73 protein-coding genes, 1 other RNA gene and 1 CRISPR repeat array (1 of these 75 only partly in view) are annotated in these 86,863 nt (G+C 56.3%); of the genes, 33 read left to right on the top strand and 41 right to left on the bottom strand.

The window, feature by feature from the left end; all coding sequences use genetic code 11:
• Window positions 1-440: 440 nt before the first annotated feature.
• The 5 genes from HEP82_RS12630 (at window position 441) to HEP82_RS12610 (ending at window position 5,873) form a co-directional block, all read left to right on the top strand.
• Complete coding sequence (locus HEP82_RS12630) at window positions 441-1,880, top strand: circularly permuted type 2 ATP-grasp protein (RefSeq protein WP_192458411.1); 1,440 nt, start codon at window positions 441-443, stop codon at window positions 1,878-1,880.
• Window positions 1,874-2,803: an alpha-E domain-containing protein gene (locus HEP82_RS12625; protein ID WP_192458405.1), complete on the top strand. Its 930-nt coding sequence runs from the start codon at window positions 1,874-1,876 to the stop codon at window positions 2,801-2,803. Before HEP82_RS12630 ends, HEP82_RS12625 begins: the two co-directional genes overlap by 7 nt.
• Window positions 2,800-3,621: a transglutaminase family protein gene (locus tag HEP82_RS12620; RefSeq protein WP_192458404.1), complete on the top strand. Its 822-nt coding sequence runs from the start codon at window positions 2,800-2,802 to the stop codon at window positions 3,619-3,621. Before HEP82_RS12625 ends, HEP82_RS12620 begins: the two co-directional genes overlap by 4 nt.
• A 27-nt stretch (window positions 3,622-3,648) precedes the next feature.
• The gene (locus HEP82_RS12615; protein WP_192458403.1) at window positions 3,649-4,386 is read left to right on the top strand and encodes a proteasome-type protease; all 738 of its coding nucleotides are present in this window, start codon (window positions 3,649-3,651) and stop codon (window positions 4,384-4,386) included.
• Window positions 4,387-4,577: 191 nt separating this feature from the next.
• Window positions 4,578-5,873, top strand: coding sequence for an NCS2 family permease (locus tag HEP82_RS12610; RefSeq protein WP_015855234.1), 1,296 nt, complete (start codon window positions 4,578-4,580; stop codon window positions 5,871-5,873).
• Between the two features lie 106 nt (window positions 5,874-5,979).
• On the opposite strand, the gene HEP82_RS12605 is transcribed toward HEP82_RS12610, so the two are convergent.
• The 5 genes from HEP82_RS12605 to HEP82_RS12585 all read right to left on the bottom strand — a co-directional run bounded on the left by HEP82_RS12605 (window position 5,980) and on the right by HEP82_RS12585 (window position 11,925).
• Window positions 5,980-7,569, bottom strand: coding sequence for an ABC transporter ATP-binding protein (locus HEP82_RS12605; protein ID WP_192458402.1), 1,590 nt, complete (start codon window positions 7,567-7,569; stop codon window positions 5,980-5,982).
• 2 nt (window positions 7,570-7,571) lie between these two features.
• Entirely contained in the window at window positions 7,572-8,384 is an 813-nt protein-coding gene (locus HEP82_RS12600) for an ABC transporter permease (protein ID WP_192458401.1), read from the bottom strand.
• 28 nt (window positions 8,385-8,412) lie between these two features.
• Complete coding sequence (locus tag HEP82_RS12595; protein ID WP_192458400.1) at window positions 8,413-9,399, bottom strand: ABC transporter permease; 987 nt, start codon at window positions 9,397-9,399, stop codon at window positions 8,413-8,415.
• Window positions 9,400-9,409: 10 nt separating this feature from the next.
• The gene (locus tag HEP82_RS12590) at window positions 9,410-10,954 is read right to left on the bottom strand and encodes an ABC transporter substrate-binding protein (protein WP_192458399.1); all 1,545 of its coding nucleotides are present in this window, start codon (window positions 10,952-10,954) and stop codon (window positions 9,410-9,412) included.
• Window positions 10,955-11,022: 68 nt separating this feature from the next.
• Entirely contained in the window at window positions 11,023-11,925 is a 903-nt protein-coding gene (locus HEP82_RS12585) for a homocysteine S-methyltransferase family protein (RefSeq protein ID WP_192458398.1), read from the bottom strand.
• Between the two features lie 367 nt (window positions 11,926-12,292).
• On the opposite strand from HEP82_RS12585, the gene nrdD reads away from it, so the two are divergent.
• Together nrdD and nrdG are read left to right on the top strand one after the other, a co-directional pair.
• On the top strand, window positions 12,293-14,431 hold the full coding sequence (gene nrdD / locus HEP82_RS12580; RefSeq protein WP_192458397.1) for an anaerobic ribonucleoside-triphosphate reductase: 2,139 nt from the start codon (window positions 12,293-12,295) through the stop codon (window positions 14,429-14,431).
• A gap of 158 nt (window positions 14,432-14,589) precedes the next feature.
• Window positions 14,590-15,054 (top strand): anaerobic ribonucleoside-triphosphate reductase-activating protein, encoded by a 465-nt coding sequence (gene nrdG, locus HEP82_RS12575; protein ID WP_192458396.1) that lies wholly within the window; start codon window positions 14,590-14,592, stop codon window positions 15,052-15,054.
• A gap of 64 nt (window positions 15,055-15,118) precedes the next feature.
• Here the strand turns inward: nrdG and HEP82_RS12570 are convergent, their stop codons facing one another.
• The 9 genes from HEP82_RS12570 to cas3 all read right to left on the bottom strand — a co-directional run bounded on the left by HEP82_RS12570 (window position 15,119) and on the right by cas3 (window position 25,903).
• Window positions 15,119-15,568, bottom strand: a complete 450-nt coding sequence (locus HEP82_RS12570; RefSeq protein WP_192458395.1) for a YhbP family protein — start codon at window positions 15,566-15,568, stop codon at window positions 15,119-15,121.
• Between the two features lie 262 nt (window positions 15,569-15,830).
• Window positions 15,831-16,958: direct repeats of the CRISPR family, unit length 29 nt; unit sequence CGGTTTATCCCCGCTGGCGCGGGGAACAC.
• Window positions 16,959-17,042: 84 nt separating this feature from the next.
• Entirely contained in the window at window positions 17,043-17,336 is a 294-nt protein-coding gene (gene cas2e, locus HEP82_RS12565; RefSeq protein WP_015855239.1) for a type I-E CRISPR-associated endoribonuclease Cas2e, read from the bottom strand.
• On the bottom strand, window positions 17,333-18,256 hold the full coding sequence (gene cas1e / locus HEP82_RS12560; RefSeq protein ID WP_192458394.1) for a type I-E CRISPR-associated endonuclease Cas1e: 924 nt from the start codon (window positions 18,254-18,256) through the stop codon (window positions 17,333-17,335). The genes cas2e and cas1e overlap by 4 nt, the downstream gene beginning before the upstream one ends.
• A 13-nt stretch (window positions 18,257-18,269) precedes the next feature.
• A complete protein-coding gene (gene cas6e, locus HEP82_RS12555; RefSeq protein ID WP_192458393.1) occupies window positions 18,270-18,917 on the bottom strand; it encodes a type I-E CRISPR-associated protein Cas6/Cse3/CasE in 648 nt (215 codons plus the stop codon).
• Window positions 18,917-19,654: a type I-E CRISPR-associated protein Cas5/CasD gene (cas5e, locus tag HEP82_RS12550; RefSeq protein WP_192458392.1), complete on the bottom strand. Its 738-nt coding sequence runs from the start codon at window positions 19,652-19,654 to the stop codon at window positions 18,917-18,919. The genes cas6e and cas5e overlap by 1 nt, the downstream gene beginning before the upstream one ends.
• A 7-nt stretch (window positions 19,655-19,661) precedes the next feature.
• Window positions 19,662-20,723, bottom strand: coding sequence for a type I-E CRISPR-associated protein Cas7/Cse4/CasC (cas7e, locus tag HEP82_RS12545; protein ID WP_192458391.1), 1,062 nt, complete (start codon window positions 20,721-20,723; stop codon window positions 19,662-19,664).
• Entirely contained in the window at window positions 20,720-21,379 is a 660-nt protein-coding gene (gene casB, locus HEP82_RS12540) for a type I-E CRISPR-associated protein Cse2/CasB (RefSeq protein ID WP_192458390.1), read from the bottom strand. The genes cas7e and casB overlap by 4 nt, the downstream gene beginning before the upstream one ends.
• Complete coding sequence (gene casA / locus HEP82_RS12535; RefSeq protein WP_192458389.1) at window positions 21,372-22,907, bottom strand: type I-E CRISPR-associated protein Cse1/CasA; 1,536 nt, start codon at window positions 22,905-22,907, stop codon at window positions 21,372-21,374. The genes casB and casA overlap by 8 nt, the downstream gene beginning before the upstream one ends.
• Before the next feature lie 233 nt (window positions 22,908-23,140).
• Window positions 23,141-25,903 (bottom strand): CRISPR-associated helicase Cas3', encoded by a 2,763-nt coding sequence (gene cas3 / locus HEP82_RS12530; protein WP_192458388.1) that lies wholly within the window; start codon window positions 25,901-25,903, stop codon window positions 23,141-23,143.
• A gap of 593 nt (window positions 25,904-26,496) precedes the next feature.
• Between cas3 and HEP82_RS12525 the strand changes: the two genes are divergently transcribed.
• The 5 genes from HEP82_RS12525 (at window position 26,497) to HEP82_RS12505 (ending at window position 33,237) form a co-directional block, all read left to right on the top strand.
• Window positions 26,497-27,432 carry an aminoimidazole riboside kinase gene (locus tag HEP82_RS12525; protein ID WP_192458387.1) on the top strand — a complete coding sequence of 312 codons (936 nt, stop codon included), beginning with the start codon at window positions 26,497-26,499 and terminating at the stop codon, window positions 27,430-27,432.
• 279 nt (window positions 27,433-27,711) lie between these two features.
• Window positions 27,712-29,331 (top strand): carbohydrate porin, encoded by a 1,620-nt coding sequence (locus tag HEP82_RS12520; RefSeq protein ID WP_192458386.1) that lies wholly within the window; start codon window positions 27,712-27,714, stop codon window positions 29,329-29,331.
• 72 nt (window positions 29,332-29,403) lie between these two features.
• Window positions 29,404-30,774: a sucrose-specific PTS transporter subunit IIBC gene (locus HEP82_RS12515; protein WP_192458385.1), complete on the top strand. Its 1,371-nt coding sequence runs from the start codon at window positions 29,404-29,406 to the stop codon at window positions 30,772-30,774.
• Window positions 30,774-32,186, top strand: coding sequence for a sucrose-6-phosphate hydrolase (locus tag HEP82_RS12510; protein WP_192458384.1), 1,413 nt, complete (start codon window positions 30,774-30,776; stop codon window positions 32,184-32,186). Before HEP82_RS12515 ends, HEP82_RS12510 begins: the two co-directional genes overlap by 1 nt.
• A gap of 31 nt (window positions 32,187-32,217) precedes the next feature.
• A complete protein-coding gene (locus tag HEP82_RS12505; protein ID WP_192458383.1) occupies window positions 32,218-33,237 on the top strand; it encodes a substrate-binding domain-containing protein in 1,020 nt (339 codons plus the stop codon).
• Between the two features lie 23 nt (window positions 33,238-33,260).
• On the opposite strand, the gene exbD is transcribed toward HEP82_RS12505, so the two are convergent.
• Both exbD and exbB read right to left on the bottom strand, forming a co-directional pair.
• Window positions 33,261-33,680, bottom strand: a complete 420-nt coding sequence (exbD, locus tag HEP82_RS12500; RefSeq protein WP_015855252.1) for a TonB system transport protein ExbD — start codon at window positions 33,678-33,680, stop codon at window positions 33,261-33,263.
• Between the two features lie 3 nt (window positions 33,681-33,683).
• A complete protein-coding gene (gene exbB, locus HEP82_RS12495) occupies window positions 33,684-34,598 on the bottom strand; it encodes a tol-pal system-associated acyl-CoA thioesterase (protein WP_192458382.1) in 915 nt (304 codons plus the stop codon).
• Between the two features lie 267 nt (window positions 34,599-34,865).
• On the opposite strand from exbB, the gene metC reads away from it, so the two are divergent.
• Together metC and HEP82_RS12485 are read left to right on the top strand one after the other, a co-directional pair.
• On the top strand, window positions 34,866-36,059 hold the full coding sequence (metC, locus tag HEP82_RS12490; protein ID WP_192458381.1) for a cystathionine beta-lyase: 1,194 nt from the start codon (window positions 34,866-34,868) through the stop codon (window positions 36,057-36,059).
• A gap of 188 nt (window positions 36,060-36,247) precedes the next feature.
• Window positions 36,248-36,910 (top strand): DedA family protein, encoded by a 663-nt coding sequence (locus HEP82_RS12485; RefSeq protein WP_192458380.1) that lies wholly within the window; start codon window positions 36,248-36,250, stop codon window positions 36,908-36,910.
• An 80-nt stretch (window positions 36,911-36,990) separates the two neighbouring features.
• On the opposite strand, the gene HEP82_RS12480 is transcribed toward HEP82_RS12485, so the two are convergent.
• Window positions 36,991-37,905, bottom strand: coding sequence for an AraC family transcriptional regulator (locus tag HEP82_RS12480; protein WP_192458379.1), 915 nt, complete (start codon window positions 37,903-37,905; stop codon window positions 36,991-36,993).
• A 200-nt stretch (window positions 37,906-38,105) separates the two neighbouring features.
• Here HEP82_RS12480 and HEP82_RS12475 point away from each other — a divergent pair, with 200 nt between their 5' ends.
• The 3 genes from HEP82_RS12475 (at window position 38,106) to dkgA (ending at window position 41,086) form a co-directional block, all read left to right on the top strand.
• Complete coding sequence (locus tag HEP82_RS12475; RefSeq protein ID WP_192458378.1) at window positions 38,106-38,846, top strand: NADPH-dependent oxidoreductase; 741 nt, start codon at window positions 38,106-38,108, stop codon at window positions 38,844-38,846.
• Between the two features lie 2 nt (window positions 38,847-38,848).
• Window positions 38,849-40,012: an alcohol dehydrogenase gene (yqhD, locus tag HEP82_RS12470; protein WP_192458377.1), complete on the top strand. Its 1,164-nt coding sequence runs from the start codon at window positions 38,849-38,851 to the stop codon at window positions 40,010-40,012.
• A gap of 228 nt (window positions 40,013-40,240) precedes the next feature.
• Complete coding sequence (gene dkgA, locus HEP82_RS12465; protein ID WP_192458376.1) at window positions 40,241-41,086, top strand: 2,5-didehydrogluconate reductase DkgA; 846 nt, start codon at window positions 40,241-40,243, stop codon at window positions 41,084-41,086.
• A gap of 40 nt (window positions 41,087-41,126) precedes the next feature.
• Here dkgA and HEP82_RS12460 read toward each other — a convergent pair whose 3' ends face one another.
• A complete protein-coding gene (locus tag HEP82_RS12460; RefSeq protein WP_192458375.1) occupies window positions 41,127-41,867 on the bottom strand; it encodes a GntR family transcriptional regulator in 741 nt (246 codons plus the stop codon).
• Between the two features lie 181 nt (window positions 41,868-42,048).
• Here HEP82_RS12460 and HEP82_RS12455 point away from each other — a divergent pair, with 181 nt between their 5' ends.
• The 3 genes from HEP82_RS12455 to HEP82_RS12445 are packed head-to-tail and all read left to right on the top strand — an operon-like array spanning window position 42,049 to window position 45,427.
• Window positions 42,049-43,119, top strand: a complete 1,071-nt coding sequence (locus HEP82_RS12455) for an ADP-ribosylglycohydrolase family protein (RefSeq protein WP_192458374.1) — start codon at window positions 42,049-42,051, stop codon at window positions 43,117-43,119.
• Complete coding sequence (locus HEP82_RS12450; RefSeq protein ID WP_192458373.1) at window positions 43,074-44,492, top strand: purine-cytosine permease family protein; 1,419 nt, start codon at window positions 43,074-43,076, stop codon at window positions 44,490-44,492. Before HEP82_RS12455 ends, HEP82_RS12450 begins: the two co-directional genes overlap by 46 nt.
• Window positions 44,489-45,427 carry a PfkB family carbohydrate kinase gene (locus tag HEP82_RS12445; RefSeq protein WP_192458372.1) on the top strand — a complete coding sequence of 313 codons (939 nt, stop codon included), beginning with the start codon at window positions 44,489-44,491 and terminating at the stop codon, window positions 45,425-45,427. Before HEP82_RS12450 ends, HEP82_RS12445 begins: the two co-directional genes overlap by 4 nt.
• A gap of 119 nt (window positions 45,428-45,546) precedes the next feature.
• Here the strand turns inward: HEP82_RS12445 and ftsP are convergent, their stop codons facing one another.
• The 3 genes from ftsP to parC form a co-directional block, all read right to left on the bottom strand.
• On the bottom strand, window positions 45,547-46,959 hold the full coding sequence (ftsP, locus tag HEP82_RS12440) for a cell division protein FtsP (protein WP_192458371.1): 1,413 nt from the start codon (window positions 46,957-46,959) through the stop codon (window positions 45,547-45,549).
• A gap of 42 nt (window positions 46,960-47,001) precedes the next feature.
• Window positions 47,002-47,739: a 1-acylglycerol-3-phosphate O-acyltransferase gene (locus tag HEP82_RS12435; protein ID WP_192458370.1), complete on the bottom strand. Its 738-nt coding sequence runs from the start codon at window positions 47,737-47,739 to the stop codon at window positions 47,002-47,004.
• 343 nt (window positions 47,740-48,082) lie between these two features.
• A complete protein-coding gene (gene parC / locus HEP82_RS12430) occupies window positions 48,083-50,356 on the bottom strand; it encodes a DNA topoisomerase IV subunit A (RefSeq protein WP_192458369.1) in 2,274 nt (757 codons plus the stop codon).
• A gap of 248 nt (window positions 50,357-50,604) precedes the next feature.
• On the opposite strand from parC, the gene HEP82_RS12425 reads away from it, so the two are divergent.
• Window positions 50,605-51,186, top strand: a complete 582-nt coding sequence (locus HEP82_RS12425; RefSeq protein WP_192458368.1) for an NAD(P)H-dependent oxidoreductase — start codon at window positions 50,605-50,607, stop codon at window positions 51,184-51,186.
• A 16-nt stretch (window positions 51,187-51,202) separates the two neighbouring features.
• Here HEP82_RS12425 and HEP82_RS12420 read toward each other — a convergent pair whose 3' ends face one another.
• The 6 genes from HEP82_RS12420 to nudF all read right to left on the bottom strand — a co-directional run bounded on the left by HEP82_RS12420 (window position 51,203) and on the right by nudF (window position 56,613).
• Window positions 51,203-52,099, bottom strand: a complete 897-nt coding sequence (locus HEP82_RS12420; protein WP_192458367.1) for a LysR family transcriptional regulator — start codon at window positions 52,097-52,099, stop codon at window positions 51,203-51,205.
• A gap of 12 nt (window positions 52,100-52,111) precedes the next feature.
• Window positions 52,112-54,007 carry a DNA topoisomerase IV subunit B gene (parE, locus tag HEP82_RS12415; RefSeq protein WP_192458366.1) on the bottom strand — a complete coding sequence of 632 codons (1,896 nt, stop codon included), beginning with the start codon at window positions 54,005-54,007 and terminating at the stop codon, window positions 52,112-52,114.
• 112 nt (window positions 54,008-54,119) lie between these two features.
• Window positions 54,120-54,701, bottom strand: a complete 582-nt coding sequence (yqiA, locus tag HEP82_RS12410) for an esterase YqiA (protein WP_015855270.1) — start codon at window positions 54,699-54,701, stop codon at window positions 54,120-54,122.
• Window positions 54,701-55,528: a 3',5'-cyclic-AMP phosphodiesterase gene (gene cpdA, locus HEP82_RS12405; RefSeq protein WP_015855271.1), complete on the bottom strand. Its 828-nt coding sequence runs from the start codon at window positions 55,526-55,528 to the stop codon at window positions 54,701-54,703. The genes yqiA and cpdA overlap by 1 nt, the downstream gene beginning before the upstream one ends.
• 27 nt (window positions 55,529-55,555) lie before the next feature.
• On the bottom strand, window positions 55,556-55,978 hold the full coding sequence (locus HEP82_RS12400; protein WP_192458410.1) for a DUF1249 family protein: 423 nt from the start codon (window positions 55,976-55,978) through the stop codon (window positions 55,556-55,558).
• Entirely contained in the window at window positions 55,978-56,613 is a 636-nt protein-coding gene (gene nudF / locus HEP82_RS12395; protein ID WP_192458365.1) for an ADP-ribose diphosphatase, read from the bottom strand. The genes HEP82_RS12400 and nudF overlap by 1 nt, the downstream gene beginning before the upstream one ends.
• A 499-nt stretch (window positions 56,614-57,112) precedes the next feature.
• On the opposite strand from nudF, the gene tolC reads away from it, so the two are divergent.
• From tolC to HEP82_RS12380, 3 genes are all read left to right on the top strand, one after another.
• A complete protein-coding gene (tolC, locus tag HEP82_RS12390) occupies window positions 57,113-58,522 on the top strand; it encodes an outer membrane channel protein TolC (protein WP_192458364.1) in 1,410 nt (469 codons plus the stop codon).
• 151 nt (window positions 58,523-58,673) lie between these two features.
• Window positions 58,674-59,399: a DUF1190 family protein gene (locus HEP82_RS12385; RefSeq protein WP_192458363.1), complete on the top strand. Its 726-nt coding sequence runs from the start codon at window positions 58,674-58,676 to the stop codon at window positions 59,397-59,399.
• 12 nt (window positions 59,400-59,411) lie between these two features.
• Entirely contained in the window at window positions 59,412-60,572 is a 1,161-nt protein-coding gene (locus HEP82_RS12380) for a glutathionylspermidine synthase family protein (protein ID WP_192458362.1), read from the top strand.
• Between the two features lie 80 nt (window positions 60,573-60,652).
• Here HEP82_RS12380 and ygiD read toward each other — a convergent pair whose 3' ends face one another.
• The 3 genes from ygiD to rsmI all read right to left on the bottom strand — a co-directional run bounded on the left by ygiD (window position 60,653) and on the right by rsmI (window position 63,042).
• Window positions 60,653-61,441: a 4,5-DOPA-extradiol-dioxygenase gene (gene ygiD / locus HEP82_RS12375; RefSeq protein ID WP_192458361.1), complete on the bottom strand. Its 789-nt coding sequence runs from the start codon at window positions 61,439-61,441 to the stop codon at window positions 60,653-60,655.
• Between the two features lie 311 nt (window positions 61,442-61,752).
• An RNA gene (rnpB, locus tag HEP82_RS12370) (RNase P RNA component class A) lies at window positions 61,753-62,131 on the bottom strand.
• 32 nt (window positions 62,132-62,163) lie between these two features.
• The gene (gene rsmI / locus HEP82_RS12365) at window positions 62,164-63,042 is read right to left on the bottom strand and encodes a 16S rRNA (cytidine(1402)-2'-O)-methyltransferase (RefSeq protein WP_192458360.1); all 879 of its coding nucleotides are present in this window, start codon (window positions 63,040-63,042) and stop codon (window positions 62,164-62,166) included.
• A 59-nt stretch (window positions 63,043-63,101) separates the two neighbouring features.
• Between rsmI and HEP82_RS12360 the strand changes: the two genes are divergently transcribed.
• Genes HEP82_RS12360 through dolP form a run of 4 tightly spaced genes read left to right on the top strand, consistent with a single transcriptional unit; the run spans window position 63,102 to window position 66,709 of the window.
• Window positions 63,102-65,144, top strand: coding sequence for a penicillin-binding protein activator (locus tag HEP82_RS12360; protein WP_192458359.1), 2,043 nt, complete (start codon window positions 63,102-63,104; stop codon window positions 65,142-65,144).
• An 11-nt stretch (window positions 65,145-65,155) separates the two neighbouring features.
• On the top strand, window positions 65,156-65,497 hold the full coding sequence (locus HEP82_RS12355) for a YraN family protein (protein WP_192458358.1): 342 nt from the start codon (window positions 65,156-65,158) through the stop codon (window positions 65,495-65,497).
• Between the two features lie 38 nt (window positions 65,498-65,535).
• Entirely contained in the window at window positions 65,536-66,126 is a 591-nt protein-coding gene (gene diaA / locus HEP82_RS12350) for a DnaA initiator-associating protein DiaA (RefSeq protein WP_192458357.1), read from the top strand.
• A 10-nt stretch (window positions 66,127-66,136) separates the two neighbouring features.
• Window positions 66,137-66,709: a division/outer membrane stress-associated lipid-binding lipoprotein gene (gene dolP, locus HEP82_RS12345; protein WP_015855282.1), complete on the top strand. Its 573-nt coding sequence runs from the start codon at window positions 66,137-66,139 to the stop codon at window positions 66,707-66,709.
• 110 nt (window positions 66,710-66,819) lie between these two features.
• On the opposite strand, the gene HEP82_RS12340 is transcribed toward dolP, so the two are convergent.
• From HEP82_RS12340 to HEP82_RS12320, 5 genes are all read right to left on the bottom strand, one after another.
• Window positions 66,820-68,112, bottom strand: coding sequence for an alginate lyase family protein (locus HEP82_RS12340; protein WP_192458356.1), 1,293 nt, complete (start codon window positions 68,110-68,112; stop codon window positions 66,820-66,822).
• Between the two features lie 78 nt (window positions 68,113-68,190).
• The gene (gene mtgA / locus HEP82_RS12335; RefSeq protein WP_192458355.1) at window positions 68,191-68,925 is read right to left on the bottom strand and encodes a monofunctional biosynthetic peptidoglycan transglycosylase; all 735 of its coding nucleotides are present in this window, start codon (window positions 68,923-68,925) and stop codon (window positions 68,191-68,193) included.
• Complete coding sequence (gene elbB / locus HEP82_RS12330) at window positions 68,922-69,575, bottom strand: isoprenoid biosynthesis glyoxalase ElbB (RefSeq protein WP_192458354.1); 654 nt, start codon at window positions 69,573-69,575, stop codon at window positions 68,922-68,924. The genes mtgA and elbB overlap by 4 nt, the downstream gene beginning before the upstream one ends.
• Before the next feature lie 237 nt (window positions 69,576-69,812).
• Window positions 69,813-72,152: an aerobic respiration two-component sensor histidine kinase ArcB gene (gene arcB, locus HEP82_RS12325; RefSeq protein ID WP_192458409.1), complete on the bottom strand. Its 2,340-nt coding sequence runs from the start codon at window positions 72,150-72,152 to the stop codon at window positions 69,813-69,815.
• Between the two features lie 85 nt (window positions 72,153-72,237).
• Window positions 72,238-73,176 (bottom strand): TIGR01212 family radical SAM protein, encoded by a 939-nt coding sequence (locus tag HEP82_RS12320; protein ID WP_192458353.1) that lies wholly within the window; start codon window positions 73,174-73,176, stop codon window positions 72,238-72,240.
• Between the two features lie 684 nt (window positions 73,177-73,860).
• Here HEP82_RS12320 and gltB point away from each other — a divergent pair.
• Both gltB and HEP82_RS12310 read left to right on the top strand, forming a co-directional pair.
• On the top strand, window positions 73,861-78,321 hold the full coding sequence (gltB, locus tag HEP82_RS12315; RefSeq protein ID WP_192458352.1) for a glutamate synthase large subunit: 4,461 nt from the start codon (window positions 73,861-73,863) through the stop codon (window positions 78,319-78,321).
• Between the two features lie 9 nt (window positions 78,322-78,330).
• Window positions 78,331-79,749 carry a glutamate synthase small subunit gene (locus tag HEP82_RS12310; protein WP_192458351.1) on the top strand — a complete coding sequence of 473 codons (1,419 nt, stop codon included), beginning with the start codon at window positions 78,331-78,333 and terminating at the stop codon, window positions 79,747-79,749.
• A gap of 73 nt (window positions 79,750-79,822) precedes the next feature.
• Here the strand turns inward: HEP82_RS12310 and HEP82_RS12305 are convergent, their stop codons facing one another.
• The 6 genes from HEP82_RS12305 to zapE all read right to left on the bottom strand — a co-directional run bounded on the left by HEP82_RS12305 (window position 79,823) and on the right by zapE (window position 84,109).
• Entirely contained in the window at window positions 79,823-80,251 is a 429-nt protein-coding gene (locus HEP82_RS12305; protein WP_192458408.1) for a GFA family protein, read from the bottom strand.
• A gap of 151 nt (window positions 80,252-80,402) precedes the next feature.
• Window positions 80,403-80,900, bottom strand: a complete 498-nt coding sequence (gene sspB, locus HEP82_RS12300; protein WP_192458350.1) for a ClpXP protease specificity-enhancing factor — start codon at window positions 80,898-80,900, stop codon at window positions 80,403-80,405.
• Window positions 80,901-80,905: 5 nt separating this feature from the next.
• Window positions 80,906-81,547, bottom strand: a complete 642-nt coding sequence (gene sspA, locus HEP82_RS12295; RefSeq protein WP_015855291.1) for a stringent starvation protein SspA — start codon at window positions 81,545-81,547, stop codon at window positions 80,906-80,908.
• Window positions 81,548-81,871: 324 nt separating this feature from the next.
• The gene (rpsI, locus tag HEP82_RS12290; RefSeq protein WP_192458349.1) at window positions 81,872-82,264 is read right to left on the bottom strand and encodes a 30S ribosomal protein S9; all 393 of its coding nucleotides are present in this window, start codon (window positions 82,262-82,264) and stop codon (window positions 81,872-81,874) included.
• Window positions 82,265-82,279: 15 nt separating this feature from the next.
• A complete protein-coding gene (gene rplM / locus HEP82_RS12285; protein WP_192458348.1) occupies window positions 82,280-82,708 on the bottom strand; it encodes a 50S ribosomal protein L13 in 429 nt (142 codons plus the stop codon).
• 270 nt (window positions 82,709-82,978) lie between these two features.
• Complete coding sequence (gene zapE, locus HEP82_RS12280; RefSeq protein WP_192458347.1) at window positions 82,979-84,109, bottom strand: cell division protein ZapE; 1,131 nt, start codon at window positions 84,107-84,109, stop codon at window positions 82,979-82,981.
• A gap of 219 nt (window positions 84,110-84,328) precedes the next feature.
• Between zapE and zapG the strand changes: the two genes are divergently transcribed.
• The 3 genes from zapG to degS form a co-directional block, all read left to right on the top strand.
• Window positions 84,329-84,733, top strand: coding sequence for a Z-ring associated protein ZapG (gene zapG, locus HEP82_RS12275; protein WP_015855295.1), 405 nt, complete (start codon window positions 84,329-84,331; stop codon window positions 84,731-84,733).
• A gap of 237 nt (window positions 84,734-84,970) precedes the next feature.
• The gene (gene degQ / locus HEP82_RS12270) at window positions 84,971-86,341 is read left to right on the top strand and encodes a serine endoprotease DegQ (RefSeq protein ID WP_192458346.1); all 1,371 of its coding nucleotides are present in this window, start codon (window positions 84,971-84,973) and stop codon (window positions 86,339-86,341) included.
• An 87-nt stretch (window positions 86,342-86,428) separates the two neighbouring features.
• On the top strand, window positions 86,429-86,863 hold the 5' portion of the coding sequence (degS, locus tag HEP82_RS12265; RefSeq protein ID WP_192458345.1) for an outer membrane-stress sensor serine endopeptidase DegS. Its footprint extends 630 nt past the window's final position; only the first 435 of its 1,065 coding nucleotides appear in the window; its start codon is at window positions 86,429-86,431; its stop codon lies off the right edge, out of view.

The following is an 86,863-nucleotide window of genomic DNA, read 5'->3' as shown; positions in this document are numbered from 1 at the left end:
TAATCGTCTTAATCGTCTTAATCGTCTTAATCGTCTTAATCGTCTTAATCGTCTTAATCGTCTTAATCGTCTTAATCGTCTTAATCGTCTTAATCGTCTTAATCGTCTTAATCGTCTTAATCGTATCTATACGCTATAGCTCAGTAGCAGAGTAGAACATTAAATCGCAATACGCAACATTTTGTCGCAATGAATTTATTCAATATTGCTGGCTAATGTTGACTCAAATCCGGGCACCGCCTTCCCTACGTGGTGCAATCGCATTCATCATCGCACCATAAAATAGATCCAACGCCCGTTAATAAGGCAGACACGTCACTATTCGCACCACTATTGCGCAAATATCCCGCCATCCTTGCAATAATGGCGATATTTAGCACCATGGCATGGTTTTCGCATCTGTCGTTGTATCTTCGTCAAGCGGAATGCAGGAGATGACAATGATAAAAATGACGCTTCCTACCGCGCCTTACTACGATGAAATGCTCACCGCAGAAGGCCGGCAACGTCGGCACTACGATGCTTACTGGCAGTGGCTGCAACAGACCGACCAGCACGCCATTCGTCAGAAGAAAGAACAGGCGGAATTGCTGTTTCACCGGGTTGGCATCACCTTTAATGTATACGGCGAGGAGGGGGGAACCGAACGGCTGATACCGTTCGACAGCGTACCGCGCATCATCCCCGCCCACGAATGGCGCATGCTGGATCTGGGCATTCGTCAACGGGTCAAAGCCCTCAATGCCTTCCTCCATGATATCTACCACGATCAGCACATCCTCAATGCCGGTATCGTCCCCCGGGAACAGGTTCTGGCCAATGAGCAGTACCAACCCTGCATGCAGGGCGTCGATCTGCATAACAACATCTATGCCCATATCACCGGCATCGATATGGTACGCAACAGCGACGGTAACTATTACGTACTGGAAGACAACCTGCGTACGCCATCCGGCGTTTCTTACATGCTGGAAAACCGCAAAATGATGATGCGCCTATATCCGGACTTGTTCGCCAGCCAGCATATCGCGCCGGTGGAACGCTACCCGGGTTACTTGCTGCAAACACTGCGGGAAAGTACACAGGTGGACGACCCCACGGTCGTCGTAATGACGCCGGGCCGGTTCAACAGCGCCTACTTCGAGCACAGTTTTCTGGCCCAGCAGATGGGGGTCGAACTGGTGGAAAGCGCCGACTTGTTTGTCAAAGAAGGCGCTGTGTATATGCGCACGACCGAAGGCCCGTGCCGGGTGGATGTAATCTATCGCCGCATCGACGATGCCTTCCTTGATCCGCTGGCGTTTCGCGCCGATTCCATGCTCGGCGTACCGGGGCTGCTGTCGGTGTACCGTGCCGGCGGCGTGGTACTGGCCAACGCCATCGGCACCGGCGTGGCGGACGACAAGTCCATCTATCCCTACGTGCCGGAAATGGTTCGGTTTTACCTGTCGGAAGAGCCGATCCTCGGCAACATCCCCACCTGGCAGTGTCGCGATGAAAAAGATCTCGGCTATGTCCTGGCCAACCTCGGCAGCATGGTGGTGAAAGAGGTTCATGGCGCGGGCGGCTACGGCATGCTGGTGGGGCCAAAATCCACCCGGCAACAAATCGAAGACTTCCGTGAACGGCTGCTGGCGAATCCCAGCAACTACATCGCGCAGGAAACGCTGGCGTTATCCACCTGCCCGACCTTCGTTGAAGAAGGGCTGGCGCCGCGTCATATCGACCTGCGTCCCTTTGCGCTTTACGGCGAAGAGATCCGGCTGGTGCCCGGCGGGCTGACCCGTGTCGCGCTAACAGAAGGCTCGCTGGTGGTGAACTCCTCTCAGGGAGGCGGCACCAAAGACACCTGGGTGATGGAGGAGGACGAATCATGCTAAGCCGTACCGCCAGCGAACTGTACTGGATGGCCCGTTACCTGGAGCGCGCGGAGAGCTTCGCCCGTATTCTGGACGTGACCTACAAACTGTCGATGATGCCGCGACACAATCAACAACAGAACGATTTGGCGCTGCCGCTCAACCTGACGTTCACGCACGAACTGTTTCAGGCGCGCTATGCCCGTTTCACTATGAACAACCTACTGAATTTCTTCGCGCTGGACAGCCACAACCCTTGCAGTATTTACAGCTGCATCGAAATGGCGTGGAACAATGCCCACGCGGTGCGGGGCAGCCTCTCCTCCGAAGTGTGGGAGTGCGTCAACACCACCCGCATCGACATCCGCAACCTACGTCAGTCCGGGGTGGACAAGATCGGGATCGATGGATTTTTCGACTGGGTGAAAGAGCGTGCCCACCTGTTCCGCGGCGCCATGTTCGGCACGCTGTTACGCAACGACGCTCAGTGTTTTATCCGTATCGGCACCCTGATTGAGCGAGCCTTTGCCACCGCGCAGTTGTTGGTGGTGAAAGATCAACAGCTCAATAACGATCCGGATCCGGTACGCGAATACTATCGACTCGATACCCTGCTGCGCGCGGTCAGCGCCCGCGAGGCCTATCACAGCATCTACCGCCAGCCCATCAGCCGGGAAACCGTGACGGAATTGCTGGTGCTGCGCAACGATGTGCCCCGCTCGCTGCACGCCTGCGTCGGCGATCTGGTACAGCAGCTGGAAATGATCGGCAGCGCACGGGCTCGGGTGCCGCAGCGTCTGGCGCACCTGCTGCACGTTGAACTGCGCTTCGGCTCAATGGATGACGTACTGCAAGAGGAGTTGCAGCAGTACCTCAATCGTTTTTTAAGCAAAATCAATGAACTGGCTGACAGCATCCGCCAAACCTATCTGGAGGCGCTATGAAACTCATCATCAACCACCTGACGCACTATCGCTACGATGAAGAAGTGAAATTCAGCACCCAGTACCTGCGGCTGACGCCGAAAAGCTCCGCCGGCCAACAGATCAAAGACTGGAAACTGACGTTGCCTGCCTCGGCCGTAGCCACTACCGATGCCTACGGAAATCTGATGCACGTACTGACGCTGGATCACCCTCATCAGGACATCACCATTCATGCGCAAGGCGTGGTGGAGATCGCCGATAATCCTGATGAGGTGGTCGAAGAAGAGCATGAGCTGCTGTCGCCGTTGGTATTTTTACGTATTACCCCGCTGACCGACGCAGACAATGCCATCCGTGAGTTCGCCAAACGCTATTTTCGGGAGGACGCACCGGAGGAAAGCCTGAACCAGTTGATGGCGGAATTGCTACTGAAAATGCCGTATACTCCCGGCGCAACTCAGGTGCATGACTCCGCAGCCATCGCGTTTGCCGGCGAAAAAGGCGTTTGCCAGGATCATACCCACGTATTCCTGGCCTGCTGTCGCAGCCTGCGCATCCCGGCGCGCTACGTCAGCGGTTACGTCTATAGCCGGGATACCCGGCATGTCGCGATGCATGCCTGGGCCGAAGTCTGGCTGGAAGGACGCTGGCGCAGCTTCGACATTACCAATAAGACTCGCAAGCTCAGCCAGCATTTGCGGCTGGCGGTCGGGCTGGATTATCTCGACGCCTGCCCGGTACGCGGCAGCCGTTTGGGCGGCGGATGTGAAGAGATGTTTTCAGAAGCTGAGGTGAATCTGTTCGAGCGACAGCAACAGATACAGCAGCAGCAATAGCGCGAACTGTTAATCAAAGGGTGTTGTATGACCTACTGTGTGGCCATGCGTCTGTCCGACGGGCTGGTTTTTGCTTCCGATTCCCGCACCAATGCTGGCGTCGATCACATTGCAACCTTCCGGAAACTTCATGTGTTCCAGCAGGAGGGAGAACGGGTTCTGGTTATCCAGTCCGCCGGCAACCTGGCCACCACCCAGAGCATTATCAGTTTGCTGAGCGCCCGCATTCAGGCCGGGCATAGCCCGAACCTGATGCAGGTCGACACCCTGTACGACGCCGCCACACTGCTCGGCGATACTATCCGCGAAGTCATCCACCGCGACAGTCAGTCCCAACAAAACGGCAGTACCACTAATTTCGGCTGCAACCTGTTGTTAGGCGGCCAGATCGGTAGTGAGTCCCCCCGGCTGTTCCACATTTATCCCGAAGGCAACTTCATCGAAGCCACGTCGGACACCCCGTACTTCCAGATCGGCGAAAGCAAGTACGGCAAACCGATTATCGACCGCGTACTGACGATGAATACCTCGCTGGAACAGGCCATGTGTTGCGCGTTGATTTCCATCGACTCCACGCTGCGCAGCAACCTGTCTGTCGGCCTGCCGTTGGACGTGATGATTTACCGTACCGGCAGTTTTGATAGCAGCGAACAGCACCGCATCACCGAAAACGATCCCTACTTCGCCGCCATCCGCAAAGCCTGGTCTGAAGGGTTGGTCAATATCTTCCGCCAGTTGCCGCCGTTTCCGGCAGCGGGCGGCTGAGTCAACCTCGCTGACGTCCGGCACATTAATTGCTTTATGACAATGGCCGAAAAGCGGACAACGCAACATAATATGCCCCGCATATGCTGTTCCATAAAAACAATCGGCACGTATTTTGAAGGCAAACACGGCGCCCCAGCGCCTCGGCATCACTACGCACGAATCATCAGGCACTATTAGAGAGACAAAAAATGTTAGAAAAACTGTTCCAGCTCAAGGCGCACAACACCACGGTGCGTACAGAGGTCATCGCAGGGATCACTACATTCCTGGCAATGGCCTACATCCTGTTTGTGAACCCCACCATCCTCGGCGCCACCGGGATGGACAAAGGGTCGGTGTTCGTCGCCACCTGTCTGGCCGCCGCGATTGGCTCGGCATTGATGGGCTTTATCGCCAACTATCCGGTGGCGCTGGCGCCGGGCATGGGCCTCAACGCCTTTTTCACCTATACCGTCGTGTTACACATGGGCTATAGCTGGCAGATAGCGCTGGGTGCGGTATTCCTCTCCGCGGTACTGTTCTTCGCGCTGTCGCTGTTCAAAATCCGCGAATTGATCATCAACAGCATCCCGCTGCCGATGCGCTCCGCCATCGCCGCCGGTATCGGCCTGTTTCTGGCGCTGATAGCACTGGAAGGCGCAGGCATCGTGGTGGACAACCCGGCCACGCTGGTCGGCATCGGTGATCTGACCAAACCGGGCCCGCTGCTGGCGCTGCTGGGTTTCATCCTGATTGTGGTACTGGAAGCGCGCCGCCTGACCGGTGCAGTGCTGATCGGCATTCTGTGCATCACATTTATCTCGATGGGCATCGGTCTGACGCCATTCGGCGGTATCTTCTCCGCACCGCCGTCCCTCTCACCCACCTTCCTGCAACTGGATATCAAGGGCGCGCTTAACGTGGGTCTGATCAGCGTGATCTTCGCTTTCCTGTTCGTGGACGTGTTTGATAACACCGGTACGCTTATCGGCGTAACCCGCCGCGCCGGGCTGGTGGATGCACAGGGCAACAGCCCCAAAATGGGGAAAGCATTGGTTGCAGATAGCATGGCGGCGCTGTTCGGTTCGCTGCTGGGCACCTCCACCACCACCAGTTACGTCGAATCGGCGGCGGGCGTCAGCGCCGGCGGTCGTACCGGTCTAACCGCGCTGGTCGTGGCGGTGCTGTTCCTGCTGAGCCTGTTTTTCGCTCCGCTGGCCGGTAGTGTGCCGGTATACGCCACCGCACCGGCGTTGTTGTTCGTTGCCGTGCTGATGACCTCCGGTTTGGCGGAAATCGACTGGCGCGACGTTACCACCGCCGCCCCCGTGACCATCACCGCGCTGGCGATGCCGTTCACTTACTCTATCGCCAACGGCATTGCTCTCGGCTTCATCTCCTGGACGGTGATCAAACTGCTGAGCGGCCGCAAAAGCGAAGTCAACATCACGCTGGTGATTCTGTCCATCCTGTTTGTCATCAAACTGGGCTGGCTGAGCGCCTAACACGGCTCCGCTATTGCGCTCCTGGCCTTACGTCACCCCGACGTGGGCCGGGAGCCATCCGTCGCGGCTCACACAAAAATAGCAATACCGATAGACGCGATAGCACTTAGCCCGCAGCAGCACTGCTCATTACCTCCCGCAGCCAGCCACAGCGCATTTCCGGCACCGCCACCAACAGCTGGTGAGTATAGTCGTCCAACGGCGGCGATAAGGCTTCCGCCACCGCCCCTTGACGAATAATCTTGCCATGACGCAACACCGCCACGCTGTCCGCCACTTCCCGCACCACATGCAAATCGTGGGTGATAAACAGGTAGGACACACCGGTTTCCTGCTGGATCTGCCGCAACAATGCCAGCACCTCACGCGCTACCAATGGATCGAGCGCCGAGGTCGGCTCATCGCAGATAATCAGCGTCGGCTCCGCCGCCAGCGCGCGGGCGATACATACCCGCTGCTTTTGCCCGCCGGACAATGCGGCCGGGTAACGTTGTGCAATCTCCGTAGGCAGATCAACCTGCTGCAACAGTTCCCGAATGCGGGCCTGCCGCTGCGCTGCGCTGAGCGCGGTCAAACACACCATCGCCCGTTCTATCTGCACGCCAATCGGTAAACGGGGGTTCAGCGCGGTGTCCGGATGCTGGTGGATCATCTGCACCGCCCGCAGTTGGGCCCGCGTTCGTTGCGCCAGCGTTGGCGGCAGCGGAACGCCGTCCAACACCATCTCGCCGGCCGCAGGCGCCAGCAACCCGCACAGCGTGCGTCCCAGGGTGGATTTGCCGGAACCGGACTCGCCAATCACCGCCAGCGTCCGGCCGCGCGCCAGCCGCAGCGAAATATCCTGTAGCACCGGCTGTTGCTGGTAATGCGCCGCCAACCCACGCAGTTCCAGCAGCGTATCGCCCGACGCCGGACGGGGCTCTGCGGGCGTTCCCTGCGCCTCCAACAGGTGCCGGGTATACGCCTGTTGCGGATCGGCCAACAGTTGCGCCGTCGCGCTGGTTTCCACCTGCCGACCGTGGCGCAGAACCAGAATCCGTTGGCTCATCTGCGCCACCACCGCCAGATCGTGGCTGATGTACAGCGCCGCCACCCCGGAAAGACGAATCATCTCGTCGATCGCGTGCAATACACCGAGCTGGGTGGTGACATCCAGCGCCGTGGTCGGCTCGTCAAAGATAATCAGCTCCGGCCCGACGCACATCGCCATGGCGATCATCGCCCGTTGTAGCTGCCCGCCGGAAACCTGATGAGGATAGCGCCGGAAAAACGCGGCCGGTTCCGGCAACGACAGCTGTTCAAACAGCGTCAACGCCCGTGCAATCGCCTGTTGCCGCGGCAAAACGCCATGACGTACCGCCGCTTCAATCACCTGCTCGCCGATACGTTGCGCCGGGTTGAATGATGCGCTGGCAGACTGCGCCACATAAGCGATACGGCAACCGCGCACGTTGCGCAGCGACCGTCCCGACAGCGTCGTCAGGTCGGTACCCTGAAACCAGATCTGCCCACCGCTGATACGCATACCGTCGCGGCAGTGGCCGAGGATAGCCTGGCCGATCGTGGATTTCCCGGCGCCGGATTCGCCAATCAGCCCCAAAACCTCGCCTTTGTTCAGCGTAAAGCTAACGTCCTGCACCAGCACACGCTCACCGGCGCTCACCCGCAGTTGCTCCACGCGCAGCAATTCGTTCATCCTTATTCTCCCCGCCACTGGCGGCCATGGCGGTCCATCAGCCCATCAGCCACCGCGTTAAGCGACACCGCCAGCAGTGCAATCGCTGCCCCCGGCACCAACGCCGCCCAGACGCCGAACAGGATGCCGTCCTTGTTGTCGCGCGCCAGCCCGCCCCAGTCGGCGGTAGGCGGCTGAATCCCCAACCCCAGGAACGACAACGCCGATAAAAACAGCAGAATAAAAATGAAACGCAGCGCGAATTCCGCCGCCAGCGTGGTAAAAGCATTGGGCAGAATTTCACGCCACAGAATCCAGCCCATCGATTCACCGCGCATCCGCGCCACCTCGATAAACTCCTGCGCCGCGATATCCACCGCCAACGCACGGGACACCCGCAGCACGCGCGTCGCTTCCAATACGCCTAACACCAGAATGATGACCAGCGTGCTTTTCGGCAGCAATGCCAGCACCACCAGCGCCAGAATCAGCGTCGGGATCGCCATCAGTACATCATTGATGCGGGAAATCACCTGATCGACCCAACCGCCCTGAACGCCGGCCAAAAAACCCAGCAGCATCCCCAGCGCAAACGCCAGTGTCGCCGCCAGCGCCGTCACGCTCAGCGACGTGCGCGTGCCCCAGATTAGCCGCGACAGCAAATCCCGCCCCAAATTGTCGGTACCGAGCCAGGCTTGAGAGGTCGGCCCCAGCCAGGCGCCGCCCACCACCCGATCCGCCGGATAAGGCGCCAGCCAGGGGGCCAGCAGCGCGACGGCAATAAATACGCCCAGCCCCAACAGGCCGAGCACCACGGAAAATTTCACAGCAGGCATGCGTAGTTATCCACTCAGGAAGACAAAATTACCGCCGGGCATGACGCAGACGAGGATTAGCGATCAGCGCCACCACATCAGCCAGCAGGTTCAGCAGGATATAAATGGCGGCCAGCGCCAACGCACAGCTTTGAATCACCGGCATGTCGCGCTTGCTGATGCTATCGACCATGTACTGCCCTACGCCCGGATAGACGAACACGTTCTCGACGATCACCACCCCCACCATCAGATAGGCGAGATTCAGCACGATGACATTGATAATCGGCCCCCAGGCATTGGGCAATACGTGGCGTAACAGTATGGCCGAGGGGGAAAGCCCCTTCAGCAAGGCGGTATCGACATAAGCGGCATTCTGCGCGGCGATCAGCGCCGCGCGCGTCATATTGCTCATATGCCCCAACACCGCCAGCACCAGCGTCAAACCAGGCAACGCCACTGCGTTAAGGCGAGCGCCAAGCGGCATACCATCGCTGACGCTGCTGTTGCTGGGCAGCCAGAACAGGGTGATGGAAAAAATCAGGATCAGCAGATAACCGGAAAAAAACTCCGGTAGCGAGACCGCCACCCGGGTAAATAGATTCAGCAACCGGTCGAGCCAGCCGCCCTGAAAACGCACCGACAGAAAGCCGATCAGCAGCGCCAGCGGTACCGCGACGACCGCGCTGCAACCGGCCAAAAACAGCGAGTTCTCCAACCGGTAGGCCAACACCGGCGCGATACTCTGCCGGCTGGTGAAACTCCGGCCGAAATCGCCGTGCAGCATCCCGCCGAGCCAGGAAAGATAGCGGTGCCACGCCGGCTGATCCAGACCCAATTGTAGATTCAGCGCCTTCACCGCCGCTGGGGTAGCCGTCTGCCCCAGAATCGCGGTAGCGGCGTTGCCCGGCAGCAGTTGCACACCGGCGAAGATCAGCGCCGAGACCACCAACGCCATCGCTGCGCCGGCCAGTAAACGACGCAAAATCATCGTCGTAAGTGGGGAATGGCGCCCCCATCGGCGGGTTGTAGTCATGTTTTTACTCTCAGGCCAGCCACACTTTTTCCGCCGCACGGTTGCCGCTCAATGGGAAACCCGGGATGGCAGCAAGCCCTTTGACCTTATTGCTGCAGGCATCCAGCGCATCGGCATACAGCGGAATGATTTCACTGCCGTTTTCCACCAGCATGACCTGAATGTCGTGATAAATCTGGCGGCGCTTGTCCTCATTCGCTTCGGCACGGGCCGCCTGCACCAGTTGATCGAACGCGGCATCTTTCCAGGCGGATTCGTTCCACGGTGCCTGGCTGGTGAACACCAGCGACAACATGGCGTCCAGCGTCGGGCGCATCGACCAGTTGGACGACACGAACGGTTGCTTCATCCAGACGTTGTCCCAAAACGCATCATCCGGCACACGCTCCACCGCCAACGGAATACCGGCCTTCTGGGCCGATGCCTGGTACAGCTGACCGGCATCCACCGCGCCGGGGAAACCGGCATCCGCCACCGACAGCGTCAGCGGCCCGGCGAAACCGGCCTTCTGCCAGTGCCATTTGGCTTTTTCCGGATCATAAGGACGCTGCGGAATATCTTTGGCGAAATAACGGCTGGACGGAAAAACCGGGTGATCGTTGGCGATGCTGCCGTAACCACCCAGCACCGTGTCGAGGATTTGTTGGCGATCGATAGCGTATTTCAACGCCAATCGACCGTCCGGCGAAGTGAACGGCGCCACATTGCCCAAACCGGGGAAGGTGAAGATCTGGCTGTCCGGCGCACGCAGCAATTGCAGCGTCGGCATATTTTTGATCCGCCCGACGATACGCGGGTTGACGCGGTTGATCAGATGCACCGACCCGCTGACCAGCGCCGCAACGCGCGCGGTGGAATCGTTTATCGCCAGCGTCTCCACGGAGTCCACATGGCCACGTTCGCTGTTCCAGTAGTTGGGGTTGCGTTTCACCAGTGTTCGCACGCCCGGCTGAAAACTTTCCAGAATAAAGGCGCCGGTGCCGATCCCTTTATCAAAGCTTTCGTTCTCCGCCGTAATGGCGAAATGCACATCGCTCAGCAGCGCGATGAATTCCACGTTCGGTTCGTTCAGACGCAGAGTGATCTGGTGGCTGTCGCTGGCTTCTAGCGCCGTGACCGGATCCAGATAGCCCTTGACGGAAGAGGTGGATTTTTCACCACGGTGATGGTTCAGCGAATAGATCACGTCTTTGGCCGTCAACGGACGTCCGTCGTGGAATTGCACGCCCTTACGCAGATTGACAATCCAGGTACGGCCGCCGTCCTTGCTTTCCCAGGACTCCGCCAGCGATGGCGACAACTCACCGTTTTCACCCAGTTCCAGCAGGTTGTTGAACAGTTGGGAACCAACGAAATACATGTAGGTTTCAGTCCAGAACGCCGGATCCAGCCGGTCGGTACTGGAGGCATTGTCCACGCCGACGATCAGATGGCCGCCCTTTTTGGGTTTTTCATTAGGGTTATCTGCGCCCCAAGCCGTTCCCAGCGGCCAGCCGACGGTAGCGGCGGTCACGGACAGCGCCGCGGCGCTCTTGATAAAATGACGACGATTCATGGGTGTTCCTTATTATCTGTTTTTTTCATCCTGCCGGGATGTGTCTTATCGCGTGTGAAGAGCAGAAATCACGGGCGCAACGCCTGGGACAGCCGGGCGATATGCTCTGGGCCGATGCCGCAACACCCGCCCACCAACGTCGCCCCTTGCACCACCCACTCCTGCGCCCATTGCAGATAGCCTTCCGGGTTGGTATCGGCACGCAGACGACTCAACCCTTCGTTGGCACCGCGCTGGTTGTCCTGCGGCTCAAACGCATTCGCATACACCCCGATGCCGACATCGGTGGAATGCGCTCGCAACACAGCCCCGGCCTGCGCCACGGCAGGCGCCATCACTTCCGGGCGGCTGCAGTTGAACAGCAGGTTCGCCGCGCCCAGTTCTATCGCCGCCTGCGCCGCCGCGGTCACGGTTTCGCCGGAACGCAGACGCGCATGCCCCTGTTCATCCAGCTCATCCTGCAAGGTAAAGGAGATCCACAGCGGTCGAGCGTCGTTAGCCAGCAGCCGGTGCACCAGCGCCACTTCCGCCAGCGAGCTTTGCGTTTCCGCCAGCCAGACATCCACCCATGGCGACAGCGCGTCGATCAATGTTTGCAGAATCGGCGCCGCGTCTTCGGCGACAAACAAGTCAGGGCGATAGGATCCCAACACCGGCGGCAATGACCCGGCCACCTGTACCGGGTGCGCCGCCGCGTCCGCCGCCTGCCGGGCCAATTCGCCGGCCAGCCGCGCCAGTTCGTGACCGCGCGTCTGGAATACTTCGTCGCCGATATGGAAAGGCACCACGGCATAGCTGTTAGTGGTGATCACCTGAGCTCCCGCAGCGATAAAGCTGTCATGCACCTGACGCACATGCTGCGGCGACTCCATCAACGCCAGCGCCGACCATTCCGGTTGGCGGAACGGCGCGCCAATCCGAGCCAGCTCACGCCCCATTCCTCCATCCAGGATCACAACGTGCTCCGCCATCATTTTTCCTTATTCGTATCGGGTTTTTCCGCCACCATACAAAAAGCACATCTGGATGTCTAGATGCCTTTATAGCTAAACAGCATTTATCGCCGGACGGGGCGTGTCGTCTGACCTCCGGGATAATCGACTATTTTTTCGCCTAATCGTTTTGTCTCCGAGATAAATTTTTCTTTGCGCTATATCAATCTTGAAGCAATAAAAGTCGACACACCACTGGCGGGAATCAATATATAGTGTCTACCCTTTTATTGGATGCCCATATGTAGTGTTTATCCACAAAAACATCCACAGCCCCCGCATCCCTTGCCAGCAGCGGCTTCTGCCTGTGGATAACATCAACGAAGGAAGAACACCGAGGAATAACATGAAACCAGTAGTGATTAAACGGGACGGTTGCCAGGTACCTTTTGATGAAAATCGCATCAAAGACGCCGTGCTCAAGGCAGCGCAGGCCGCAGACGTGGACGATGCGGACTACTGTGCAACCGTGGCCTGTGCCGTCGCTCAGCAAATGCAGGGAAAAGCGCGTGTTGATATCCGCGAAATCCAGAATGCAGTGGAAAACCTGCTGATGTCCGGCCGTTACAAACAGCTGGCGCGCACCTATATCGAATACCGCCACGATCGCGATGTCGCACGCGAGCGTCAGGGCCGACTGAATCAGGAAATCCAGGGTTTGGTCGAACAGAGCAACATGGCGTTGCTCAATGAAAACGCCAACAAAGACAGCAAAGTCATCCCGACCCAGCGCGACCTGCTGGCCGGTATCGTCGCCAAACACTACGCCAAACAGCATATTCTGCCGCGCGATGTGGTACTGGCCCATGAACGCGGCGAGATCCACTATCACGATCTCGACTACTCCCCGTTCTTTCCCATGTTCAACTGTATGTTGATCGACCTCAACGGCATGCTGACCGGCGGTTTCAAAATGGGCAACGCGGAGATCGAGCCGCCGAAATCCATCTCCACCGCGACGGCGGTGACGGCCCAGATTATCGCGCAGGTGGCGAGCCACATTTACGGCGGCACCACCATCAACCGTATCGACGAAATTCTGGCGCCGTTCGTCACCGCCAGCCACGAGAAGCATAAGGCGGTCGCGCGTGAATGGAACATTCCGGATGCGGAAGGCTATGCCCACAGCCGTACCGAAAAAGAGTGTTACGACGCTTTCCAGTCGCTGGAATACGAAGTCAACACGCTACACACCGCCAACGGCCAGACCCCGTTCGTCACCTTCGGTTTTGGGCTCGGCATCAGTTGGCAGTCGCGGCTGATCCAGCAGTCCATCCTGCGCAACCGCATCGCCGGTTTGGGCAAGAACCACAAAACCGCCGTCTTCCCGAAACTGGTGTTCGCCATTCGCGACGGCGTCAACCACAAACCGGGCGACCCGAATTATGACGTCAAACAACTGGCGCTGGAGTGCGCCAGCAAACGCATGTACCCGGATGTTCTGAACTACGACCAGGTGGTGGACGTCACCGGTTCGTTCAAAACCCCGATGGGCTGCCGCAGCTTCCTGGGCGTTTATGAAGAAAACGGCCAGCAAGTGCACGACGGCCGCAATAACCTGGGCGTGATCAGCCTCAACCTGCCGCGCATCGCGCTGGAAGCGAAGGGCGACGAAGCCCGCTTCTGGAAGCTGCTGGATCAACGCCTGGAACTGGCGAAAAAAGCACTGATGACCCGTATTGCCCGGTTAGAAAATGTAAAAGCCCGGGTAGCGCCTATACTTTATATGGAAGGGGCCTGTGGCGTGCGTCTGAAAGCGGACGACAACATCGCTGATATTTTCAAAAACGGTCGCGCCTCCATTTCGCTGGGCTACATCGGCGTTCACGAAACCATCAATGCGCTGTTCGGCACCGAGGTACACGTATTCGACGATGCCACGCTACGGCAGAAAGCGGTGGCGATTGTCACCCGCCTGAAGGCCGCCACCGAAAGTTGGAAAGAAGAAACGGGTTACGGTTTCAGCCTTTACAGTACGCCGAGCGAAAATCTGTGCGACCGTTTCTGCCGTTTGGATACCGCCGAGTTCGGCGTGGTGCACGGCGTTACGGACAAAGGCTACTACACCAACAGCTTCCACCTTGATGTGGAGAAGAAGGTGAACCCTTACGAGAAAATTGATTTCGAAGCCCCTTATCCGCCGCTGGCTAACGGTGGTTTTATCTGTTACGGCGAATATCCAAACCTGCAGCATAACCTCAAGGCGCTGGAGGACGTGTGGGATTACAGCTATAACCGAGTGCCTTACTACGGCACCAACACGCCCATCGACGAGTGCTACGAGTGTGGTTTTACCGGTGAATTCGACTGCACCAGCAAAGGGTTCACCTGCCCGCAATGCGGCAACCACGATTCGGCGCGCGTCTCCGTCACCCGTCGGGTATGCGGTTATCTGGGCAGCCCGGATGCACGTCCGTTCAATGCCGGGAAGCAGGAAGAGGTCAAGCGCCGGGTGAAACACCTCGCCAACGGCCAACTGGGCTGACGACCCGCGACAGGCATGGCTACCGCCGCGCCTGACAACGCAAGCCGGCTGACGCAACATCGCATCAGCCGGGGCTTCGCGCCTGATGGCGAGCAGCCAGCCTGTAATCTTGTGCTTATTGCCGTCGCCTGCCGACGGCTGAATGAACGGTAACGTGTATGAACTATCACCAATACTATCCCGTTGACGTGGTGAACGGCCCCGGAACCCGCTGCACGCTGTTTGTTTCCGGTTGCGAACACCAATGCCACGGTTGCTATAACCAGAGCACCTGGCGTCTGAACTCAGGCCATCCCTTCACTCCGGAGCTGGAAGACCGCATTATTGCGGATCTGCAAAGCACCACCATTCCCTTGCAGGGCATTTCCCTCTCCGGCGGCGATCCGCTGCATCCGCAAAACATCCCGGAGATACTGCGGCTGGTACGACGCATCCGCGCCGAATGCCCCGGTAAGGATATCTGGATGTGGACGGGCTACCGCATGGACGAACTGACGCCGGAGCAGAAGGAAGTGGTTGATCTGATTAACGTGCTGGTGGACGGCAAGTTCGAGCAAGAACTCCGGGATTTGACGCTGGTCTGGCGCGGCAGCCGCAATCAGGTGATTCACCATCTGCGCTAAAGCGCCCGTCATCCTCGGCACAGTGAGGTATCGCTGTGCCGTAAACACCGGCGCAAGTGATCCGTTATATCGACCCCGCAGGCTCCCGGCGCCACAGATGTTTTTTGCCGAACCCTAGCGCATTGTCCGTCATTTTGATCTCATCAAGCGACAGCTTCCAGATCGGCGCTGAGATACTGCGGGCCACGGGAAAACGCGCATTGTAACGATTGCGTGCGATGGTTTCCTCTTCGCCGGTCAAACGGGAAATTTCCCCGACAAATTGCACCCCTCTGACCAACAAAACACTTTTGGGCTGGCCATTCACCGTACCGGCCACACGCGGCTGACGCAGCATAATACTCGCATGGCGCGTTTCTATTTCAGTCATCAGAAAAAACGCCACCTGAGCCTCGTCAAACACATAAAAACAGTTGGCGCACCATAACGCGCTATTGTCGCTGACACACAGCGTCAAAACATGCAACTTCTTCAGATAGCGGGAAATAATTCCCAAGACATTATCTGCTTCCACGGCTTATTCCCCCAGTGGATCGTCGTAGACCCATAACCGACCGATGCATCAGTTCAATTATCTCGGACTGCACATAATGCCATTTCCCGACCTAAATACAGACCGATAAAACGTGTCATTGCGCACACTCTCTATGAAAAACACCTAACAACTCGCACAAAGCACCATTCGGCACACCTTAATCCCATAAATGAAATATGGGTTTAGAATTCTACCGGCACGGGGAACACTAAAAACTGCGCAACATAGTAAGCTGCAATCGCGGTTTATCCCCGCTGACGCGAGGAACACCTACCGTCACGCTGGATAGTACCGAAGTTGTTCGGTTTATCCCCGCTGGCGCGGGGAACACGTCTATCTGGAGCATTACCGTGAACAGCAGCGCGGTTTATCCCCGCTGGCGCGGGGAACACGAGCCACCACCCCGGCGCGCGTTCGCCTTTCTCGGTTTATCCCCGCTGGCGCGGGGAACACGCGCGTAACAATGTATGAATCTGCCGAACCGCCGGTTTATCCCCGCTGGCGCGGGGAACACCAACTGGCCGCAGAACTCGTTGTTGGTTGGTCCGGTTTATCCCCGCTGGCGCGGGGAACACGATTTGTCCCCGGTAGGAGTCCCCGGCTGATTCGGTTTATCCCCGCTGGCGCGGGGAACACGGATCTAAGAAATCCGACGGTTCCAATGCATACGGTTTATCCCCGCTGGCGCGGGGAACACTTTTCCCAACCGGGAATTTTGAGGAGCAACTACGGTTTATCCCCGCTGGCGCGGGGAACACCAAAACACAGCCCGCACGCTGACAGAGTGCGACGGTTTATCCCCGCTGGCGCGGGGAACACCCAGACGGAAACTGAGGCGGCGACGCACGGTGTCGGTTTATCCCCGCTGGCGCGGGGAACACATGATGCAGCGCAATATGGCGGCTACGCATGGCGGTTTATCCCCGCTGGCGCGGGGAACACACCAGCAGGTTCGAATTTACTGGTATCGATGCCGGTTTATCCCCGCTGGCGCGGGGAACACAGTATGCATTGTCCGCGCCGGGCCATACATTGCGGTTTATCCCCGCTGGCGCGGGGAACACAGTATGCATTGTCCGCGCCGGGCCATACATTGCGGTTTATCCCCGCTGGCGCGGGGAACACCATACAAGGGCGCGACAGCGGCGTATTCGGCCCGGTTTATCCCCGCTGGCGCGGGGAACACTGTATATATTCACCCTCGTCTGGGTCCCAAATCGGTTTATCCCCGCTGGCGCGGGGAACACAGTAATCAAACAGCAGATCATGATCAGCCGCGCGGTTTATCCCCGCTGGCGCGGGGAACACCCAGCATTACAGCGTTTCGTTCTGCCTCGTAGCGGTTTATCCCCGCTGGCGCGGGGAACACTCTAAAAGTATATACCTGTTTTATAAGGCATTTTAAAGGCAATAAAATTCCACCGATTTTTCCCGGTTGTTAAAGAGCACTAACTCATTGATTTTCAACAGGGTGAAAAGAGACTAATCGCAGTCCGTCGAGATCCACCGGCATCCGGCGGTTTTCACCGAAGGTTTGGAACTCGAAACCGGACTCAGTATTGGTGGCCCAAGCCATCACCACATTGCCTTGTTCCGCCAGTTCCACCACCTGCTGCCAGATCATTTCCCGAATCCGCCGTGAGGTGTCGCCCACATAAACCCCGGCACGCACCTCCAGCAGCCAGACCGCCAGTCGGCCGCGCAAGCGCGGCGGTACATTTTCCGTGACCACCACCAACATGCTCATGCGCCATGCCCCCGGTGCCCGGCATCGCCAAACGGCGTCGGTTCGGGAATGGCCGGTGGTTGCGCGTCCGGCGGTGCCTGCGGCGGCTCAATCTCACCGGCGGCCAGCACGTCCTCAATCAATGGAATCAGTTTGGCCAGCGTTTGCTGGCTACGGAAAATATCGCGACAGGCGACCCGCACCTCGCGATCCGGCTCCAGCGGGTTCCGGGCCGCGATCTCGAACGCTTTGGGTACCACGCCATCGAACTTGATGATGTCGGCAATATCGTAAACAAACGACAACGGCTTACCGCTGTGGATAAAGCCAATGGCGGGCGCGTAACCTGCCGCCAGTATCGCCGCCTCGGTAATACCGTAGAGGCAGGCGGTGGCGGCGCTGATACACTGGTTGACCTTGTCGCCACGCGCCCAGTCTTTCGGATCGTAGCGACGGCCATCCCATTTCACGCCGAACTGCTTCGCCAGCAGGCTGTAAGTCTGGCGTACCCGTGCGCCTTCAATGCCGCGCAGTTGCTCCACTGAGCGGCGGCTCGGCGCCGGTTCGCCAAAACGCAGTTCGAACATGCGTCGCACCACTTTCAGCCGCAGCTCTTCATCCAACGCCAGCTTCGCCTGATACAACAACCGGTCGGAACGCGCGCCGCCCGGTTGTCCAGCGGCGTACAGCCGCACCCCGGCCTCGCCCACCCACACCAGCAGCGTGCCGACGGTCGCCGCCAGCTTGGCTGCCGCATGGGAGACGCGCGTGCCCGGCTCCAGCATAATGCAAGCCACCGAACCGACCGGAATGTGGGTACGCACGCCGGTTTTGTCGATCAACACAAAAGCGCCGTCCACCACGTCAATCTGCCCGTATTGCAGAAAAATCATCGATGTACGGTCTTTTAACGGGATCGGGCTAAGCGGAACAAACGACATGGCAACCTCCCGCTCAGGCCCGACGTAGCAACAGCAGCCCGCACCCCAGCGCCCGGCTTTTCCCCAGCCCCTGGCTCACCGTCTCGGCAAAGCGCTTCGCGTCGGTGATACGCAGTAAGCCGTCAAAGTCCACCGAACTAAAACTGACCGGCCCGCTCTGCTGCGGTTTATACAACCGATGGCGTTGATAACCATCAACGCGACAGGCATGCACCGCAAACCCGCCGCGTTCACCCTGCCTAACCAGCCAGTCGACGGCGGCCTGCTGTTGGCGCGGCCAAATTTCCGCCTTGTCCGCACCCTGCGCTTTGGCGTGATATTTGGCGTCCATCAGCACATCGCACCGCTTTTCCTTGCGCGTCACCACCGGATTGGCGCGCAGGGAAAACGCCAGTTGCATCCCGGCGCTCAATTGCGGTTGCCAGGGTTTGGTTTCCACCACCAACAGGTTGTGATCCTGGCGGGGCGCACAAGCCGAGAGCAGGTAATAGCGGCTAAGCGTCGCATGGTCGTCTTGCCGAAACAGAAAGCCGCGCGCCCCTTCTTGCGGGAACAGTTGCCACAACCACTGGTGGCTTGCATAGACCGGCGTAGTCTGCCATTTCTCCGCCATGACCGACGGCAGCGCCGCCGGTTGCAGCGTGACCCGGGAAAAAAACATTACCGACCTCCTTTCAGCACGCCGTGGCGCTGTATCCGCGTGGTGAACTGCCAGCGCCGACGGCTGGCCGGCTGGTCGCCGCGCACCACCTCCAGAACGACGCCTTCCACCTCGACCTCTTCGCCCGCTTCCCAGTAGCAACTGCCGTCCGGCTGATTGATGAACGCCAGCGCCGGTTCATTGAGCAACGGCGTAGCGTTAACCTGTTGCCACACCTCAGCCAATGATCCGTGCAACAGATGCGGCGCCAGCGGCAACGCCAGCGGGCAACTTTTACGGCCGAGATACAACGGGAACACCGGGGTTCGCAGAGCATCGGCCAATTGCGAAAGCGTGACGGGCGCACCGTCGGTGGCGCTCACCGCCACGTGGTAATACGCATCGCAGCGGTATTCACGGGCGGTCAGCAGCGTTTCCAGCCCTTGTTCCGGGTCAGAGCACAGTTCATCACGCCGGGTATAACGCACCCGTTTGCGCTCTTCACGCGGCATCTGCACGGTATGGTAATCCCGCAGCCACCCCTCCCGGCGGGACAATGCCCTTACGGCAAAACGGTAGTGCGCGTTAAACTGCGCCAGCCGCTCCTCTTCGTCACGCCGGATACCCAGCGCGGCCGCCAGCAATCCCAGCAACGCCGAACGGCTCGGCACCGGCGAAGTATGACGCACTTCGCCTACCGCCGGTTCCCCCCAGGAGGCCAGCGGCGCATAGAGCTGAAACACCAGATATTCTGTCATGCCGGCCTCACTGGCTGATGAAATCCAACAGTTGCGGCAGGTTGCCGACACCGGCTTCGATATCCATCACGCAGTCGGTCATACCGTCGGCACCATATGCGCGATTGAACTTCTCCTGTTGGTTTTTCAGCGCGGTGATGGCTGTCTCCAGCGGTTCAGCGCTGCGCACCGGTTTGAAGAATGCCACCGACAGCGCACGCGGCTGCGCCGACCCTCGCTCCGCCAGCACGTAAGAGGCATAGGCACGGGATGCGAAGCTGTTCTGTTTGCCGGTGGGCGACACGGTGAGCGCGGTTTCCCCCAGCGCCCGCAACGTGCGCTGTACCAGCGCCTCGTCCCCGCCCAGATTTTCCAGCAACCGATCCCGGTCGATGCAGATGTATTGATAAAACAACGCCGAGGCAAACCCCTGCTCACCCATGTGACCAGAACCACTGTTGTCATCACCAGTGTTAAGGTCATCAACCGCGGTGAAAAAGTCATCCTCCACCGTGACCGCGCTGACGCCCAGCGCGTGCGCCACCTGACAAGCCGCTTCCACATTGAACTCCGGGCTGGAAGCCAGCATACGGCCGAACAGCGCGATGTCGACGCTCGCGACCTCTTTGCGCAGCAGCTTCAGCTCTTCGCTGTTGGGTTCGCGGGGCTCGTCAATCAGTGTCGCCACCAGTTGGTCTATATGCGCCCGTTCCGGCACGCTGATGTGCGCCAGTTGCTCGATGTCGAACTTCTCCAGCGGGTCGGAACTGTTTTTCTCTTCTTTCTTCAGCTTGCCGAACTGCCCAGCAATCTTCTTCGCCGCTTCCTCGGCAATTTTCGTTGCTACGCAACCATCAATCAGTTGCTGATAAACCTCACGCCCCAGCCGCCGGGTGCGCTTGCCGATATGCTCGCCCAATGCGTTTTCAAATACGTCGGACGTGCGCCAGGCGCGCTTCAGGCTTTGGGAGGATACCCGTAACCGTTCTACCCCGCCGACCAGTGCGGTTTTCGGGCGGCCGGTATCGTCACGGTTGAGGTTGGCGGGCGCGTAAGCGGTCAAAAAATGCAATTGAATAAAGGTGGTCATACCGGTTCCTTATTATCGTCCGATGGGTTTCCATTAACCGCTTCAGGCTCTGGCGGCAGCGAATCCGGCGCCGGTTCCTGAGTTTTCTGGTTGTATTCGCACGCCCAGCGAACGGCGTTGCGTTTTAGCGGATTAGGTTGTATTGCCAGGTTGTGCTGCCGGGCCTGCCATTCATCCATCCACAGCAAGATGCCATCCGCCAGCGACGGCAGATTAACGCCGTCACGGCCGCGGATCCTGACTGCTCGAATCAACAGACGGCATAACTCTTCCGGTGTTTGCGCCCGTAACAGCCGTTCAAAACGCAGTTCGGACAGGTAGCGGCGGTCACTGCCCGCAGTCACCGGTTGCCCCAGTTGTGCGGCGAAACTTTTCTTGTCGTCGTTTCCATCGGCATGGGCCGCCACGGCGGCAAATATCGCCACCGCCAACAGGCGATGTTCCTTATTGCCAATCACCCCGGCCAGCCTATTCGACAGCCGCATAAACCCCTGACAGGTGAGCGCGCCATAAGGGGCGGCGGCGCGCCGCAACGCCGCCCGCTCAGCTCGTCCGTTGTAGTTGTCGTTATATCGGTTCTGTAATTCACTGAACCAGATACCAATTTCCCTCGCCGCGGGTGAGTCTATCACCAGCGTTGCTGCGGTATTACCCATTTGCCGACACCTCCTGTGGTTGTAATGCCTTCAATTTTTTTATCGATTTCTGGCCATAGAACAGCTTCACCATCTCGCTGCGCGCTTCTACCGCGCGCGTCAAATCCCCCTGCTGATCCGGGTTGCCGAACGTGAGGCGATCGAAGGTACCGATCAGGTACATATAGAGCTGATTTCGCCAGGCGTTAAGCGCCGCAATCGGGCAATTCCCCCCGGCAATAGAACGATAGAGCTGCCGGAAAAACTGTTCGGTTTCCTGCCAGAACGACACATCGATAACACTAAAATCGCCGCCCACGTCTTTCGGTCGGCTGAACCAGGCGGCTTTCACCGACTGGCGCAGCAGTTGCTGGGCGTCGTGCGCCATCTGCACGCCCAGCGGCAGGTAATCGCGCACCGCTGGGGTGATATCTTTCCACACCGGCACGCGATGTTCGTACCAACAACGGGCTTTCATGTTGTCCATGTCGTAACCGAAGCACCACAGCCCGACCTTATGACGCAACGGCAAACGCTGCTGATTGAGGCGCACCGCCTGGGCAGGCAGCGTCTGGTTAAGCGCGTCTTGCGAGCCGATCACCAGCCCCAGCCAGTCGCGGTAGGATAATCCGCCCGGCTGGCCTTTTACCGACAGCAACAGGCCGTCTTTATTCGACTGACGATACGGCGTCAGCGGGTGCTGCCAGTGTTCGTACTGTACGCCGTAGTTTTTGGTGCGGTAGTGCGTCAGCAGATGGTCGGATTTATCGCCGCACAGGTCGCAACGCCCGGACTCGGTGTGACTGAAATCCAGCTCGATACGGCGCGGCATGCCCCAGAACGCCTGCAACCGATGCGCGTTTTCCGGCGTCACCTTGTCTTTATCACCTTCGCTGGTGCGGGTGGCGGCCAGCCAGGGGAAGACGTCGGCTTCGCAGCGGCCTCGCTCGTCAGAGGTGACGTTAGCCCACAGTTTGCGCCACAGCGGCACCGGCGTATGTGCATCGTAAGGCATCAGCAGTGTGGTAATCGGGCCGCCGCCGCGCACCCCGACCCGGTGGCCGACGCCGCCCGACGGCGCATTGGTTTGCAATGTGTAAAGCGCCAGCGCGGCGCAGTGCGGGCAGATGGCGCTCACCGCATCGCGTTTGACGAAGTGGTCTTTGTTGAGTTTGAGAGTGTTGCCGCCCGGCGCGTCGATCAACAAACCGGCAATCGGGCTGTTGTCGGCATCCAGCGATGAGAAATCCTGCATAAACGCCGGCTTGTCGGCACCGAACTGGAGCGCAGGCGCCAGACCGTCCAGTGCCTGTATCCAGCCGTCGCCCAGCCCATCGCGCCAGATATCCTCCCACTCTTCCTCATCCGCTGGGGCATAAGCGGTTTGCAATAGGCCGATCAGCAGTTGCCAGGCGGCGCCCTGAAAATCGGGCCGTGGACACGCCAGATCGATAATCCGGTCATCGGCCAGTTGCCGTGGAGAAATGCGAGTACGGTGTCCATCCGCACCCACTACAAGTAACCAGGGTGTGTCAATCAGTGAAAACATGAACCTACCTCTTCAGTAAGGCCTCATCCGTGAGGTCGTCATGATTCCTATTTATTGTTTTCTGCCTCCGCGCGGCCAGAGTCCGCGCCAGTGGCACCGATGTTTCCCGGTGGATAAAAACTGCCGAAGCAGCAAAAAATCTTTTTAAAACAGTGGTATTCCCATGAGGCTGTTAGCCAACAGCCTCATGGTTTATAAAGACAAATTTATGCCGGGCAAACCTGATCCGCCCTTCAGCATCTTGGCTGGCTATTATCAGCCACAGGAGTTAACCCCTGCCTCTTGCTATAAAACGGTTCCGCTTCGCCCGGCGTCAATAGCAGCACCTCGGCGCCGGGGCGGTGCAGTTGTTGCCGAAAGCGCTCCCGCGCCTCGCCCTGTAGCGTCGGCCACTGTTTTTCGTGCTGCTGCCACCAGTTCCGGCGTACCGACAGGCGGCTTTTTTCCCAGCCGAATTCCCCCTCTCCGGCATAGGGCCGTGGTAGCGCGTCATCGTGGTCGGCGCGCCAGGCCAGATACACATCTAGAGAGTCTTCACCGGCGCGAGTAAACAGCTCGGCATCATCGCTCCAGCCTCGTTGGGCTGCCGCCGCGCAATATCCCAATGAGAACGTCAACGAGGATTGCGCCGCGATGGTGCGATCGCCTAACTGTTTTCCTTCCGCCTGATAATCCCCCGCTTCTAATGCGGCAGGTGCCGTAATACGTTGCTCATACACACTGTCTATCAGCAAACGCGCCTCTTCCGGCATGCGTAACGCACCGCGTTCACGCAATATCGCCTGAGTGCGCCATAACACCGCCTGATGCGAATACACCGCGCCGGTACCGCGTAGCTCTGCGCCCAACCAGTCGCGCCCGGCGTCCGGTTGCCATTCCGGCGCCAGCACCCACAACACCGGCGCAGAGCGGTCATCCTGCTGCGGCGCAGCGTCGTCTGGCCGCTTACAACTACCGTCGGCCCGGCGAATGTGACGTTGCAAACGCCCGGCCCGCTGGATGAGCAAATCCACCGGCGCGAGATCGCTTATCATCACATCCACATCAATATCCAGCGATTGTTCCACCACCTGTGTGGCAATCAGTACCTTACCGTGCCGGGCACTGCCGTCGCTGTGCTTACCGAAGCGCTCGATCGCCGTATCCTCTATCGCCAGCCGGTCGCAAAACGCAAACCGGCTGTGGAATAGCAGCACGTCATCCGGCGCTATCTCATCGCACTGACACAGTTGCCGCCAAGCGGCTATCGCGTCGTCCACCGTATTGCGGATCCAGCACACGCATTGCCCGGCCGCCACCGATCGGCGGATCAGCGCAATGGCCTCAGCACTGCGGGATAACCAGTCCACCACCACAGTACGAGAAACCTCAGCCCGGGTTGCCAGCGGCCATTCATGCAACGCCTGCGCATTCACTTGAGTAAACCAGGGATAACCCGCCTGTTTCGCCAGCGTGCCGGGCGGCTGTTGTATCCCGCGGTAGAACGCCTGCACCAGCCGCTCCCGCTGCGATGCCGCCAGCGTGGCGGTAAGAATGATCGCGCTGCCGCCCTGGCTGGCGTGGAAAGCCAGCAGGTTTTCCAATAGGCGGCTGGTATAGGCGTCGTAAGCATGGACTTCATCCAACAGCAGAATTTTGCCGTTCAACCCCAACAGGCGCAGCGACTGGTGCCGGAATGGCATCACCGCCATCAACGCCTGATCGAGCGTACCGACGCCGACATCCGCTAGCAGCGCCTTCTTGCGCGAATCGGCAAACCACTGGTTGCACGCCGCGCTGGCGCTGTTTTCATCCGGGCCATACCGCATCGGCCCAGTCTGTTCCGGCGCCCATAGCGACAATTGAAAATCCGTCACCATGTCGCGCGCGCCATGCGCCAACATCAGTGATGGTGAGCCGGGCTCGTTAAACAGCATGCGGTACGCTGTCGCCAACCGCCGGTACATGGCGTTGGCGGTCGCCATCGTCGGCAGACCGACGTACAACCCATCGCCAAACCCAGCGCTCAGCAATCGGTGCGTCAACACCAATGCGGCCTCAGTTTTTCCCGCCCCGGTAACGTCTTCCAGTAAAAACAATTGAGGGCCAGGCGTGCTGATATCCACCGATATGGCTTGTTGCTGCAACGGCGTTGGCTGAGTAATAAAGGGAAATAGCGCGTTCATGCTCCGAAACGGCGCGACATGGCAGGCGGCGGGCAGGCGCAACACCGCGTTTTCCGCCTGCGGTAACGCATATTCACGCCAGTAATCCGCCAGTGCCATGGGCTGTGAGCAATAAGGGAAATCCGCCTGGGACGAGCCGGCCCAGTCCGCCAGTACCACACAACCGGCCAACGACCAGCTTCGCTGTTGCAGCAACGCCCGCCAGCGTCGATCGCTAAAGGTATCGGGAAATGCGGTTAATTCAGGAAACACCGTGCGCAGGTCAGTGAGATAGGCCTGTGCGGCCAGAATGTCATCCGGGTGAAATGCCAACGCGCCGTTATCCTCTTCCACCGGCGGTTGGCCATGATGGCCGCACATCAGCCGCAACCACAGATCCATCACATGATGAAACTTATCGGCGCGGGAAACCGTCGGCAACCAGTCGGCATCCTGCTGCCAGCGGTCATAGAGTTGATATCGCCACAACCACAGACCTAACGAATCATGGCGCGCCGAAGACACCTGTCCCGTTGATTGCACCAGCGGAGCATCCGGTTTTTGGTACAGCCGTTGGAACCCGCGGGCAAATTTACCGATATCGTGCCAGGCCAAAAACCATGCCAGCCATAATGCGGCGTGTTCTTCATGCAACCCCAACGCCTGTAGGTGGTCGCGGGCATGAAAACGGTTATGTTTCACCAGCCAATAACCGCAGGCCGCCACATCCAGACCGTGATAAGGCAATAAATGATAAGCCGCGCCGTTTTCATTTTCAGAAGACGGCTGCGCTTTACCCCAATAATGAAAATAGGGTGCGGATAACAGTTCCACACGGACTGCCTCGGGCATCGGCTGACCTCATCACTAAAACACCTGACTATTTACTAAGTATGGGAAACAAATAAGCAGTGACAAGATAATTTTTATAAATAAAAAAGCGACTTATCACCGATGCGGCATTCGTTGGTCGATAAATAATATTTAAAAATAAATAGACCGTCATATTCACGTTGCCGGTGTATTGTCTGCGTAACTCGGCCCATCAATGGGTCTCGCCATTCGGCCGCGGCAAGCCGCGTTCAAATAAGCACATGCCTATTTGTCGCTCATCCGAATCACTTACCGGAATAAACGCATCGGGATTCGCTCACTTGCCGTCTTTCTGCAACTCGAATTATTTGAGGTATATATCCTTACCACGGTAATAATTATTGAAAAATAATATTCAGTGATTAAAGAAGCTGAATATTGTTTTATCCCATTTCCGTTAAATTCGGTGGCAATACGCATGCCTACAACGCGACGGGGCCAAATCTACCGTTTTTTTCTCCGCAGGTGAGACGCTTTTCATCCCCCCCTTTCTCCCATCTACAAGTTGATTAGCTAAACCGTTTCTTCTATGTTAGCAAACAGTTTAACTATCCTCGATGAAGAGTGTGATTATGTCTCATAAAGTATGGGTCATGGGCGATGCGGTGGTCGACCTCATTCCTGAAGGCGAAGATCGCTATCTGAAATGCCCAGGTGGCGCCCCTGCCAATGTCGCCGTAGGCGTGGCCCGATTAGGCGGGCACAGCGGCTTTATCGGCCGCGTTGGCGAGGATGTATTTGGTCATTTCCTGCGCGACGTATTGACGCGCGAGCAGGTGGATGTTCGCCATATGCAACCGGATGCGGAGCACCGCACCTCCACGGTGGTGGTGAGTCTGGATGCACAAGGCGAACGCACTTTCACCTTCATGGTGCGGCCCAGCGCCGACCTGTTTCTACAACCGGACGACTTGCCCGTTTTCCAGCCGGGGGAATGGCTGCACCTCTGCTCCATCGCCCTGTCGCGCGAACCCTCACGCAGTACCGCATTGCTGGCGATGCAGCGTATTCGGGAAACCCAGGGCTGGGTTAGTTTCGATCCGAACATCCGCGAAGACCTGTGGCCTTGCCACCAGACGCTGAGAGATAACCTGGATCAGGCGCTGAGGTTAGCGGATGTGGTGAAACTGTCCGAAGAGGAATTCCACCTGCTCAGCGGCACCCGCGATATCCAACAGGGAACCGCTGCGCTGATGGCGCGCTACCCGATACGGCGTCTGCTGCTGACACTGGGCGGTAACGGCGTATGGCTGCACAATCGCCGACACTTACAGCATTTTCCAGCCCAGCGCGTCATACCGATAGACACCACCGGCGCAGGCGATGCGTTTGTCGCCGGTATGCTGGCCGCGTTGGCGCAGCATGACAGTCCATTTGACATTATGGACTGGCGGCCGATGGTTGATCAGGCGCAGCGCTGCGGCGCGCTGGCGACCACGGCCAAAGGAGCCATGACCGCGCTGCCGCACGCCAGACATCTCATCCACACCAAAAACGCATCAAACTGATTTTATTACAATATTAATCACCACCCCCACCGACGGCACAGCCGGTGGGGCATCACATGACCATCCTCTCTTTTTCGATTTCCCGGTGGGGAAAATCCCCCTGACACCGCCGTCTTTCGGCGGTGGATGTCATGGTTTTGTCGCCAGGATCACAGTTACCACAGCAGGAACGCAAAATTGCTTGCCAACCTGCGCGCCCTCCCATTAGCTTCATTTTGCATAACCGGTTTAGCAATTTAGCAAAACAATGACAGCCAAACCTAAAAGAGACCCCCTATTATGATAAAGCAGACCTCTCTCGCCGCCGCTATTGGGCTTGCGTTATGCGCATCCCCGGTCGTTATGGCCGCGTCGTCGGACAGCATCGAAACGCGGCTGAACGCCATGGAACAACGTCTTCAGCAAGCCGAACAACGCGCCAGGCAGGCCGAAGCCCGCGCCGATGCGGCGGAAAAACAGGCCAGACAGCTTGCCACTCGCACGTCACAGGTAGAGCAGAAGACCCAGCAGGTGGAGTTCGCCACCCAGCAAGTCGCCCAGCAGACACAGCAAGTGGCGCAACGCGCCGCGCAGACCGAGCAGCAGACCCAACAGGTGGCGCAGCAAACAAAATCGCTATCCAGCAAAAGCAGCTTTGCTGATGGGTTTGAATTTCACGGCTATGCCCGTTCCGGGCTGGCGGCACACAGCTCGACCACCAGTTCAAACGCTGATATCGGCCCCGGAATGACGCCCGCAGGGGAAACCGGCGGCCATATCGGCCGTCTCGGCAACGAGGACGACACCTACCTTGAAATGAAACTGGAGCACCGCACCAAACTGGCCAACGGCGCCACCACGCGCTTCAAGGTGATGATGGCGGACGGGCAACGCAGCTATAACGACTGGACTGCCACCACCAGCCAGTTGAACGTGCGCGAAGCCTTTGTGGAGTTAGGTTCGCTGCCTACCTTTACCGGCGCGTTCAAAGACACCACGTTATGGGCGGGCAAACGTTTTGACCGCGACAACTTCGATATTCACTGGCTTGACTCCGACGTGATCTTTCTGGCGGGTACCGGCGGCGGTATTTATGACGTCAAGCCGACGGACGGCTGGAAAACCAGCGTCTCGATGTACGGCCGCAGCCTGGGTGAAATCACCTCTCTGGACAACGAGATCCAGAACTACATCGTCACCAGCAACAACTTCGTCGGCCCGTTCCAGTTCATGCTGAGCGGCCTGAATGCTCGCAATAACGACGTTAAAACCAATAGCGGCGTTAACAGCGCCAACCACGTCACCAACACGCATGCCGGCGACAACGGCTACCACGCGATGGCAGCCTGGCACGGCGATAGCTTCTACGGGCTGCGGGAGGGGACGGCTAAAGTGGCGGTGCTGTACGGCCACGGTCTGGGGGCGGAAGTGAAGTCTCTCGGCGCCGACGGCAACCTGACCAAAGATGCCGACACCTGGCGGCTGGCGACTTACGGCACCACGGCGCTGAACCGTACCTGGAGTTTTGCACCCGCCGTGCTGGCTCAAAGCAGCAAAGACCGCTACGTACAGGGAGACGACTACAGTTGGGTGACATTTAATGCGCGCCTGATTCAGGAAATCACAGAAAATTTCGCACTCGCGTATGAAGGTAGCTATCAATATATGGACCTGAACCCACGGGGGTACAACTCGCGCAATCAGGTCAGCGGCAACTTCTACAAGCTAACCTTTGCACCGACGTTCAAGGTGGGGGATATCTCCAACCTCTTAAGCCGACCAGAGCTGCGCGTTTACGCCAGCTACATGAACTGGGATAAACGCCTGGATAAATACGCCAGCGACGATGCCTTCGGCGCCACCGGCTTCAAAGCCGGCGGGGCCTGGACCTTCGGCGTTCAGATGGAAACCTGGTTCTGATAGTCAACTCTGCCGTACCGACGCCGGGTATTCCGCCGGTACGGCAAACGTGTTTCAACAATGAGGAATGCTATGGATATTCATGCCACCGCGACGACTCTGCTTCCCTTACTGGGTGGAAGAGAAAACATTGCCAGCGCCGCACATTGCGCCACTCGTTTACGTCTGGTGTTGAAGGACGATACGATGGCGGACAAAGCCGCTATTGAAAACGTCGAGGGCGTCAAAGGGTGCTTCCAGAATGCGGGCCAGATGCAGATTATTTTTGGTTCGGGCCTGGTGAACAAGGTCTACGCCGAGTTTATCAAGGTTGCCGGCATCAGCGAGGCCAGCACCGCAGAAACCGCCACACTGGCGGCGCAGAAGCTCAATCCGCTACAGCGACTGGCCCGCCTGCTCTCCAATATTTTCGTGCCCATCATCCCCGCTATCGTGGCTTCCGGCCTGTTGATGGGACTGTTGGGGATGATCAAAACCTACGGCTGGGTGGACGCCGGCAGCGCACTGTTCGTGATGCTGGATATGTTCAGCTCGGCGGCATTCATCATCCTGCCAATCCTGATCGGCTTTACCGCCGCGCGCGAGTTCGGCGGCAACCCCTATCTGGGCGCCACGCTGGGCGGCATCCTGACTCACCCAGCGCTCACTAACGCCTGGGGCGTGGCCGGCGGTTTCAAGACCATGAGTCTGTTCGGGCTGGATGTCGCTATGATCGGCTACCAGGGTACGGTTTTCCCGGTGCTGCTGGCCGTCTGGTTCATGAGTTTGGTGGAAAAACGGCTGCGCCGGGTGGTACCGAACGCGCTGGATATCATCGTGACGCCATTCCTGACCGTGATTATTTCAGGCTTCGTCGCCATGCTGGTGATCGGCCCAGCGGGACGCATGCTGGGCGACGGTATTTCTCTCGTACTCAACACCCTGATTACCCATGCCGGATGGCTGGCAGGCCTGTTATTTGGCGGTCTTTACTCGGCCATCGTCATTACCGGCGTACACCACAGTTTCCATGCCATTGAGGCCGGGCTGCTGGGCAATCCGTCGATTGGCGTCAACTTCCTGCTCCCCATCTGGGCCATGGCTAACGTCGCCCAGGGCGGCGCCTGTCTGGCGGTCTACTTCAAAACCCGAGATGCTAAAATCCGGGCCATTGCCGTACCGTCCGCGCTCTCTTGCTTGCTCGGCATTACCGAAGCGGCGATTTTCGGGATCAACCTGCGCTTCATCAAACCGTTTCTGGCCGCGCTGGCGGGTGGTGCGCTGGGCGGTGCCTGGGTGGTCGCCAACCACGTCAATATGACGGCCGTTGGGCTGACCGGTATTCCAGGGCTGGCAATCGTGCAGACAGGTTCTATCCTGAACTATCTGATCGGCATGCTGATCGCATTCGGCGTCGCATTCGTCCTGTCGTTCCTGCTGAAATACAAAACGGACAACGCATAATGAAGGAAATCCACCTGTTAAAACGGATGGCGCAAGCCCTGATGTCGGGGCAGTCCCGTCAGACTTACGATCCCTGGCGTCCCCAGTGGCACCTGTCACCACTGGTGGGCCTGATGAACGACCCTAACGGTTTCATCCAGCATAACGGGCGCTACCATCTGTTTTATCAGTGGAATCCTTTAGCCTGCGCCCACGGCGCCAAATGCTGGGGCCACTGGAGCTCCGCCGACCTGGTGCACTGGCGCCACGAACCTGTGGCGCTGTTGCCAGTGGAACGCTATGAAAGCCATGGTTGTTATTCCGGTTCCGCCGTGACGGATAATGGCGTACTGACATTGATTTATACCGGTAACGTCAAGTACGACGACGGCTCACGTACCGCGTACCAGTGCCTCGCGACGGAAAATGCCGACGGCGAGTTCGACAAACTTGGCCCGGTGTTGACGTTGCCGGAAGGCTATACCGGCCATGTCCGCGACCCGAAAGTCTGGCGACATCAAAATTGCTGGTATATGGTGCTGGGCGCACAGGATTCGACGTTACAGGGCAAAATTCTGCTGTACCGTTCCGACAATTTGCGCCAATGGCAATTGCTGGGGGAAATCGCCGGTTCGCGGCTGAATGGCCTGGGCGATTTCGGCTACATGTGGGAGTGCCCGGATCTGTTCCCGCTCGACGGGTGGGACGTCCTGATCTGTTGTCCACAGGGGCTGGCGGCGGAGGACGAACGTTATCTGAATACCTACCAGTCCGGCTATTTCGTCGGCCATCTGGAGGGTGAACAAGGACGCTTCACCCATCAAGCGTTCAATGAGCTAGACCATGGCTTCGAGTTTTATGCGCCGCAAACGACATTGAGCGATGATGGGCGCCGGTTGCTGTTCGCTTGGATGGGCGTGCCGGATCAGAACGAATTTAAACAACCGACGATCGCACACGGTTGGATCCATACCATGACCTGCCCGCGCGAACTGACGCTGCGCGACGGTCGGCTCTACCAATTGCCGGCCCGCGAATTGCAACGATTACGCCAGCGCGAATGCCAGTGGCAGGGGACGGCGAGTTATGCGCCTGCGCTCCCTGCAGGCAGTGCGGAGCTATCGCTCGATATCCAGGGCGAATTCCAGGCGCATTTCGCCGACCAGATGACATTGAACTGGGATGGTGAACGCCTCTCACTCAGCCGCCGTCATCGACTGACGGGCGAACCGGAGCACCGTTACTGGCGCGGCACAACGCTCTACCACTTGCAGATCCTGTGCGATCGCTCCAGCGTGGAAATCTTTATCAATCACGGTCAGGCCGTTATGTCATCGCGTTATTTCCCCGATAGCGACGCTACGATCCGCTTCCAGGGGTCGGGCAGTATCCTGCTCCGGCACTGGTTGTTGTCCCCATGCGTGATAGAATGACGGCCTTCTTTAGGCAGCGAAAGATCAAGCGGTGAAACAGACCAAACGCATCACTATCAGCGATATCGCCAAGCTGGCGGGCGTTTCCAAATCCACGGCCAGTCTGGTGCTCAATGGCCGTAGTAAAGAGTTTCGTGTGTCGGACGACACCCGCGACCGGGTGCTCGCTCTTGCCCAGCAGCAGCGTTATCAACCCAGCATTCATGCGCGTTCCCTGCGCTCCCGCCGTAGTAATACGCTGGGGTTGGTGGTGCCGGAAATGACCAACTATGGTTTTGCCGTCATTTCCCGCGAGTTGGAATGTCTGTGCCGCGAGGCGGGCATCCAGTTGCTGATCGCCTGTACCGATGAAAACGCCAGTCAGGAAATGATGGCCGTCAATAGTTTGATACAGCGTCAGGTTGATGGGTTGATTGTCGCCTCCAGCATGCTCAGTGATGCGGAATACCAGAAGATCAATCAACAGTTGCCGGTGGTGCAGTTCGACAGAGTGATCGGCGATTCCGACCTACCCCTGGTGATCACCGAATCGGTGGAGTCCACCGCTATGCTGGTGGAAAGAATCGCGCGTCGTCATAGCGACGAGTTTTATTTCATCGGCGGGCAGGCGCGCATATCCCCAACACGCGACCGACTGGCCGGTTTTCAGCTTGGACTGGAACGCGCCGGCGTCGAATGTCGCACGGAATGGGTTATTCACGGCAGCTATCACCCCAGCGCCGGTTACGAGATGTTCGCCCAGCTCTGCGCCCAACTGGGCCGGCCGCCTAAAGCATTATTCACCGCCGCCTGCGGTTTGCTGGAAGGCGTGCTGCGCTACCTCAATCAGCACAATCTACTGAACAGCAACCTGCATCTATGCAGTTTCGACGATCACTATTTGTTCGACTGCCTGCCGCTGAAGATCGATACCATCGCGCAGGACTGCGAAACGCTGGCGCGTAACAGTTTCGACATGATCACCGCACTGGTTGACGAGCGTCCCTTGCCTGATAGCCGAATTTACGTCCCTACCCACATCCACTGGCGGCACCCCGACTCACTGGCTTAACCTGCAGGCGAAAAAAAAGCGCGTTACCGCGCTTTTTCCGCCCCCATCAAGCCGACTTTGAGATACCCCGCATCGCGCAGTGAATCCATCACCCGCATTAGGGTTTCGTAATCGACGCTCTTATCAGCCTGAAAGAAAATGGTGGTTTCCTTATTCCCCTGGGTTTTGGCTTCCAATGCCTGCGCCAATGCGGTTTCCGCCACCGGCTCCTCGCCCAGATACAGCTGCCGATCCGCCTTAACTGTCAGATATACCGGCTTGTCCGGCCGTGGCTGGGGTTTCGCGGTGGAGGCAGGCAGATTAACGCGAACGTCTACCGTCGCCAGCGGCGCGGCCACCATAAAGATGATCAGCAACACCAGCATGACGTCGATAAACGGCGTCACGTTAATATCGTGCATTTCGCCGTTTTCGCTCTGCCCGTCATTGAGATGCATGGCCATGACTCAACCTACCCGCAGTTTTTGCGCCGCTGAAGCCATCTGGCTCCCCACGCTGGCAGCGATGTCGAGATCGCGGCTTTGCAGTAACAATACCTGTGCCGCCACATCACCGACGATCGCCTTGTAGCTGGCTGTCCAGCGGGCGAAAATGTTGTAGATCACCACGGCAGGGATTGCCGCGATCAACCCGATAGCCGTCGCCAGCAATGCTTCGGCGATACCGGGAGCCACGACCGCCAGATTGGTGGTTTGGGTATGTGCGATACCGATGAAGCTGTTCATGATGCCCCAGACGGTTCCAAACAGACCGATGAACGGTGCGATGGCCCCTACCGTCGCCAGATAACCGGTACCGCGTCCCATCTGGCGCCCCGTCGCCGCCACTCGGCGCTCAAAACGAAACGCCGTGCGCTCTTTAATACCGTTGTTGTCGTCCGAACGAGCGGACAGTATCTGTTCGTTACGCGCGTCTTCCAGCAGTTGCAACGCGACGCTGCCGGGCTTGAAGACAGCGGCGATATCTGCGGCGTCGTCCAGCGTACTGGCATCTTCCAGCGCCAGATGTTCACGGCGAATACGGTTTTTGGCGCTCATCAGGCTGGCGCTTTTACTCAGGAAAATCGCCCAGGTAATCACCGAGGCCACCACCAGACCGATCATCACCGTTTTTACTACCACATCGGCATGCTGGTACATGCCCATCACGGAGAGATCCATTCTCATCAGGTTGTCTTCACCCGCGCCTGGCGCACTTACGCCGTTGACTGCCAGCGGCGCCGGCGCCGCGATCACCGCGCCGCTCACGCCAGAAAACAGTACCAACGTCAGCAGGCGGTGAATCCATACCTGGAATACAAGACGGGCGCTCCGTAATACAGATAACGCCCGCCGATTACTCTTATTGTCAGCCGTATACACGCTGTACCTCCACCAATCATCCAAACTCATGCCATATTCGGATGAAAATGATACCAAACCTGGGATTAATTGATAGTCGTTCTCATTATTATTTGCGCATTTAAACCGCATATTCTATAAGGTCTTATGCTAAATCCCGCGGCAAACGCACCGACCGCGCAAACATTGTCCCCCTGTCCCATCAGTCGTGATAACGTAAGAGACTCCCACGTCGTACCGATTTCTCCGCGTAAGTCGCCAGGATCGCTAGCAGCAGGTAAATGCCGAATGACAAGTAAAAATATCGCCACCCGACTGGTGGCCGCCGGACGCAGTAAAAGAGTTACCCAGGGCGCCGTCAACCCAGTAATTCAACGGGCGTCTTCTCTGGTTTTCGATACCGTTCAGGACAAAAAGAATGCCGCCATCAACCGAACCAAAGGTGCGCTGTTTTACGGCCGTCGCGGTACGTTGACCCATTTTGCGTTGCAGGATGCCATGTCTGAACTGGAAGGCGGCGCAGGATGCGCACTCTACCCTTGCGGTGCCGCCGCCATCGCCAACGCGATCCAGGCTTTTGTCTCCGCCGGCGACCATCTGCTGGTCACAGGTTCCGCTTATGAACCTACTCAGGATTTTTGTAACAAAGTGCTGGCGAAAATGAACATCGCCACCACGTTTTTCGACCCGATGATCGGCGGCGATATCGCCAGCCTAATCCAGCCCAACACGCGGGTGGTTTTTCTGGAATCCCCCGGCTCCATCACCATGGAAGTACAAGATGTCCCGGCGATCGTCGCCGCAGTACGCCGCGCCAATCCAGATATCGTCATCATGATCGACAACACCTGGGCTGCGGGTGTCTTGTTCCGCCCGCTTGAGCTGGGCGTGGATATTTCCATCCAGTCAGGCACCAAGTATATCGTCGGCCATTCCGACGCCATGATCGGTACCGCAGTGGCCAATGCTCGCTGCTGGGATCAGCTCCGGGAGCAGTCCTATCTGATGGGGCAGATGGCGGATGCGGACAGCGCCTATCTGGCCAGCCGTGGCCTGCGTACTCTGGGCGTGCGTCTGCAACAGCATCAGGAAAACAGCCTGCGCGTTGCCCGCTGGCTGGCGGAGCGCCCGGAAGTGGTGGCGGTCAATCACCCGGCGTTGCCAGGCTGCAAGGGCCACGAATTCTTCGTCCGCGATTTCAGCGGCTGTAACGGCCTGTTTTCTTTCGTACTTAAAGAGAAACTCAGTCGGGAACAATTGGCCCACTATTTGGATCATTTCAGCCACTTCAGCATGGCCTACTCCTGGGGCGGGTTTGAATCCCTGATCCTGGCTAATCAGCCGGAAGAACTGGCATCGATCCGCCCGGCCGGCGGCGTGGATTTCAGCGGGACGCTCATCCGGCTGCATATCGGTCTGGAAGATGTCGACGATCTGATTGAAGATCTGGCTGCCGGGTTCAGGAGAATTCAGGAAATGTGATAGCCCTATCTCTTCCTTCCCCTGGAAGCTGCTGCGGGCATAAAGGTAATACGTGTATGATGAAACGTAACAATGATGACTATAAATTTACCTTTTTCTCCCTATTCTTTTGATCCTGCGTTGTTAAGACGCGGAAGCGAAAAATATCGCAGCTTCAGGGGTCACAGCAAAACCAGACAGGAAGCATTATGAGTGTTGTTCATGAAATTATTCAGGCACTGTGGCGACAAGACTTCAGTGCGTTGACCGATCCCCATGTGGTATGGGTGATTTACAGTGTTCTTTTCACCACCCTGTTTCTGGAGAATGGCCTGCTGCCTGCATCTTTCCTGCCGGGTGATAGCCTACTACTACTGGCCGGAGCCATGATTGCCAAAGGCGTGATGCACTTTATGCCCACGGTATTGCTGCTGACGCTGGCGGCAAGCCTCGGTTGCTGGCTGAGCTATCTGCAGGGGCGCTGGCTGGGGGATACTCGTCTGGTAAAAAAATGGCTGCACCAGTTACCGGCGCATTACCACCAACGCACGCATAATCTGTTTCATCATCACGGGCTCTCGGCGCTACTGGTCGGGCGTTTTCTGGCCTTCGTCCGCACCCTACTGCCCACCATCGCCGGCATCTCCGGGTTGAGCAACTCCCGTTTTCAGTTTTTCAACTGGCTGAGTGGCTTTTTGTGGGTCTTCGGTATTATCACGCTGGGCTACTCCATCAGCCATATCCCGCTGGTGAAACGTCATGAAGATCTGGTGATGACCGTGCTTTGTATCCTGCCAGTGATTTTGCTGGCAAGCGGTCTGGTTGGCATGCTGCTGGTGCTATGGCGTAAAAAACGCGCCGTCGCCGGTTGATATCACGGATTTTACCATTCAGATCATTACGTCGGGGCGCCGCGTTGGCAGGTGGCCGCCCCTCTCGTGAGAATTCAACCCTAGTTCCCTTCAATCGCCACCGTGCCGGATCGCAGTTTGACCACTTCATCCCCCGGCGTGGTGCCGAAATAGCGTTTAAATTCACGGCTAAACTGCGACGGGCTCTCATAGCCAACCTGCATTGACGCGGCGTTGGCGCGCAGGCCGTTATGCACCATCAACTGGCGTGCTTTGTGTAAACGGTATGATTTCAGATACTGCAGCGGCGATGTGCCAGTCACCGATTTGAAGTTATGGTGAAATGCCGACACACTCATATTCACCTCGCCAGCCAGCTGCTCTACGCTTAGGTTATCGGCGTAATGGTTTTCAATATGCCGTAATGCGCGGGCTACCTGCCCAAAATGGCTATAACGGTTCATCAGCGCATGCAGCGACGCACCGCAAGGCCCGCACAGCACATGGTAGATAACCTCGCGCACAATCCAGGGGCCTAGCACTCTGGCGTCCCTGGCATCCGCCATCGCTTCCAGTAACCGTTCGGCCGCGCACAACAGCGCCTCGTTAAGCGGAACGCTGCTGAATCCGGAGGTATCCGCCCGCTGTTTCTTCATGCTGCCGTCATCACCCATTTCGATCAGTAAATCCTGCAGCATCGGGATATCCACCCGAATGGAAATGCCGACGATGGGACTCTCCGGGCTAGCGAAGTTTTCGCATTCAAACGGTAACGGCACCGTCATTAGCAGGTAGTTTTGCGGATCATACTGAAAGACTTTATCCCCCAGATAACCGACTTTATGCCCCTGAAAGATAATCACGATACAAGGGTCATACAGCACCGGCGTTCGCGCACTGTGCGTATCGGCATAAATAATTTTGACCTGCGATATTGGCGATTGGGTTACACAGTTGCGACTGATGTAAGGCATCGCCAGATTGACTAATCGCTGACGTTGACTATGGTTTTGCATATATTCATCTCTTACAGACAATAGAAATAAAATGACATATGAGGGGATTCTAATCACCCTTTTCTTCTTAATATTGCAGAAATAGGCAATACATGTAGAGAAATGAGCATTGCCGCCGCGTTAGCATCGGCCGAGAATATTTGCACATCCTGTCAGTGCCTCGCGCACCCGACTTCCCGCCCCACATAACAGGGATCGCCATGAATCAGACCATCGAATTACTGACTCAACACCGTAGCGAACGCAGCTATCAGGACAAACCCATTCCGGAAGACGTGCTGTCCGCTATCATTGAAGCCGCACACCTGGCGCCGACCTCCGTCAACTCTCAGCAAGTCTCAGTGATTGTCATTCGTGATCCGGCGCGGCGCGCCCGCATCGCCGAACTCGCAGGCGGGCAGCCCTGGATAGCGCAGGCGCCGGTTTTCCTGGCATTGGTGCTGGACATGCACAAAACCGCCACTGGCATCGACATGAGCGGCAATACTCAACACGCCCACGAAAGTGTGGAGAGCATTGTTTCTGGCGCCACGGATGTCGGGATTGCCCTGGGAACGCTAATTGCAGCGGCACATTCGTTTGGTCTTGGCATCGTCCCCATCGGCGGCATTCGCCGTCAACCGCAGGCCATTATCGATCTGCTGCAACTGCCGTCGCTCACTTTCCCGGTGGCGGGGCTGGCGCTTGGCTACGTGGATAAGCCCGCATACCAGAAACCGCGTCTGCCGCTAAACACCTTTCGTCACGACGAGGTTTACCATCAGGAACACCTGAAGACCGCCATCGAACAATACAACCAGACGCTGGTGGCTCACTGGGAACAGACCGGACGCCGTGATGGCGAGCCCTGGGGCAGCAATACCGCCAGCTATTACCAACATATCTACTTCCCTCAAGTACGCCCTGCGCTCTTGCAGCAAGGCTTCAAACTGGATCAATAATCATGCAAAACTTTACCCTTCACACCCCGACTAAAATTCTGTTCGGCAAAGGACAAATCGCTGGACTGGCGGCGGAAATTCCGGCTGACGCCCGTATTCTGATGACCTACGGCGGCGGCAGCATCAAGCACAACGGCGTGTTCGATCAGGTGATGAGCGCGCTCAAAGGCCGCTATGTGCTGGAATTCTCCGGTATTGAACCCAACCCGACCTATGAAACGCTGATGAAAGCGGTCGACATCGTGCGTCGTGAAAAAATCGATTTTCTGCTGGCTGTCGGCGGCGGCTCCGTGGCGGACGGCACCAAGTTCATCGCTGCCGCCGCCAACTACACCGTAGAGGCGGATCCCTGGCATATCCTGCTGACCCGGGGCGCGGAAGTCACCAGCACACTGCCCATCGGCGTGGTGCTGACCCTGCCGGCTACCGGTTCCGAATCCAATTCCGGTGCGGTTATCACCCGTAAGACCAGCGGTGACAAGCAGGCATTCATGAATCCGCTGGTTTGCCCGAAATTCGCGGTTCTCGACCCGGAAGTCACCTATTCACTGCCACCACGCCAAATCGCCAACGGCGTTGTCGACGCCTTTGTACATACCGTCGAGCAGTACCTGACCTACCCGGTCAACGGCAAAGTGCAGGATCGTTTTGCGGAAGGGCTGCTGCTGACATTGATTGAAGAAGGCCCACGCGCACTGAAAGAGCCGACTAACTACGATGTACGCGCCAACGTGATGTGGAGCGCAACCCAAGCGCTGAACGGCCTGATCGGCGCTGGCGTGCCGCAAGACTGGTCGACCCATATGCTGGGGCACGAAATCACCGCGCTGCACGGCCTGGATCACGCCCAGACGTTGGCCATCGTGCTGCCGGCCATGCTGAATGCGCGTCGCGTTCAAAAAAGGGAAAAGCTGTTGCAGTACGCTGAGCGCGTCTGGAATCTGACTTCAGGCAGTGATGATGAGCGCATCGACGGCGCGATCGCCGCCACCCGCCATTTCTTTGAAAGTCTTGGTGTTCCGACCCGCTTCTCCGACTATAAACTGGATGGCAGCTCGATTCCGACACTGGTGAGCAAGCTCAACGAGAAGCACCTGACCGCGCTCGGCGAGCACCACGACATCACGCTGGAACACAGTCAGCGCGTCTATGAAGCGGCTCTCTGACGGAATGTAGCGATACCATCGGCGCGTCCCACTGCGCCGTTTCGGGAACCGTTTCTTCCGTACGCTCCTGCAAAAACGGGTTTAGGCAGTGGCTTTACCGCCGGGGAAACGGGTTAACATCAGAAGGTTTGTCAGTCGTCCGGGACGCTGCCGTCAGGCGGCGTCTTTGTCTTTATCGTCGCCCGGCTCGCACCGGCATTCAGACGGAAAAAACAACAGGAGAGCCACATGTCTGTCCCCCCAATGATTACCCTGTCCGACGGCAATGTGATGCCGCAGCTCGGGCTTGGCGTCTGGCGCGCCAGCAATGAACAAGCCGCTAATGCGGTCGCCGAAGCGCTGGCAGCGGGCTACCGTGCCATAGACACCGCCGCTATCTACCGTAACGAGGTTGGCGTCGGTCAAGCGCTGCAGGCCACGTCAGTCCCTCGCAGTGAAATCTTCGTCACCACCAAGCTCTGGAATGCCGACCACTTGGCCCCGGAACAGGCATTGCAGGACAGCCTAAACCGTCTGCAACTGGAGTATATCGACCTCTACCTGATCCACTGGCCGTTGCCGGAGCTAGATCACTATGTGGAAGCCTGGCAAGGGTTGCTACGGCTGAAGGAACAAGGGCTCGCCAAAAGCGTCGGCGTCTGCAATTTCAAACCTCATCATCTGCAGCGCCTGCTGGATGAAACCGGTGTATTGCCGGTTGTTAATCAAATCGAACTGCACCCGCTGTTTCAGCAGCACGATGTGGCCCAATGGAATGCCGCCCGCCATATCCGCACCGAGTCCTGGAGCCCGCTGGCGCAAGGCGGCGACGGCGTGTTCGACCACCCGGTCATCCAGCAGCTGGCGCGAAAATATGCCAAATCGCCGGCCCAGATTGTCATCCGCTGGCATCTGGATCGAGGTTTGATCGTTATACCTAAATCGGTAACGCCGTCCCGTATCCGGGAAAACATCGATGTGTTTGACTTCAAATTGGAACAGGAGGATATCGACGCCATCGCCACACTGGATAGTGGTAAACGGCTGGGCCAGGATCCCGACCTCCCCCGTTCGGACACGCATAAAAAAGTCTAAATCCGCAATCACATAGCCGGGGGCGCCGTGTCGCTTCCGGCTAACAGGAAACGTGGAATTCGTAAATGTCGCTGCGACAAAAAATTTCGCAGTATTCCAGCAATTCCCCTTTATCGCCGTAGGTCAGTTGCCGGTGAAACGTCACCGGCGCGCCAGTGGGAATCTTCAGATAGGACGCAACATCATCCGGTGCGCCCAACGCCTTGAGCCAGAATTGCTTCCGTCCCGGAAAAATACCGTGCGCCGCCCAATACTGATACAGCGAGGTCTCCACGTCGTCAGGGTTCGGCAACAGATGCAGCGGGATCCAGGTACTCTCCAGTGATGCGGGCTCGTCATTCAGCAAACGCACACGATGCAGTTTGGTCATACGCAGGCTGGACAACGTCGGCAGCAGTAGCGTCAAGCCTTTCGGCGCAGCGATATCCGTCTGGCGCGCCAGCCAGATATTACCGGCCGAACCGCCCTGTTGCTGCACTAACGCGGTAAAACCGGATTCATCCTCGTCCAGCGAATAATCCAGCAACGGCGCAATGCGGGTTCCGACGCCCTGCTGGCGGATAATCAATCCTTTTTCTTCCAGCATCGCCAGCGATCGGGAAACCGTCACTCGCGACAGCCCCAGCAATTGAACCAGCTGCCGTTCGGGCGGCAGGAACTGCCCCGCCAGATCGCTGCGTTGGTGAAGACAGTGTTCCAGCATATGGGCCAGCTGCATGTAGCGCGGGGCGGACGAGGGTTGTTCCAGCAGCGCCCGCAGGTCAGAGAAAAGTTTTTGCATAGCGTTCTTCTGATTTTTATCGGCTGTGACGTCCACAAACGATGCGATGCCACATTTATCAGCGTCACAGATCTTTAATTGGCCTTTTAATGGCATTAAATTGGCCTTGCCATTATCGTTCATCTTACGTACATTGACCACCAGTTATCAGGTTACACCGAGCCAACACCAGGGGTCGTTAATGACCGTAACGAAAAATCCTCACGACGCCATTCTCGGCTGTCTTTACGGCCAGGCAGTAGGTGACGCGATGGGGATGCCGTCAGAACTGTGGCCGCAAGAACAGGTACGCCGCCATTTCGGCTGGATCGACACCTTCCTACCCGGCCCTGATGAAAATGTCGCAGCACAGGGACTGAAAGCCGGCGAATACACCGATGACACACAACAAGCCATCGCGCTCCTGAAAGCTATCGTGGAAGCCGGCGGCGCGGTCGAACCGGAACGTATCGCCAGGCATATTCTGGCATGGGCCGAACGCATCAACGCTTTTGAACGCAATGTCCTCGGCCCCAGCTCCAAGGCCGCGCTAAACGCCATCCGCGTCGGTACGCCTGTCCATGATATTCAGGCTAACGGCGTCACCAACGGTGCCGCCATGCGCATCGCACCGTTGGGGTGCGTGGCAGATACGTCGGATAACGAAGCGTTCATTCAGGCCGTCCGCCTGGCTTGCAGCCCTACGCATCAGTCTGATATTGCCGTCGCCGGCGCATTCGCTATTGCCTGGGCCATCAGCCGAGCCATTGACGGCGTAAGCTGGCAGGCGCTCAAAGTCGAGCTTCCCGGCTTGACTGAAAACGTGCAACGGCAATGCATTACCACCTTTTGCCCACAATTGGGCCGTCGAATTACGCAGGCCCTCAATTTTACCGAGAACCTTCGCAACTTGCCTGATTCCCGCGCGCTGTCGGAACTTTACGATACGTTGGGCGCAGGTATGGACACACTGGAGTCAGTGCCGATGGCGCTGGCCCTGGTGGAGCTGGCCGACACCCATCCGCAGCGTTGCGCCGTATTATCCGCCAATCTTGGCGGCGATACGGACACGATTGGCGCCATGGCCACCGCAATTTGCGGTGCGCTGCACGGCATCAAGGCTTTTCCTGCGGCATGGATCTCTACCATTAATCAGGTCAACGCGACTGACTTTACCCCCCTTGCCGCATCACTCTCTGAACTCAGGCTGAAAAGGAGTACGCCAACATGGGTGAAATGCAGCACAGCGAACCGCAAAGCAAGCCCTGGATAAAGGTGGAAGAAACCGGCATTGACCTGGTGCCGGATGAAGAACGTACCGGCACGCCGTTGCAGTTGTTTTGGATCTGGTGCGCCGCCAACATCGGTATTCTCGGCATCGTCTACGGTGCCATCATCGTGTCATTCGGGCTGTCGTTGATCCAAGCCGTGCTGGCCGCGCTGGTGGGCGTCGCCAGTTTCGCGCTGGTTGGTTACACCTCGTTTGCCGGACAACTAGGCCGCACGTCTACGCTCACGTTGTCCCGCGCCATCTTCGGGCTACGCGGCAATATCGTGCCCACCGCCTTCGGGTGGTTCACCCTGATCGGCTGGGAAGCGGTCAATGTGATCACCGGCACCATGACGCTGGCTGCGATGTTCGAAGCGCTTGGTTTTCATAGTGGTACCTCACTCACTACCGTCAGTCTGCTGCTGTTTGCCGGGCTCACTATCGTGGTCAGCCTGCTGGGCCAAAACATTCTGTTTCTGATGCAAAGCTGGTTCAGCAAGATTTTCGGCACCATGACGCTGATCGTGGTCATCCATATTCTGTTCAACACCCCCTGGAGCCAGGTACTAAATCTGCCTTCCGGCAATTGGCTGACCGGTTTTCTGCCCGCCGTGTCCGTTATCGCGGCAGGTACCGGCATCGGTTGGACCATCGCCGGCGCCGACTACAGCCGCTACCAACGCCCCACCACGCCGCGCTCGCATATTTTTTCTGCGGTCTTCATCGGCGCCTGCCTGCCGCTGGTACTGCTGATGCTGGCGGGGATCCTGCTCTCATCGCGCCTGCAGGATCTGGCGGGATCCGCCAACCCCATCGCACTGATCGGCACCGTACTACCCACCTGGATGGCGGTTCCCTATTTGCTGACGGCGACGGCGGGTATCGTCACCATCGCCGTGCTGAGCCTGTATTCCGCCAGCCTGAATCTGCTGACCATCGGCATCCGGGTGCGTCAGTCGGTTGCGGTCAGTATTGACGCCGTGCTGATGCTCAGCGTTTCGGTGTATGTTCTGTACATTTCCGGCGATTTCCTGACGCCATTCATCTCCTTCCTGATGTTCTGCGGTGTGTTCCTCTCCGCTTGGGCGGCCATGTTTATTCTCGACTATCTCTGGCTGCGTCGGCATCACGGCTATCCTGCCGAGCTGTTGTTCGGACTCAACGGCAAAAACCGCCACACCCGCTGGATCCCGCTGTGTTGCTGGTTGCTCGGCGCGATCAGCGGACTCATGGTCACTAAAACCGGCTTTATCGACGGGCCGCTTGCCAAGGGCATTTTTGAAAGCTCTAGCCTCGGCATCTTTATCGCTTTCGGCATCAGTCTGATCGCCTATGGCCTGTTTTTGCGGCTGGCGCCGCAGGAGCAACGCGCATGAGATCGTTTCACGCAACAAGACCCGTCGTCGTCATCGGTGCTGCGGTCGGCGATATCGTGTTAGGGTTGGCCCGCTTGCCCCATAGCGGCGAAGATCTGGAGGCGGAAAATCGCGGTAGCCAGATCGGCGGTTGTGCGTTCAACGTCGCCAGAGTATTGCGCCGTCTGGAAGTTCCGGTGATCAACGGTATGACGGTCGGTAACGGCGTATGGGGCCAGCAGGTGGAAGAAACCATGCAGACGCTGGAGATGACGGTACTGCTGCGGCACAGTCATATGGATAACGGTTGGTGTCTGGCGCTGGTGGAACCAAACGGCGAGCGCACGTTTATCTCCGTTCCTGGCTGTGAAGGTATCTGGAGCGATGAGCTACTGGCAAACGTGGTTCCTCCCGCCAATGCGCTGATTTATGCCAGCGGTTATGAACTGGTGGGCGAAGCTGGCGCTCCGCTGCGTCGCTGGCTGTTGGCGCATCCGCAGCAAAAGCTGATCGATCTTGGGCCCCGTCTGGCAGATATCCCCGCCGACTTTATCCCCGCCTTGCAGGGCAGTGATACGCTGCTCACGCTCAATCGAGACGAAACCCGCTACCTGTGCGGCGCCGGCGAACCCGCCGCGCAGGCCGCTCGTTATGCCGAACAATGGGGGTTGACCCTGATTTGCCATCTGGATCAGGATGGTGCATGGATTTGCCCGCCGGACGGCGCGCCGCGTCACCTGGCGGCCTACCCCGCAACAGTGGCCGATACCATCGGCGCGGGCGATGCCCACTGCGGCGGCTTGCTGGCAGGGCTATCGGCAGGCTGGATGTTGGATGGCGCGGTAGATTTGGCCAATCGGGTGGCGGCTTTTGTGGTCGAAAACACCGGGGCGGCCAGCGCACCGGATTGGGTACAGCTACAACGGCGCTTTCCTGTCACCCACAGCGCATCCTGAACCCGCATCAGGACGGCGGTGCCGTTTACCGGCACCGCCGGGGCGACAAAAACCAGGAAGAGGAAAATCAGGAGAGGGAAACGACCGCCGTCGGCGGTCATGTTATCCGGAACGACAGCCTAATTCGGCTGTACCACCAGTTGGCCATCCGAGCCACGATCCGCCATCTCCAGCGTATGGCTGTAATACAGGAACGGGAACTGCGGCGTCGAAAACTGGCCGAAGTAGACCAGCAGTTCCACATCGTTCTCCACCCATACCGTATCCTTCCAACCGGAATCCTCCGACGCCGCTGGGCTGCCGTTGACGCCGCGCACCAGAAACGACGCACCCTGAATATGGAACGGCTGGGGCTTATCCGCGTGGACGATCCAGCGCTCACAACGCCCGACCTGCGTCTGCACATCGACGCGGTTGGCATCCCACATCGCGCCGTTGATGCCCGGCAGGCTATCCCCCAGACGGAATTCGCGCGTGCGGCTGACACCGGCATTCAGCATGGTATCCGCCAGCAGCTGCATCGGCAGCGCATCGGTGGCCAACGGCAGCATACCGGTGGGACGCAGCGTCAGAATCTGCGAGGAAATCAGGATATTGGACGGTTCGAACAGGCCGCGGATTCGCTCCATGAAGGTGGCGGATTTTCCGGCGGTCAGCGTCACTTCACTGCCTTGCGACATATCGACCAGCACTTCGCGACGCTCGCCCGGCGCCAGCGACATCTGATTGAGTGCCACCGGCACCGGCAGGAACCCCTGATCGCTGGCAATCAGAAACATCGGCCGGCCGTCGCTCATGTACATCACGTAACGGCGAGCGTTGGAGGCGTTCAACAAGCGCAGCCGCACCCAGCCGCGAGACACTTCCACATAGGGGTTCTGCACGCCGTTCACCACCAGCGTATCGCCCATAAAACCGCCGCTGCCGGGCTGGCTGTATTGCGGCGTGCCGAAATTATCCAGCCGCTTATCCTGAATCACCACCGGAAAGTCATCCACACCGTAATGATTGGGGATCGGCAAGGCTTTGCTGACGGCGTCCTCCACCAGCCACAGGCCGGCCACGCCGTTATACACGTGCTGCGCCATACGGTTCGGCGTATTGGCGTGATACCAGCAGGTTGCCGCAGCCTGACGTATCGGCAGCACCGGCGACCAGTCCATGTTCGGCTGAATCATACGCCCGGCGCCGCCCATCAATGAGCCCGGTACTTGCAGGCCGCTAACCGTCATCGACACCGGCTCACTCAGACGGTTGCTGTAGATCACTTTAACGTCGTCATTGCTGTTCACCCGCACGGTCGGGCCCAGGTAGCGTCCATTGAAGCCCCAGACCGACGCTTTGCGATCACCGGTGAATGACCAATTCGCCCGTTGTAGCGTCAAAAAGACGGGTTGCCCGCGACGCGGCTCCATCAGCGGAGGCACCGGCAACGGGTTCTGCGTCCCTGAGGCGCGAGCCGGCAGAGAAACGGCTCCGGCACATACGGCCGCCCCGGTTGCCTGCAGAAATTGACGCCGGCTTAATGACATAGTGACTCCAACAACGTGTTAACCCAAATATTTCTCAGACAATTAACCTTGCTGCGCCGCATTCAGCCGTGCAACTTCCTCATCCAGTTCGGCAATTTTGGCCGCCATCACTTCGTGGCAGTAAACGGCCAGTTCCCGCACCTGATCCTTGCCGTAAGCGCTGGTATCGATCGGCGGCAGCATCTCCACAATGGCGTGTCCGTTGTTCCAGCGATTCAGTTTGATCTTACCGTGGGTCGTGGAAACACAGATGGGGACGATCGGCACCCCGGCGGAGATGGCGGCATGGAATGCACCGGTTTTGAACGGCATCAGACCGCGCCCCCGGCTACGAGTCCCTTCCGGGAACATCCAGACGGAAATATGCCGCTCTTTAATATGCTTCACCACCTGCGCAATAGTGCCGTGCGCCTTGGCGCGGTTTTCACGGTCGATCAACAGGTTGCCGGTCAGCCAGTACAACGGCCCGAAGAATGGGATCCATACCAGGCTTTTCTTTCCTACCGTCACGGTACCCGGCAACACCACGTTGGCTGCGGTAATCATGTCGTAGTTATTTTGGTGATTGGCGATGTAGATATAGCATCCCGGATAAGTTTCACCTTCAGGCTGACGGAGATGCACTTTCAGGCCGAAAACCACCGATAACTTGGCAAACAAACGCCCGAAACGGGACACATGGCGTGGGTCGCGCGGGGTGAACGAGCAGTAGACCAAACCCAGCACACAAACCGCTATGGAAAAGAGAATGACCACTAAAAACCGCAGAATTAATAACATAGCTACCTCATTAGCCTATTGCCGCCGCTAGTATAACCACTTCGTCATAAAACACACGGCGAACCTTGCGCCAGCGCACGCCCGGCAGCAGCGCGGAGGGCTGACATCACCACGGTGGGGAAACATCACGACGGAAACGAGAGCACACGCCAACGCGCTCTGTGCCGGAGCGAGGAAAAGGATAACGGCGGGGAAAAACACCCAGAACCTACGCTTCCCTGCCGGCGTAACAGCAAGGTGGAATGCGCCATGCCGTTACGCCAGTTCCATTCCCGGCGGGGCTGATATACCGCCCCATCGGGCGTGTCGCCTGAACCAGGCATGTACGCTTTCGCCGACAGATTTACTCTTCGCTGCCGCCATCCTGCGCCACTACCGGGCTATCCACGTCGACCCGGTCAACGCGCTGCAGGCCGCGCGGCAGCGTTGTTCCTTTGCAGCCGCGGCTGGCGGTGAATTTCTGCAGTTCTTCCGGACGCAGGGCATACTTGCGTTTACCAGAATGCAGCGTCACCGTGGCGCGCGGCGAAATCACCTGCAGCCACAGGATGCGGTCTTCGCCGCTGGCCGCTTGCGCCGCCGGAATAGCGACAATTTTATTGCCTTTGCCTTTCGACAATTGCGGCAAATCCGCCACCGGGAACAACAACATCCGGCCCGCAGCGGTGATGGTCAGCAACAGATCGTCATCGTGAGACACCTCCAGCGGCGGCAGCACTTTCGCGTTATCCGGCAGGGTCAGTACCGCTTTACCGACACGGTTGCGCGCCACCAAATCGCTAAACGTACAGATGAAACCGTAACCGGCGTCGGACGCCAACAGCAGGCGCTGCTCATCCGCCGTCATCAACACCTGTTCCACCGTCGCGCCCGGCGGCAAAGTCAGCTTGCCGGTCAAGGGTTCACCCTGACCACGGGCGGAAGGCAACGTCAGCGGATCCAACGCATAGCTGCGCCCGGTGGAATCGATAAATACCACCGGCTGGTTGCTTTTGCCGCGAGCCGCCGCGCGATAGTTGTCACCCGCTTTGTAATTAAGGCCGCTCGGATCGATGTCGTGCCCCTTGGCGCTGCGCACCCATCCCATTTCCGACAGCACGATAGTCACCGGTTCCGACGGAGACAGGTCATGCTCACTCATGGCTTTCGCTTCGGCGCGTTCCTGCAACGGCGAGCGACGATCGTCGCCATAGGCTTTAGCATCCGCCTGAATTTCCTTCTTCAGCAGGTTGCTCATCTTGCGTTCTGACGCCAGGATGTCCTGGATCTGATCGCGTTCTTTGGCCAGTTCGTCCTGCTCGCCGCGAATCTTCATCTCTTCCAATTTGGCCAAATGACGCAGTTTCAATTCCAGAATGGCTTCCGCCTGCGTATCACTCAGCCCGAATCGCGCCATCAGCACTGGCTTGGGTTCATCTTCGGAACGGATGATGTGGATGACTTCGTCGATGCTCAGAAAAGCGACCAGCAAACCTTCCAGCACATGCAGGCGTTTGAGCACCTTATCCAGACGGAAACTGAGGCGGCGACGCACGGTGTCGCGCCGGAACGCCAGCCATTCGGTCAGGATCTCCTGCAACCCCTTCACGCCAGGGCGCCCGTCCAGACCGATCATGTTCATATTGATGCGGTAGCTTTTTTCCAGATCGGTGGTGGCGAACAGATGGTTCATCACCATATCCAGATCGATACGGTTGGAACGCGGCACCAGTACCAGACGGGTCGGGTTTTCGTGGTCGGACTCGTCCCGCAGATCGTCGATCATCGGCAGCTTCTTGGCACGCATCTGGCTGGCGATCTGCTCCAGCACCCGCGCACCGGAAACCTGGTGCGGCAACGCAGTGATGACCACGCTGCCGTCCTCTTTCTTCCACACGGCGCGCATACGCACCGAACCGCGCCCGGTTTCATACATTTTGCGCAGTTCGTCGCGCGATGTGATGATCTCTGCTTCGGTGGGGAAATCCGGCGCCTGAACATGCTGTAACAGCGCGTCGAGCGTGGCGTCTGGGTTGTCGATCAACGCCACGGCGGCGGCGGCCACTTCACGCACGTTATGCGGCGGAATATCGGTGGCCATCCCCACCGCAATACCGGTGGTGCCGTTGAGCAGAATGTTCGGCAAACGCGCAGGCAGCATCTTCGGCTCCTGCATGGTGCCATCAAAGTTCGGCACATAATCCACCGTTCCTTGACCCAGTTCACCCAGCAATACTTCCGCGTATTTCGACAGACGGGACTCGGTATAACGCATGGCAGCGAAAGACTTGGGATCGTCCGGCGCCCCCCAGTTGCCCTGGCCGTCCACCAGCGGATAACGGTAGGAAAAGGGTTGAGCCATCAGCACCATGGCTTCATAACAGGCGCTGTCGCCATGAGGATGGTATTTACCCAACACGTCACCGACGGTGCGTGCGGATTTTTTGAACTTGGCGCTGGCGCTCAGCCCCAGCTCCGACATTGCATAAACAATGCGACGCTGAACCGGCTTGAGGCCGTCGCCGATGAAAGGTAACGCCCTATCCATGATGACGTACATGGAATAGTTGAGATAGGCGTTTTCCGTAAATGTGTGTAGCGCGAGACGTTCCGCGCCGTCATGAGTCATATCGCTCATTAATAATCCTTAAACCGTGGCGTTGCCATGTCAGACCAAACCAACCAACACGCGCAGTGGCAGATGCAGCCCGGATAGTACCGCAAGTTGTCCCTCTCGTCACAATAGGGTTTGCCACTTCAGTGTTAGCGTGGATTGTTGCGTCACAGTCAATAGTGTTGTGAGTTATCGCACGTTTTTCTCTGCGCATTGCCCGGATAGACTGGCCTTCACTCTTTTTCCACTTACACCATCCGAGGCGACTCATCATGCATAACATCCTCATTATCAATGCCGGCAAGTCTTTCGGCCATTCCAAAGGTGAACTCAACCGGACACTCACCGACGCGGCGGCCTCTTTCCTGCGCGACAAAAGTCGCGACGTCCGCGTAACGCATGTGGACGCCGGTTACGACATCGCCCAGGAAGTACAGCATTACCTGTGGGCCGACGCCGTTATCTATCAGATGCCCGGTTGGTGGATGGGCGCGCCCTGGATCCTGAAGAAATACATCGATGAAGTGTTCACGGCGGGGCATGGCTCGTTGTATGCCAGCGATGGGCGTTCCCGTGAGGACGCCAGCAAAAAATATGGCTCCGGCGGGTTGCTGCAAGGGAAAAAATATCTGTTGTCCCTGACCTGGAATGCCCCACTGGAAGCCTTCACCGAGCCGGATCAGTTCTTCCACGGCGTGGGGGTCGACGGCGTATACCTGCCATTCCACAAGGCCAACCAGTTTATCGGCCTGTCGGCACTGCCGACGTTCATCTGCAATGACGTCATTAAAGCGCCGGACGTGGAAAACGACCTCATCCGTTATCGCGCTCATCTGGACAAACTTTTCGCCTAAACTTCCGGTGGAGCGCCTATAGCGGATGCAGCGCGATTTTCTCGCTCAGAAAATCCAGAAAGCTGACGATGCGCCCGGCCAACGCGGTGTTGCGGTAGTAAACCGCGTTGACCGGCAACCGCACATCCAGCGTATCCTCCGGCAGAATTTGCACCAGCAGGCCGGCCGCTACATCTTCCCGGGTCATAAAATCCGACAGGCGCACAATCCCTTCGCCGTGTAATGCCAGCAACCGCAGCATCTCACCGTTAGACGCCGCAACAGCAGGCTGGATCGGGTAATAATCCCCCATTTCACTGCGCAGCGGCCAGAGGTTGAGCGATTCCGATTGGGTAAACCCCATCAGCGTATGGTTGGCCAAATCCTCTACCCGCAGCGGCGTGCCGCACCGGCGCAAATAATCCGGGCTGGCCAGCACGCGCAACCGGGTATATCCCAATAGTCGGGCATGGATGGAGGAATCACGCAGCGCGCCGATACGGATCGCCACATCGGTATGCTGTTCCAGCAGATCGATGAACACATCATCCGTATTGAGCTCCAGCATAATTTGCGGATAACGGCGACGAAACTCAGGGATCAGTGGCACGATGACGTGCTGCATGAAGGAAGACGCCGCATTGATGCGCAGGCGTCCGCTAGGCTGTTCGCGGCGCAGCGCCATCTGCTCTTCCGCCGCCTCCACGGACTGGGTCACATCGCGGGCTTGCAACAGAAAAATTTGCCCCTCTTCGGAAAGCGACAACCGGCGAGTGGTGCGATGCAGCAACGTCACGCCGAGCTTGCTTTCCAGGCGCCCAATCGCCCGGCTGATACCGGAGGCCGTCTGTCCCAACTGCCCGGCGGCGGCGGTGACAGACCCGCAATCCACTACAGCAATGAATGCCTGCATCTCTTCCAGCGTGATTTTCATTATCTCTGGGCGTCAGACGTCAAGCTCAGCCCGGTCGCCTTTCTCCTGCAGCCAGTTGCGGCGGTCTTCCGAACGCTTTTTCGCCAGCAACATATCCATCGTCGCCAGTGTCTGCTCCACATCCTCTTCGCTGATGGTCAACTGCACCAGCCGACGAGTATTCGGATCCAGCGTGGTTTCGCGCAATTGCATCGGGTTCATTTCCCCCAACCCTTTGAAGCGTTGGACATTGGGTTTGCCCTTTTTGCGTTTGAGCTGTTCCAGAATGCCGGCTTTCTCTTCTTCATCCAGCGCGTAGTAAACCTCTTTGCCCAGATCAATGCGGTACAACGGCGGCATTGCCACATAAACATGACCGTCCCGCACCAGCGGACGGAAGTGACGGACAAATAGCGCGCACAAGAGTGTTGCGATATGCAACCCGTCGGAATCGGCGTCCGCCAGAATGCAAATTTTACCGTAACGCAATTGGGTCAAATCGTCGCTGTCAGGATCGATACCGATGGCAACCGAAATGTCGTGAACTTCCTGCGACGCCAGTACCTCGTCGGAAGAGACCTCCCAGGTGTTCAGAATTTTCCCCTTCAATGGCATGATCGCCTGATATTCCCGGTCGCGGGCCTGCTTGGCGGAACCGCCCGCCGAATCCCCTTCCACCAGGAACAATTCGGTTTTGCCCAGATCCTGCGATGTGCAGTCAGCCAGCTTGCCGGGCAACGCCGGGCCGCTAGTCAGCTTCTTACGCACCACTTTCTTTGCCGCGCGCATCCGGCGCTGGGCGCTGGAAATCGCCAGTTCCGCCAGTAGCTCTGCCGCTTGCACGTTCTGATTCAGCCACAGGCTAAATGCATCCTTCACCACCCCCGATACGAACGCGGCGGATTGGCGGGAAGAGAGGCGCTCTTTAGTCTGGCCGGCGAACTGCGGATCCTGCATCTTCAACGACAGCACATAGGCGCAGCGCTCCCAGATATCCTCGGCGCTGAGCTTGACGCCGCGCGGCAAAATATTGCGGAATTCGCAGAACTCGCGCATGGCATCCAGCAATCCCTGGCGCAAGCCGTTGACGTGCGTCCCGCCCTGCGGAGTCGGAATCAGGTTAACGTAACTTTCCGTCAGCAGTTCGCCGCCTTCCGGCAGCCATAACAGCGCCCACTCGATCGCTTCGGTATCCCCGCTGATCGTGCCGGTAAACGGCTTCTCCGGCAGCGTCGGCAGGCCATTCACCGCTTCGCACAGATAGTCGTTCAGCCCATCCTGGTAGCACCAACGCTGCTCGGTTTCGTTTACCTTATCGACAAACAGGATTTCCACACCCGGACACAACACCGCCTTGGCTTTCAGCAGGTGAGTCAGGCGGGAAACGGAAAAACGTGGGCTATCGAAGAAGGATTCTTCCGGCCAGAAACGAACCCGGGTGCCAGTATTACGGCGGCCGCAAGTGCCGGTTATCGTCAAATCCTGCACTTTCGCCCCTTGCTCGAAGGCGATGTCGTAAACCTGACCATCACGGCGCACCGTGACTTCGACCCGGCGGGACAATGCATTGACTACCGAGATCCCCACACCGTGCAGACCGCCGGAAAATTGATAGTTTTTGTTGGAGAATTTCCCCCCGGCGTGCAGTCGACAGAGGATCAACTCGACGGCCGGGACACCTTCTTCCGGGTGAATATCCACCGGCATACCGCGCCCGTCGTCGATCACTTCCAGTGACTGATCAGGATGCAGTATTACCTCCACACGCCGGGCATGCCCCGCCAGCGCCTCGTCGACGCTGTTGTCGATCACTTCCTGCCCCAGATGGTTGGGACGGGTGGTGTCAGTGTACATACCTGGACGGCGGCGAACCGGCTCCAGCCCGCTGAGGACTTCTATCGCATCAGCGTTATAACTTGATTGCGTCATGGTTTGAATGAATTCAGTCGTTGTTTGATATACAGGTTATGACCGACGCGCAAACGACAGACGATGCCGAGCTTCCGTTCCGGTACCGAGATTGAGGTTTACGCTGTGATGATCAGTCAGTCGCCAGTCCGAGGAAATCGATGATTGGGGCGAAATAGTGCTCAAATCCGATGAAAGCGTGGTTTCCGCCAGATTCCACTGTCTGGCGGCAGGCGGTGTAATAGGCCACCGCTTGTCGGTAATCCAGCACTTCATCACCGGTCTGGAGCAGGCACCACAGCAAATCCGGGGATTCTAGCGGTTCAACCTGCATGACCTTGAGATCATAAATGTGCCGTGACTCTAACACATATTGTTCGCCGGTGTAGGGGTTCTGCTGTGCGCCCAAAAAATCCTGCAGCAGTTCAAACGGCCGTACTGCGGGGTTCACTACCACGGCTGGCAGCATAAAACACTGGGAAAGCCAGGTGGCGTAATACCCTCCCAGCGATGATCCTACAATGCCGAGCGGCCTGCCGGCGCGTTCCATCACCAGATTCTCCATCAGTTCTGCGGCCTGCGCCGGATACGGCGGCAACTGGGGACAAATCATGTCGATAGCCGGATGATGCTCAGCCAGCCATTGCCGAAGCGCCGTCGCCTTCGCCGAAAGAGGGGAACTGTTGAAACCGTGAAGATAGAGCAAGGTGGGCATCAGTAACCGTCCGAATCCATGTCAGGCAGAAACTCGCATCCGTCAAGACGGCAAACCCGGGTTTCCACGCTGCCGTCCGGCAACAGATCCAGATAGCGCCAGCCGGGGGCGACATTATCGATAGTGAAATTAGTGCAATGCGGCTTGAACTGAACACAGGTCGACGGCGTCGCCAACAACCGGCGGCCGTTCCAGTCAATGTCCATCTCTTGATGAATATGACCACACAGCACGGTTTTCACCTGCGGGAAACGGCTAAGCAGCGCATCAAGGCTATGGGCATTACGCAGACTGTGTTGATCCAGCCAAGAACAACCGGAAGGCTGTGGGTGATGATGAAGCATCAACAGCGTATGGCGCCCCGGTTGCGCCGACAACCGACGCTCCAGCCATTCCAACTGATAGTCGCTCAGTTCACCGTGCGGAACGCCGAATACCTGGCTGTCTAACAGAATCACCTGCCAGTCGTCGCCCAGTAATACGTGCTTAGACGGGGCGATGCCCGCCTTCTCCAGCGCGTCGACCATAGCGGGTTGGAAATCGTGATTGCCCGGCAGCCAGACGCAAGGCACCTGAAAGCGCCGAATCCCGCCGGCGAAATGCTGATACGCCTCGTGCGTGTGATCCTGCGCCAGGTCGCCCGTCGCAGTAATCAAATCAAAATCAAGCCGTTGGGCGGCGATGGCGTCCAGTACGGCATAGTAGCTGCGATAGGTGTCAACGCCCAGCAGCGTTCCCTGCTCGCCCGCAAACAGGTGGGTGTCTGTTATCTGTAAAATCCTGATCCTGGCCCCACACGCCACAGGAAGTGTCAACAGGCTTTCCAAATAGTGTCCTTGGTTTCTGCAATCCGCCTAATAAACGGGAACCGACATTGAACCATACGCCAAACAGTATCTCAGCCAATCTGCAAGAAACTGATTAATTTGATGCTTTTCATCACGTTGGTGTAATTTTTTATTCGGATAATCATAACGTGCCTTAAATCGGAAGATCTGCTGACTGGAACACACTTCCGCAACCATCGCATCATGATACAGCCTCACCATCATGGTGGGCAGACTCCAATAGCTCACCGCCGGCGCCGTCTGCTGGATTTCCACCAGCGAGGTATACCGCGTGGACTCTACGATCGTTAAGCGATAACAGGCGTCTTTCACCTGATAGGCCGCTGCCGCACCTACCTCTTCATTACGGGGCAACAACCGACGCAACTGAGCGAAATTGACCTCGTTGAGCCGCATCATTGCCGGGAAATCGGGGGTATAGCGCTTCATCATCCGTCCACCCACGCTTTTTTCAATACTTCATGGTGCAATGCCAACCATTGCAAGGCAATGACAGAGGCAGCGTTATCAATAATCCCCTCTTCGACCCACCGATAACTCTGCTCACGACTGACCACATGCACGCGGATATCTTCATTCTCCTCCGCCAGGCCATGAATGCCGTTTGCGGCGCCGGCATCCACTTCACCCACCAGAATCGCCAGCCTTTCGCTGGTACCGCCAGGACTCGCCAGATAACTCACCGCCGGACGACAGCGCCTCACTGCCAGCCCGGCTTCCTCCAGCGCTTCGCGACGCGCCACGTCCTCCAGACTTTCGCCGGGTTCGATCATGCCGGCCACCATTTCAAACAGCCAGGGCGTAGCGCTGGTATCGTAAGCTGCGATACGAATCTGCTCAATCAACACTACTTCGTCCCGCACCGGATCATAGGGCAACAGCACAACGGCGTGTCCGCGCTCCAGAATTTCACGACTGACTTCCCCACTCATGCCGCCATCGAACAGCCGGTGGCGAAAACGGTAGCGCTCCAGTGAAAAAAAACCTTTATAGAGCGTTTCACGTGCAATAATTTCTACATCATCTTTGGTAAAAGTACCCGGATGCGCATCTGAAGAAGCCATCACTCAACTCCCGTTGTAGACAAAAAGGATTACGACCAGACGCGAAAAACGGCAATGACGGGCGTCCGAAAACGCAACGACCGGCACGCAGCACAGCGCCTGTATGACCGAAAATCCATGCAGACGTTCACGGTTTTTTGTGCGGTCGACTTTGTGCGATAGTAAACAAGCAATCGCCAACATCTGCGCGACCGGCTCTGAACAGTAACCCAGGAAACGAAAGACCGGCCAGAACAAAATAGGGGCGATGCATGAGCAATGTTCTCATCATCGCCTTTGCGCCATTCCTGGCGCCATACGCTGGTATACGACGTCCGGCAGGTTGCCGGGCATTGTGCCCAAACCCAAATCATTAAGTAAAATAGTCTTTTGGGATAGCAATCAGGGAAGGATGGCACATTAAGCTACCGAATCCCATTCAGAGATTCTGTTAGAATCAACGGCTAATCGTCTTAAGAGGCGCTAACCTAGTCACTTTGCTGCACAACAAGGAATGCAAATGAAAAAATTGCTCCCTCTTCTTATCGGTCTGGGTCTGAGCGGTTTCAGCATCGCCAGCCAGGCAGAAGATTTGTTACAGGTTTATCAGCAGGCTAAAACCACCAACCCGGATTTGCGCAGTTCCGCAGCCACCCGTGACGCGGCATTTGAAAAAATCAACGAAGCACGTTCTTCTCTGCTGCCGCAGCTGGGTCTCGGCGCTGATTATACGCATAACAGCGGCTACCGTGACCGCAATAATGTCAACAGCAATGTCAAAAGTGCGTCACTGCAACTCACTCAATCACTTTTCAACATGTCATTGTGGAAAGCGCTGACCCTGCAGGAAAAAACCGCAGGTATTCAGGATGTGACTTATCAGACGGCGCAGCAGACGCTGATGCTCAATACCGCCACTGCCTATTTCAACGTACTGCGCGCCATCGATAATCTTTCTTACGTCAACGCGCAGAAACAATCCATCTACCGCGAACTGGATCAAACCACCCAACGTTTTAACGTGGGCCTGGTTGCCATCACCGATGTTCAGAACGCCCGGGCGCAATATGACAGCGTACTGGCGAGCGAAGTCACCGCACGCAACAATCTGGATAACGCGATGGAAAACCTGCGTCAGGTGACGGGCAATTTCTATCCGCAACTGGCGGGGCTGAACATTGATCGACTGAATCTGCAAAAACCGGATGTCGTTAATAACCTGCTGAAAGAAGGTGAAAATCGTAATCTCAGCCTGTTGTCCGCTCGCCTGAGCCAGGATTTGGCCCGCGAGCAGATTCGCTCCGCGGAAACCGGCCATATGCCGACGCTCTCCCTGACGGCATCCTCAGGCATCACCAATACCCGCTACTCAGGTTCTAAAGCCGTCGGCAGTAGTTTCAGCGATAGCGATGTCGGCCAGAATCAGGTTGGGCTGAGCTTCTCTCTGCCGCTTTACAGCGGCGGCGGCACAAGCTCTCAGGTGAAACAAGCACAATATAACTATGTTGCCGCCAGCGAGAACCTGGAAAGCGCCCATCGCTCCATGATTCAGACACTGCGTTCCGCCCACAACAACGTCTCCGCATCCATTAGCAGCATCAACGCCTACAAGCAGGCAGTGATTTCCGCACAAAGCTCGCTGGATGCGATGGAAGCCGGTTATCAGGTCGGCACCCGCACTATCGTGGATGTTCTGGACGCAACAACGACCCTGTATAACGCCAAACAACAACTCTCAGGCGCCCGCTATGACTATCTGGTCAACCAGCTGAACCTGAAACAGGCGTTGGGTACACTGAATGAAGATGATCTGAAATCGCTCAACGGTATGCTGGGCAGTGCAGTCTCTACCACGCCAGCCATCACCGACGACAGCGTGCCTACGCCAATTACGCAAGGCGCGGCTAAAACCAGTAAGGCTAAACGCTAATGACAACCACGACGGGGAACACAGTTCCCCGTTTTTTTCGCCACCGATTGCTGTAAAAACGAGCTAACAGCTTTTCATCCGCACTGCATTTTCCTATTCTTATTTCTGCTTTAACCATAATGGGCAAGATGCCCTTTTCTCTGGAAAAACAATGAAAAGAACACAAAACATCAACCATACCCGCTTCCGTAAACGCTGGAGCTATTCGATTGCCCCCATCGCGTTAGCTGTGGGTGTATCCTTTGTTCTCAGCGGTTGCGAGCAGTCCGACGAGACGGTATCGCTGTATCAAAATGCCGATGATTGCTCAAAAGCCAATCCGTCCATGAAGGAGCAGTGCGCTGTGTCCTATAACAATGCGCTGAAGGAAGCGGAAAGAACCGCCCCCAAGTACGCTACTCGAGAAGAGTGCGCATCAGCCTTTGGCGACGCACAGTGTACGCCGTCATCAACTGCCAGCAACGCTGCGGCACCGCAGCAAAGCAGTTTCTGGATGCCGCTGATGACCGGTTTTATGTTAGGGAGAATGATGGGCAATAGCGGAAGCTACATGCAGCAGCCGTTATTCAGCCAACGCAACGGGGGCGGTTACGTCGATGCCAGCGGCAAAAACTATGGCGCCACCACCGGACGCACCATCAACGTTCCCAGAGATACGCTGTCACCTAAACCCACATCCACCGTGACATCCGGTACTACCACCACGCGCGGCGGCTTTGGCGAAACGGTGTCCAAGCTCAACGGTGCGCAAAAGCAGGACGCGGGCAATACCAACTCGGGTTATAACAGCACCAATCAGAAGACATCAGCCTCAGGCGCAGAAAGCGGCAGGAGCAGCTCTGGCTCAACGCCGATTCGTCGCTCCTTTGGCGGTTAAGGCCGAACCGAGATGAAACGAATTGCCATAACAGAGCGCCCAGACTGGCGGCAAAAGGCGGCTGAATACGGTTTCCGGTTCCACACCATGTACGGCGAACCGTATTGGTGCGAAGACGCTTATTACCAATTTACGCCGGCACAAATTGATGAATTGGAAGACGCCACCGCCGACGTGCAACAAATGTGTCTGCAGGTCGTTGATAAGGTGGCTAATAGCGAAGAATGGCTGACAAAATTCCGCATCCCCAAACATACCTGGGATTTTGTACGCAGTTCATGGATTACACGCCAGCCTTCCCTCTACTCGCGGCTGGATCTGGCTTACGATGGAAACAGCCCGGCCAAATTACTGGAAAACAACGCTGATACGCCTACGTCGCTGTACGAAGCCGCATTCTTTCAATGGGTTTGGTTGGAAGATCAAATCAATGCCGGACGCTTGCCGGAGCATGCCGACCAGTTCAACAGCATTCAGGAACAACTGATCGAACGTTTCGGTCAGTTGCGAACCCACCACGGCATAGGCAACATGCACTTCACCTGCTGTCAGGACACCGAGGAAGACCGCGGTACCGTGCAATATCTGCAGGACTGCGCGCAAGAAGCCGGTGTCAATAGCCAGTTCCTGTTCATCGACGAGATTGGACTGGGAAATCGCGGCCAGTTTACCGACCTTCAGGACAATACCATCAGCAACCTGTTCAAACTGTATCCGTGGGAATTTATGCTGAGGGAAACCTTTTCCACCAAACTTGCCGACGCCGGGGTACGCTGGCTGGAACCTGGTTGGAAAAGCATTTTGTCCAACAAAGCGTTACTGCCCATGCTATGGCAAATGTTCCCCAACCATCCCAACCTGCTCCCGGCCTATTTCACGGAAGACAACCCGCCGGCGATGACGGATTACGTGATAAAGCCGTTGTTTTCCCGCGAGGGCGCCAATATACAAATCTATCGTCAGGGGCAACAGGTCGCGGCGGCCGACGGCCCTTACGGCGCAGAAGGCACCATCATTCAACAGTTCCATCCATTGCCCAAATTCAACGACAGCTATACGTTGATCGGCAGTTGGCTGGTGGGGGACACGCCTTGCGGCATAGGCGTGAGAGAGGATAAGGCATTGATTACCAAGGATTTATCGCGCTTTTATCCGCACATAATTCTGGCATAAACATATCTGGAATATACACAAAAAAACGGGTGGCAGGCCCACGGCACGCCCCCCGTTTTATCTCACCATCGGAAATCGTCTCACCCGACCTGCACCGACATCATACTGAGCGACCCCATGACAATACCATCCGTCGGAGTGGCTACCGGCTCTTGTCCATCCCAACTACCGAGCACGTACAACAGCGGCAGAAAATGATCTGGCGTCGGGTTAGAGAGCGCCGCATCGTTATGCTGCATGAAGTTCACTAACGGATGCTCCGCTGCATCGCCAAGCCAGGTCAGATTGCTGCGCACAAAATCGTTGAACGAAGTTGCCCAGCCATAGGGGGAGCCATCGCCGTTCCACTTGATCATCCGCAAGTTATGCACCACGTTGCCGCTGGCGACAATCATGTAACCCTCATCGCGTAACGCAGCCAATTTGCGGCCCAGCTCATAGTGGTAAGCCGGCGGTTTAGTGCCATCAATACTGAGCTGCACCACCGGAATATCCGCATCGGGATAGGCCTTAATCAGTACCCCCCAGGTACCGTGATCCAGCCCCCATTCTTTGTCGTCAGCATAAACCGCGACAGGCGCCAGCGCCTGCTGGATTCGCGTCGCCAACTCCGGTGAACCCGGCGCCGGATACTGCGTATCGAACAACGCCTGGGGAAAACCGCCGAAGTCATGAATGGTGCGGGGATTATCCATCGCTGTCACCGCTGTACCGCGCGTATACCAATGTGCAGATACTGCGATAATCGCTTTCGGACGCGGCAGCGTTTCCCCCAACAGCGCCCACGCCTGGGTATATTCATTATTTTCCAACGCATTCATCGGGCTACCATGGCCCAGAAACAGTGCTGGCATCCGGGAAGTGCTCATAGCGATATCCTCTGTATTCAAAAAGGGGGCAAATTTGATGGGGTTACTCTACGCCCATCCTGTGTGGGAAACAGTCGGATTAGCATGATGAAGACCATCAATAAATTTGATAATAATGCGGCTTGCGGCCAGATACCGCAGAGAGACATAAAAACGTGACAACGGCTTTCAGCAACGCTTACGGCAAACCGCAAGGTGACGCGCCGGGCCTGTTTTCAACAACGTTCACGCCGGCCAGTAAAGGGCGAATAGAAGTAGAAGATGCCATAAAAAAACCGGCTCGCTGTGATTGCAGCGAGCCGGTGATCATGCGAGGGAGTTAACCGATAAGCCGGGTTCTGTCGTGGACAGTCATTCATCTAGGCCAGACCTCGCGAACTGGCTCAAGCAGCCTACCCGGGTTCAGTACGGGCCGTACCATGTGAACCCCTATTTGGCCTTGCTCCGGGTGGAGTTTACCGTGCCACGGACTGTTACCAGCCGCGCGGTGCGCTCTTACCGCACCCTTTCACCCTTACCTGATCCCACTTAAGCGGGCCATCGGCGGTTTGCTCTCTGTTGCACTGGTCGTAGGCTTTAGCCCCCCAGGCGTTACCTGGCACCCTGCCCTATGGAGCCCGGACTTTCCTCCCCCCCATCTGTCTCCCCATAAAGGGACGGCAATGAAGCGGCGACTGTCTGGTTAACTCCGGCGCGGATAATAGGGCAAATTACCCGGCTTGTCATCCCTGATTATCGCTGTCGCTTTCCAGCTCCAGACCATAACGATAGAGTGCATTTTTTTTCACGCCATGGATCTCTGCGGCAAGCTGGGCCGCCTTTTTCAGCGGCAACTCGGCCCGCAACAGCGATAAAGTATGCAACGCCGCCGCAGGCAAACTTTCCTCATCCGGACGGAATCCTTCGACAATCAATACCATCTCGCCTTTACGGCGATTCTCATCTTGCAGTACCCACGCCAGCAAATCGGCAACCGGCGCACCATGAATAGACTCCCAGGTTTTGGTCAACTCCCGAGCCAACACCACATAACGCGCCGGGCCCAATACCTCGGCCATATCCTGCAGACTCTCAAGCAGACGATGAGTCGACTCATAAAAAATCAACGTCCGCGGCTCCTCCGCCAACATCCGTAACGTATCCTTGCGCCCCTTGGTTTTCGCCGGCAGGAACCCTTCATAGCAGAAGCGATCGGAAGGTAAGCCGGCAGCACTGAGCGCGGCAATCGCCGCGCAAGGCCCAGGCAACGGCACCACGCGAACCCCAGCCTCTCGGCATCGGCGAACCAAATGATACCCCGGATCGTTGATCAATGGCGTTCCCGCATCCGATACCAGCGCAATACTCATCCCTTCCTGCAAACGCGCCAGCAACTGCTCTGCCTTTTGCTGTTCATTGTGATCATGGAGTGCGAACAGGCGCGCATTAATCGCGAAATGTTGTAACAATAAACCGGTATGACGGGTATCTTCTGCCGCAATAACATCAACCTGTTGCAACACCGTCAACGCCCGCTGGGTGATATCGCCCAGATTACCGATAGGTGTGGGGACAATGTAAAGCGTAGAGGCAGAAATCTCTGCTTGTTGGTCGTGATTCATTGTTTCATCCGGGTTGGCGATTTAATATTGAGCATATCTAAAACATCACTGGATACAGCATGCTTCCTGAAAATTCTGTCCGTACCCATACAGCCCGCATCATCTCTATCATGTTGGCGGTGTTGTTTCTCGCGGGCTGTCCGGGCAAAGCGCCGCAAGAATCCGCGTCTCAGCAAGCGGAAGGTAAAGCCGGAGCTTCCTCTGATTACTATCTGCAACAGTTGCAGCAAAGCGGCGACAATACTACCAAGACTGACTGGCAATTACTTGCGGTTCATGCCCTGATTCAGGAAGGCAGACTGCCGCAGGCCAACGCCCAGTTGAATGCCTTGTCGGAGCAATTGAATGATCGCCAACTGCAGGAACAGCGTCTGCTTACTGCGGAACTGGCCGCAGCCCAAAACGACATGACTGTCGCGAACACTACGCTGGCGCAAATGGATGTCGGCCGCCTCTCACCGCTACAGCAGGAACGCTATTATCAAGTCCAGATCAAAGCCAATCAGGATCATCCATCACTGACGCTGATTCGTGCCTATATCGCACAGGAACCGCTGCTGCAGGGCGACGCACATCAACGCAACATTGATTTGACCTGGGCGGCGTTAAACAAACTCAGCGTGCAAGACATCAACGCCGTGGTCATCAACGCAAATGAGAATGTACTGCAAGGCTGGCTTGATTTACTCAACGTTTGGCAATCGAAATCCCAGGCTACCGATGATCGAAAAGCCGCGGTGGAAGACTGGCAAAAACGCTATCCTCGCCACCCTGCCGCCAAACAGCTGCCGACGCAGGTCATGCAGCCCACATCTATGACGGCAACGATACCGTCGACGCCAGCGGCGGCCGACGGAAGTAATAGCATTGCATTGTTGCTGCCCCTGAACGGCCAGGCACAGGTATTCGCCAACGCTATACAACAAGGTTTCAGCGCCGCCCGAAGCGGTTTCGCCGCCGCCGGCGCGCCGGCGGCGCCATCATTGGCGACAGCAGAAGCGCAACCCAGCGGTGCGCCTGCCGCTACGCCATCAACCACGACGCCCACTCTCGCCAATAACGCAACGACAATGCCCGCAGCAACGCCGCTGAAGCCCCCACCGGCATCAGTCTCCGGTGCCAATGCGATTCCGGTCAAAGTCTACGACACGTCCAATCAGTCGCTGGTCAATGTCATCGCTCAGGCACAAAAAGACGGCGCCACCACCATCGTCGGGCCATTGCTCAAAAACGAGGTGGAGCAACTTCCCAGCCTGAATCCCAGCCTGAATATCCTTGCGCTTAACCAACCGGAGCATATCCAGCCAAATACCAATATTTGCTATTTTGCGCTCTCCCCAGAAGACGAAGCGCAGGACGCCGCCCAGTTCATCAGCAAGCAAGGTAAGCAGCACCCCTTAATTCTGGCGCCGCGCGGTAATCTGGGGGATCGCGTGGTGAACGCTTTCGCCAAAGCCTGGCAACAAAATGGCGGCGGCATCGTTCTGCAACAACGTACCGGCGGCATGTATGACCTGAAACAGGCCATCAACAGCGGAGCGGGCATTGCGCTAAACGGCCAGCCGGTAGTCATGGCATCTCAATCGCCCTCGTTGCCGTCAACCACGGTTGGAGGGCTGACCATCCCTACACAGGCTCCACCACCGCAGAGCGTATCAACCGATGGCAATATAGACGCGGTTTACATTATCGCTACACCAGATGAGCTCGCGCTGATAAAACCCATGATCGATATGCGCAACAAGGCGCAACATCCAGCGCTTTACGCCAGTTCGCGCAGTTTCCAGGCGGGTCTGGGGCCGGATTTCCGCTTTGAAATGGAAGGGTTGCAGTTCAGCGATATTCCGTTCCTTACCGGTGCAAACCCTGCGCTGATGCAGCAGGCAAGCGCTCAGTTCCGCAACGATTACTCGCTGGTGCGCTTGTTTGCCATGGGAATGGATGCCTGGAAGCTGGCGAATAACTTTTCCCAACTGCGTCAGCAGCCGGGTAGCACATTGTCTGGCGCTACCGGCACACTGAGCGCGACGCCAGACTGCGTCATCAATCGCAAACTAACCTGGCTGCAGTTTCGTCAGGGGCAACTGGTGCCAGCATCCTGAACCAGAGGGAAATGGGAGCTCAGCACGAACAACAGGCGCGCAGTTATCTTGAGCGCGCCGGATTGATTTTCGTGGCCGCCAACGTTTCGTGTCGCGGCGGCGAGCTAGATCTCATCATGCGGGATGGCAGTACCTGGGTTTTTACAGAGGTGCGTTATCGCCGCAACGCCAGCTTCGGCGGAGCAGCTGCCAGCGTGACCCGGCAGAAACGACAACGACTTCTGCACGCTGCCGCCGTCTGGCTGGCGCGTCAGGGAAGCAGCCTTGAAAACGCCGACTGCCGCTTTGACGTGCTGGCGATGACGGGCAAACAAGTGGAATGGTTTCCCAATGCCTTTGGCTTCCAGGAATAACAATCTGATTTTAAAAATAAAACATAGGTCAACTGAACGTGCTGGATAGAATTAAAGTCTGTTTTACCGAGAGCATCCAAACCCAGATCGCGGCAGCGGAAGCATTACCTGATGCCATATCGCGCGCAGCCACAAGTATGGTGCAGTCGCTTCTGAACGGTAACAAAATCCTGTGCTGTGGCAACGGAACCTCTGCCGCCAATGCACAGCATTTTGCTGCAAGCATGATTAATCGTTTTGAAACCGAGCGCCCCAGCCTCCCGGCGGTGGCACTTAACGCCGATAACGTGGTCTTAACAGCTATCGCCAACGATCGCCTGCATGAAGAGGTCTATGCCAAGCAGGTTCGGGCGTTAGGTCATACCGGCGACATACTGCTGGCCATATCAACCCGCGGCAATAGCCGCGATATTGTCAAAGCCGTCGAGGCGGCAGTGACCCGTGACATGACTATCGTCGCACTTACGGGTTATGACGGCGGTGAATTGGCGGGTCTATTGGGGCAACAGGATGTAGAAATCCGGATTCCTTCACAGCGAAGCGCCAGGATTCAGGAAATGCACATGCTAACCGTCAATTGCCTGTGCGACCTGATTGATAACACGCTTTTCCCACACCAGAACGATTAAGGAGCACTCCATGAGGATATTTTCTTGCATTGCCGTGCTGTCCACCTGTCTGATGCTGCAAGGTTGCATTGGGGCCGTCGCTATCGGTAGTGCAGTGGCAACTAAATCAGCCACCGACCCGAGATCGGTGGGTACCCAAGTCGATGACGGGACACTGGAGTTGAGGGTATCCAATGCTCTGGTCAAGGATACCCAGCTACACAAGGAAGCCAGAATTTCCGTGACGGCCTATCAGGGCAAAGTGTTGCTGACCGGTCAGGCACCCTCAACAGAGCTGGCAACGCGCGCCAAACAAATAGCCATGGGCGTAGAAGGCGCTAACGAGGTGTACAACGAGATACGCAAAGGCACGCCAATCTCGTTAGGCACTGCATCCATGGATACCTGGATCACCACCAAAATTCGCTCGCAACTGCTGGCCAGCGATACGGTCAAATCGTCCAACGTCAAGGTGACTACTGAAAACGGCGAGGTTTTCCTGCTAGGGCTGCTGACCCGTAAGGAAGCGACGTCCGCTGCTGAGATCGCCAGCAAAGTCAGTGGTGTCAAACATGTGACCACCGCCTTCAGCTATCTGGACTAACGCCGCGCTATCACAGCAATCCCAGGGGAGTACCACTCCCCTGTCATCCCCCGTCAGACACCTTATCCATCTGCAACAGACCACCTCCGTCACCATGGACAAAAAGAGCGCTACGGCGCGCCTGTCAAGGTCAGTGGGTTTAACAACCAGATATCCCTGCGGGTGTCCGTACTGACGTTCTGGCGAGTGCCAGATACCTTATCCCCCGCCAACAACGCGCCATATCCCGTATCGAGCATTTGTTGTCGATAACGTCTGGAGCCAGTGGCTTGCTCTGCTTGCAGTAACAAAGGCAGCAACCGGCTGCTGCTGCGATCCAACGTTTCCCGCGGCCAGGGTTTCGCTTCATCCAGATAAGGGGCCATAAAATCCAGGGCAGTCAACAAGCTGCTACCGTTGGGAGTACGATATAACCACAGATTGTCCCCCATTTTGCTGGCTAAATGCGCCATTAGACTGGCAGCCTGTAGATTGAAATAGCTGTAGTGGAAAGAGCGGGTACGCTGCATTTCCTCCGGCTGAGAGCCGTCTGCTGCAAGCTGATGATCGAGTTTTTGTCGTTGTAGGGCGATCATGGCTTTTACCTTTTCAGGCATATGTAAATACCAGGCGATACCGGCTACCTGAACGGCATACCAGCTGCCATGGTTATTTTTCGCCATCGCTTCCTGTTTGCCGTTACGGCTCGTCAATAGCCAATTAAGGTAATCCGACATCCATGTCCTTACCTGCTGCTCATCGTCAGGTTTCCAGCCGGGGGACGTGCTCAGCAGAATCAAGGAATCCATAACCCTGGTCGAGAAATACCGACCGTCAAGTACACCGGCACCACGCCCTTGAGTAAGGCCGGGAATCGCCTGTGCATAGTCAAGATTGGGGTTCATTCGCGTTTCAGGATGAATAAACCAAGTGCGGATCATCGAGATCGCTTTGTCGGCGTACTCCTGTCGCTCAGAGAAATACCACGCTAGCGCCAGTACCTGTAACCGTTCGGTAAACCCATCCAGACGTATCAAATCGGTATGTTCGTCTTTCGTCGCCGGGTTCACATGACCATCGCGTCTTATCCAAGGTAAACCCTCCTTTTTCTTCGGATCAGGCCACCAATAGATCGCCAAGCTTAAATAATCATGACGATCCCGCCCAGGCGATATTGAAAGTTTTTGAGTAACCGAGGCATCCGGGATTTTCAGCGACTTATCCGCAGTACGCAGAAGCTGTTGATACGCAAGTTGAGTCTGTGGCAACGCACGCTTCTGTCGTAGTTGCTGTTTTACCACTGTCAATTGGTCTGACTGTAAAAACACATAAGAATTTCTGTCGTTTCCATCGCTGGCGTACGCTAGCGCAGCCATAAAAAAACATAACCAGATACCAACCCGAAGAAATGAACAATACCGCACGTTTCCTCCTCACGTATCTCACCTATCTTTACGCGGAACCACCGCAAATGGCCGACACCCACAAACATCGGTTATCGGCTAACGCAGATGGTTTTCAATCAAAAAAGCCTCTCCACCTACCTGATGCATCTGGCGAAGAATCCACTGCTGACGCCTGACGACATAGATAGATGGCTTATCAACACGATAGCGAATCGGGTTAGGCAAAACCGACGCCAACATCGCCGCTTCGCCGGACGTCAGACGACTGGCCGGTTTATTAAAAAAATGTCGGGAAGCCGCTTCGACACCAAAAACACCAGGCCCAAACTCCGCAATATTGAGATACACCGTCAGGATCCGACGTTTAGTCCATACCAGTTCGACAATCGCAGTCAGCCCTGCTTCTAGTCCTTTGCGCACCCAGCTTCGTCCATCCCACAACAACAAGTTTTTTACCGTTTGCTGAGACAGCGTCGACGCGCCGCGAATACTGCCGCCATGACGTTCGTTATGCTTAAGCGCGGCCTGGATGGCATTGAAGTCAAACCCCCAATGCTGCGGAAATTTTTGATCCTCCGCAGCAATAACCGCCAGCGGCATTACAGCGGCTATTTCATCCATCGACACCCAATTTGAACGAGCAACATAGGAGAAATCACCGCTGGCCCAGGCGCTGATTTGCCGATCGATCATCACCGCCGAAAACGGCACCGGCAGAAAAGCAAACAATAAAATCCCTGCCAGCCAGCATGCACCGACGGCAAGGAGTATACGGGTAATCAGACGTTTCAGGACTGCGATCATTCGACGCAAAACAGGCGTCGATTTCATTCAGTCAATTCCAACACTCGCGCGACCAACTTTTCAATGCCTACTGCGGCTTCACTGATCGATTGCGCCAACATATACGCAGGCGTCGTCACTACTTTATGCCCCACATCGACTACCACGTCATCGACAGGGCAGGAGACATGAATCCCCCCCATTTGCTCAATAGTCGCTGCCGTGCCACTATCATTACCAATTGTAAGGTGAACAGGGATATCCAGCAGTTTTGGCAGCATAGCCGGAGCGATGCAAATGAAGCCAATTGGTTTGTTTTTCTTATGAATGTTATTCGTAAGCATTTTCAGTTCAGCGTCCACCTGACACTCAGCTCCACGGAAAGCAAAATCACTCAAATTTTTTGCGGCTCCAAAGCCGCCAGGCACAATAAGCGCATCAAGCTGGTCGGCGCTGGCGACTGAAAGCGGCTGGATTTTCCCCCGCGCAATACGTGCGGATTCCTCTAATACATTACGTTTTTCACCGGTTGTAGCCCCGGTTAGATGATTAATGACATGTCGCTGTTCTTTATCCGGCGCAAAGCAGACTGCTTCGGCGCCAGCACGATCAATTGCAAGCAGAGTCAAGACAACTTCGTGAATCTCTGAACCATCATAAACTCCACATCCGCTGAGTACGACACCTACTTTTTTCATCGTTTATGCCCTATTTCATTACATCAACTAATTGATTTTTTGATTGACAAACACTAATCTACATCACACATTTTAATGATTCTTGTAACAACCGACGCCATATTTGCTATGGTGTGTGTTGCCAGAACAACGAAATGATTTTTAACACTTGCGTACCAACTAACCTGAGATCACATGCAGGTGTACCGGTTTCCCTGGTGTTGGCGCATAATTCGCGCACCCCGGCCTAGGTCGGGGTCATTTTTTTTCAGCTCTCGCTACCCAATCTTTCAATACCTGCACGTCCTGTTGCCAGTCGTGTTTCAGTTCATCAATCCACTCCTGCACATTGTCCCACCAGGCGGGTAATGTCGTGGTCTGAATCTGCTGTGCGACCTGCTGTAAATGCTTAAGCCCCACGGAACCGGCAGCCCCTTTGATCTTATGCCCTTCGTCCGCGATGCCCTTCTGATCTCGGGCTGTCATATTGGAATCCAGCACCGCCAGATAGCCGGGCATCATCTGCTCAAACATAGCCAAGCTTTGATGAATTAAGCCAGGCCCTACCAGATCCAGATATTGCTCCAGCATGGAGACATCCAGCACTCGATTCGACAGCGATTCGTCATCCGGATTGTCGTCTTGAGGCAGTTCATCAACATGAACGTCCCAATACTGTTTGATGACTGACGTCAGCGCAGGAACCGCCAACGGTTTACTCAGCACATCGTCCATACCCGCATCCAGATACGCTTTTTTATCCTTGAGCACGTTAGCGGTCAGCGCCACCAACGGCGGCAAATGCTGCCCGGCATAGCGTTCACGAATCTGCCGGGCAACATCAAGGCCGGTCATGTCGGGAAGCTGAATATCCAGCAACACCAGATCGAACTCATAGGGATCAAACATCGCCAATGCTTCCTGCCCCGTCATGGCGACTTCAACGCTGCTGCCAAGTTTTTCAAGCACAGAACGAGCAACCACCACGTTAAGTTCAATATCTTCCACCAGCAGGACATGCAGCGCGGGCAGCGGCAGTTCGTCGCTCTCGTCGCCATCAAGCGTTTCGTCATCCACAGCGGGAGCCACTACCGTCAGCACAAAACAGGAGCCCTTGCCCAACTCGCTGGTGACTTGAATATCCCCCCCCATTGATTGCGCCAAACGTTTTGATACCGCCAGACCGATGCCGGTTCCTGTCGCCGGTTTGCCGCCATGCTGATCCTTGACCTGGTAATACATGGAAAAAATCTTTTCCAGCTCGTCCGCCGGGATCCCCATTCCGGAATCCTCAACCTCGAAACGCAGGCGCTCACCCTGCTCACGGGAAACCCGAATAGCAATACGCCCCTGCTGAGTGAACTTCACTGCGTTGCTGATCAGATTCCACAAAATTTGCCTCAGGCGGGTTCCATCCGTCATGACGGTCTTGGGCAACGGTTGGCGCAATTCCACATCCAACTGCAACCCTTTGGGCTGCGCGAGCAGCCCTCCCAGATTTTCTAAATCGACAGTGAAACCGACAAAATCCACCGGCTGATTGTCTAGTTGAACTTTTCGGCGCTCCTGCTTATCCATCTCAATGACATCATTGAAAATATTGCCCAGTGTGATGGCGCTAACGTGAATGGTTTTCAGGTATTTTTGTTGCTCGGCATCTAGGTGGGTATCCAGCAGAATACGGCTCAAACCCACAATGCCATTCAATGGCGTGCGCAATTCATGGCTAATGGTTGAAATAAAAGTCGTCTTCTCGCGGCTGGCGTTCTCCAGCGCATCTTGATAACGCTTACGCTCGGTAATATCGCGCCCAAACCCCATCAACCCATGGCGTTTGCCCATTCGGTCATAGAAAGGCACCTTGCGAATCTCGAAACAGGATTTACGCCCATCCGGGTACTCCAGCCACTGCTCATAGGTCAGGGAGACATTGTGACGAAACACTTTTTCGTCGGTTTCCATCACCTTATCCGCCACCTCCGGCGGGTAAACATCCTTCGGCGTCAACCCGATCAACTGTTTCTGGCTTTTACCGAGCAACAACTCCATCGCCCGATTGCATCCGGAAAAGGCTTTGTTTTCGTTGCGGTAATAGACCAGATCCGGAGAAGCATCCAGGAAGGACCGCAATAGAGCCGACTGCTGTTCAAGTTCAATTTGCGCCTGCTCGCGACGAGCCATCTCCTCGCGCAATTTGCTCACCATCAACAAACGGGCTTCTTCCGCCTTGATGCGATCGCTAATCTCCTGATTCAGTTGACCAATGTTGCCCTGCAACTGCTCATTCAGCTCCTGATCGCGCTGGCGCATTTCCTCCAGTTTGGCAACCAGTCGGGACAGACGTTGGCGCGACTCTTCCAGCTGTTCAACCACCACAGAAAGGAAATAGACGGCCCAGGGCGTAATCAACAATCCGAAGAAAATGGAGCGCACCACATCGATTCGCTCCACCTGTCCGGTAAACAACATAGTCACCGCCAGCTGTACCACCAGAGCCAGCATCACCAATGCGGAAGCCAGCAGCAGGGAAAAACGCACCAGCCCCAGTTTCACCATCAAATCAACATAATATTGCGCCAACAGCCGGATTTGCTTCATCACGAATAGTTCCCCTCTGTGAATCCGCAAATCATACCGTAAAACCATCGGTAGAGCGGTAACTTAGCGGTTGATTTGCGAGCAGCTACGAAGGCAGATTGGCAACAGCATGAAACGGTTGTCCCAACGCGGAACCCTGCACGCCATGCGAAAGAAGGTAGTCGTTGATGGCAACCATTCCCGTCCAGCGGTTCTCGCACCAGACTGGCGCCAATAGCGTAGGACGACGCGCGCTGGCGGAAATACGATGGTAGACGATGGATGGCGGTGTATGCCTGATCATCTCACCAGCGATACCGACGTACTCATCCAGCGACAGCGCAGTGAGGCGTCCGGCTCGCCAGGCTTTCGCCATGATACTGCCTTCAACCACATGCAGCGGATGGAGCTTGATCCCTTCTACACCTGTATCCACTACACGATCCAGCGTAGTCAGACAGGCTCGTTTGTCTTCGCCGGGCAATCCAACGATCAGATGGCAGCAGACTTTAAGCCCTCGCGCTCTGGCCCGCCGGGCCGTTTGCTGGTAACACGCGAAATCATGCCCACGATTGATGCGATGTAGTGTACGGTCATGTGCGCTTTGCAGACCCAGTTCCAGCCAGACTTCATACCCTTGCTCCCGGTAGCTCTCCAGCAAGTCCAATACGACATCCGGCACGCAATCGGGACGGGTGCCTACGCACAGCCCCACCATGTCCGCCTGCTGCAATGCCTGCTGGTACATGGAGGACAGGACCTGAACCTCGGCATAAGTGCTGGTGTAGGCCTGAAAATAAGCGAGATAACGGTTGGCTCGGTTGATTTTTCCCGCCTGGCTGGCGAGTTGTTCCGCAATGCTGCGCTGCTGCATCTGCTCGTCGGCAAACGAGGCGACATTACAGAACGTACAACCGCCGCGCCCCAGCGTTCCATCGCGGTTCGGACAGCTGAATCCGCCGTGTAGCGTCAGTTTGTGGATCTTTTCTCCATAGCGGTGCTGCAGATCGCCGCCAAACATATTGATTAATTTTTGCAGTTGCATATGCTGATTCTTCATTTAGTGAAGCAACAGCCTACCTTTATCACCTTTTTCCGGCGATGACCCGGATCAATCCCCCCGACAACCACAAGAGTGCATTTTTATTCGTTTTTACTGAAAATAAAATCATGTCATTCATGATTAATTTTTCTTATCCGCACTGCATATTTCATTAAAAGATGACAGGGAAATGAAAAACAGTGTCATAACGTAAAAAAAACCCCACAGACAGAATAAGATGCCAGCAAGTTTCTGTAATACAGCATGTGGCGGTAAAAACAGGATATTACTATAGTGATACAGCTCACAGTTCAGCCAATCCCCTTGCTGGCCCAACGCCTTATTTTTAATGACAAATTCCTTTTAGTTCATATACATAAGCAAAATTTATCCCTAAAACACCACTCTAGTGTGGGTATTTGACCTGCACAGGGTTTCTCGTTAAGTTGGAAATCCGCTGGAAGCTTTCCCGACGAGCAAACGTCTCGTCATATTTATGCAGTAAGAAGAAGACTCCCTCATCAAGCAAGTCATACCACTTGTGAGACCTTACGAGAGGCCGGAAAAGAGAGCGGCAATACCCACCGACGCTGCAAAGTCAGTTCGGTGAGGTGCCGCTCGCGGTTTCAGTGCCTGCAGATTGTGTGGTGGGGAGAGTCATAAGAGCCTGGGGAGGTTCACTTAAATATGTTGTACGATGCATCCCATGAAAGAGACAACTGTGGTTTCGGATTGATCGCCCATATAGAAGGTGAACCGAGCCACAAGGTTGTACGGACGGCGATCCACGCCCTCGCCCGTATGCAGCACCGCGGTGCAATCCTTGCAGATGGCAAGACCGGTGACGGTTGCGGGCTGCTGCTTCAAAAACCCGATCGTTTTTTCCGTCTGGTGGCGGAAGAACGAGGCTGGCGTTTGGCCAACAATTACGCCGTCGGCATGCTGTTTCTCAGCCAGGATGAAGAAAAAGCCCGCGCTACCCGCCGCATTGTGGAAGAAGAGCTGCAAAACGAAACGCTGTCGGTGCTTGGCTGGCGCGAAGTGCCCACTAACCCCGATGTTCTGGGTGAAATCGCACTTTCTTCCTTGCCGCGTATAGAGCAAATTTTTGTCAACGCTCCGGCTGGCTGGCGTCCGCGAGACATGGAGCGCCGCCTGTTCATGGCGCGTCGCCGTATCGAAAAACGCATCCAGGACAAAGATTTTTATGTGTGCAGCTTTTCCAACCTGGTGAACATTTACAAAGGCCTGTGTATGCCGGCCGACCTGCCGCGTTTTTATCTTGATCTGGCAGACTTGCGCTTGGAATCCGCTATTTGTCTGTTCCACCAGCGTTTCTCGACCAATACCGTACCACGCTGGCGTCTGGCGCAACCGTTCCGCTATCTAGCGCACAACGGCGAAATCAACACCATTACCGGCAACCGTCAATGGGCTCGCGCCCGCGCGTATAAATTCAAGACGCCGCTCATCCCGGATCTGTTGGATGCCGCGCCGTTTGTGGACGAAACCGGCTCCGATTCCATGTCGCTGGATAATATGCTGGAACTGTTTCTGGCGGGTGGGATGGATATCGTGCGCGCCATGCGCTTGTTAGTTCCACCGGCATGGCAGAACAACCCGAATATGGATCCGGAACTGCGTGCTTTCTTCGATTTCAACTCCATGCATATGGAACCATGGGACGGCCCGGCAGGGTTAGTGCTCTCCGACGGTCGCTACGCGGCCTGTAACCTTGACCGTAATGGTCTGAGGCCAGCGCGTTATGTAATTACCAAAGACAAACTGATCACCTGCGCCTCTGAAGTCGGTATCTGGGATTACCAGCCGGACGAGGTGGTGGAAAAAGGTCGCGTCGGGCCGGGCGAGCTGATGGTTATCGACACCCGTACCGGCCGCATCCTGCATTCCACGGAAACCGACGACGACCTGAAGAGCCGCCATCCGTACAAAGAATGGATGGAGAGAAACGTTAAACGTCTGGTGCCTTTTGAAGAACTACCGGATGATCAGGTCGGCAACCGTGAATTCGACGATGCACTGCTGGAGACATACCAGAAGCAGTTCGGCTACTCGAATGAAGAGCTGGATCAGATAATCCGCGTACTGGGGGAAAACGGCCAGGAAGCCGTCGGCTCCATGGGCGACGATACGCCATTCGCCGTGCTGTCCAGCCGCCCGCGCATCATTTACGACTATTTCCGCCAACAGTTCGCACAGGTCACGAACCCACCGATCGACCCATTGCGTGAAGCGCACGTCATGTCGCTCGCTACCTGTATCGGCCGCGAAATGAACGTATTCTGCGAAGCAGAAGGCCAGGCGCATCGTTTAAGTTTCAAGTCGCCCATCCTGCTCTACTCCGACTTCATCCAGTTGATCAATCAGGATCCGGCGCATTATCGCGCGGAAAAAATTGACCTGACGTTCGACCCGCAGCAGCAATCACTGCAGGAAACCATCGAGAAACTGTGTGACGAAGCGGAATACAAAGTACGTGCCGGTGCGGTATTGCTGGTATTAACCGATCGCGGTATCGCACAGGACCGTCTCCCGGTCCCGGCGCCGATGGCGGTAGGCGCCATCCAGACTCGTCTGGTGGAAAAGAGTCTGCGCTGCGACGCCAACATCATCGTGGAAACCGGCAGCGCACGCGACCCGCACCACTTTGCGGTGCTGCTCGGTTTCGGCGCTACCGCCGTCTACCCCTATCTGGCTTACGAAACGCTGGCTCGTCTGGTGGACAGCAATACTATCGACAAACCTTACCGTGCCGTGATGCAGAACTATCGCAACGGTATCAACAAAGGTCTGTATAAGATCATGTCCAAAATGGGCATTTCCACCATCGCCTCTTACCGCTGCTCTAAGCTGTTTGAAGCCGTCGGCCTGCATCAGGACGTCTCGTCCCGTTGTTTCCACGGTGCGGTGAGCCGCATCGGCGGCGCCAATTTCAGCGATTTCGAACAAGATCTGCGCAATCTATCCAAACGCGCCTGGCTGAAGCGTCAGAAGCTCGAACAGGGCGGCCTGTTGAAGTTCGTCTACGGTGGTGAATATCACGCCTACAATCCCGATGTCGTTAAAACACTGCAAACCGCCGTTCATAGCGGCGACTACAACGACTACCAAAAATACGCTCGACTGGTGAATGAACGTCCGGTTGCGACGCTGCGTGATCTGCTGGCAATCCAACCGCAGGAAGGCACGGCCATTTCTATCGATGAGGTAGAGCCGGCAACCGAGCTGTTCAAACGCTTCGACACCGCGGCGATGTCCATAGGCGCATTGAGCCCGGAAGCGCATGAGTCGTTGGCGGAAGCGATGAACAGCTTGGGAGGTTTCTCCAACTCCGGCGAAGGCGGCGAGGATCCGGCGCGTTACGGCACCAACAAGGTTTCCCGTATCAAGCAGGTCGCCTCCGGTCGCTTCGGGGTGACTCCGGCTTATTTGATCAACGCCGATGTCATCCAGATCAAAGTGGCGCAAGGCGCTAAACCAGGTGAAGGCGGCCAGTTGCCAGGCGACAAGGTAACGCCGTACATCGCCAGACTGCGCTATTCCGTGCCGGGCGTGACGCTGATTTCGCCACCACCGCACCATGATATCTACTCGATCGAAGACCTGGCTCAGCTGATTTTCGACCTGAAACAGATCAACCCGAAAGCGATGATTTCAGTCAAGCTGGTCTCCGAACCGGGCGTCGGCACCATCGCCACCGGCGTCGCCAAAGCTTACGCCGATTTGATCACCATCGCCGGCTACGACGGCGGTACCGGCGCCAGCCCGCTGACTTCGGTGAAATATGCCGGCAGCCCGTGGGAACTTGGTCTGGTGGAAACCCAGCAATCACTGGTTGCCAACGGTCTGCGCCATAAAATCCGTCTACAGGTGGACGGCGGGCTGAAAACCGGGCAGGACATCGTCAAAGCCGCCATTCTGGGTGCTGAAAGCTTTGGGTTCGGTACCGGGCCAATGGTGGCGCTCGGATGTAAATATCTGCGTATCTGCCATCTGAACAACTGCGCCACCGGCGTAGCGACTCAGGACGATAAACTACGGCGCGATCACTACCACGGTCTGCCGGAGCGCGTGGTCAATTACTTCACGTTCATTGCGCGGGAGACCCGCGAATTGATGGCGGAGTTGGGCGTCAACCGCCTGGTCGATCTGATCGGCCGTACTGATCTGTTGCTTGAGCTGGATGGCATCACCGCCAAACAGAACAAACTGGATCTCTCACCGTTGCTGCATACCGTCGCCCCACAGCCGGGCAAGGCGTTGTACTGCACCGAGAGCAACCCGCCGTTCGACCACGGTCTGCTCAATAAAGCGCTGGTAGAAAAAGCGCAGGCCCATGTGGATGCAAAACAGAGCAAGACGCTGTATTTCGATATCCGCAATACCGACCGCTCGGTTGGCGCGACGCTGTCCGGCATCATTGCGGCCAAGCATGGCGATCAGGGGCTGGCGAGCGATCCGATCAAGGCCAACTTCACCGGTACCGCAGGCCAGAGTTTCGGCGTGTGGAATGCTGGCGGCGTAGAACTGACGCTGACCGGCGATGCTAACGACTATGTTGGCAAAGGCATGGCAGGCGGGGTCATTTCCATCCGTCCTCCGGTGGGTTCGGCGTTCCGCAGCCACGAAGCCAGTATTATTGGCAATACCTGCCTGTACGGCGCTACCGGCGGCAAGCTGTTCGCCGCAGGACGTGCGGGAGAACGCTTCGCTGTACGTAACTCCGGCGCTATCACCGTGGTGGAAGGCATCGGTGATAACGGGTGCGAATACATGACCGGCGGCATCGTCTGCATCCTTGGCCGCACTGGCGTCAACTTCGGTGCTGGGATGACCGGCGGCTTCGCGTATGTGCTGGATGAAGATGGCGAATTCCGCAAGCGCGTCAACGCGGAGCTGGTGGAAGTCCTGGAGGTCGAAAATCTGGCGATCCACGAAGAACACTTGCGCGGTCTGATTACCGAGCACGTTCAGCATACCGGCTCCCAGCGTGCCGAAGAGATTCTGGCCAACTGGCCGGCATGGGCTTCGAAGTTCTCGCTGGTCAAACCGAAATCAAGCGATGTGAAGGCATTGTTGGGTCACCGTAGTCGTTCCGCAGCGGAGCTGCGGGTACAGGCGCAGTAAGAGGTCATCATGAGTCAGAATGTTTATCAATTTATCGACTTACAGCGCGTTGATCCGCCCAAGAAACCGCTGAAGATCCGTAAAATTGAGTTTGTTGAAATTTACGAGCCGTTCTCGGAAAGTCAGTCCAAGGCCCAGGCAGATCGCTGCCTGGCATGCGGCAACCCTTACTGTGAATGGAAATGTCCGGTTCATAACTACATTCCGAACTGGTTGAAACTGGCCAACGAAGGCCGGATCATCGAAGCGGCGGAGTTGTCGCATCAAACCAACAGCTTGCCGGAAGTCTGCGGCCGCGTCTGTCCTCAGGATCGTTTGTGCGAGGGTTCCTGCACATTGAGCGATGAGTTCGGCGCCGTAACCATCGGCAACATTGAGCGCTATATCAACGATAAAGCTATCGAGATGGGATGGCGTCCGGATGTGTCTTCCGTCCAGTCTTCCGGCAAGCGCGTCGCTGTTATTGGTGCCGGCCCCGCCGGCCTGGCTTGTGCCGATGTGCTAACCCGCAATGGCGTGAAAGCCGTAGTTTACGATCGTCATCCCGAAATCGGCGGCCTGCTGACCTTCGGTATTCCGGCCTTCAAGCTGGAGAAAGAGGTCATGATCAAACGCCGTGAGATTTTTACCGATATGGGTATTGAGTTCTGCCTCAACACCGAAGTAGGTAAAGATATTCAGCTCAGCGCATTACTGGCTGAATATGACGCGGTATTCCTTGGGGTCGGTACTTATCAGTCCATGCGCGGCGGCCTGGACAATGAAGATGCGCAAGGTGTCTATGATGCGCTACCTTTTCTGATCGCCAATACCAAGCACCTGATGGGTTTCGAGACATCCGAACAGGAGCCCTATGTTTCCATGCAGGGTAAACGGGTCGTGGTGCTCGGCGGCGGTGATACCGCTATGGACTGTGTGCGTACCTCCATCCGACACGGAGCGACTCACGTCACCTGTGCCTACCGTCGTGATGAAGAGAACATGCCGGGCTCCAGACGCGAAGTGAAAAACGCGCGTGAAGAAGGGGTCGATTTCCGCTTCAATCTGCAGCCGCTCAGTATTGAAATTAACGATTCAGGGAAAGTCTGTGGTATTCGGATGGTTCGCACCGAACTGGGAATGCCCGATGCCAACGGTCGCCGTCGTCCGGAAGCGGTGGAAGGGTCTGAGCATGTGCTGGAAGCAGATGCCGTCATCATGGCCTTTGGTTTCCGCCCGCACAAGATGGCCTGGCTGGCGGAACACAATGTAGATTTGGATACTCAGGGACGGATCGTCGCACCGGAAGGCTGCGACAATGCGTTTCAGACGTCTAATCCAAAAATCTTCGCCGGCGGCGACGCCGTTCGCGGCTCCGATCTGGTCGTCACGGCGATTGCCGAGGGACGCAAAGCCGCCGAAGGCATCCTGAACTATCTGGAAGTGTAAATAGGGGAGCCAGGGCTCCCGGCAGCAACACCTTGATAGGGTGAGGTTTTTTCCTGAAACCTCACCCGTTTTTTTAGCGAAGCTCGTCCTGCTGGGGCAGGTACTGATCAATGATGTCCTGCTCAGTCAGCATCGGCGTCTGCTGTGCGAAATCGTAGTAATTCGGCTTGTTATCAACATAGATCTGGGAAACCAATCGCTTTTCACCGTCAGGAAACAGCCCCGCCGACAATTCGTAGGTTTCAGGCTCCAGTAATCGATAAAACAGATGTGTCCCGCAGACACGGCAAAATGCCCGTTCCGCCCAATCGGAAGAGCGATAACGGGTAATATGCTCAACGCCTTCAAGGAGTACACCGTCTGGACATTCAACGGCCATTAATGGCCCACTTCCCCATGTACGACATGTACCGCAATGACACAGAGTGATCTCATGAAGGTATTGTTCAGGTGCGGTTATTGTTACCGCTCCACATAGGCACTGCCCTTTACTGGTTTTCATCATTTACGCCTTTGGATAACGCAACATAAACAGCAGATGACCGTGATTTTCCGACTTTCGACCAATGTCCTTCAGTTCTCGGGAGGAGGATGGGATGAATGCTGACAATAAAAAAAGGGCATTCCATATGCCCTTTTTTTATTATTTACAACTATTTGACCACCCGTAGAGAAGGTCTTCCTCCCCTTGGCGGCTGTGGCGGTTCATTCTCAGGATCGTCGCCGGAGTTTACCGACTCCTCATTATCCACTACTGACATTAACGCTGGCTTCTGCTCGTTCTCGATCTGATCCTGTTCACCGAACTCTTCAACGATTTCATAAGCCGGTTCAGGCTCAAACATAGTGCCGGCACCGTTTTCACGGGCATAAATCGCCATCACGGCAGCCATGGGCACAAAGACCTGACGCGGAACACCACCGAAACGCGCATTGAAACGCACGCTATCGTCAGCTAGTTCAAGATTCCCCACGGCACGAGGCGCTATATTCAGAACAATCTGCCCGTCGCGGGCAAATTCCATCGGAACCTGAACGCCAGGCACCGTCACATCAACAACCAGATGGGGAGTTAACTGGTTGTCCAGCAGCCAATCATAAAAAGCGCGCAGTAAATACGGGCGACGCGGCGAGAGCTGAGACAACGTCATGTTGCTTAGCCTCTGGTCTGCAGGCGGATTTCGCGCTCGGCTTCGGTCAGAGAAGCCAGGAAAGCGTCACGCTCGAATACACGGGTCATATACGCCTTTAGTTCCTTCGCACCAGAACCGCTCAATTCAATGCCTAGCAGCGGTAAACGCCACAACAACGGTGCCAGATAGCAATCCACTAGGCTGAATTCTTCACTCATGAAATAAGGCGCTTCATTGAACACCGGAGCAATCGCCAGCAGTTCTTCTCTCAGTTGCTTGCGCGCGGCTTCGACGTCCTGGGCGTTGCCGTTCAGAATAGTTTTCAGCAACGAGTACCAGTCCTGCTCGATGCGATGCATCATCAGGCGGCTGTTGCCACGGGCAACCGGATAAACCGGCATCAACGGTGGATGCGGGAAACGCTCATCCAAATATTCCATGATGATGCGTGATTCATACAGAGTCAGTTCACGATCAACCAGCGTAGGCACAGAACCGTAAGGGTTGAGGTCAATAAGATCCTGCGGCAGATTATCCATGTCTACCTGCTCAATCTCGACACTCACTCCTTTTTCAGCCAGCACGATACGAACCTGATGGCTAAAAATGTCGGACGGACCGGAAAACAGCGTCATTACCGAACGTTTGTTGGCAGCGACAGCCATGAAAACCTCCAAGTTATCGAAAAAATACGGCAAATTACCGACCGAATACTATCCTGCAGGCCTTGCCGTGTTTGCGTTTCTGACTGACGAGAAAGAAACCTGACGACACACGTCGTTCTGTAAACATTACTAGCTGGCAAACAGGCACAAAACTGGGCGATAGTGTACCAGATTCTGTTTGTTTTGTGGGGAGATAAGCATTTCCCCATCAATAACCATATGTAAATTAATAATATTTTTTAAACACTATCGAATTTTTGACAAAAAAAACCCGGTGGGAAACACCGGGTTTTTTCGTCGATTCGGCTGCCAGGCAGCAACAAATCAACGTTTGGAGTACTGCGGACGACGACGTGCTTTGCGCAGACCGACTTTTTTACGTTCAACCTGACGAGCGTCACGAGTAACGAAGCCAGCTTTGCGCAGTTCAGAACGCAGAGACTCATCGTACTCCATCAGAGCGCGGGTGATACCATGACGGATCGCGCCGGCCTGACCAGAGATACCACCACCTTTAACAGTGATGAAAAGATCCAGTTTACCAATCATATCAACCAGTTCCAGCGGTTGACGAACTACCATACGGGCAGTTTCGCGACCGAAGTACTGTTCCAGACTACGCTGGTTGATAACGATGTTACCGTTGCCCGGCTTGATGAATACGCGAGCGGCGGAGCTTTTGCGGCGACCAGTGCCGTAATATTGATTTTCAGCCATTGCCTATAATCCCGATTAAATGTCCAGAACCTGCGGTTGCTGCGCCGCGTGATTGTGCTCGTTACCCGCGTAAACTTTCAGTTTACGGAACATGGCACGACCCAGCGGGCCTTTCGGCAGCATGCCTTTAACCGCGATTTCAATCACACGCTCAGGACGGCGGGCAATCATCTCTTCAAAGGTCGCTTCTTTGATACCGCCGATATGACCAGTGTGGTGGTAGTACATCTTGTCAGAACGCTTGTTGCCGGTTACAGCAACTTTGTCTGCGTTCAGAACGATGATGTAATCACCGGTATCAACGTGCGGAGTGTATTCCGCTTTGTGCTTACCGCGCAGACGACGAGCCAATTCAGTAGCCAGACGGCCAAGAGTTTTACCGCTCGCGTCAACAACGTACCAGTCGCGTTTTACGGTCTCTGGTTTAGCTGTAAAAGTTTTCATTAAAAGCTTACCCAATTTAAGTTACACGTTGGTGAACGCCCAAACGCTTCATAAATATAGTGTTTTGAGGTTCACACGGCTATCTAGTCCAGCAAACCTACCCCTTCGAATAGCTATTGCCAGCGCGATTAAAGTTTCGGGAAAAAAACTTTGTTGTAACGTGGGGTCGCAAGATTATAGAGAAGTCGATCGGAAAGGTCGACCCTTTTTCTGCTATGCAGCATACAAATGGATGCCAGGGGAAAAAAGGCCGTACCCAAACATATCAAATTAAGGCAGATGAGGTTGGCGCAGATACTCTTCGCTTTGCATTTCCTGCAGACGCGACAAACAACGCTGATACTCAAACTTCAGATGATGCCCCTGATAAATCTCAAACATCGGACTTTCCGCTGAAATCACCAATTTCACACGACGCTCATAAAATTCGTCAACCAACGCCAGAAAACGCCGGGCGGCGTTTTCTTCCTTTACGCCCATCACGGTGACATGGTGCAACAACACCGTGTGATACAGACGAGAAAGTGCAATATAGTCATTCTGGCTACGCGCCTCCAGGCAAAGCGTCGGGAAATCGATCGACAACACGCCGTCGCCAGCGCTCAGCGTAGGCATAGAGCGATGATTGATCTCCAACACCGGTCCAGGGTGATGATATTCATGGCCGGATAATCGGCCGAACATCGTCCTCATGACCGCATCGGTCTCATCATTCAAGGGTGTCAGGTAAAGGTGGGCCTGAGTCAACGTGCGCAACCGGTAATCGATGCCAGCATCGACATTCCGCACCTCACAATATTGCTTTATCAATTCGATTGCCGGCAGGAAACGCGAGCGTTGTAACCCATTGCGATACAATTCGTCCGGCGGAATATTTGATGTCGCTACCAGGGCGATGCCGCGTTCAAACAACGCTTTCAATAACTCGGCCAGAAGCATGGCATCGGTGATATCAGAAACAAAAAACTCATCAAAGCAGAGAACATCCGTTTGCGCTTTAAAGCCATCGGCGACTTTTTCCAGCGGATTTTCCTGCCCTTGCAACTGATTCAACTCTTCATGCACCCGTAGCATGAAGCGATGAAAATGTAACCGTAATTTTCTCTCCGAGGGCAAACTGTGGAAAAACATATCCATTAACCAGGTCTTTCCACGCCCGACACCGCCCCACATGTACAATCCCGTTACCGGTTCCCGATGCGGCTCGTGCTTTCCTCCCAATAGAGAGCGCCAACGCGACCACATCCCGGCAGCAGGCTCAACGTTCACCCATACCTGTTCCGTCAACGCCTGGTGAATTTCATCGAGTCGCATAATCGTCTGCCGCTGCACCTCATCCGGCTGATACTCCTCGGCTGAGAGGGCCTGTTGATACAGTGATAAAGGGGTAATTCTTTGCATAGCGCCAAAATCCATGAGAAAAAATTTCGTTATGATTTATCGTTCGTTGACGTCGCTTTGACCGGTAATCGTGGCAATTCCCCACCACACATCCACAAGCCATTCCGCCATACCATACGACATCATGCCTCGGGGCTCCACTCCAGTCAGGTTAGCGGTTATAGTGGCTATTATTAAGTGAAAAGCCCTACGGAACAACGAAGTCAAATAGGAGTCATTATGGCCTGGGAGTACGCGCTGATTGGATTAGTTATCGGTGTCATTATTGGTGCTGTCGCCATGCGTTTCGGTAATCGTAAGCTGCGTCAGCAACAGGTATTGCAAAGCGAACTGGAGAAAAACAAAACGGAATTGGAACAGTATCGTCAGGAGTTAGTGACCCATTTTGCTCACAGTGCAGAACTGCTCGACAACATGGCTCGCGATTACCGCCAGCTCTACCAACATATGGCAAAGAGCTCCAATAACCTGTTGCCTGATACGCCAGTACACGAAAACCCTTTCCGCTATCGGCTGACTGAAGCCGAATCCGACAATGATCAGGCGCCGGTGAATATGCCGCCGCGTGATTACTCGGATGGTGCATCCGGCCTGTTGCAAGGTTCGCGACCTGCCAGCAAGTAATTTGATGCCAGACATCAACGGGATGCAAATTTGCATCCCGTTTTTATAGAAAAAACAAAAACTCCGGACAATTTCTTTTATCGAGTATCGCCGTTCGGGTCAGATGGCGGTTACATTCTGCTGACGAAATAGCAGTGAACTTTACACATTGCCCTAGGTCTGACTCTTCACCGTAAGTTTGAGTTTATATATCATCGTTTTATTCATACGCAGGTCGTGAGAGAGAGTTAACAATCAATGAAAAAAGCATCGTTGTTGTATAGCGCGCTGGCACTCAGCATAGGTCTATCCTTGTCCTCGCTTCCTACGGCTAATGCCGCGCTGCCTTCGGTTGTGTCAGGTCAACCGTTGCCCAGTCTGGCGCCAATGCTGGAAAAAGTCCTTCCGGCCGTCGTGAGCGTCCATGTAGAAGGCACACAAGTTCAGCGCCAACGCATCCCCGAAGAATTCAAATTTTTCTTCGGCCCAAATACCCCCTCGGAAAAGCAGAGCAGCCGTCCATTTGAAGGACTGGGCTCCGGCGTCATCATCAGCGCGGAAAAAGCCTATGTGCTGACCAACAACCACGTCATCAACAACGCGGATAAAATTCGTGTTCAGTTGAATGACGGTCGGGAATACGACGCAAAACTGATCGGCCGTGATGAGCAGACCGATATCGCCCTTTTGCAATTGGTGGATGCTAAAAACCTCACTGAGATCAAAATGGCTGACTCCGATCAGTTGCGCGTAGGTGACTTTGCTGTTGCCGTGGGCAACCCATTCGGTCTGGGCCAGACCGCGACCTCGGGAATTATTTCCGCTCTGGGCCGCAGCGGCCTGAATCTGGAAGGGTTGGAAAACTTTATTCAGACTGATGCTTCCATCAACCGGGGCAATTCCGGCGGAGCATTGGTTAACCTGAAAGGCGAGCTGATCGGCATCAACACCGCTATTCTCGCACCGGGCGGCGGCAACATCGGTATCGGTTTCGCTATCCCCAGCAACATGGCGCAAAACCTGGCCCAGCAGTTGGTAGAATTTGGTGAAGTCAAACGCGGTCTGTTAGGCATCAAGGGCAGCGAGATGACGTCTGAAATCGCCAAAGCATTTAAGGTTGAGGCACAACGCGGCGCATTTGTCAGCGAGGTCATTCCGAAATCCGCGGCCGCCAAGGCCGGTATCAAGGCAGGGGATGTGCTGATTTCGCTGGATGGCAAGCCGATTAACAGTTTTGCCGAACTCCGAGCGAAAATCGGCACTACTGCGCCAGGCAAGACGGTTCGTGTCGGCCTATTGCGTGACGGTAAACAGCAAGAGGTCTCCGTCGTGCTGGACAACAGTGCCAATGCAACCACCAACGCCGACAATCTTTCGCCTGCGCTGCAAGGCGCGTCACTCACCAACGGTCAGTTGAAAGACGGCAGCAAAGGCGTACTGATTGAGAATGTCGCTAAGGACAGTGCGGCGGCCAAGGTTGGCTTACAGAAGGGCGATATTATCGTGGGTGTCAATCGCGAGCGTATTGAAAGCATCTCGCAATTGCGCAAAATCCTTGACAGCAAACCCTCCGTGCTGGCGCTGAATATCGTCCGCGGTGAAGAAAGTATCTATCTGTTGTTACGTTGATATATGAAAAAGGGAACGTCGCGCAATGCGGCGTTCCGCCTTCTCTGATATTCTGCGTTTTATTCTTCTTTCTGACCTCCTGAGCCCATGCTAAACAAACTGTTACGTTCGATGCTCATCGGTATCATCGTGGCTGGCGTTCTTTTGCTGGCCGTTCCGGCATTGCGCTCCGGTCAAGGGACGTTCAAGGCGGAGAACGACAGTCAGAGTGAAGCGCCGGTCAGTTATTATTTGGGTGTACGCCGTGCAGCGCCTGCCGTAGTGAACGTTTATAACCAAGCGAACAGCCCGGGCTCTCAGAATGAGCTGAACATCCGCAACCTTGGCTCCGGCGTTATCATGAACAGCAAAGGGTACATACTGACCAACAAACATGTCATCAGTAATGCGGAGCAAATCGTCGTCACGCTGCAGGATGGGCGCATTTTTGAAGCTCTGCTGGTCGGTTCCGATACATTAACCGACCTTGCCGTACTGAAAATCGAAGGCACCAATCTGCCGGAAATCCCCATTAACACCAAA

Origin of the sequence: Musicola keenii, from assembly GCF_014855505.1 — a bacterium.
GTDB lineage: Bacteria > Pseudomonadota > Gammaproteobacteria > Enterobacterales > Enterobacteriaceae > Musicola > Musicola paradisiaca.
This window is presented reverse-complemented; position numbering and strand designations above follow the sequence as displayed.

Coding starts and splice junctions, on each gene's coding strand:
- HEP82_RS12630 (WP_192458411.1), top strand. CDS start 441: ATGATAAAAATGACGCTTCCTACCGCGCCTTACTACGATGAAATGCTC.
- HEP82_RS12625 (WP_192458405.1), top strand. CDS start 1,874: ATGCTAAGCCGTACCGCCAGCGAACTGTACTGGATGGCCCGTTACCTG.
- HEP82_RS12620 (WP_192458404.1), top strand. CDS start 2,800: ATGAAACTCATCATCAACCACCTGACGCACTATCGCTACGATGAAGAA.
- HEP82_RS12615 (WP_192458403.1), top strand. CDS start 3,649: ATGACCTACTGTGTGGCCATGCGTCTGTCCGACGGGCTGGTTTTTGCT.
- HEP82_RS12610 (WP_015855234.1), top strand. CDS start 4,578: ATGTTAGAAAAACTGTTCCAGCTCAAGGCGCACAACACCACGGTGCGT.
- HEP82_RS12605 (WP_192458402.1), bottom strand. CDS start 7,569: ATGAACGAATTGCTGCGCGTGGAGCAACTGCGGGTGAGCGCCGGTGAG.
- HEP82_RS12600 (WP_192458401.1), bottom strand. CDS start 8,384: ATGCCTGCTGTGAAATTTTCCGTGGTGCTCGGCCTGTTGGGGCTGGGC.
- HEP82_RS12595 (WP_192458400.1), bottom strand. CDS start 9,399: ATGACTACAACCCGCCGATGGGGGCGCCATTCCCCACTTACGACGATG.
- HEP82_RS12590 (WP_192458399.1), bottom strand. CDS start 10,954: ATGAATCGTCGTCATTTTATCAAGAGCGCCGCGGCGCTGTCCGTGACC.
- HEP82_RS12585 (WP_192458398.1), bottom strand. CDS start 11,925: ATGGCGGAGCACGTTGTGATCCTGGATGGAGGAATGGGGCGTGAGCTG.
- nrdD (WP_192458397.1), top strand. CDS start 12,293: ATGAAACCAGTAGTGATTAAACGGGACGGTTGCCAGGTACCTTTTGAT.
- nrdG (WP_192458396.1), top strand. CDS start 14,590: ATGAACTATCACCAATACTATCCCGTTGACGTGGTGAACGGCCCCGGA.
- cas2e (WP_015855239.1), bottom strand. CDS start 17,336: ATGAGCATGTTGGTGGTGGTCACGGAAAATGTACCGCCGCGCTTGCGC.
- cas1e (WP_192458394.1), bottom strand. CDS start 18,256: ATGTCGTTTGTTCCGCTTAGCCCGATCCCGTTAAAAGACCGTACATCG.
- cas6e (WP_192458393.1), bottom strand. CDS start 18,917: ATGTTTTTTTCCCGGGTCACGCTGCAACCGGCGGCGCTGCCGTCGGTC.
- cas5e (WP_192458392.1), bottom strand. CDS start 19,654: ATGACAGAATATCTGGTGTTTCAGCTCTATGCGCCGCTGGCCTCCTGG.
- cas7e (WP_192458391.1), bottom strand. CDS start 20,723: ATGACCACCTTTATTCAATTGCATTTTTTGACCGCTTACGCGCCCGCC.
- casB (WP_192458390.1), bottom strand. CDS start 21,379: ATGGGTAATACCGCAGCAACGCTGGTGATAGACTCACCCGCGGCGAGG.
- casA (WP_192458389.1), bottom strand. CDS start 22,907: ATGTTTTCACTGATTGACACACCCTGGTTACTTGTAGTGGGTGCGGAT.
- cas3 (WP_192458388.1), bottom strand. CDS start 25,903: ATGCCCGAGGCAGTCCGTGTGGAACTGTTATCCGCACCCTATTTTCAT.
- HEP82_RS12525 (WP_192458387.1), top strand. CDS start 26,497: ATGTCTCATAAAGTATGGGTCATGGGCGATGCGGTGGTCGACCTCATT.
- HEP82_RS12520 (WP_192458386.1), top strand. CDS start 27,712: ATGATAAAGCAGACCTCTCTCGCCGCCGCTATTGGGCTTGCGTTATGC.
- HEP82_RS12515 (WP_192458385.1), top strand. CDS start 29,404: ATGGATATTCATGCCACCGCGACGACTCTGCTTCCCTTACTGGGTGGA.
- HEP82_RS12510 (WP_192458384.1), top strand. CDS start 30,774: ATGAAGGAAATCCACCTGTTAAAACGGATGGCGCAAGCCCTGATGTCG.
- exbD (WP_015855252.1), bottom strand. CDS start 33,680: ATGGCCATGCATCTCAATGACGGGCAGAGCGAAAACGGCGAAATGCAC.
- metC (WP_192458381.1), top strand. CDS start 34,866: ATGACAAGTAAAAATATCGCCACCCGACTGGTGGCCGCCGGACGCAGT.
- HEP82_RS12485 (WP_192458380.1), top strand. CDS start 36,248: ATGAGTGTTGTTCATGAAATTATTCAGGCACTGTGGCGACAAGACTTC.
- HEP82_RS12480 (WP_192458379.1), bottom strand. CDS start 37,905: ATGCAAAACCATAGTCAACGTCAGCGATTAGTCAATCTGGCGATGCCT.
- HEP82_RS12475 (WP_192458378.1), top strand. CDS start 38,106: ATGAATCAGACCATCGAATTACTGACTCAACACCGTAGCGAACGCAGC.
- yqhD (WP_192458377.1), top strand. CDS start 38,849: ATGCAAAACTTTACCCTTCACACCCCGACTAAAATTCTGTTCGGCAAA.
- dkgA (WP_192458376.1), top strand. CDS start 40,241: ATGTCTGTCCCCCCAATGATTACCCTGTCCGACGGCAATGTGATGCCG.
- HEP82_RS12460 (WP_192458375.1), bottom strand. CDS start 41,867: ATGCAAAAACTTTTCTCTGACCTGCGGGCGCTGCTGGAACAACCCTCG.
- HEP82_RS12455 (WP_192458374.1), top strand. CDS start 42,049: ATGACCGTAACGAAAAATCCTCACGACGCCATTCTCGGCTGTCTTTAC.
- HEP82_RS12450 (WP_192458373.1), top strand. CDS start 43,074: ATGGGTGAAATGCAGCACAGCGAACCGCAAAGCAAGCCCTGGATAAAG.
- HEP82_RS12445 (WP_192458372.1), top strand. CDS start 44,489: ATGAGATCGTTTCACGCAACAAGACCCGTCGTCGTCATCGGTGCTGCG.
- ftsP (WP_192458371.1), bottom strand. CDS start 46,959: ATGTCATTAAGCCGGCGTCAATTTCTGCAGGCAACCGGGGCGGCCGTA.
- HEP82_RS12435 (WP_192458370.1), bottom strand. CDS start 47,739: ATGTTATTAATTCTGCGGTTTTTAGTGGTCATTCTCTTTTCCATAGCG.
- parC (WP_192458369.1), bottom strand. CDS start 50,356: ATGAGCGATATGACTCATGACGGCGCGGAACGTCTCGCGCTACACACA.
- HEP82_RS12425 (WP_192458368.1), top strand. CDS start 50,605: ATGCATAACATCCTCATTATCAATGCCGGCAAGTCTTTCGGCCATTCC.
- HEP82_RS12420 (WP_192458367.1), bottom strand. CDS start 52,099: ATGAAAATCACGCTGGAAGAGATGCAGGCATTCATTGCTGTAGTGGAT.
- parE (WP_192458366.1), bottom strand. CDS start 54,007: ATGACGCAATCAAGTTATAACGCTGATGCGATAGAAGTCCTCAGCGGG.
- yqiA (WP_015855270.1), bottom strand. CDS start 54,701: ATGCCCACCTTGCTCTATCTTCACGGTTTCAACAGTTCCCCTCTTTCG.
- HEP82_RS12400 (WP_192458410.1), bottom strand. CDS start 55,978: ATGAAGCGCTATACCCCCGATTTCCCGGCAATGATGCGGCTCAACGAG.
- nudF (WP_192458365.1), bottom strand. CDS start 56,613: ATGGCTTCTTCAGATGCGCATCCGGGTACTTTTACCAAAGATGATGTA.
- tolC (WP_192458364.1), top strand. CDS start 57,113: ATGAAAAAATTGCTCCCTCTTCTTATCGGTCTGGGTCTGAGCGGTTTC.
- HEP82_RS12385 (WP_192458363.1), top strand. CDS start 58,674: ATGAAAAGAACACAAAACATCAACCATACCCGCTTCCGTAAACGCTGG.
- HEP82_RS12380 (WP_192458362.1), top strand. CDS start 59,412: ATGAAACGAATTGCCATAACAGAGCGCCCAGACTGGCGGCAAAAGGCG.
- ygiD (WP_192458361.1), bottom strand. CDS start 61,441: ATGAGCACTTCCCGGATGCCAGCACTGTTTCTGGGCCATGGTAGCCCG.
- rsmI (WP_192458360.1), bottom strand. CDS start 63,042: ATGAATCACGACCAACAAGCAGAGATTTCTGCCTCTACGCTTTACATT.
- HEP82_RS12360 (WP_192458359.1), top strand. CDS start 63,102: ATGCTTCCTGAAAATTCTGTCCGTACCCATACAGCCCGCATCATCTCT.
- HEP82_RS12355 (WP_192458358.1), top strand. CDS start 65,156: ATGGGAGCTCAGCACGAACAACAGGCGCGCAGTTATCTTGAGCGCGCC.
- dolP (WP_015855282.1), top strand. CDS start 66,137: ATGAGGATATTTTCTTGCATTGCCGTGCTGTCCACCTGTCTGATGCTG.
- mtgA (WP_192458355.1), bottom strand. CDS start 68,925: ATGAAATCGACGCCTGTTTTGCGTCGAATGATCGCAGTCCTGAAACGT.
- elbB (WP_192458354.1), bottom strand. CDS start 69,575: ATGAAAAAAGTAGGTGTCGTACTCAGCGGATGTGGAGTTTATGATGGT.
- arcB (WP_192458409.1), bottom strand. CDS start 72,152: ATGAAGCAAATCCGGCTGTTGGCGCAATATTATGTTGATTTGATGGTG.
- HEP82_RS12320 (WP_192458353.1), bottom strand. CDS start 73,176: ATGCAACTGCAAAAATTAATCAATATGTTTGGCGGCGATCTGCAGCAC.
- gltB (WP_192458352.1), top strand. CDS start 73,861: ATGTTGTACGATGCATCCCATGAAAGAGACAACTGTGGTTTCGGATTG.
- HEP82_RS12310 (WP_192458351.1), top strand. CDS start 78,331: ATGAGTCAGAATGTTTATCAATTTATCGACTTACAGCGCGTTGATCCG.
- HEP82_RS12305 (WP_192458408.1), bottom strand. CDS start 80,251: ATGAAAACCAGTAAAGGGCAGTGCCTATGTGGAGCGGTAACAATAACC.
- sspB (WP_192458350.1), bottom strand. CDS start 80,900: ATGACGTTGTCTCAGCTCTCGCCGCGTCGCCCGTATTTACTGCGCGCT.
- sspA (WP_015855291.1), bottom strand. CDS start 81,547: ATGGCTGTCGCTGCCAACAAACGTTCGGTAATGACGCTGTTTTCCGGT.
- rpsI (WP_192458349.1), bottom strand. CDS start 82,264: ATGGCTGAAAATCAATATTACGGCACTGGTCGCCGCAAAAGCTCCGCC.
- rplM (WP_192458348.1), bottom strand. CDS start 82,708: ATGAAAACTTTTACAGCTAAACCAGAGACCGTAAAACGCGACTGGTAC.
- zapE (WP_192458347.1), bottom strand. CDS start 84,109: ATGCAAAGAATTACCCCTTTATCACTGTATCAACAGGCCCTCTCAGCC.
- zapG (WP_015855295.1), top strand. CDS start 84,329: ATGGCCTGGGAGTACGCGCTGATTGGATTAGTTATCGGTGTCATTATT.
- degQ (WP_192458346.1), top strand. CDS start 84,971: ATGAAAAAAGCATCGTTGTTGTATAGCGCGCTGGCACTCAGCATAGGT.